Origin of the sequence: Pseudomonas sp. B8(2017) (genome assembly GCF_002113575.1) — a bacterium.
GTDB classification, from domain to species: domain Bacteria; phylum Pseudomonadota; class Gammaproteobacteria; order Pseudomonadales; family Pseudomonadaceae; genus Aquipseudomonas; species Aquipseudomonas putida_Z.
In genome coordinates this window covers 343,502-452,429 of sequence record NZ_NEIO01000003.1, presented here as the reverse complement: position 1 = coordinate 452,429, position 108,928 = coordinate 343,502, and the positions used below count along the sequence as shown (strand labels likewise).

The following is a 108,928-nucleotide window of genomic DNA, read 5'->3' as shown; positions in this document are numbered from 1 at the left end:
AGCGGGAAGCCCGGCAGGTCGAGCAGTGGAACGACAGCCCGATCGCGGCCAAGGCGTATCTGCCGCCGGTGGACATCGACGCGCAGACCGAACGCAACACCGCGCGCAAGCAGCAGGACGCCCGCGAGCGGCTGGAAGAGCGTTACGACGAACGCGCCCGCGCCGCGTTCCAGGCCGATTACGACCGCGAACTGAAAAACTGGCAGTCGATGATCGACCAGGTTGGCGATCTGTATGCGCGGCACTTTGCCAAGCGGGCGTTTCAGCAGATCGGCTACTACGACTATGACGCGACCTCCCCTGTTTCGGTGGAATACTTCATCCAGATGATGGCCGCCTGCCTGGCCGGCGGGCCTACCGAAACCCTGCCGCAGGAGGGTCAGCCACTCGGGATCACCCAGCATATCTGGCAGCAGCTGCTGGAAGACGACCGCAGCCTGCTTTACCAGGCACTGCTGGCCAAGAACCAGAAGCTGATGCAGCAGGTGGCCAGCGCGCTGTCCGGGGACGACTTCGGCAAGGTGTACGACATCATCAAGGGCATCGCCGGTACCGCAGACGGCCAGCTGTTGATGATCAAGCCGATACAGGATGCCGTTGGCCAGTTGCTGGCCGCGACCAACAGCGCAGGGAATGCGCTCAGCCAGCACCTGAGTGAACGGACCAAGACCCTGATCGGCCATGTGCATCGCTCGGCGTTTGCCCTGTTTGCCGGGCAGCAGGTAACGCCGCTGCGGGTGTCGCTGACAGTGGGCGAATACATGAGCCTGCTCAATGAAGCCCTGGAGGCGCGGACCGATGCGTTTCTGCAGCAGGTAGACAAGCAGTTCCGTGACCCACTGGGCCGCAAGGTGCGGGCCATGGTGCTGAGTGGCGCGATCAATATTGCGGCAACGGGTAACCGTAGCCAGATGATCGAAGTGATGCTCTGGACGTTGGAAAGTGCTGAAAGTTTACAGGCGCGGCTGGTGCAGTTGCGCGAAGGTGCAGCCGGTGGCGTCGGGGCGCTGGTACGCAATATTGCGATTGGTGCGGGTACGCTGCGTGCGCAGGTTACGGGTGGTTTGAAGATCAGTTCTACGGCCGCGCAAAGCGTGGCAAGCGATGCGATGCGCAGCCTGCGGGATGCTGCAGCGAGTAACGAAAGCGTGAAGCTGCTGTTTGCCTTGGGGGGCATATGGTTCCAGCAGGACAGCCTGGGCAAGAACTATCGGGCGTTGCAGGAGATGCATCAGAACAATCCGGAGGCGCTTGCGGCGATCTGGTCTTCATCGCTTGGGTTGTTGGGAGTGAGTGTCGAAGCGGCAGGGCTTGCTGTCACACTTGTACGACCGAAGATACCGTGGCCCGGAACGGTAACCACAGCCTTACTAGGAAAGAACCTAGCCAAGTATGGCGGCGCCATCGCTGCACTCGCCAATGCCATGGATGCAGTGCAATACGTGAATGCGCTCGCCAGAACTAATAACCAAGGGGACAGCACCTCTGCAAACCAGTACGCTCGCGCGGCCGTGCTTGCTACAGTTTCCACTGTCTCTGGTATTTACTCGGCATTATTCGCAAGTTCGCTACTCGGTCCCTTAGGCTTTACGATCATCCTTGGTCTGGCAGCCTATACGCTGGCGATGGATGCCAAAAATCAAGAATCTTCACTATTAGAGCTTTGGTCCCGACACAGTAGATGGGGAACACCAGAGGAACATCGTCGCTGGATGAATCCACAAGATCTGGATACCGCAATTGGCTCACTGAACGCGGCAGCCTTGGGAGTTCAAGCGCAGGCTTCAATTGAGACAAGATTTCAACCAACTCACAGTACGTACACGCTAGACCAAACAAAAGCCTTCATCAGCGATGACGCTGCTGTCGCGGCAGGTTTTTATCTCGATTTGTACATAAGCTTGCCAAATTTCAGCACTGAAGACGCACAGTACAAATGGCAACTGACTGTGTACCCAGCAGGGCAAAATCGACTGCCTTTTTATCTCTCCGGTAATAGTTCACATCCAAAAGTAGTCGAATACGTGCCCGAAGAAACCCAAAAAACCTTTGCTAGCCCTGAAAGCGTCAGCGAACGAATAATTTTTAAAACCACCGATAAGACGCTGCACATCAGCACTTCAATTCCACTACTGGAAAACCATTGCACAAAAGCTATTGAGCTAACGCTCACTTATTGGCCCAACAAGCATGACATGTCAGGTTATGCAAAAGTGACAATGAGAGAAAACAATCTGTCCTCGCTAAGGAGTCTATTCTAATGGCCCGCCCGCACCTTAACCCGCCATGTACAGGATGGATAGAGGACCTACCCCATCCTGACATTCCCATTGCGACCGAAGCCAGCCTGGGCAATCAATCCCCTAACCATCAGGATCTTATCTACCTTGAAGTACCCAGACCCCTCGGTTGGGCAAGAGAAGTAATGGCTTTACTTTCGCTTCCAACTATCGCCATCACCACCCCTCTGCTCAGTTTCATAAACTCCAACTTGGAGCAGAGAGACTTCGAATCCGTGCTAGTTGACATATTAATACTTGCATGCGGAGTATGGGCATCCGTATTTTGCCTTCGAGCAAGCATATCCCCACCCCGAGATGAACCCCTTCGCTTCAACCGAGTACGTAAAAAATTGTATGCGTACAATTTCAAGTACTGCTGGTGGAACCCCTTCACGAACTGGAAAGTAGAAACAGTTTGCTACGACTGGTCCCAAGTCCGCGCCGAGCGCTGGTCCCAGACCGGCGCACTGCCAAACGGTGGGTTAATTTTCAAATTGGGTGTCACACTCTCCATCGTTGCACCTGGCACAAACAATGTCATCGACCGTTTTCCTCTGGTTACGATGGGTGCCGACCAGCATGCCTGGGCCTACATCTGCACCTACATGCAGGAAGGCCCCTCAGCCCTGCCACCACCCGCCCCCCCCAAGGATCACAACGATGTGCTCTGGTGTGAGTTCGCCCTGCGCCTGGCACCCCGAGTAGTGTGGCCAGCGGAAATGGATCTGGAGTCGAGAACCGCCCCCTGAGATTACTGTCTTGCGCTGCTTGCTCTGGCCCCATCGCCGGCATGCCAGCTCTCATAGAACTGCACATGACTCATTGAATTAGCAGGGACTCTGTGGGAGCGGCTTCAGCCGCGAACACCGGCGCAGCCGGTGCCATGCACCGCGTTGGATTCTTCGCGGCTAAAGCCGCTCCCACAGGGTACGCGGGCCGCTTGCGAATTCAGTTTTCTACGCGACAACGCAGCCCAAAGGGCTGGGCAATCTCTCTTGGACTGCACATGACTCATTGAATTAGCAGGGACCCTGTGGGAGCGGGCATGCCCGCGAACACCGGCGCAGCCGGTGCCATGCATCGCGCTGGATTCTTCGCGGGCACGCCCGCTCCCACAGGGGTTACATGGTCGGCGCCACCAACCTGTACCCCACCCCTGGCTCGGTGATGATGAACCGCGGTGCCGTGGGGTCATCGCCCAGCTTCTGCCGCAGATGCCCGACCACGATCCGCAGGTAATGGGTGTCGTCCACATGGGTAGGCCCCCAGATATCCTTGAGCAGTTGCTGCTGGGTAATCACCCGCCCCGGGTGCCCGGCCAGCTGCGCCAGCAGCGCATACTCCTTGCGGGTCAGCGCCACTTCCACGCCATCCAGGGTCACCCGGCGAAAGGCAAAGTCCACCATCAGCGGCCCAAAACTGGCCGCCACTTCCGAGCCACCGGCCTGCGGCACCTGGCGCAGCAAGGCGCGCACCCGCGCCAGAAACTCCTGGATGCCGAACGGCTTGGTCACATAGTCGTTGGCGCCACCATCCAGCGCATCGACCTTCTGCACTTCGCTGGCGCGCACCGACAACACCAGCACCGGCACCGCGCTCCACTCGCGCAGGTCACGCAGTACCTGCTGGCCGTCCATGTCCGGAAGGCCCAGGTCAAGCACCACCAGGTCCGGCTTGCCCAACGCCGCCTGGGCCAGCCCTTCCGCGCCGGTGGCGGCCTCGAGCACCTTGTAGCCTTGCGAGGCCAGGCTGATACGCAGGAACTTGCGGATCTGCGGTTCATCGTCGATGACCAGAAGGGTGGCGGACTGACTCATGGGGTTTCGCTTTCGGTTTCAGGTTGAGGAGGCAGCGGCAAGCATAAAGTGATGCTGGTGCCCTGGCCATCGATGCCTTCGCCCACCAGGATCTGCCCGCCATGGGCGCCGATCATGCCCTGGCAGATCGCCAGGCCCAGGCCGGTGCCCTGCCCGCCGCGGTCGCCGCGAGCGGCGGTGTAGAACATGTCGAAGATCTTCTCGCGATCATCCACGGGAATGCCGGGGCCCTGGTCGCTGACAGCAAAGCACAACAGGGCATCCTGCACCGACACCTGCAGCTCCAGCCGGCCATTGGCTGGAGAGAAGCGCGCGGCATTTTCCAGCACGTTGACAAGCGCCTGCTCGATCAACGCCGCATGCACGAACAGCAACGGCAGCTCGGCCGGCACGTCGGTGTGTACCCGCAGCGGCGCCAGCACCGCGCGCAGGCGGTTGAGCGCGCTGCCGACGATGTCGGCCGGGGCCACCCAGTCGCGGGCCAGCTTGAGGCCGCCGTGGCCCAGGCGGGTCATGTCGAGCAGGTTCTGGATGTAGCGGTCGAGGCGTTCGGCCTCGTTGCGGGTACCCTCCAGCAGTTCGCGGCGGTCGGCGGTGGGGATCGCCTCGCCCAGCGCCAGCAGGCTGTCGATGCTGCCGCGCATGGCGGTCAGCGGGGTGCGCAAGTCATGGGAAACGGACGCGAGCAAGGCGCTGCGCAGCTGCTCGGTTTCACCATGCAGGCGCGCGGCCTCCAGCTGTTCGGCCAGGCGCGCGCGGGCCAGGGCCTGGGCCAGTGGCTGACCAAGGGCAGTGAGCAGGCGCCGGCGCGGGTCGCTGAGCGGCTGGCCGGAACGTGGGCGCACCCCGAGCAATGCCAGGGGCTGTTCATCCACCGCCAGCGGCCACCACCACCAGCGGCCATTGGGCAGGGTGTCGCTGCCATGACCGGCGGCCTGGCCGTGCTGCCAGGCCCATTCTGCGGCGGCGCGTTCGTTATCGCTGAAGGCATGGGCTTCGCCGCTGGCCACCTGCAACTGGCCTTCGACATTGCGCTCCAGCAGGCACACCTGCATGTCCTGCCAACCGTCCAGGTGCTGGCCGGCGGCGTTGAACACCGCCTGGCGGTCGGTGGCCACGGTCAGCCGGCGCGACAGGTCGAGCAGCTGGCTGGTCTGCGCCTGGGTCTCGCGCAGCGCCTGCAACTGGCGGCGCTGGCGGGCGGCCAGGTTGCCGGTGAGTGCAGCCATCAACAGGAAGAACACCAGGGTCAGCACGTCTTCTTCGCGCTGGATCCTGAACGACAGGTTGGGCGGGATGAACAGGAAGTCGTAGGTCAGGAACGACAGCACCGCGCAGGCCAGCGCAGGCCCCAGGCTGCTGCGCACCGCCACCAGCAACACCGCGGCCAGGAACACCAGCGAGATGTTGGGCAGGGCCAGCACACTCGACACCGCCCAGGCCAGGCCTGCGGCCATGAGCGTGGCCAGCAGCGCCAGCAGGTAATGGCGCCAGACCCACACCCGCCGCACCGCCGACCGCGGCGCTTGCGGCTGCGCGTCGCGGTCCAGCACGTTGATTTCCAGGCCGTGGCTTTCGCGCAGCAGCCGCGCGGCCACACCGGCACCGAACAGGCGCCGGCGCAGGCGGTCGCGGGACTGCCCGACCAGCACCAGGCTGGCCCGCCGTTCGGCGGCATGCTGGATCAGCGTGCGCACCACTTCGCCGGCACGCAGCAGTACCACCTCCCCGCCCAGGCGTTCGGCCAGTTGCTGGGCAGCTTGCAGGCGCTGGCGCGCGGTTTCGTCGCGCAGGCGGCCGTTGTCCACGTGCACCAGGCTCCAGGGCAGGTGGCGGCGTTGCGCCACGCGGCTGGCATGGCGCACCAAACGTTCCGCCTGGTCGTCGCCATCCACGCCCACCAGCAAGCGCCCACGCAGGGCCGGGGCTTCCTGGCCGCGTTGGCGATAACCGTGGGCCAGGTCGGCATCCACCTGGGCAGCGGCGGTCTGCATGGCCAGTTCGCGCAGGGCGGTAAGGTTGGTTTGCGAGAAGAACGCATCGATGGCGGCCCGCGCCTGCTCGGGCACGTACACCTTGCCTTCGCGCAGGCGTTCGAGCAGCTCCCGGGGTGGCAGGTCGATCAGCACCAGCTCGAAGGCTTCCTGCAGTACCCAGTCCGGCAGGGTTTCGCGCACTTGCACGCCGGTAATGTCGCGGACCTTGTCGTTGAGGCTTTCCAGGTGCTGGACGTTGACCGTGGTGTACACATCGATGCCGGCGGCCAGCAGTTCCTGTACGTCCTGCCAGCGTTTGGCGTGGCGGCTGCCGGGCGCATTGGTGTGGGCCAGTTCGTCGACCAGCACCAGGGCCGGCGCGGCCTTGAGCAGGCCGTCCAGGTCCATTTCCTCGAGGGTGACGCCGCGGTACTGGCTGCGCAGCAGGGGTTGCTGCTGAAGGCCTGCGAGCAATACCTCGGTTTCGGCACGGCCATGGGTTTCGACCACACCGGCCAGCACCTGCACGCCCTGGCGTTGCTGGGCGTGGGCGGCCTGGAGCATGGCGAAGGTCTTGCCGACGCCGGGGGCGGCGCCAAGGAACACCTTCAACCGCCCCCGGCCGCTTCGCGGGAGGGTAGCCAACAGCGCGTCTGCGCGGGCGGAGTCACTCATCTTTCATCCTTTGCTATTTCCAGCAAGCAGCAAATCCAGGGACAAACACCGTACCTGTGGGAGCGGGTTCACCCGCGAATGCAGTAGTAGCGCCACCGACGCATTCGCGGGTAAACCCGCTCCCACAGGGTCCCTGCTAGCCCCTCAAGTCATCTATCAATGGCTGAGGTTTTCCAAGGCCTGATTCAAGGCCAGCACATTGACCACCGGCGGGCCGATCAATGGGTGGAGGGTGGCCTCTTCCAGCAAGCCTTGCAAGCGCTCCACCGGCAACTGCCGTGCCGCCGCCACCCGCGGGATCTGGTAGGCCACGGCCTCCGGCGGCAGGTGCGGGTCGAGGCCGCTGCCCGAGGTGGTGAGCAACGCCTGGGGCACCGGCCCCTGCTGCGCCTGGTACAACGCAGCCGCATCGCCCTTGACCCGCTCGGCCAGCGCCGGGTTGCTCGGCGACAGGTTGCTGGCGCTGCTGGCCACAGTGGCATAGGCGCCTGCCGATGGCCGCGCGTGGAACCAGCCATCACCCTGGAAATCCTGGGCGATCAGCGCCGAACCGCGCACCTGGCCCCGGTCATCGCGCACCAGGCTGCCATTGGCCTGGCTGGGGAAAACCACCTGGGCAATACCGGTCACCGCCAACGGATACAGCGCGCCGGTCACCAGGGTCATCAACAGGGCCAGGCTCAATGCCGGGCGTACATAAGCATTCATGGTGGCCTCCTCAGACCAGGTGCAGGGCATTGAGCAGCAGGTCGATCAGCTTGATCCCGGCAAACGGCACGACAATGCCACCCAGCCCATAGATCAGCAGGTTGCGCCGCAGCAGGTGCGCCGCACTGGCCGCCTGCACACGCACGCCGCGCAGCGCCAGCGGGATCAGCACGATGATGATCAGCGCGTTGAACACGATGGCCGACAGAATCGCACTCTGCGGGCTGGCCAAATGCATCAGGTTGAGCACGCCCAGCTGCGGGTAGATGGCGGCGAACAGCGCCGGCAGGATGGCGAAGTACTTGGCCACATCGTTGGCGATGGAGAAGGTGGTCAACGCGCCGCGGGTCACCAGCAGCTCCTTGCCGACCTGCACCACATCCAGCAACTTGGTCGGGTCGCTGTCCAGGTCGACCATGTTGGCCGCCTCGCGCGCGGCCTGGGTGCCGTCGTTCATGGCCATGCCCACGTCTGCCTGGGCCAGGGCCGGGGCGTCGTTGGCGCCGTCGCCGCACATGGCCACCAGGCGGCCGTCGTTCTGCTCCTGGCGGATGCGCGCCAGCTTCTTCTCTGGCGTGGCCTCGGCCAGCACATCATCCACGCCGGCCTCGGCAGCGATGGCGGCAGCGGTCAGCGGGTTGTCGCCGGTCACCATCACCGTGCGGATGCCCAGCTTGCGCAGCTCGGCAAAGCGCTCGCGGATGCCGGGCTTGACCACATCCTTGAGGTGGATCACGCCGAGCAGGCGCTTGTCGATGCACACCAGCAGCGGTGTACCGCCGCTCTGGGCAATGCGCTCCACTTCACGGGCCAGCGCCAGGGGCATTTCCAGGCGTTGCATGCCAACGAACGCCAGCACGGCGTCGACGGCGCCCTTGCGGTAGCGGTGCTGCTGCAGGTCGATGCCTGACAGGCGCGTCTCGGCGCTGAACGCCACCGCCTCGAATTGCCCGGCGGCCGGTTCGACGAAGTCATGCAACTGCCGCAGGTACTCGACGATCGACTTGCCCTCGGCGGTGTCGTCCGCCAGCGAGGCCAGCAAGGCGCCCTCCCCCAGCTCGCGGGCGGTGATGCCCGGGGCGGCGTGCAGCGCACTGCAGCGGCGGTTGCCGAAGGTGATGGTGCCGGTCTTGTCGAGCATCAGCGTATGCACGTCACCGGCCGCCTCCACCGCGCGGCCCGAGCGGGCGATGACGTTCAGCCGCACCAGCCGGTCCATGCCGGCGATGCCGATGGCCGACAGCAGGCCGCCGATGGTGGTGGGGATCAGCGTCACCAGCAATGCGGCGAGAAAGATCAGCGGCAGGCTGCCACCGACGAAGTGGGCGAACGGCTGCAGGGTCACCACCACGATCAGGAAGATCAGGGTCAGGCCGATCAGCAGGATGTCGAGGGCGATCTCGTTCGGGGTCTTCTGCCGCTTGGCGCCTTCGACCAGGGCAATCATGCGGTCGAGAGTCGATTCGCCCGGGTTGCTGGTGATGCGGATCAACAACCAGTCGGAGACCAGCCGGGTATTGCCGGTCACCGCCGAGCGGTCGCCGCCGGACTCGCGGATCACCGGCGCGGACTCGCCGGTAATGGCGGCCTCGTTGACCGCAGCGATACCTTCGAGCACCTCGCCGTCACCGGGGATCATTTCGCCGGCCACCACGCGCACCACATCGTCCTTGCGCAGCGCGCTGGCCGCGACGGTCTCGTAGCTGCCATCGCGCTTGCGACGCTGGGCGGTCAGGCCCTGGCTGCCGGCCTTGAGGCTGTCGGCGCGGGCCTTGCCACGGCCTTCGGCAAGGGCCTCGGCGAAGTTGGCGAACAGCACGGTGAACCACAGCCACAGGGCGATCTGCACGGCAACGCCGGTGCTCACGCCGCTGCCGGGGGCGAAGCACAGGACGGTGGTCAGCACCGCAGTCAGGGCGACTACCAGCATCACCGGCGAGCGTTTGAGCTGGCGCGGGTCGAGCTTGACGAATGCCTGCACCAGCGCCGGGCGCCACAACGCGGCGAAGCGGGTCTGGTCCTTGGCACTATGCCGAGCTTGTACTTCAGGAATGGGCATGTTCATGGTCGGTCCTCAAAAACCCAGGCTCAAGTGTTCGGCGATCGGCCCAAGGGCCAGGGTCGGCAGGAAGGTCAGGCCACCGACCAGCAGGATGGTGACCAGCAGCAGGCCGGTGAACAGCGGGCCATGGGTGGGGAAGCTGTTCAGCCCCTGGGGCGCGCTTTTCTTCGCCGCCAGGCAGCCGGCCAGCGCCAGCACCGGCAGGATGTAGCCGAAGCGGCCGACAAGCATGGCCAGGCCGATCATCAGGTTGTGGAACACCGTGTTGGCACCGAAGCCGGCAAAGGCCGAGCCGTTGTTGGCCGTGCCCGAGGTGTAGGCGTACAGCAGCTGGCTGAAGCCATGCGCGCCCGGGTTGCTGACCGCACCCGCCGGGCCTGGCAGGCTGGCGGCGATGGCGCCGAGCACCAGCACGCCGACCGGCATCACCAGCAGGGTCGCCACCAGCAACTGCACCTCGCGGGCCTGCAGTTTCTTGCCCAGGTATTCCGGGGTGCGGCCGATCATCAGCCCGGCCAGGAACACCGCGATCAGCACGAACAGCAGCATGCCGTACAGCCCTGCACCGACGCCGCCAAAGATCACCTCTCCGACCATCATGTTGACCATCGCCACCATGCCGGTCAGCGGGTTGAGGCTGTCGTGCATGGCATTGACCGAACCGTTGGAGGCAGAGGTGGTAGTCACTGTCCACAGCACCGAACCGGTGGTGCCGAAGCGGCTTTCCTTGCCCTCCATGGGGGCGCTTTGCTGTACCTGCGCGCTCTCGAGGGCCGGGTTGGGCTGATACTCGGACCACAACGCCGTGCTGCCGCCGATCAGGAACAGGGCAAGCATGCAGGCGAGGATGGCGCGGCTCTGGCGCAGGTCCTTCACGTAGTGACCAAAGGTGAACACCAGCGCCACCGGAATGAGGATGATCGAAGCCACCTCGAACAGGTTGCTCCAGGCCGTGGGGTTTTCGAACGGGTGCGCCGAGTTCACTCCGAAGAAGCCACCGCCGTTGGTACCTAGCTGCTTGATGGCGATCTGGCTGGCGGCCGGGCCCAGCGGGATGGTCTGCTCGGTGCCTTGCAGGGTGACCGCGTGGGCGTAGTCGGCCAAGGTTTGCGGTACGCCCTGCCATACCAGCAACAACGCCAGCAGCAGGCACAGCGGCAGCAGGCCGTAGAGGGTGGCGCGGGTCATGTCGACCCAGAAGTTGCCCAGCGTCGTGGCGCTGCGCCGGGCGATGCCGCGGCACAGGGCGACCAGCACGGCCAGGCCGGTGGCAGCGCTGACGAAGTTCTGCACGGTCAGGCCGAGCATCTGGCTCAGGTAGCTGACCGACGCCTCACCACTGTAGGCCTGCCAGTTGGTGTTGGTGACGAAGCTGACTGCGGTGTTGAACGCCAGCGACCATTCCTGGCCTGGCAGATGCTGCGGGTTGAATGGCAGGTAGCCCTGCAACAGCAGCACGGCGAACAACAGCAGGAACCCGGCCAGGTTGAAGGCCAGCAGGGCCAGGGTGTACTGCTGCCAGTTCTGTTCCTGGCTGGCGCGCACGCCTGCCAGCCGGTAGCAGGCTTGCTCGACCGGGCCCAGCAGGGGCGACAGCCAGGTGCGCTGGCCTTCCATGACCTTGAAGTAGAACCGCCCGAGCCAGGGTGCCGGTAGCAGCACGATGGCGAAAAAAGCCAACAGCAAGGCGAAGTCGTAACTGTGCATGGCCGCTCCCTAGCTGCGATCGGCGCGCAGCAGCGCCACCAGCAGATAAAACGCCAATGCCACTGCCAGCAGCAGTGACAGCCCGTCGAGCATGTTCATGTGTGGTTCTCCCCGTGGTGCGGCTTGGGCCGCTTTGGGGAAATTGTCCGAGCGAGGGGCGTAAAGGGGCGAGATTGGGGGGTGGGGATGGGAATAAAGAAGGTGTAAAGATCGGGGGTTGAGGTTGCCTGAACCGGCCTCTTCGCGGGTAAACCCGCTCCCACAGGGACCGCACCACTCTCCCGGGCTGCGGAGATCCTTGTGGGAGCGGGTTCACCCGCGAAGAGGCCAGTACAGGTTTACTGCTGAGGCGGCTGCGGGACGGCGTTGCGGCTCCAGTCCAGCAGCAGGCTGTAGCCGACCGCCAGCAAGGTCGGCCCGATGAACAGGCCAATGAAGCCAAAGGCGATCAAACCGCCGAACACCCCCAGCAGCACGATCACCAGCGGCAGGTTGCCGCCACGGCTGATCAGGTACGGTTTGAGCACGTTGTCCACGCCACTGATGATGAAGGTGCCCCAAACCCCCAGAAACACCGCCATGCCGTATTCGCCCTTCCATACCAGCCAGCCCGTGGCCGGGATCCAGGCCAGTGGCGGGCCCATGGGGATCAGGCTGAGCATGAAGGTCACCAGCCCCAGCACGATGGCCCCGGGCACACCGGCAATCAGGAAGCCGATCAACGCCAGCACGCCCTGCGCGGCGGCCGTACCGATCACCCCGTTGACCACCCGCTGCACCGTACCGGCCACCAGCTCCAGGTAGTACTCGGCACGGTCGCCCATCAGGCGGTGCAGCAAGCGCAGGACGAACGCCGACAAGCGCGGGCCGTCGCGGTAGAAGAAGAACACGAATACCAGGCTCAGGGTCAGCTCCAGCACGCCGCTGCCGATCTGCGCGCTGCGCGCCAGCAACCAGTTGCCCATCTGCCCCAGGTGCGGCTTTACCGAGGCCAGCAAGGCCGCGCCCTGCTGGTCCAGCGATTGCCACCAGCTGACCAGGCGCTCGCCAACCAACGGGATGCCACCCAGCCAGGCCGGGGCATCGGGCAGGCCGTCCACCTGCACGTCACGCACGAACGCCGTCGCATCGCGAATGTGATCGGCCAGGTTGAACCCCAGCCACACCAGCGGCAGCGCCACGATCAGGATCCAGGCAGTGGTCAGCAGGCTGGCCGCCAGGGTTTCGCGCCCGCCCAGCGCACGCGTCAGCAAGCGCATCAACGGCCAGCTGGCAAAGGCCAGGATGGCCCCCCACAACAGCGCTGAAATGAAAGGTGCCATCACCCACAGGCCGGCACCCAGCAGCGCCAGCAGCAGAATCTGGACCAGCAAGCGGTCATTGTTAGCCATGGTGGTGCCCGTTCAACGGATCAGTTCAAGATGCAGGCCGTCGGTAGGCGCGCTACCGACTTCGAGGCGGCCATTGCGCACCCCCGCCTTGACCAAGGCCTCGCGCCAGGCTTCAGCCTGGGCGCCACTGAGGCTGGCACGCAGGGTGCTGTCGAGGTTCAGGCTGCGGGCCAGCAGGTTCGCCCAGGCGTCTTGCGGTGCGGCCAGGTCAGGGTAGTCGAGCTTGCCGGTGTCGCGCATTTCGCGCAGCACCGTGGCGGCGGTCGGCAGCAGTTCGCCCAGCGGGCTGCCGGCGACGAACTCTTCCACGTGCAGGTAGGCGCGGCGGTTGCCGCGGGTGACGCTGTACAGCGCGACCAGGGTATCGGCCTGCTCCGCCGAGCGGCGCAGCAGGATGAACGCCTGCTGCTCGTCGCCGCCGTTGAGGCGGGCATTGGCGAACACATCATTGGCCCACAGGCTGGCCTCGCCGCAATCGCGGCCCTGGCACCAGAACAGCGGGTAGCCACCGTCGCGCTGCAGTGCTTCGCGAGCGCTGGTGAAGGCTTCGCGGGCGGTACGCTCGACCGGCAGCTCGTAGGTTACCGAGCTGACCTGGCCACGGCTTTCGACCTTGTCCTCGACCCGCAGGCGGCCGCTGATCTTGCGCAGCGGGCCCATGGGGTAGACACGCTCCTGCTCCACGGCCGGGCGCTGGTCGACCACCTTGGCGTCCACCGGTACCGGCAGGCTGCCGGCCCACAAAACGGGGCTGGCGAACACCAGGCAGGCAGCGAAGGCATTACGGATGGCAACAGGCGCGCTCATTGGCGAACCAGGCGGCGCTCAGCGCCGAGGTGAAGCTCCAGGATGTCTGGCAGTTGCATGGTTGTCTCCCTGTTCAACCCGCCAAGCCTCGACACTTGTCCGGTGCAAGTCAAGCAAAGCCAAAGAAGCGATTGAAACAGTCTGCGACAAGGGCCGCGCCCTGCTCATCGTTCAGGTGCAGGTGATGGCCACCGGGCAGCGTCACCTGCTCGAAGGGTAGCTGCTCCAGCAACCCTGTGTGGCGCGCCAGCATGCCGTCGGCGGCCACCACCAGGCGCGCCGGGCAACTTACCCGGCGCACGTAGGCCATGGCCTGGGCCTCGCTCAGGCGCACTGGCGAAGGCAGGGTCAGGCGGCTGTCGCTGCGCCAGCTGTAACCACCGGGCACCGGCATCAGGCCACGCTGGGCCAGCAGCTCGGCTGCCTCGCGGCTGACCGCGACCATGCCTTTCATGCGTGCCTGCACGCCCTGCTCCAGTGTGGTGTACACCGACTTGCGCTTGCCATCCAGGCGCAACTGGGCCTGCAGCGCCATGCCCAGACGCTCGCCGGCATCCTGCTCGGCACCGGTCGGCGGGATGACCCCGTCGATCAGGGCCAGATGGCTGACCCGCTCCGGCAGCGCGCCAGCCAGTTGCACGGAAATGATTGCCCCCAGCGAATGGCCCAGCAGGGCAAAACGTTGCCAACCCAGCTGCTCGGCCACCCGCAGCACGTCATGGGCGTAGTCGGCCAGGGCATAGCCAGCGCCGAGCGGCCGGTGCTCGGAGTAACCATGCCCGGCCAGGTCCAGGGCGACGATGCGCAGGCCTTTCAGTTGCGGCGCCAGGCGGGCGAAGCTGTTGGCGTTGTCCAGCCAGCCATGCAGGGCGATTACCGGCAGCCCGTCCTCGGGGCCGAACAGGTGCGCCGCCAGTTCGATATGGCCCAGGCTCAGGCGGATTTCCTCGACCTGCGCGCTCATGCCTGGCTCCAGCGGTCGAACAGGCCCTTGATCAGGCTGGCGGTGTCGGTTGGTCGCTCCAGCGGGAACATGTGCCCACCCGGCACGCTGTGGAACTCGCCCCTGGGCATGCCGCGCACAGCCAGTGTGTGGTGGCGGCGAATGACGTTGCTGCGCTCGCCACGGACCATGGCCAGCGGCACCTGCAATTGCCGCGCGGGCGCAGGGCTGGTATGCGGGATGCTGCGGTAGATGCTGATTTCCGTGGCCGGGTCGAAGCGCAACTGCAGCCCCTGCTCCATCGCCTGCAGGCCGTGCTCTATGTAGGCATCGAGGCATTCGGGATCGAAATGGCGAAACAGTGACTTGCCGGCGAAATAGTCTCGGGCACTGTCGCGGTCATTGAAGGTTTCGCGGCGCCCCAGGGTGCGGCCAGCCGGGGTGATACGGTCAATGAAGCCGAAGCGCTTGGCGGTGCGCAGCAGCCACTGGTCGGCGCGGGTGAGCACCGGCGAGTCGAGCATCACCACGCCGCGGTAGTACTCGGGGCAGCGCAAGGCTGCGTGCAGGTGCAACACCCCGCCCAGCGAATGGCCGACGCCCCATACCGGCTGGTCCTGCCGGGCCAGGTGGTGCAGCAGTTCATCGACCAGGCTCTGCCAGTTGTCGTCCACCGGAAAGCGCGGATCGTGGCCGTGCTGGGCCAGGTGCTGCACCTGGTAGTCCGGTGCCAGGGCGGCGAACAGCTTGCCGTAGGTGGCCGAGGGGAAACCGTTGGCATGGGCGAAGAAGATCTGCTGCGACATGGCGCCGGGTCCGGATGGGGGATGATGGCCCATTGTCGGTATCGCGGGGCAGTTCGGCAACGTCCGGATAGGTCATCGGCGAGGGCTATCAGGTCAGGCTTGTGGGCGCGGCGCGGCGGAGGATGGCACGGGCTTCGCCAAGCCCTAATGCGAGTCAGTTAAGGTTTGTCGGTTTGACTGGGGCTGCCTTGCAGCCCTTCGCGGGCTTGCCCGCTCCCACAGGGATCGCGTAAACCATGAGCTCAGCGACACACCTGTGGGAGCGGGCAAGCCCGCGAAGGGCCGCGCAGCGGCCCCGGGGTTTCAGGCCGGCGAGTTGATCGCCCGAAGGGTCATCAGCCCAGCCAGCGGCCAGTCCCCTTCCAGCTCCGCCAGGCTTGCAGTGCTCATGCCTGCCGGTTGCTGCTGGTGGCCATGCTGCAACGCCCCTACCAGGGTACCCACCAGCGGCTGGTGGCTGACCAGCAGCACATGCTCCAGGCCCAGGCGCTCGATTTCGCCGATAACCTGCTGCACATCACTGTCAGGTGTCAGCCAGGGCACGGTGCGCACCGGCTCGGCGAAGCCCAGGGTGTCATGCACCAGGGCGGCCGTTTGCTGGGCGCGTACGTAAGGGCTGGCGATGATCGCCTGCAGTGGCTGGCCCAGCAGGCGGGCGGCGCTGTGCAGCACCTGCTCGCGACCATGGGCGGTCAGCCGGCGCTCGGCATCGCTGTTGGCCCGCGGCTCCGCTTCACCGTGGCGCAGCACCCACAGCTTCACAGCTTGGGCTCCTCGTCACGCACCGGGTGCGGGGCCGGGGCCACCGCGTGCGGCGCCTCGCCTTCCGGGGCACGCGGTGCCGGCCAGTCGGCGAATGGCCAGGGCTTCTGGTCGCTGTGGAAGCTGCCGAAGCGGCCGATCTGCGCCAGGTACTGGCTCAGGCTGTCGCCGAAGTTCATCAGGCTGGCGCTGGGGGCGCCGTACACCAGGCGGTAGATCAGTTGTACCAGCACCAGGCCACCGAGCAGCAGCTCGGCCAGCTGCCAGACCACCAGGAACACCACCATCCACAGGACCCGCAGGATGATCGACTCGCGCTGGGCGCGTTCGGGCGTATCGTTCATGTGTTGCTCCTTGCTGTTGTCAGAGCCGCTGACGGCTCAGTTGAAACCGCTGATGGAAATGAAATCGACATCGGTCTTCGGCTCGGCACGCATCAGGTGCTCGATCACCTGGTTCAGCGTGCGGCCTTCGAACAGGATGGCATGCAGGCCAGCCACCAGCGGCATGTACACCTGCACTTCCTGCGCCTTGGCCTTGAGCACCTTGAGGGTGTTGACGCCTTCGGCCACTTCGCCCAGGCGGTTGACCGCCTGCTCCAGGCTCAGGCCCTGGCCCAGCGCGTGGCCGACCTGGTAGTTGCGGCTCTTGGGCGAGGAGCAGGTGACGATCAGGTCACCGACACCGGCCAGGCCGAGGAAGGTCATGGGGTTGGCGCCCTGGCTGACGGCGAAGCGGGTCATCTCGGCCAGGGCGCGGGTAATCAGCATGCTCTTGGTGTTCTCGCCCATGCCCAGGGCCACCGCCATGCCGGCGATGATGGCGTAGACGTTCTTCAGCGCCCCGCCCAGCTCGACGCCAAAGCGGTCGGCACTGGCGTAGACGCGGAAGGTACGCCCATGCAGCACGGCCTGTACCTGCTGGCACAGTTTTTCGTCCTCGCTGGCAACCACCGTGGCGGTCAGCGCATGTTCGGCGATTTCACGGGCCAGGTTGGGGCCGGACAGCACGCCGATGCGCGCCTCGGGGGCGATTTCCTCGAGGATCTGGCTCATCAGCTTGAAGCTTTGCGCTTCGATGCCCTTGGTCAGGCTGACCAGGCCCTTGCCGCGCAGCAGCTCGGCATGCGGGGCCAGCACGCTGCGCAAGGCGCTCGATGGCAGGGCGACGAAAATCAGCTCGCTGGCCTGCAGGGTGGCCAGCAGGTCGCTGACCGGCTCGACGCCGTCGTGCAGGCGGATGCCCTTGAGGTAGCGCGGATTCTCGCGATTGACGCGCATGGCCTCGGCCTGTTCCGGGTCGCGCATCCATTGGCGCACCGGCACACCGTTTTCTGCCAGCAGGTTCGCCACGGCGGTGCCGAAGCTGCCGCCTCCCAGAACTGCAACAGGTTGCTGTTCAGTCATATCCAATCCGTTAAAGCCAAAAGTTAAGTGGCGACCCGGCCATTATACGGCTCGCCTGCTACAGAACCAGTGTCAGTACTGGCCTCTTCGCGGGTAAACCCGCTCCCACAGGTACAACGAAGCCTTCAGTAGCGGTGCGGTCCTTGTGGGAGCGGGTTTACCCGCGAAAGGGCCATCACGGGTAATGCAGATCACTGGCAAATACGCCACGGTCAGTTACCATGCCTGTTTCAATCCTGATACAAGGCCGCTTTGTGTTCCCTGGCACGCCCCCGTACCCGCGCCTGCTCATACTGACTGCCCTGCTCGGTGGCCCGGCCGTGGCCGATGACCTGTTCATCGACAACACGGACCTGCCGCAGGTTCTGACCGCCACGCGCCTGAAACAATCCCCCGCCGCAGTCCCGGGCAGCATGACCGTGCTCGACAGCGAGCTGATCCGCGCCAGCGGTGCCCGCGACATCCCCGAACTGCTGCGCCTGGTGCCGGGCATGATGGTGGGCTACAACGCCGGCAACCAACCCACGGTCAACTACCACGGCAGCAACGTCAACGATGCCCGGCGCATGCAGGTGCTGATCGATGGCCGTTCGGTGTACCGCGCCGGCCTGGCCACGGTGGACTGGAGCGACATCCCCCTGGCCATGGAGGATATCGAGCGCATCGAGGTGTTCCGCGGCCCCAACACGGTCAGCTACGGCGCCAATGCGCTGATGGCGGTGGTCAACATCCTTACCCGCAACCCTGCCGACAGCCATGGCACGCGGCTGAAGATGACCCGCGGCCAGGACGGCATCAACGATTTCTACGCCAGCCACGGCTTCGGCTGGGATGGCGGCGACATGCGCCTGTCGCTGTCCGGCCAGCAGGACGATGGCTTCGACGAGAACCAGTTCGGCCAGGATTACCGCGACAGCCGCCGGCTAACCCGCTTCAATATCAACGCCAGCCACAGCCTGGCGCACGACCAGACCCTGGAATGGCAACTGGCGGCGAAGGAAGGCAGCAACCAGCGGCCTTATACCTATCAGCCGGTGTTCGCCAAATACGAAGCCGGTAACAACGCTGACGTCAATGCCAAGGACTACGCCGGCTCATTGCGCTGGACCAAGGACTTCAGCTCCGAGCACAGCCTGTATATCCAGGGCTCTGCCCAGCATTTCGACCGCCAGCAGGTGTGGCGTGCCTGCGACGCCTTGCAGTCGTTCAGCCCGGAATTGACCCAGCTCTGGCAAATGAACCCTGACTTCGCCGAAAAAGTGGCGCGCGGCATTGCTACCGGCGCACCACTTTCGACCGATGATCCCGTGATGAAAGCGCTTCTGGAGAAGGTCCAGCAGCAATGGGCGAACGGTGGCAAGCAGCAGGTTTGCGGCGACGTCGACCAGAGCACCCGCGAAACCCGCTACGACCTGGAAATCCAGGATACCCTGAGCCTGACCGACAGCCTGCGCCTGCTCAGCGGCATGAACTACCGCTATGATCGTGCCGACTCGCAGACCTACTTCAATGGCAGCATCGACGACCAGACCTGGCGCCTGTTCGGCCAGCTGGAGTGGCGCGCCGACGAGCACTGGATCCTGCAGGGCGGTGCCATGTTCGAGGACTCGCGCCTGTCCGGCAGCTCGCTGACCCCGCGCGTGGCGGTCAACTACCTGATCACCCCGCGCCATGGCCTGCGTGCGGTGTATTCCGAGGCAGTGCGCTCGCCAGACATGTTCGAGAACAACATCAACTGGAGCTACACGGTCAAGAACCTGACCCCCAACGCTTTCGGCCTGCAAAACGGCGAATACTTCGTCAAGACCCGCGGCCCGGGCGACCTCGACCAGGAACGCATGCGCTCGCGCGAGCTGGGCTACAACGGCTACTTCAGCGACATCGACCTGAACATGGATGTGAAGCTGTTCTACGACGAGATCACCGGAATGATCAGCGAGCCCCTGAAGAACAACCAGTACATCGCCAGCAACGCCAACAAGGCCCGTTTCAGCGGCAGCGAGGCGCAACTGGACTGGCGCCCGACCCTGCGCGACCGCCTGCGCCTTACCTACGCCTACGTGGATGCCTGGGCAAGCAACCCTGCCGACCGCCGCCTCAGCGCGCGCAACAGCGGCTCGGCCGGGTGGATGCGCGAGTGGGGCGACGGCTGGTCCAGTGCGCTGTTCTATTATGGCGACGATGCGCTCAACCAGTACCGCTACGAGCGCCTGGACCTGCGCCTGGCCAAGCGCTTCCGGGTGCATGGCAGCAACCTGGAGCTGGCGGCGCTGTGGCAACAGCGCCTGGACGATGAGCCGACCACGGCAATCCAGAACCGCTACGACAGCCGCCACCGCCTGAGCGTCAGCGCGGAGCTGGAGTTCTGATGGCCCTGCTGCTGCGCCTGTTGCTGTTGTGCCTGTGGCCGATGGGGCCGCTGTCCGCCAGCGAAATCGTGTTGGTAGGCGCGGAAGACCAGCCCGGCATTCGCAGTTTCGTCGCTGCGCTGGAAAGCCGCCGGCCGCACGATCACGTGCATTTCCAGACCACCGCCGACCTGCCACGCCCGGGCAAGCTCAAGGCTGACCAGCGCCTGATCTTGCTGGACAACGCCGCACTGGAATGGCGCCTTGGGGAAACCGCCGGCCCGCCGGCCCTGGCCATGAGGGTCAGCCGGGTACAGGCTGAACAGCGCCTGGGAAAGTCGCGGCCCGCGTTCCTCACGCTGCTGTGGAGCGACCCGCCGCTGGGCCGACAGCTGCGCCTGGCGCGCTACCTGCTGCCGCAGGCCCAGCGCATTGGTGTGCTGTACGGTGAGCACAGCAGCTTTCTGCTCGAAGAGCTGCGCCATGCCGCCCGCGCGCTGGGCCTGGAGATCATTGCCCAGGACTGGCCCGACCCGCGCGACAGCCGCCCTCTGCAACATTTGTTGGCCAACAGTGACGTGCTGCTGGGCCTGGACGATGCCGACCTGTTCAACTCCAAGACTGCGAAGAACCTGCTGTTGAGCAGCTATGGCCGGCAGATGGCGCTGATCGGCCCGAACGCCGGGTTCGTCCGCGCCGGCGCCCTGGCCAGCACCTTCAGTGACCAGGACGATTGGCTGGCGGTGCTCGACCAGTTGCTCGACCAGCCACCGGCGCGCTGGCCGCGCAGCCTGTACCCGGTGCGCTTCGGCGTCAGCGGCAATCAGCAGGTGGCGCGCGCCCTGGGCCTTGAACCGATCGATCCGAACGCCGCCGCCAAGGCCCTGGCCGAAGGAGAACCCACCCCATGAGCAAGCGCCTGAGCTGGGACATCCACACCCGCACCCAGATCATCAGCCTCGGCCCTGCCCTGCTGCTGACCTTGCTGCTGATCAGCTTCTTCACCTTCGTGCGTATCCAGGACCTGCGCCAGGAACTGAACCACACCGGGCAGCTGATCGCCAACCAGCTGGCGCCAGCCTCGGAATACGGGGTGATCTCGGGCAACAACGAAGTGCTCGAGGGCCTGATGCGCGCCACGCTCAGCATCCCCCACGTGCGCTTCCTCGAGGTGCAGGACAGCCGCAACCACATCCTGGTGTATGTGGAGCAGTCCGACGAAAGCGCCAACCGCGCGCAGCGCGTCGAAGTGTTCCAGGCACCCATCCGCCTGCAGCAGATCCGCCTGGACAGCGACTTCCTGCAACAGGGCAAGGCCACCACCCCGGCCATCGGCGACGATTACCTGGGCCGGGTCATCGTCGGCATGTCCGATGACGCCTTCAGCCAGCGCCAGCAGGAAATCGTGATCAAGGCCGGTATCCTCGCGCTGTTCGCCCTGCTGTTCACCTTCCTGCTGGCGCGCCGCCTGGCCCTGAGCCTGGCCAAGCCGATCAGCGACATGGGGCATGCGGTCAAGGCCATCCAGCAGGGCGAGTACCACACCCTGTTGCCGGTGGTCGATGACAGCGAACTGGGCCACCTGGCACGCCACATCAACAACCTGGCCCACGCCCTGGAGCAGGCCAGCAATGAACAGAAGCAGGCCATTGCCGAACTGATCCAGGCCCGCGAGGAGGCCGAACAGGCCAACCGCGCCAAATCGGACTTCCTGGCGATGATGAGCCACGAGCTGCGCACGCCGATGAATGGCGTGCTGGGCATGCTGCAGTTGCTGGAAACCACCCAGCTGAACAGCGAACAGGCCGAGTACACCGCGGTGGCAAGCGAATCCACCGGGCACCTGCTCAAGGTCATCAACGACATCCTCGACTTCTCGCGCATCGAACGCGCCGCGCTGCAACTGGAACACATCGACTTCAACCTGGGCGAGCTGATCACCAGCAGCGTCCAGTCGTTCCAGCACAGCGCCCAGCAGCGCGGCCTTGCCCTGCACCTGCAACTGCCGGCGGGTATCGAGCAGCTGCAGGTGAACGGCGACCCCACGCGCATCCGCCAGATCCTGCTGAACCTGGTCGGCAATGCGCTGAAATTCACCGAACGCGGCCAGGTACAGGTCGAGGCGCGCTGGCAGGTGCTCGACCGCCAGCTGATCTGGCTGACCTGCAGTGTGCGCGACACTGGTATCGGCATCGACAACGAGCGCCTGGAAATGATGTTCGTCGCCTTCCAGCAGGCCGACAGCTCGATTTCCCGCCGCTATGGCGGCACCGGGCTGGGGCTGTCGATTGCCCGCACCCTGGCCGAACGCATGGGCGGCAAGCTGCGCGGCGAAAGCCGTGAAGGCCTGGGCTCGACCTTTACCCTGGAGATGCCGCTGGCCCTGGCCAGCCCTGCCCCGGTATCACTGACGCTGCCAAGCGCTGCGCCGCCGGCGGTGGCCGACAATGATCAGGTGCTGCTGGTAGAGGACAATCCGGTCAACCAAAGTGTCATCGAGGCCATGCTGCGTAGCCTGGGGCTGGCGGTATGCACTGCCGAGGACGGCCTGGAGGCGGTCGAACGGGTCAGCCGGCAGCGTTTTGCCGCCGTGCTGATGGACTGCCGCCTGCCGCACCTGGACGGCTATGAAGCCACCCGGCGTATCCGCCAGCTGCCCAACGGCGCCAGGCTACCGATCATCGCCCTGACCGCCAACGCCTTGCAGGGCGACCGCGAGCGTTGCATGGCGGCCGGCATGGACGACTACCTGAGCAAACCCTTGCGCCGCACCGAACTGCAGCGCGTGCTGCAGCGCTGGCTACCCGGTCAGACAACCGCGACTGGCGATAAATGCTAAAGTGCGGCAGTCTTAAACACTGGACAGGACCTTCATCGGACCTGAAAATAGACGTTTCAGTGCACACCTGTACTTCTTTCACCGGGTGCACTGTGACTTTCACCACAACGCAATAGTCTACCTGTAGGCTGCCGTCTCGGACGCGATGCGTATCGGGCCGGCCGGGAAGATTCATCCCCTGCCGCAGGGGGTTATTGAGGAGCTCGCATGACCAAACAACACGCCTTTACTCGGGAAGACCTGCTGCGCTGCAGTCGCGGTGAGCTGTTCGGCCCAGGTAATGCGCAACTGCCCGCGCCGAACATGCTGATGGTCGATCGCATCACCCATATCAGCGAAGAAGGCGGCAAGTACGGCAAAGGTGAATTGGTCGCCGAGCTGGATATCAATCCGGACCTGTGGTTCTTCGCCTGCCACTTCGAAGGCGACCCGGTAATGCCGGGCTGCCTGGGCCTCGACGCCATGTGGCAGCTGGTAGGTTTCTTCCTCGGCTGGCAGGGCCTGCCGGGCCGCGGTCGCGCCCTGGGTTCGGGCGAGGTGAAGTTCTTTGGCCAGGTACTGCCGGAAGCCAAGAAAGTCACTTACAACATTCACATCAAGCGCGTCCTGAAGGGCAAGCTGAACATGGCCATCGCCGATGGCTCGGTCAGCGTCGACGGCCGCGAGATCTACACTGCCGAAGGCCTGCGGGTCGGCGTGTTCACCTCCACTGACAATTTCTAAGGGTTATTCGCATGCGCCGCGTCGTTATCACTGGTCTGGGCATCGTATCGTGCCTGGGCAATGACAAAGCTACCGTCACCGAAAACCTGCGCAACAGCCGTCCGGGTATCCGTTACAACCCGGAATACAAGGAAATGGGGCTGCGTAGCCAGGTTTCCGGGTCCATCGACCTCAACCTCGAAGAACTGATCGACCGCAAGGTCTACCGCTTCGTCGGCCACGCTGCTGCCTACGCCTACCTGGCGATGCAGGACGCGATCAAGGACGCCGGCCTGACCGAAGAGCAGGTTTCCAACCCGCGTACCGGCCTGGTGGCTGGCTCCGGCGGCGCCTCGACCCTGAACCAGATGGAAGCGCTGGACACCCTGCGCGAGAAAGGCGTCAAGCGCGTCGGCCCGTACCGCGTTACCCGCACCATGGGCAGCACCGTTTCGGCGTGCCTGGCCACACCGTTCAAGATCAAGGGCATCAACTACTCGATCTCGTCGGCCTGCGCCACTTCGGCACACTGCATCGGCACCGCCCTGGAGCAGATCCAGTGGGGCAAGCAGGACATCGTCTTCGCCGGTGGCGGTGAAGAAGAGCACTGGAGCCAGTCGTTCCTGTTCGATGCCATGGGCGCCCTGTCGACCAAGCGCAACGAAACCCCGGACCAGGCCTCGCGCGCCTACGACGCCGACCGTGATGGCTTCGTCATCGCTGGCGGTGGCGGCATGGTGGTGGTCGAGGAGCTGGAGCACGCCCTGGCCCGTGGCGCCAAGATCTACGCGGAAATCGTCGGTTACGGCGCCACTTCCGACGGCTACGACATGGTTGCCCCGAGCGGCGAAGGTGCCATCCGCTGCATGCAGCAGGCGCTGTCGACCGTCGACACCCCGATCGACTACCTGAACACCCACGGCACCTCGACGCCGGTCGGTGACGTTGCCGAGATCAAGGGCGTTCGCGCCGTGTTCGGCGACAAGGCACCGAAGATCAGCTCGACCAAGAGCCTGTCGGGCCACTCGCTGGGCGCTGCCGGCGTACACGAGGCGATCTACTGCCTGCTGATGATGGAAAACAACTTCATCGCCGGCTCCGCCAACATTGACGAGCTGGACCCGGAGGTCGCCGACCTGCCGATCCTGCGCAAGACCGAAGAAAACGCCAAGATCGATACGGTCATGAGCAACAGCTTCGGCTTCGGCGGCACCAACGCCACCCTGGTGCTCAAGCGCTGGGAAGGCAAGTAAGACGCTGCTGCGGTAAACGAAAACGCCCCGACTGGTTCGGGGCGTTTTCATTTGTGTTGCCTGTACCGGCCCTATCGCCGGCAAGCCAGCTCCCACAGGTACTGCATAGGCTTCGGAACCTGCGCAGTACCTGTGGGAGCTGGCTTGCCGGCGATAGGGCCAGCACAGGAAAACCCTTATTTCTGCCTGGGCAGTACAGCCAGAAAATTCTCCCTGGCCACCTTGTTGGCAACTTGTTCCGGCAATGCATCCAGAAACGGCCTGAACCCATGCATCTGCTCCCCAAGGCTACCAAACCGCCCCACCACATCCGAACCCAGCATGAACCGCTCCGGGAACCTTTCGACCAGTGCCAGCCACGCCTTGCGCGGCACACCCCGGTCATCCAGCAGATAAGGCTCCAGCACGCTCCACGACAAATCGACATACAGGTTCGGGTAATCCTCCAGTAACCGCGTCAGCACCGGCAGCAGAAAGTCCATCTGTGTCTGGTGCCGGTGAATCTCCATGCTGCTGCCGGCGTGCGCCCAGATAAACCGCGTGTGCGGGTGATTGCGCAGTGGCTCTTCGATCTCCGCCAGGTACAAGGGGTTGCGCTCGCGTTTGGAGGTGATGTTGGAATGCAGCAGCACCGGCAAGTCGCGCTCGGCTGCCAGGTGATAGATACGCGTCATCGCTTCGTTGTTGGCGCGCGGCGTGTCACCGCTGGTCAGTGCCGTCAGGTCATCGTGGCGGGTGAACACTTCGCCAATGCCCTGCCACAGCCCCGGATACAGATCGAGCATGCGCTCGATATGGCTGGCGGCGTTCTTGTCCACCGGATTGAAGCCGGCCAGGAACGGATGAAAGCGCTTGCGCTGCTCGTCGGGCAGTTGCTGCAACGCCGCAGCCACGTAGGTGTCGGTGGCGCTGTACCAGTAGGCTTCGGCGTCATCCCCAGCGTAATAGCGCGGGCGCTTGGGCTCGTCTTCGTGCCACTTCTTGGCCACCGGGATGCCGGAAATCATCGACTGCTCGATACCGGCGGCGTCCATGGCCTTGATCAGCGCGGGCATGCCTTCGCTTTCCTGGAAGAAGTCGACGTAGTGCAGGTGGGCGTCACTGTAGCGGTAGTCGCGCGCCTGCGCCGCTTGGCACAGCCAGGTGGATAACAGCACGCAGGCCAGCGCTCTGACGATCATGATGAAGCTTCCTTTTCCGGATACCACACCACTAGACCGGCCAGCCAACGAGACGGTTCAGCCGCGGCGGGCAAACCGCTATGCTTGGGGGCATTTCCACCTTGCCTGGAGCCTTCCCATGAGCAGCCCCCTGGTCATCCGCCCACGTGCCGAATCGGTCGAGGGCCAGCCAATCCTGCGCCCGCTGCCGTCGGCCCAGTGCCGCAGCGTCGGCCCGTTCGTGTTTTTCGACCACATGCTCGAAACCGACTATGCCCCTGGGCATGGCATGGACATCCGCCAGCACCCGCATATCGGCCTGTCGACCCTTACCTACCTGTTCGAAGGGGCAATCCTGCACAAGGACAGCCTCGGCTCGGCGCAGCGGGTGCTGCCGGGCGACGTCAGCTGGATGACCGCAGGCAGCGGCGTGGCCCATGTCGAGCGCACGCCTGAAGATGCTCTGGCCCATGGTTCACGCCTGCACGGGTTGCAGGTATGGCTGGCGTCACCACGCGAGCATGAACAAGGCCCGGCAAGTTACAGCCACCACCCGGCGGCAAGCCTGCCGGTCAGCGAGAGCCTGGGGGTGCGCATCTGCATGATTGCCGGCAGCGGGTTCTGCCTGGAGTCGCCGGTGCCGGTGCTCTCCCCTACCCTTTACGCGCATGTGCGGATGCAGCCGGCGACTACCTTGCAGGTGCCGAATGAGCATGCGCAACGGGCGCTGTACGTACTGGATGGCGAATTGCTGATGAACGATGAGGAGGTGGAGCCGTATAGCCTGGTGGTGCTGCCGGAGGGCGAAGAGGTGACACTGTATGCGGAAGGTGAGTGCCAACTGGTGCTGATTGGTGGCGCGCCGCTGGATGGGCCGCGGCGGATGAACTGGAACTTTGTCGCCAGTGATGTGGAACTGATCGAACAGGCCCGGGCCAAGTGGGCTGCGGGGGATTGGCCGGTGGTGCCGGGGGAAACTTCGAGGATCGAGCTGCCCAGGTAATTTTGGGGCTGCTTTGCAGCCCATCGCCGGCAAGCCAGCTCCCACAGGTACGGCGCTGTCTTCACTGTGGGAGCTGGCTTGCCGGCGATGGGCCGCACAGCGGCCCCCTGCAATCTCAGCGCTGGAACACTTCGGTCAGCAGGTTATGCATCGAGCGGAACGCCCGCTCCGAGGTACGCCGGTCATACTGCATCTTGCCCGGCACATTGGCACTCGGGTCGGTAAACGAGTGCACCGCGCCGCCATAGCTGAGCAATTGCCAGTCAACCTTGGCCGCGTTCATCTCCTCCTCGAACGCCGGCAGCTGCTCCTTCGGCACCAGTGGGTCGGAAGCGCCGTGCAGCACCAGCACCGAGCCCTTGATGCGCTTGGCATCTTCCGGGTTCGGCGTGTCCAGCGTGCCATGGAACGACACCGCCGCACGCAAATCGGCGCCGGTACGGGCCAGTTCCAGTGCACAGCAGCCACCAAAGCAGAAACCGAACGTGCCGACCTTGCCCGGCTCCAGCAGCGCCTTCGACTGCCCCAACAGTTGCGCCAGGGCTTCCTGCATGCGCTTGCGCAGCTCGCCACGGTCGTTCTTCAACGGCATCATCGCCGCGCCGGCCTCGTCAGCGTTGGACGGACGCACCGATTGCCCGTACAGGTCGGCAATCAGCACCACATAGCCCTTCTCGGCCACTTCCTTGGCGATGCGCTCGGCACCTTCGCCGATACCCATCCAGTTCGGCGCCATCACCAGGCCTGGCCGCCCCAGCGCGCCCGGCTCGTAGACCAGGCGGCTTTCATACGCCTTGCCGGACAGGTGATAGACCAGCGATTCGACGATTACTTTGCTCATCAAGCACTCCTTTGGCACTCGTCATCAATATGCTCGCCATGAAAAAAGCCCGCCGAAGCGGGCTTTCCTATGCATCAACTCAAGCAGACAGCTCGACCAGCAGCTTGTTCAGGCGACGAACGTAAGCCGCCGGGTCCTTCAAGCTGTCACCGGCCGCCAGGGCCGCCTGATCGAACAGGATGTGCGACAGCTCGGCAAAGCGGTCTTCGCTCTGCTCGTTGTCCAGCTTCTCGATCAGCGGGTGGGTCGGGTTAAACTCGAAGATCGGCTTGGACTCCGGCACCTTCTGCCCGCTGGCTTCGAGGATCTGGCGCATCTGCAGGCCCAGGTCCTGCTCACCGATGGCCAAAATCGCCGGCGAGTCGGTCAGGCGGTGCGACACGCGCACTTCGGCCACGCTGTCACCCAGCGCGCCCTTCAGGCGCTCGACCAGGCCTTCCTTGTCCTTGGCGACTTCTTCCTGGGCCTTCTTGTCTTCTTCCGAATCCAGCTTGCCCAGGTCCAGGTCGCCACGGGCGACGTCGACGAAGGCCTTGCCGTCGAACTCGTTGAGGTAGCTCATCAGCCACTCGTCGATACGGTCGGTCAGCAGTAGCACTTCGATGCCTTTCTTGCGGAAGACTTCCAGGTGCGGGCTGTTCTTGACCTGCGCGTACGACTCGCCGGTGAGGTAGTAGATCTTGTCCTGGCCTTCCTTGGCGCGTGCCAGGTAGTCGGCCAGGGCAACGCTCTGCTCGCCGCTGTCGTCCTGGGTGGAAGCGAAGCGCAGCAGGCCGGCGATCTTTTCCTTGTTGGCGAAGTCTTCGGCCGGGCCTTCCTTCAGCACCTGGCCGAAGTTCTTCCAGAAGCCCTTGTACTGCTCGGGCTCGTTCTTCGCCAGCTTCTCCAGCATGTCCAGCACGCGCTTGGTCAGCGCGGTCTTCATCGAGTCGATGATCGGGTCTTTCTGCAGGATTTCACGCGACACGTTCAGCGACAGGTCGTTGGAATCGACCACACCCTTGATGAAGCGCAGGTACAGCGGCAGGAACGACTCGGCCTGGTCCATGATGAACACGCGCTGCACGTACAGCTTCAGGCCGCGTGGCGCTTCGCGCTGGTACAGGTCGAACGGCGCGCGGGCCGGCACGTACAGCAGCGAGTTGTATTCGAGCTTGCCTTCGACCTTGTTGTGGCTCCAGGCCAGCGGGTTTTCGAAGTCATGGCCGATGTGCTTGTAGAACTCCTGGTACTCCTCGTCCTTGATCTCGGTACGCGGACGGGTCCACAGGGCGCTGGCACGGTTGACGGTTTCCCACTCTTCGGCCGGCTGTTCTTCGCCTTCGGCGGCAGCTTGCTCCTTCGGCAGCTGGATCGGCATGGCGATGTGGTCGGAGTACTTCTTGACCACGTTGCGCAGGCGCCAGCCATCAGCGAACTCCTGCTCGTCCTTCTTCAGGTGCAGGACGATGCGGGTGCCGCGCTGTGGCTTGTCGATGGTGGCGACTTCGAACTCGCCCTCGCCTTTCGACGACCAGTGCACGCCTTCGGCGGCCGGCTGGCCGGCACGACGGCTGTACACGTCGACCTTGTCGGCAACGATGAACGCAGAGTAGAAGCCCACACCGAACTGACCGATCAGGTGCGAGTCCTTCTTCTGGTCACCGGTGAGGTTCTTCATGAAGTCGGCGGTGCCGGACTTGGCGATGGTACCCAGGTGGGCGATGACGTCTTCGCGGCTCATGCCGATGCCGTTGTCCTCGAGGGTAACGGTACCGGCGTCCTTGTCGAAGCTCAGGCGAATCTTCAGGTCGGCGTCGCCTTCGAACAGCTCTGGCTTGGCCAGGGCCTCGAAACGCAGCTTGTCGGCGGCGTCGGAGGCGTTGGAGATCAATTCACGCAGGAAGATCTCCTTGTTCGAATACAAGGAATGGATCATGAGGTGCAGCAGCTGCTTTACCTCGGTCTGGAAGCCCAGCGTTTCTTTTTGAGTCTCCACACTCATGGTCTTCAAAACTCCGATCTGATGGCAGTTGACGCCTGGCGGCCAGGTTGGCCTGCGTTAGCGGCGGATGTCATGCAGATGGGGGCTGCCCGGATGATTTCAAGGGCTTTTCCGGTTCGATCTTGAAATGCGCGCGAGCCGTGGCGATCGGCGACTGCCTGTCACCCTGCCAGGCGGTGATGGCCACATTGGTCACCCGCCGGCCCTGGCGCCACAGTTGGCACTGAGCGTAGGTATCGCGAAAGTGCCCGGCGCGCAGATAATCGATGGAAAAGTCGATGATCTTCGGAATGCTCGCGCTCTCGCTGAAGATCAGCAGGTACAGCGCTGCCGACAGCTCCATGAAGCCCGCGATCACCCCGCCGTGGATGGCCGGCAGCAGCGGGTTGCCGATGTTGTCCTGGCTGGCAGGCAGGCGGAACAGCAGGTCATCGCCCTCGCGCTCGCATTCGATGCCGATCAGGCCGGCATAGGGGATCAGTGCCAGCAAAGGCCGATAGTCTCCCACTGCGTGAGCGGCGTTGAGCTGTTGACGAACCTCGTGCGGAATCATGCCCCGCCCTCCTTCAGGCTGTTGCCGAAACGGATGCCACCCTTGATCTCCTGGCCCAGGCGCATGAACGTGCCCACCACCTGGCAGATCGGCTGGGCGGGGTCGTCCTGATAGGCCGTGCCACGGGTGAAGATCACATCACGGGTGACCCGATAGCATTGGGCATGGCCGTAGATGTCCTTGCCGGCCTCTGCCGGGTGCATGTAGTCGATGCGCAGGTCCAGTGTCGGGCACACCTCGAAGCGCGGCAGCACGCACAGCGTGGCCATGCCGCAGGTGGTGTCCATCAGCGTGGTCAGCGCGCCGCCATGCACGGCGCCGGTCTGCGGGTTGCCGACGATGGCCGGTGACCAGGGCAGCACCAGGGTCATGCCATCGGCATTGGCTTGCGCCACGCGCATTTGCAGCAACTGACAATGTTTCAGGGCCGAGAGAAAACGCTCGGCCATGGCCATCAAGGTTGAATCGCTCATTGGCTGTTTCCCTGCGTATTGCCGCAGCGGCATAAAATCGTTAAAAAGTCCATATAGAACGGGGCGTTATATATGTGTAATCTTCGCGGAACTTATTCCGCGTAGTTGCACTCGAAGGAACAAGTCACTTATTCCACCAAGGAGAAACACCCCCATGCGTAAACCTTTTGCTTTTGCTCTGATGCTGGCCGCTGCCATGGGCCTGGCCGCTTGCGATAAAGCGAGCGAAGACAAAGCCCAGGACGCACAGCAACACGCCGAGCAAGCCCAGGAAAAAGCGGGCGAAGCTCAGGATAAAATGAACGAGGCTGCCAAGGAAAACGCCGAAGCCGCCAAAGATCAGGCCGAAGCCGAGCAGAAGGCCGCCGAAGAAGCCGCTCCGGCTACTCCGGCTCCGGAAGCCGCTCCAGCTGCCCCAGCTGCTCCAGCCGAACCTGCCAAGCAGTAATCGGCTAAAACAAGAAAACCCGACATTGTCGGGTTTTTTTGTGCCTGAAACTTATGGATTAAACGTTTCAGGTACTAGGAGCGGTGTTTTCCTTGGCGGGTTCGATCGAAACACTTTCGGTAGGTGTGAACACCATCACATCCAACACATCCGAATGGAACTCGCGGCGGTACAGAATCAGCACTACCCCGACACTCATGACCATGAACAACCATGGGCTGATGAACCAGCTCAACATGGCCATGCCGAAGTAATAGGAACGCAGGCCCAGGTTGAACTGGTTGGCGGCAAGCGACAGCACCCGCGCCGCCCGCGAGGCGAATGCCTTGCGTTCAAGTTCATTGACCAGCCGTTCACCGATCATCGGCGCCGAACCCACCAGCACTGCCGCGAAGTTGTATTGGCGCATGCACCAGCTGAAGGTGAAAAAGGCGTAGACGAAGACCATGGCCAGGCACAGCAGCTTGATCTCCGACATGCCCTGGGACGTCTGCTGCACCAGCGGCAGGTCGGCCAGCAGCGACAGCGCCCGGTCGGAGGCCCCAAGCACGGTGAGGATGCCGGCAAGGATGATCAGGGTGCTGGAGGCGAAGAACGAGGCGTTGCGCTCGAGGTTGCCGATCACGCTGGCATCGGCAATGCGGTTGTCGCGCAGCAGCATGCGGCGCATCCAGTCTTCGCGGTACAGGTGCAGCACGCTGGCCAGGCACGCGGTGTCGCGGCCCTTCCAGATGGCATAACGGGTGTAACCGCCCCAGCACAGGGCGAACCAGGCGATGGCCAACAGGTTGTTGAAGTTGCTTTGGATGAAGTTCATGCAGGGTTCCCGGGAGGGCCAGATACCTGAAGGATAGGGACCGGATTTCGACGCTGGCAAGCGGCAAAAGGCACACATCCATCCTGATATTTGCACTGCTCATTCCGGCCTCTTCGCGGGCACGCCCGCTCCCACAGGTACAGCGCCAATTCTGAGGTTTGCGCTTGACCTGTGGGAGCGGGCGCGCCCGCGAAGAGGCCGGTACAGGCAAAGAAAAAGCCCCGCATCCTTCCGGATGCGGGGCTCTTGAGTTTCCACCCTTGGCGAGCACCCTTCGGCTTGTGGCCGGTGCCGCCCTCAGGCTTCGACTATCAGGCCAGCGCTTCGCGCGGCTTGCCGAGCATGCGGTCGCAGGCCACGGCGCCAACCAGGGTCACCACCGAAGGCACCAGCCAGGCCAGGCCCTGGTCGCTCAACGGCAGGTGTGCCATGAAGTCCGGCAGCACGTGGGCAATGCCGCTGCCCTTGATCGCATCGACCATGCCGAACAGCAGCGATACCAGCATCACTGGCGCCAGGATGCGGGTTGGCGAGTTCCACAGGTCCTTCACGAAGCTGAGCCCGACCACCACGATGCACGGCGGGTAGATCGCGGTGAGCACCGGGATCGAGAACATGATCAGCTTGGTCAGGCCGAGGTTGGAGATCAGCAGCGAGAAGCCCGCCAGGATCACCACCAGTGCGCGGTACGACAGCGGCAGCATCTGGCTGAAGTACTCGGCGCAGGCGCAGGTCAGGCCAACCGCGGTCACCAGGCAGGCCAGCGCGATCAGCACGGCGAGGAAGCCGCTGCCCAGCGAACCGAAGGTGTGCTGCACGTAGGCATGCAGTACCGCCGCGCCGTTGGTGGCGTCAGCCGCGATATCGTGGCTGGTTGCACCCAGGCGGAACAGGCTGATGTACACCAGGGCCAGGCCGACACCGGCGATCAGGCCGGCGATGATGGCATAGCGGGTGATCAGCTTCGGCGACTCGACACCGCGCGAGCGGATGGCGTTGACGATGACGATACCGAACACCAGGGCACCCAGGGTGTCCATGGTCAGGTAACCATCGGAGAAGCCCTTGGAGAACGCTGCGGCGGCATAGGCCGGCTGCGCGTCACCAATGGTGCCGGCAGGCAGCGCGAAGGCGGCGATGCCCAGCACCGCCAGGGCGATGATCTTCAACGGCGCCAGGAAGCGGCCCACGGTATCGAGCAGCTTGCCTGGGTACATGGACACGGCCAGTACCACGAGGAAGTACACCAGGCTGTAGATGAACAGCGCCAGCGGACTTTCGCCGGTCAGCGGCGCAACGCCCACTTCGAACGATACGGTCGCGGTGCGCGGGGTGGCGAACAGCGGGCCGACCGACAAGTAGCACACGGCCGCCAGCAGGCCACCGAAGAACTTGCCGATCGGGCTGCTCAGGGCATCCATGCCGCCGCCGACCTTGGCCAGGGCGACCACGGTGATGACCGGCAGGCCCACGGCGGTAACCAGGAAGCCCAGGGCCGCCATCCATACGTGCGGGCCAGACTGCAGACCGACGATAGGCGGGAAGATGATGTTGCCAGCGCCCACGAAAAGCGCAAACGTCATAAAGCCAAGCGCCAGGATATCCTGGCCTTTGAGAACTTTCATTTAAGGTAGTACCACACTGCTGAAATCGGGATTCGAGAGGGGATTTCCCTTTGGATGAGGGGAAATGCTGCCCGGCTTGATAGGCCAGACCCGTTTAGCGTGTCGTTCCCTTTTGGGGTACGGGCACAGAGTGAACGCGTAATGTAACTGTTTTGTCAGTCAAACGCACTGGCACAGTGCTGCTTGTCCGATGTGCGTACATGTTTGTCGTCTGTGCGACCGAGGACAGCGAGAATTATCCTCGGATTGAAACATTCGTCTGCGTGAAAATTCCTATCAAACCCATAGAAAGTTCTTCGCAGTTTGCACTGGCCCTATCGCCGGCAAGCCAGCTCCCACAGGAGACCTTCACAATCAGGGCCTGTGGTGATCTCCTGTGGGAGCTGGCTTGCCGGCGATAGGGCCAGTGCAGGAATACCCAATACCCAGAAACGACAAAGGCCACCCGAAGGTGGCCTCTGTGCGCGTGGGGGGTGTAGCAGTATTACTTCTTGACTTCCCAGCCAGTCAGCTCGGCCAGGGCCTTGCCGATGTCAGCCAGGGAACGCACGGTCTTCACACCAGCGTCCTGCAGGGCGGCGAACTTCTCGTCCGCAGTGCCCTTGCCGCCGGAGATGATGGCGCCAGCGTGGCCCATGCGCTTGCCCGCAGGTGCGGTAACACCAGCGATGTAGGAAACGACAGGCTTGGTGACGTTGGCCTTGATGTAGGCCGCAGCTTCTTCTTCAGCCGAACCGCCGATCTCGCCGATCATGACGATCGCTTCGGTCTTCGGGTCTTCCTGGAACAGCTTCAGGATGTCGATGAAGTTGGAGCCCGGGATCGGGTCACCGCCGATGCCGACGCAGGTCGACTGGCCGAAGCCGGCGTCGGTGGTCTGCTTCACAGCTTCGTAGGTCAGGGTGCCGGAACGCGAAACGATACCGACCTTGCCTGGCAGGTGGATGTGGCCTGGCATGATGCCGATCTTGCACTCGCCCGGGGTGATGACACCTGGGCAGTTAGGGCCGATCAGGGTCACGCCCAGCTCGTCGCACTTGACCTTGGCATCCAGCATGTCCAGGGTAGGAATGCCTTCGGTGATGCACACGATCAGCTTGATGCCGCCGAAGGCAGCTTCCAGGATCGAGTCCTTGCAGAAAGGAGCCGGAACGTAGATGACCGAAGCGTCAGCGCCGGTAGCTTCCACAGCTTCTTTCACAGTGTTGAACACTGGCAGGCCCAGGTGGGTGGTGCCACCCTTGCCTGGGGTTACGCCGCCGACCATCTTGGTGCCGTAGGCGATGGCCTGTTCGGAGTGGAAAGTACCCTGCGAGCCGGTGAAGCCCTGGCAGATGACTTTGGTGTCTTTATTGATCAGGACGCTCATTACTTGCCCTCCGCAGCTTTGACAACTTGTTGAGCAGCGTCGGTCAGGCTGGTTGCCGCAATGATGTTCAAACCGCTTTCTGCCAGTACTTTAGCGCCCAGTTCGGCGTTGTTGCCTTCAAGGCGAACGACGACCGGAACTTTCACGCCGACTTCTTTCACTGCACCGATGATGCCTTCGGCAATCATGTCGCAGCGAACGATGCCGCCGAAGATGTTGACCAGAACGGCCGCGACATTACTGTCGGACAGAATGATCTTGAACGCTTCGGTAACGCGCTCTTTGGTAGCGCCACCGCCAACGTCGAGGAAGTTGGCCGGCTTGCCGCCGTGCAGGTTGACGATGTCCATGGTACCCATGGCCAGGCCGGCACCGTTGACCATGCAGCCGATGTTGCCTTCGAGGGCAACGTAGTTCAGTTCGAACTTGGCAGCGTGGGCTTCACGGGCGTCGTCCTGCGACGGGTCGTGGAAGGTTTTCAGCTTAGGCTGACGGTACATGGCGTTGGCGTCGATGTTGATCTTGGCATCGAGGCAGTGCAGGTCGCCGTCGGCCTTGATCACCAGCGGGTTCACTTCCAGCAGGGCCAGGTCGTGATCCTTGAACAGCTTGGCCAGACCAACGAAGATCTTGGCGAACTGTTGAACTTGCTTGCCTTCCAGGCCCAGCTGGAATGCCAGCTCGCGACCCTGGAACGGCTGAGCGCCGACCAGCGGGTCGATGGTGGCCTTGAGGATCTTCTCAGGCGTTTCGTGAGCAACTTTCTCGATGTCCACGCCACCTTCGGTGGAAGCCATGAACACGATACGGCGGCTCGAACGATCGACTACAGCGCCCAGGTACAGCTCTTTGGCGATGTCAGTGCAGGATTCGACCAGAATCTTGGAGACGGGTTGACCGTTGGCATCGGTCTGGTAGGTAACCAGATTCTTGCCCAACCACTGTGCAGCGAACGCCTTGGCGTCTTCTTTGCTGCGAACCAGCTTGACGCCGCCCGCTTTACCGCGACCACCCGCGTGAACCTGGGCTTTTACCACCCACTCGTTCCCGCCGATCTTGTCGCAGGCTTCTGCAGCTTGCTCAGGGGTATCGACAGCGAAACCCTTGGAAACTGGCAGGCCGTATTCAGCGAACAGCTGCTTACCCTGATACTCGTGAAGATTCATGCTTTTTACCGTCTTCGTTAGGTACTGCGCTTCGGCGCTGCGCCATCACTGGCGCCGCACCACCTGTGACCGTTGACCCCGGGTTTTCCCGTGTGATCCGGTCCGGCGGACTTTCCGCGGTGAGTCATGCACGCAAGACTCACGACGGGCAGCCCGCCGTGGTTTCTTATAATTAACGCTTCTTACGGTTGGCCACGTGAATGGCGCCGCCATTCACTGCCAGCGCTGCTTCATGCAACGCTTCGGACAGGGTCGGATGGCTGAAGACCATCATGCCCAGATCCTCGGCACTGGTGCCGAATTCCATGGCGATTGCGCCCTGCTGCACCAGTTCGGCAGCCGATGGGCCAATCACGTGTACACCCAGGACGCGGTCGGTCTTGGCATCGGCGATGACCTTGACGAAACCACCGGTGTCGTTGGCAGCCATCGCACGGCCGCTGGCCGCGAACGGGAAGGTGCCCACGTTAACCTCAACGCCCTCGGCCTTCAAGGCCTGTTCGGTCTTGCCGACCCACGCGATTTCCGGGTGGGTGTAGATGACCGACGGGATCAGGTCGTAGTTCATCTGGGCCTTGTGGCCCTTGATGCGCTCGACCACCATGATGCCCTCTTCCGAGGCCTTGTGGGCCAGCATCATGCCGCGCACCACGTCACCGATGGCGTACACGCCCGGCACGCTGGTAGCGCAGTAGTCGTCGACGAAGATGTAGCCACGCTCGTCGATGGTCACGCCGCTGTCGGCAGCCAGCAGGTCGGTGGTCACCGGGCGACGGCCGACCGCGACGATCAGCTTGTCGAAGGTGATCTTCTGCTCGCCGTTGGCGTCGGTGTAGGTCACTTCGACTTCGTTGCCGTTGACTTTCGAGCCGGTGACGCGCGCGCCCAGCTTGATGTCCAGGCCTTGCTTGGTCAGGGTCTTCTGGGCTTCTTTCGACACGGCGGTGTCGGCAGCCATCAGGAAGGTGTCCAGGGCTTCCAGGACGGTGACTTCAGCACCCAGGCGAGCCCATACCGAGCCCAGCTCCAGGCCGATCACGCCAGCACCGATAACGCCCAGGCGCTTCGGCACGGCCTGGAATTCCAGGGCGCCGGTGGAGTCGACGATGACGTTCTGGTCGACCGGAGCCGGCGGAATGTCGATCGGGCGCGAGCCGGAAGCCAGGATCACGTTCTCGGCTTCGATGACTTCGGTGGTGCCGTCAGCCTTGGTGACTTCGACTTTCTTGCCGGCCAGCAGCTTGCCGTGGCCCTGGATCGAAGTAACGCCGTTGGCCTTGAACAGGGTGGCAACGCCACCGGTCAGGTTCTTGACGATGCCAGCCTTGCGGCCAACCATCGCGGCGACGTCCATCTTCACTTCACCAGTGGAGATACCGTGGACGTTGAAGCTCTCTTTGGCTTCCTTGTACTTCCAGGAGCTGTCCAGCAGCGCCTTGGAAGGAATGCAACCTACGTTCAGGCAGGTGCCGCCCAGGGCCAGCTTGCCCTCGGCGTCGGTGTACTTCTCGATACAGGCAGTCTTCAGACCAAGTTGTGCGGCCTTGATGGCAGCCACATAGCCGCCAGGACCTGCACCAATCACCACTACGTCGAATTTCTGGGTCATAAAAGATTCCTTATCAGCTACAAGCTACAAGCCGCGGACCGCGCGGCATGGCTTCCTGCGAAGCCAGGGCCGGCACGGTACGCAGCCAGAGGGTTAGATGTCCAGCAGCAGGCGAGACGGATCTTCCAGCAGGTTCTTGATGGTGACCAGGAAGGTTACCGCTTCCTTGCCGTCGATCAGGCGGTGATCGTACGACAGCGCCAGGTACATCATCGGGCGAATCACCACCTGGCCATTGATGGCCATCGGGCGCTGGATGATGTTGTGCATGCCGAGAATGGCGGCCTGCGGCGGGTTGACGATCGGGGTCGACATCATCGAACCGAAGGTACCACCGTTGGTGATGGTGAAGGTGCCGCCAGTCATCTCTTCGATGGCCAGCTTGCCGTCACGGGCCTTCTTGCCGAAGGTGGCGATGCCGTTCTCGATTTCCGCCAGGCTCATCGACTCGGCGTTACGCAGTACCGGTACCACCAGGCCACGGTCGCTGGACACGGCAACGCCGACGTCGGCGTAGCCGTGGTAGACGATGTCGTTGCCGTCGATCGAGGCGTTGACAGCCGGGAAGCGCTTCAGGGCTTCGGTGGCGGCCTTGACGAAGAACGACATGAAGCCCAGGCGTACGCCGTTGTGGGTCTTCTCGAACAGGTCCTTGTACTTCGAACGCAGGGCCATGACTTCGGTCATGTCGACTTCGTTGAAGGTGGTCAGCATGGCCATGCTCGACTGGGCTTCGACCAGACGCTCGGCGATCTTGGCGCGCAGGCGGGTCATCGGCACACGCTTCTCGGTGCGGTCGCCAGCGGCAACGACAACCGGGGCAGCAGCGGCAGCGGCGGCAGGCTTGGCAGCTGCAGCAGGCGCCGACTTCTTGTTGGCGACGGCAGCGACGACGTCTTCCTTGGTGATGCGACCACCTTTGCCGGTGCCGGCAACGGTAGCCAGGTCGATGCCGTTCTCTTCAGCCAGCTTGCGCGCGGCCGGGGCGGCAACCGGGTCTTCTTCGCCAGCGTCGGCAGCCGGGGCAGCAGTGGCCGGGGCGGCAGCTGGTGCAGCGGCAGCAGCACCGCCTTCAACGATCGAACCCAGTACTTCGTCGGACAGGACGGTGTCGCCCTCGCCCTTGACGATGGCGCCCAGCACGCCGTCGGCGGTGGCCAGTACTTCCAGGACGACCTTGTCGGTCTCGATGTCGACGATCAGCTCGTCACGCTTGACGGCATCGCCCGGCTGCTTGTGCCAGGTGGCAACGGTGCCATCGGCAACCGATTCCGGGAAGGTTGGGGCTTTGATCTCGATAGCCATTATCTGTGTTTCCTTAAATTCGGTTTCAGGTGCGCGAAGGCGTTAAACAGTGAAGGCGTCTTGCAGCAGTTTTTCCTGCTGTTCGGCGTGCTTCGATGCGTAACCACAGGCTGGCGCGGCGGAAGCGTCGCGGCCGGCGTATTCCAGGACCAGTGCCTTGTTGTGGCGGCCCAGGATACGGCGCATGTGGTGCTGGCTGCTGTACCAGGCGCCCTGGTTCATCGGCTCTTCCTGACACCAGACCGCATGCTTGAGGTTGGTGTAAGGCGCCAGGATTTCGACCAGGTCGTCCTCAGGGAACGGATACAGCTGCTCGATACGCACGATGGCGATGTCTTCGCGGCCTTCGGCACGGCGCTTTTCCAGCAGGTCGTAGTAAACCTTGCCGCCGCACAGGACCAGGCGTTCGACCTTGGCCGGATCGAGGCTGTCGATTTCCGGGATCACGGTCTGGAACGAGCCTTCTGCCAGGTCTTCCAGGGTAGAGATGGCCAGCTTGTGGCGCAGCAGCGACTTCGGCGTCAGCACGATCAGCGGCTTGCGCAGCGGACGGATGACCTGGCGACGCAGCAGGTGGTAGATCTGGGCCGGGGTGGTCGGTACGCAGACCTGGATGTTGTGCTCGGCGCACAGCTGCAGGTAACGCTCCAGGCGCGCGGAGGAGTGCTCCGGGCCCTGCCCTTCATAACCGTGTGGCAGCAGCATGGTCAGACCGCACAGACGGCCCCACTTGTGCTCGCCGCTGGTGATGAACTGGTCGATCACCACTTGCGCACCGTTGGCGAAGTCACCGAACTGGGCTTCCCAGATCACCAGCGCGTTCGGCGTGGTGGTCGAGTAGCCGTATTCGAAGGCCAGTACCGCTTCTTCCGACAGGAAGGAGTCGTACAGTTCGAACTGAGGCTGGCCCGGGAACAGGTTCTTCAGCGGTACGTAGGTGCTGGCGTCCTTCTGGTTGTGCAGCACCGCGTGACGGTGCGAGAAGGTGCCACGGCCGATGTCCTGACCGGTCATGCGGATCGGGTGACCTTCGAACTGCAGGGTGGCGTAGGCCATGGTCTCTGCATAACCCCAGTTGATCGGCAAGCCACCGGCCTGCATCTTCTGACGGTCTTCGTAGATCTTGGCGACCTGGCGCTGGACGACGAAACCTTCCGGGATCTCCAGCAGCTTGGCCGACAGTTCCTGCAGGGTCTTGAGGTCGAAGCGGGTGTCGTGACGCGCGGTCCAGGCATGGCCCAGGTACGGACGCCAGTCGACGAACAGCTCGCGGTTCGGCTCCTTGACCAGGCTCTTCACCACGTGCAGGCCGTTGTCCAGCGCGTTGCGGTACTCGTCGATCTTGGCCTGGGCGCGCTCGGAATCGATGCGGCCGGCCTGGATCAGCGCCTCAGCGTACAGTTCACGCGTGGTGCGCTGCTTGCTGATCTGCTGGTACATCAAAGGCTGGGTGCCGTTCGGCTCGTCGGCCTCGTTGTGGCCGCGGCGGCGGTAGCAGACCAGGTCGATGACCACGTCACGCTTGAACTGCATGCGGTAGTCGATGGCCAGCTGGGTCACGAACAGCACGGCTTCCGGGTCGTCGCCGTTCACGTGCAGGATCGGCGCCTGGATCATCTTGGCAACGTCGGTGGCGTACTCGGTGGAGCGCGCGTCCAGCGGGTTGCTGATGGTGAAACCAACCTGGTTGTTGATCACGATGTGCACGGTACCGCCGGTCTTGAAACCGCGGGTCTGCGACATCTGGAAGGTTTCCATGACCACGCCCTGGCCGGCGAATGCTGCGTCGCCGTGGATCGAGATCGGCAGTACCTTGTCGCCAACGGTGTCGTTGCGGCGGTCCTGACGGGCGCGCACCGAACCCTCGACCACTGGCGAGACGATTTCCAGGTGGGACGGGTTGAACGCCATGGCCAGGTGCACTTCGCCACCCGGGGTCATCACGTTCGAGGAGAAGCCCTGGTGATACTTCACGTCACCGGAGCCCAGCTCGTTCATCTTCTTGCCTTCGAACTCGTCGAACAGCTCGCGCGGGTTCTTGCCGAAGGTGTTGACCAGAACGTTCAGGCGGCCACGGTGGGCCATGCCGATCACGACTTCCTTGGTGCCGTAGGAACCGGAACGCTGGATCATCTCGTCCAGCATCGGGATCAGGCTTTCGCCGCCCTCGAGGCCGAAACGCTTGGTGCCCGGGTACTTGGTGCCCAGGTATTTCTCAAGGCCTTCACCGGCGGTCACGCGCTCGAGCAGGTGGGCCTGCACGTCAGCGGAAAACTCCGGACGGCCGCGCACGCTTTCCAGGCGCTGCTGGAACCAGCTGCGCTGCTCGGAATCGACGATGTGGGTGAACTCGGCGCCAATGGTGCGACAATATGTCTTCTGGAGCGCCTCGAAGATCTCGCGTAGGCTCGCCTCCTCTTTGCCGATGAACAGGTCGCCGGCACGGAAGGTCGTATCAAGATCGGCATTGGTCAAGCCGTAGTGATTGATCGACAGGTCTACGGGCGCAGGACGCTGCCACAACCCCAACGGGTCGAGCTTGGCAGCCTGATGGCCGCGCATACGATAGGCCTGGATCAGTCGCAGAACTTCAACCTGCTTCTTCTCGTGTTCACTGCTCACGCTCCCGGCGGATACCGGTTGGGCGCGGCGCTGGTTCTTTGCCAGCAGTACGAAATGGTCGCGGATTGTCGAGTGCGATACATCGGTAGCGGTGCTGCCGTCGGCGGGCAACTTCTGGAAGTAGGTGCGCCACTCTTCTGGCACAGCGTTAGGGTCGTGCAGGTAGAGCTCATAAAGCTCTTCCACATATGCAGCGTTACCACCTGAAAGGTGGGCGCTTTCCCACATGCGCTGCATCACGCTTTCTTGCATGCTTGGTCACCCTCGGTTAGGGGACTGATCGGCGAGAGCCACAGCAAACCTGGAAAAGTCCGAATACAGCGACTGAACCACGCCACTTGGATCCTGCTGATTTTCCGGGTACCAGCCCGGAAAGCCCCTGCTGGTCTCATATCTTCATAGGTAATGAACGCGGGCTTTGTGAGCCCTTGTTCGGGTTTTACCTCAGTGCGGGCTCACCACCCGCACCTCGGCTTACTGCAGGTACAACACTTTGTATCAGGTGCCGCTTTGCAGCAGCATGTTACGTACGTGGCCGATTGCCTTGGTCGGGTTCAGACCTTTCGGGCAAACGTTGACGCAGTTCATGATCCCGCGGCAGCGGAATACGCTGAACGGGTCATCCAGGGACGCCAGGCGCTCCTGGGTCTTGGTGTCACGGCTGTCGGCCAGGAAGCGATAGGCTTGCAGCAGTGCGGCCGGGCCCAGGAACTTGTCCGGGTTCCACCAGAACGATGGGCAGGAAGTCGAGCAGCAAGCGCACAGGATGCACTCGTACAGGCCGTCCAGCTTGTCGCGGTCTTCCGGCGACTGCAGGCGCTCGATGGCCGGCGCAGGAGTGTCGTTCTGCAGGAACGGCTTCACCTTCTCGTACTGCTTGTAGAAGATGCTCATGTCGACGACCAGGTCACGAATGACCGGCAGACCCGGCAGCGGGCGCAGAACCAGCTTGTTGCCCTTCACCACCGCCGACAGCGGGGTGATGCAGGCCAGGCCGTTCTTGCCGTTCATGTTCATGCCGTCGGAACCGCAAACGCCTTCACGGCAGGAGCGACGGTACGAGAAACCTTCGTCCTTTTCCTTGATCAGCGCCAATACATCGAGAACCATCAGGTCCTTGCCGCCGGTATCGACGTCGAACGACTCCATTTTGGGCGCCGAGTCGGTGTCCGGGTTGTAACGATAAACTTCGACTTTCAACATAGCAGCCACCCTTAGTAAGTCCGGACTTTTGGTTCGAAGGCTGGAACAGTCTTCGGCGCAAAGTTGACGCCGCGCTTGGCAACGCGCTTCTCACCCGGGTAGTACAGGGTGTGGCACAGCCAGTTTTCGTCGTCACGGTCTTCGAAGTCTTCACGGGCGTGGGCGCCGCGGGACTCTTTACGGGCTTCGGCCGCGATGGCGGTAGCTTCGGCGACTTCCAGCAGGTTCTGCAGCTCCAGCGCTTCGATACGCGCGGTGTTGAAGGCCTGGGACTTGTCGTTGATCTTGACGTTGGCAATACGGTCACGCAGGCCGGCCAGCTGCTCGATACCCTTCTGCATGTATTCACCGGTACGGAATACACCGAAGTAGTTCTGCATGCAGCTCTGCAGCTCGCGCTTGAGGCTGGCAACGTCTTCGCCAGCGGTACGCTCGTTGAGCTTGTTCAGGCGGTTAAGGGCAACATCGATATCGGTGTCGCTGGCGTCGCGGTATTCCACGCCGTCGGACAGCGATTTTTCCAGGTGCAGGCCAGCGGCACGGCCGAATACCACCAGGTCGAGCAGCGAGTTGCCGCCCAGGCGGTTGGCACCGTGGACCGATACGCACGCCACTTCACCCACTGCGAACAGACCCGGGATGATTTGGTCCTTGCCTTCGGCGTCCATGGTGATGGCCTGGCCATGAATATTGGTGGCAACGCCGCCCATCATGTAGTGGCAGGTCGGTACGACCGGGACAGGCGCGACGACTGGGTCGACGTGGGCGAAGGTCTTGGACAGCTCGCAGATACCTGGCAGGCGGCTGTGCAGCACTTCCTCGCCCAGGTGGTCCAGCTTCAGCAGCACGTGGTCCTTGTTCGGGCCCACGCCGTTGCCGGCGATGATTTCCTTGACCATGGAACGGGCAACCACGTCGCGGCCGGCCAGGTCTTTCGCGTTCGGCGCGTAACGCTCCATGAAGCGCTCGCCGTGGGCGTTGATCAGGTAGCCACCTTCACCGCGGCAACCTTCGGTAACCAGTACACCGGCGCCGGCGATGCCGGTCGGGTGGAACTGCCACATCTCGATGTCCTGCACCGGCACGCCTGCACGCAGCGCCATGCCGATACCGTCACCGGTGTTGATCAGGGCGTTGGTGGTGGAGGCGTAGATACGACCGGCACCGCCAGTGGCCAGAACGGTGGCCTTGGACTTGATGTACATGGTTTCGCCGGTTTCGATGCAGATTGCGATCACACCGACGAACGCGCCGTCCTGGTTCTTCACCAGGTCAACAGCGTAGTACTCGTTGAGGAAGGTAGTGCCTGCCTTCAGGTTGCCCTGGTACAGGGTGTGCAGCAGCGCGTGACCGGTACGGTCGGAAGCAGCACAGGTACGGGCGGCCTGGCCACCTTTACCGAAGTCCTTCGACTGGCCACCGAACGGACGCTGGTAGATGCGGCCGGTTTCGGTACGCGAGAACGGCAGGCCCATGTGGTCCAGCTCGAAGACCGCAGCCGGGCCTTCCTGACACATGTATTCGATAGCGTCCTGGTCACCGATGTAGTCGGAGCCTTTGACGGTATCGTACATGTGCCAGCGCCAGTCGTCGTTCGGGTCGGCCGAAGCGATGGCGCAGGTGATGCCGCCCTGGGCGGATACAGTGTGCGAACGGGTCGGGAAGACCTTGGTGACCACGGCAGTCTTGTGGCCGCCTTGAGCCAGCTGCAGCGCTGCGCGCATGCCGGCGCCGCCGCCACCGATGATGATGGCGTCGAAGGAAATGGTTGGAATGCTAGCCATGGATCAGATACCCCAGAGAATCTGCACACCCCAGACGAAGTAAGCGAACATCGCAACGCCGCATACCGCCTGGAACAGGAAACGAATCGCAGTTGCCGACTTGCCGAACGACATTGGCGTCAGGTAGTCGGTCGCAATGGTCCACATGCCGACCCAGGCGTGAGCGCCCAGGGCAACGAGGGCCAGCAGACTGAAGATCCGCATCGCGTTGTTGGAGAACAGACCATGCCACTGGGTGTAGTCGATGCCTGGGTGGGCGACCACGTAGCCGATCAGGAAGAGGAAGTAAGCCGCGAGAACGACCGCAGAAACGCGCTGCGCCATCCAGTCATAGAGGCCCGAACGCGACAGGTTCGTGACATTGGTTACCATACCCAAACTCCCACCAGAACGATCAGCACCACGGAGATGACGATCACGATTTTCGAGCCCAGCTTGCCGCCTTCCAGCGTCTCACCGATGCCCATGTCCATGATCAGGTGACGTACACCTGCCACGAGGTGATAAAGCAGGGCGGATAGCAGGCCCCAGGTCACGAATTTGGCCAGCGGGCTGGTCAGACACGCCTTCACCTCACCAAAGCCTTCCTCGGAACCCAGCGACTTGCCCAGTGCATAAAGCATGATGGCAAGGCCAAGGAACAGGATGACGCCGGAGATACGATGCAGGATGGACGTGTACGCAGTGACGGGGAGCTTGATGGTCCTTAGGTCTAGGTTTACAGGTCGTTGGCTTTTCACGGCTTTTTTCACACTGAAGAGCCCCTAGCGAATCAGGGCAAAGTTGTTGGTAAGTGTACTGGTCAGGTACCCACCACCCAGGGAACGGCGACCCCCAGCAGTTCGGGCTTGCAAGCCCCTGGCGGTCGGGTTGCGAGTATAGACAGTTAGGCTGCTTATGACAACGTGACGGGGTAGCCCAAATAGCGCATTGCCTTTAACGCACAAAAGGCGTAAATGGGCGAGAATTTCGCGAAAAATCAGGCCTCAATGCCTGTTTCAACAAGCCTTTAGGCAAATTGACATCTGAATTTATCCCTCTATAGTGGTGCGGGCCCTGCGTGGGGGGTCTGTCTGATGATTTCAAGCATTAATAGGAGGCCACATGGCTGACAAAAAAGCGCAGTTGGTCATCGAGGGCGCTGCCCCCGTCGAGCTGCCCATTTTAACCGGCACCGTTGGTCCTGATGTAATCGACGTCCGCGGGTTGGGGGCCACTGGTCACTTCACCTTCGACCCTGGTTTCATGGCGACTGCCTCGTGCGAGTCGAAGATCACCTACATTGACGGCGACAAAGGTATCCTGCTGCACCGCGGCTACCCGATCGAGCAGCTCGCCGAAAAGTCCGACTACCTCGAAACCTGCTACCTGCTGCTCAACGGCGAACTGCCGAATGCCGAGCAGAAGGCCCAGTTCGTCAGCACCGTGAAGAACCACACCATGGTTCACGAGCAGCTGAAGTCCTTCTTCAACGGCTTCCGCCGCGACGCCCACCCGATGGCGGTGATGTGCGGCGTGGTCGGCGCCCTGTCGGCGTTCTATCACGACTCCCTGGACATCAATAACCCGCAACACCGCGAAATTTCCGCGGTGCGCCTGGTCGCCAAGATGCCGACCCTGGCCGCGATGGTTTACAAGTACTCCATGGGCCAGCCGATGATGTATCCGCGCAACGACCTGTCGTACGCGGAAAACTTCCTGCACATGATGTTCAACACCCCGTGCGAGATCAAACCGATCAGCCCGGTGCTGGCCAAGGCGATGGACCGGATCTTCATCCTCCACGCCGACCACGAGCAGAACGCCTCCACTTCTACCGTTCGTCTGGCCGGTTCGTCGGGTGCCAACCCGTTCGCCTGTATCGCCGCCGGTATCGCCGCACTCTGGGGCCCGGCCCACGGCGGTGCGAACGAAGCGGTACTGACCATGCTCGATGAAATCGGCGATGTCTCGAACATCGACAAGTTCATCGCCAAGGCCAAGGACAAGAACGACCCGTTCAAGCTCATGGGCTTCGGTCACCGCGTGTACAAGAACCGCGACCCGCGCGCCACCGTGATGAAGCAGACCTGCGACGAAGTCCTGCGCGAGCTGGGCATCAAGAACGACCCGCAGCTGGAACTGGCCATGCGCCTGGAAGAGATCGCCCTGACCGATCCGTACTTCATCGAGCGCTCGCTGTACCCGAACGTCGACTTCTACTCGGGGATCATCCTCAAGGCGATCGGCATTCCGACCAGCATGTTCACCGTGATCTTCGCCCTGGCCCGTACCGTGGGCTGGATCTCGCACTGGAAAGAAATGCTCTCCAGCCCGTACAAGATCGGCCGCCCGCGCCAGCTGTACACCGGCGAGCAGAAGCGCGACATCGTTGCGCTGCAGGACCGCAAGTAAGCTTTCATAGCCGAACGCAAAAAGGCTGCCCTCGGGCAGCCTTTTTTATTTCTGCTCGACGCGTTGCGGTTTTGTGGGAGCGGCCTTGTGTCGCGAAAGGGGCGCGGAGCGGCCCCGGGATCTTAGGCTTACCGCTATATTGCCGGGGCTGCTCCGCAGCCCTTTCGCGACGCAAGGCCGCTCCCACAAGAAGCAGCCCCCAACAGGGCCGCCACCTCACAGAGCCGACACAATGCCTCAGTTTTTCTCAGCCCGCTCCCTCAACCCTTTCAGGGTATTGAACGGTGCATCCACCACGAACTTGTTGGCCACCATCGCCGGCACGCTACCACCCGGCTCGGTGTGCACCTGATAGGTCACTTCCGTGCTGTCACCCTTGGGCACCAGCTTCCAGAAGCCTTCGACCTTCGCCACCCGCACAAAGCCCTTCTCTTCCGGGATGTAGGTCGGCTCTTCCTTCAGGTTGCGCACCAGGCTGCCATCAGCCCCCTTGACCGTGGTCACATGCAATACCGAGTCACGCGGCGTCACCGGCCACGGCGTATTGAACTGGGTGTAGGTCCAGCTCTGGTCACCTTCGTGCTTGAGCAGCTTCTGCGACTTGCATTCGTGAATCCACGCACAAGCCCCGACCACGTCCTCCTGCAACGCCTGCACCTTGGCCAGCGGCGCCTTGATCACGGTGACGCCTTGATAGGCCTTGTACTTGGAACCAGCCACTTCACTGAGGGAGACCTTGATCCCCTCCTCGTCCTTGGCCACCTGCCAGTTCTCGGCCCAGGCCGCGGGCGACAGCAGAACACCCATGCCACACAGCAGAGCAATACGCTTGAACGATCTCATCATGTTTATCCTTGTTGTCGAAGATCCAGCCTGTCACGCCGCCGTCATCTGCTCCCACCAGCCAAGAATCCTGATGGCCTCGTCACGGTCACTGCCGCACACCTCCACATCCGCCTTGAAACCGCCACACACTGCCGGCCGCTCGGGCTTGCCGAACAGGTCGCAGAGGTTGTCGACGGTCAGGTGCAGGCAGCGCTCGCCAGCCGGCTTGCCATTGGGCATGCGCGGCATCGCAGAGGTGATGGACGGGGCGATACAGCAGGCACCACAGCCCTCACGGCAATTCATGGCTATTCACCAAAATCAGGACTCCCTGGAACAAAACGGGACGAACGTCCCTGGATAGTAACCGCTCAAACAGGCGTTTGAAATTGCTGGCATGATGAAATCTGCCGTGACCCGGCAGTCAGTTCACCTGCTACTGGCGGTACTCGAAATCGATGGCCGCCCCTTCCACGTCGCGACGGCTGTCATTGCGCAGCTGCAGCTGCATTTCGTTGCTGATCAACCGGCCATTGAGCTGGAACGGGCTATCGCTGGTCTCCGGCTTTTCAGTGAACATGGGTGGCAGCAAAGGTTTGCGTCGCTGTATCGGCGAAGGGCTGCCCACATTCGGCTCAAGGCCATCGACCATATCGGCCGGCAGGCTGAGGTCCAGCTTCGCCTTGGGTAGCGGCTTGGCAACCTCCTTGCTCACCTGCTTGCGCGCCGGCCTGGCCTTGCTGTTACCGGCTTTTTTTGCAGGCTGCTTGTGCGCTGGCCTGGCTGCGGCCTTCTGCACCGGCTTGGCTTTCTGCAGCGGCGCCGCCTGCGCCTGGCCTGCCGGCTGCGCAGCCTGGGCAACACCAGCCAGGCTGCCGAGCGGTACAAGGCACAAGATCAGGGCAAAACGGCGCAAAGCATTCATGGCAAATAGACAGACTGGCAGGAAAAGTGCGTATGCTCCCTGTTCCACGGGCGCGTGGCAAGCCTACAAAAGTGCCGCTGCTGGCTCCCGGCACAATTGCTGAGCCAGCAAACCGAGCGTGATCACCGCGCGCTCGGCTTCCTTGTTCCAGGGTATACCGCAATTAAGCCGGATACAGTGGTTGAACTGCTCGGTGTTACTGAAGATCAACCCCGGCGCAATACTGATGCCCTGCTCCAGCGCGCGCACATGCAGCTCCTGGGTATTGACCCGCCCCGGCAGGCTCACCCACAGGATGAAACCGCCCGTCGGCCGGGTCATCTGGGTACCCTCGGGGAAGTGCTGCTGCACCGCCAGCTGGTAGGCACTGAGGTTCTTGCGGTACTCCTGGCGGATGTAACGCAGGTGCCGGTCGTAGCCGCCATTTTCCAGGTAGGCCGCCACACCCATCTGCGTCACGCTGCAGGCCGAGTGGGTGGTGAAGGTTTGCAGGCGCTGGATTTCGTCCTGATAGCGCCCGGCGATCATCCAGCCAACGCGCACGCCGGGGGACAGGGTCTTGGAAAAACTCGAGCAATAGATCACACGGTCCAGCCGGTCGAATGCCTTGAGCGCCTTGGTCTTGCCCTGCTCGAACATCAGCTCGCCATAGATGTCATCCTCGACGATCTGGATATCGAAGTCCGACGCCAGGCGCAGCAACTGCTTCTGCCGCTCTTCCGGGACAGTGCCACCCAGCGGGTTGCTGAGGCGCGCAGTCAGAACCAGGGCCTTGATCGACCACTGGTTTGCCGCCAGTTGCAGCGCTTCGAGGCTGATACCAGTGGACGGGTCGCTGGGGATCTCGATCACCTTCAGGCCCAGCAGGTCGGCCAGTTGCAGCAGCCCGTAATAGGTGGGCGATTCGGCGGCGATCAGGTCGCCGGGACGGGTCAGCACGCGCAGAGACATCTGCAGCGCATCGACACAGCCATGGGTCACGATCACTTCACGCGGGTCGACCAGCACACCGGCATCACGCATGCGAATGGCGATCTGCCGGCGCAGCGGCTCGAAACCGGGGCTGAACATGTAGCTGAAGGCACGCGGGCTGTGGAAGCGCGTGACCTTGGCAATCTGCTGGTGCAAGGCACGGACCGGCAGGTAGTCGACGTGCGGCACAGCGGCGCCGAACGGGAACACGCCATCACGGCGAGCCTCGGTCAGCACCTGCTGGATGATACTGGCGCGGGTGACCAGGCCGGGGCGCTCGACCCGGGCGATGTCCGGGGTCTGCGCGGTCAGGGCCGGGGTCTGGTGCACGTAGTAGCCGGACTGCGGCCGCGCACGGATCAGCCCCTGGTCCTCGAGATTGGCATAGGCCTGCAGCACCGTGGCATGGCTGACATTGAGCTGGGCGCTCATCTTGCGCACGGAGGGTACCCGCTCGCCTGGCTGGTAGACACCACGACGGATGTCATCGGCCAGTTGCTGGGCGATACGCTGGTACAACAGCAGGTTGGTCATGGCTGGCTCTCGACGCGCGGACGGGCTCGTTGTTCTTGTGTCTGACGGTAGAGGATACCGTAACAGTTGCAAAGTGTACTGGGACAGATCGCAGGATAGTCAACAATACAGTTGCGTGACAGCCATGGAAACGATCAAGCCCGGGTAGCCCGACGAAAAGCGGGGCTGCTTCGCACCCCATCGCCGGCAAGCCAGCTCCCACCTTGACGCATTGACCTCAAACCCTGTGCATCACCTGTGGGAGCTGGCTTGCCTGCGATGGGCCGCAAAGCGGCCCCTTTCACATGATTCAGCGTGCTGGCGCCAGCTTGCCTTTGTCATCGGAGAACACGATCTCCACCCGACGGTTCTGCGCCCTGCCCCGCTCCGAGGCATTGGCCTCGATCGGGTACTGGTCGCCATAGCCCTCGACCTGCAGGCGCTTCTCGTCGATACCCAGGTCTACCAGCATGTCGGCCACGGCCTGCGCCCGATCACGCGACAGCTTCAGGTTGTCCTCGGCCGGGCCGGTGCTGTCGGTATAGCCCTCGATCCGAACCACCCGGCGCGGGTTGAGTTGAAGGAACTGCACCAGCTTGAGCACGGTACGGCTGGCCGAGTTCTTCAGATCGGCCCGGCCGGTGTCGAACAGCACGTCCCCCAGGGTCATCACCAGACCACGGTCGGCCTGCTCCGAGGCCAGCGCGGCGATCTGCGACTCGACCCACTTGCCCTGCTGCTGAACACTGGCCAGTTTGGCCTCGCGCAGGGCCAGCTGCAGGCGCTGGCGCTCCAGGTCGAGCTTGGCCTGGCGTTCCTGGTTCAGCGCCAGCTTGGCATGCTCGCTGGCAATTTCGCTGTAGCGCTGGCTCAGGTAGGCGTAATGGCGCACGTCGGCACCGGTGCCGATGTAGCTGGACAGGCGCTCGGCACGGGCCAGCGACTCGCCTGCGCGAATCACGTCACGCGGCGCACTGCGCAACACATTGGAATCATCCTTGACCTTCTGGAAAGCTGCAGCGGCATCATCCAGCGCTGCGCTGCTGCGCTGGCTGGCGCAACCTTGCAAACCTGCCGCCAGCGCCAGCACTGCCAGCGCGGCCAATGGCACACGACGGATCATGGCTGCACCTCCAACTGCTTGCGCAGGCGCTGGACCCGCGACTGCAGCAGTTGCAGCTGCTCTTCGCTCTTCTGGTTCAGTACCTGGGCCTCGGCCAGGCGCGCATCCAGTTCGGCCTGTTCGGCACGCATGCGCGCATCGCGGTAGTCTTCGGTGAGCATGTTGGTCTTGGCCCGGGCCAGCTTGTCTTCAGCCAGCTTGAGCGCATCGACCTGCTCGGTGGCACCGACGGCCCTGGCCTGCTCCAGTGCCTGTTCGGAAATGCGCATCTGCTCGTTAGGGGCCGGATCGTTGGCGCAGCCAGCCAGGCCGAGCACGGCCAGGGCAAGGATTAGTGGTTGGGTTCTCACGCAATCTTCCTAGTGTTTGGGGGCGTCCGACGGCACCTGCAGCTGCGCTTTCCAGCGCTCGACATTACGTTGCAGCACGGCCTCGGATGCTCCGGAGATCGGCAATTCTGTCAGTTTTTTCGCCAATTGCCCACGCAACCAGCTGTCATTGCAGGCCGAATTGTGCGACAGGGCCAGGTACAGGCCAGGCCGATCCACCGGCAGGCCGCGGGCGATCAGGTCATTGCTCATGCCCAGGCTCTGGGCCATGGCCATGCCCGAATAGCGGCCAGCGAGCACATAATCCACCTGGCCGAGCACCAGCTTCTGGAACGCCTGGGTCAGGTTCTGTGCCGGCACCAGTTTCAGCTGGGCCTTGGCGAAAGCGGTAAAGGCCGGGGTCAGCCGCGCACGCTCGGACAAACTGCCCTGGTACTGGGCCAGGTCCGCCGGGCCCTCGAAGGCCAGTGTGGCGTCGTGGCGCGTCCACACCAGGTATTCGTTGAGCTGCAGGGGTGGATGGATGTAGTCCAGCGCGGTCAGTTGCTCCACCTGCATGGGAGTGTCGAGCAGCAGGTCCATGCGCCCGCTACGTACTTCTTCCAGCGCCTGGTCACGACGGCCGGCGCTCAGCACCTCCACCTTCACGCCCAGCTCGCCAGCCACCTGGCGCAGCAGGTCGACGTTGGCGCCGATCAGGTGTTTCGGGTCGTTCGGGTCCTGCCATGAATAGGGCGGCGCATCAGGGCTGCCGGTTGCCACCAGGCGTTCGCACTTGCCTGCCGCCATGGCCAGCGGCGAAACCAGCACCGCCATGCATGCCAGCACCCTGCCTGCTTTACGCAGCACCATTGCTCACTCCTTGTATTGCTTTGCCCGGCCCAATCGCCGGCAAGCCAGCTCCCACAGGTACAGCAACGCCCTTGAAAACTGCGCTGTACCTGTGGGAACTGGCTTGCCGGCGATTGGGCCGGAACTGACCACAAAAAAAACCCGGCCCCCTGTACGAGGGCCGGGTTCTTTATAAGTGAAGCAGGCGGATCAGACCAGCTTTTCCAGCTCCGGAACCGCTTCGAACAGGTCAGCGACCAAGCCGTAGTCGGCTACCTGGAAGATCGGCGCTTCTTCGTCCTTGTTGATCGCCACGATCACTTTGGAGTCCTTCATGCCGGCCAGGTGCTGGATCGCACCGGAGATACCGACGGCGATGTACAGCTGTGGCGCAACGATCTTGCCGGTCTGGCCGACCTGCATGTCGTTCGGCACGAAGCCGGCGTCGACCGCGGCGCGCGAAGCACCGACGGCAGCGCCGAGCTTGTCGGCCAGGCTGTACAGGTGCTTGAAGTTGTCACCGTTGCCCATGCCACGGCCGCCAGAAACGACGATCTTGGCAGCGGTCAGCTCTGGGCGGTCGGACTTGGCCAGCTCTTCACCAACGAAGGCCGAGATGCCGGCGTTGTGCGCAGCGCCAACGGCTTCGATGGCAGCCGAACCACCTTCGGCGGCCACGGCGTCGAAGCCGGTGGTACGCACGGTGATGACCTTGATGACAGCGCTCGATTGCACGGTGGCAATGGCGTTACCGGCATAGATCGGGCGCTTGAAGGTGTCGGCGGACTCGACCGAGATGATCTCGGAGATCTGGTCCACGTCCAGCAGCGCGGCAACGCGCGGCAGGATGTTCTTGCCGTTGGTGGTGGCCGGGGCCAGCACGTGGCTGTAACCCTTGGCCAGCTCGACGATCAGCGGCGCGACGTTTTCTGGCAGGGCGTGGGCGTAGGCGGCGTTATCGGCAACCAGCACCTTGGCCACGCCAGCGATCTTGGCTGCGGACTCGGCAACGCCGCCCACGTTCTGGCCAGCGACCAGCACGTGCACATCACCACCGATCTTGGCGGCAGCGGCAACAGTGTTCAGGGTGGCCGGGGCTACGGCACCGTTCTCGTATTCAGCGACAACCAGGATAGTCATTTAGATTACCTTCGCTTCGTTCTTCAGCTTCTCGACCAGTTCGGCCACCGATTTGACCTTGATGCCAGCGCTGCGGGCAGCCGGGGCTTCAACCTTCAGGGTCTTGTTGGTGGAGGCGAGGGAAACGCCCAGCGCATCTGGAGTAACGGTCTCCAGCGGCTTCTTCTTGGCCTTCATGATGTTCGGCAGCGACGCGTAGCGTGGCTCGTTCAGGCGCAGGTCGGTGGTGACGATGGCCGGCAGGTTCAGTGCAACGGTCTGCAGGCCGCCGTCGATTTCACGGGTGACGTTCAGCTTGTCGCCAGCCACTTCGACCTTGGAGGCGAAGGTGCCTTGGGCGAAGCCGGTCAGCGCAGCCAGCATCTGGCCGGTCTGGTTGTTGTCGCTGTCGATAGCCTGCTTGCCGAGGATGACCAGCTGAGGCTGCTCTTTGTCGACAACAGCTTTCAGCGCCTTGGCCACAGCCAGGGAATTCAGTTCGTCAGCGGCTTCGACCAGGATGGCACGGTCAGCACCCAGGGCCAGGGCGGTACGCAGTTGCTCCTGGGCAGTGGTCGGGCCGACGGAAACGACGACGATCTCGGACGCGACGCCCTTTTCCTTCAGGCGTACGGCTTCTTCCACGGCGATTTCGCAGAAGGGGTTCATGGACATCTTGACGTTAGCAAGGTCGACGCCGGAGTTGTCCGCCTTGACGCGAACCTTGACGTTGTAGTCGACCACTCGTTTGACAGCTACAAGAACCTTCATGGATTCCTCGTTACTCTCCGGTGAATAGATAGTCGCCAGGGGCAGAGCCCTGCGATGCGCGTGGGTACAAGGGCACCTCTAAAAACGTACCGGGAGGCGGTAACTTCACAGTGACCGAACAGTCTTGTCCGGACTCTTGCGACAAATACTCACGGGTCATTTTCTGTCGTGGCGTGTAAACTCCACTACAAACCGGCCCAAGGCCGCAAAACCCTGCTCCACACCTGGTCTTTAGAGGTGTACCTGCGCCCGGCTGCAAGCCTACGGCGAACGTAAAACCGCTCGTATCTTGACCGTAACACCCAATCCGGTCAATACGGCAAATCGGTCACCCTCCAGCCGCGTTCCTGTGATTTTACTGGCCTGCGGCAAATTCAAACAAACGTTTGTATTGGACCCGCCAAGTGGTGTAGATATAATGCGCGGCCAAGACAAAACGGTGTAGTCCGTCATTTGCCCAGCTACAGTTCCGCCGTTGCGTAGAACCGCTGCGAATGCCCCGCGCACCCATAAGACAAAGCAACAGCACGAGCCTTGATGAGTAGGAGAGAACCAGTGGAACGCGAATACATGGAATTCGACGTGGTCATCGTCGGCGCCGGCCCGGCGGGCCTGTCCGCCGCCTGCCGCCTGAAGCAGAAGGCCGCCGAAGCCGGTAGCGAAATCAGCGTCTGCGTGGTGGAAAAAGGCTCTGAAGTCGGCGCCCACATCCTCTCCGGCGCGGTGTTCGAACCCCGTGCCCTGAACGAGCTGTTCCCAGACTGGAAAGAGCTCGGCGCGCCGCTGAACACCGAAGTGAAGCGTGACGACATCTACGTGCTCAAGGATGCCGGCAGTTCGACCAAGGTGCCTGACCTGTTCGTGCCCAAGACCATGCACAACCAGGGCAACTACATCATCTCGCTGGGCAACCTGTGCCGCTGGCTGGCCCAGCAGGCCGAGAACCTGGGCGTGGAAGTCTACCCGGGCTTCGCCGCCCAGGAAGCGCTGTTCGATGAAAACGGCGTGGTACGCGGCATTGTCACCGGCGACATGGGTGTGGACCGTGAAGGCAACCCGAAAGATGGCATGTACACCCCTGGCATGGAGCTGCGTGGCAAGTACACCCTGTTCGCCGAAGGCTGCCGTGGCCACATCGGCAAGCAGCTGATCAAGCGCTTCAACCTGGATAGCGAATCCGATGTGCAGCACTACGGCATCGGCCTGAAGGAAATCTGGGAAATCGACCCGGCCAAGCACGAGCAGGGCCTGGTGGTGCACACCGCCGGCTGGCCGCTGGACGTGATGGCCAAGGACAACACCGGTGGTTCGTTCCTCTATCACCTGGAAAACAACCAGGTGGTGGTCGGCCTGATCGTCGACCTGTCCTACGCCAACCCGTACCTGTCGCCGTTCGACGAATTCCAGCGCCTCAAGCACCACCCGGTGATGGCGCAATACCTCGAAGGCGGCAAGCGCATCAGCTACGGTGCCCGTGCCATCTGCAAGGGCGGCTTCAACTCGCTGCCGAAGATGGTCTTCAACGGCGGCGCGCTGATCGGCTGCGACCTGGGCACCCTGAACTTCGCCAAGATCAAGGGCAGCCACACCGCGATGAAGTCCGGCATGCTGGCCGCCGAAGCGGTGGCTGACGCACTGCTCGCCGGCAGCGAAGGCGGTGACCAGCTCAACGGCTACGTCAGCGCCTTCAAGGCCAGCTGGCTGTACGAGGAGCTGTTCGCCAGCCGCAACTTCGGCCCGGCCATGCACAAGTTCGGCCCGCTGCTGGGCGCGGCGTTCAACTATGTGGACCAGAACTGGTTCGGCGGCAAGCTGCCGTTCACCCTGCACGACACCAAGCCGGACTACGCCTGCCTGAAGCTGGCGGCCGAGTCGCAGAAGATCGACTACCCGAAACCGGACGGCAAGCTCAGCTTCGACAAGCTCAGCTCGGTATTCCTCTCCAGCACCAACCACGAAGAGGAACAACCCTGCCACCTGAAGCTGACCGACCCGAACGTGCCGATCGCCAGCAACCTGCCGCTGTACGACGAGCCGGCCCAGCGCTACTGCCCGGCGGGCGTGTACGAAGTGGTCACTCAGGAGGATGGCAACAAGCGCTTCCAGATCAACGCGCAGAACTGCGTGCACTGCAAGACCTGCGACATCAAGGACCCGGCCCAGAACATCACCTGGGTCACCCCTGAAGGCGCTGGCGGGCCGAACTACCCGAACATGTAAGGCCCCTGCCCTGCGCTAACGAAAAGCCCCCGGTTCTCACGAGCCGGGGGCTTTTTGTTTTACCTGTTCTGGCCTCATCGCCGGCAAGCCAGCTCCCACCTCGACCGCATCGACCTCGAGCCATGCGCTATCCCTGTGGGAGCGACTGTTTTGCTCAAACTCTAAAAGTTGGCGCGATCCCCTGTGGGAGCTGGCTTGCCGGCGATGAGGCCAGAACAGACAACAGAAAACTATTTTTCACCACACATTACCGGCATCGGCTCCGCGGCAAACGCCAATGGCTCCCGACGCCCGAAATACAAGGCCGTCAGCAACCCCACCGTGCCCATGACCAGACAAAAGCCGACACACACCCACGGGCTCCACGGCATCAGCGCAATCAGCGCCAGCGGTGTGGTGCTGGCCCAAAGCGCGTAGGCCACGTTATAGGTAAAGGAGATGCCCGACACGCGGATCTCGGCCGGGAACAACCCGACCATCACTGACGGCACCACGCCCACCACGCCGCAGGACAGGCCCGCCAGCGCATAGGCCAGCCAAGTCATGCCCCACTGCCCCACCAGGCTGGCATACAACCCGCCGATGCCCACCGGCAGCAACAGGCTGTAGAGCATCAGTGCGCGCCAGGCACCTGCACGGTCGACCAGCAGCCCGGCCAGCACGCAGCCGATGTTGAGGAAGACGATGCCCACGCTGCTAAGGGCAAAGGTGTGCCCGGCACTCATGCCGAAGCGCTGCTGCATCACTGTCGGGGTAATCACCACCAGCACCACCACGGCGGAAGTCAGCACGCAGGTCAGCAGCGCCGCCGGGATCAACGCCCGGCGGTGTTCGCCCAGCACCCGCCGCAGCGGGAAGCTCACCGGCTGCTCCTGGCGCGCGCGCAGGGCAAGGAACACCGGTGTTTCGCTGAGCCAACGACGCAGCCATACGCCGATCACGCCGAATACCCCGCCGAGCAGGAACGGGTAGCGCCAGGCGTAGTCGAGGATTTCCTGCGGGGTGAACACTTGCGCCAGCAAGGTCGCGGTCAGTGCCCCCAGCAGATAGCCAAAGGTCAGGCCGGCCTGCAGGAAGCCCAGGGCATAACCGCGCCGCCCGGCTGGCGCGTGCTCGGCGACGAAAGTCCAGGCGCTCGGCACCTCGCCGCCCACCGCCGCGCCCTGCAGGATACGCAGTGCCAGCAGGATCAGCGGCGCGGCATAGCCGATGTCGGCGTAGGTCGGCATCACCCCGATCAACAGGCACGGCAGGGCCATCATCAGGATGCTCAGGCTGAAGACCCGCTTGCGTCCCAGGTGGTCGGCGAAGTGCGCCATCAGGATGCCGCCCAGCGGCCGCGCCAGGTAGCCGGTGACGAAGATTCCGAAGCTTTGCAGCAGGCGCAGCCATTCGGGCATCTCGGGCGGGAAGAACAGCTGGCTGAGGGTCAGCGCAAAGAATACGAAGATGATGAAGTCGTAGATTTCCAGCGCGCCGCCCAACGCCGCCAGGCCCAGGGTCCGGTGGTCGCCGCGGCTGAACCGGGGCGGGCGAGCGGTATCGATGGCAGTCATGGCAGGGTCCGCAAATCGGCAAAGGGCAAGAGGATAGCAAATAGCTGCCCCCTTGCCCTGCCCGCTGCGGCTTTAGCGGTTGAACATGGTGTTGACGAAATTGGCCTTCGGCCGTGGCCGCACCGTGGCAGCCGGCATGGCGCCCGGCAGCGGCAGCTTGCCGACCAGCAGCGGCGTATCGATGATCGCCATGAACGCCTCCAGTGCCTCGTTGTCCGGCACCTGGGGCAGGCTCAGGCTGACGGCCTGGCGCTCGGTCTGCGGCACCATGGGCACTTGCAACTGGGTAGAGTGATAAAGCAGGGCGTGCTGGATCTGCGTGCTGACGCGACAGAAGCGCGCCAGGTCGACCCCGACATGGCTGGCCAGCTCGATATTGCCCAACAGCAGGTGGAAAGGCTGCAAGGCACTCAACACCAGGCGCTGCAGCTCCTCGAAGCTGTCCACTGGCGCTATCCGGTAGTAGCCCAGGCCGTTGAGCAGCCGCTCCAGTTGCAGGCGCTGGCAGGGGTGTGCGTCGGCGATGAGGATGCGCAGGGTCTTGTTGGCCATGGCGGGACCTGGGCAGTTGGGTAATGGGTAGGCTCCATGACCATACTGCGCCAGTAACGGCTGCTGCCAAGGCTACGCCTGGCAGGGGTCTTATTTGATAGAAGTCGGGAAAACCGTGGAAATCAAGTGATCGACTGACGGAATTTTCATCTGCATTCAACCCGGCGATCAGGATTCCCACTCGCGCATGCGCACCCGGCAGTGCTTCATGGCATTGACGATGTGCTTCTCCACCAGGCTGCGGGAAATACCCAGGTGCTCGGCAATCTGCTGGTGTGACAGGCCTTCGAGCTTGCGCAGCAGGAAGCAGTCGCGGCAGACCTTGCTCAGCTCATCCAGCGCGCGCTGCATCAGCGCCAGGCGCTGGTCGAGCTGCATGTCGTGGGTCGGCGCCGGGGTATGCCAGCGCTCGTCGCTGTCCAGCACCTCCAGCGGCTCGGCCTGGCGTACCTGATGCCGCCGGTGGCGGTCGACCACCAGGTTGAGCGCGGTGCGGTAAAGGAAGGCACGCGGGTGCTCGATGCGCTCGGCGTCGGTGCGTTCCAGCACCCGCAGGTAGGCATCGTGCGCCACGTCTTCGGCGGCCTGACGATTGCCCAGGCGCGCGGAAAGGAAGCCCACCAGTTCGCGATAGTAATGTTCCACGACGTTACCTGAGATCGTCCTGCCAGCCTATGCCAGAAAGCCCTTTCAGGCAGCAACGCGGGACCGAGTGATGTCAGCGTGCGATCTTACAAATTATAATTATTCTCAGCAACAAGGGTATGTCTTGGGAGGTTTCGCGCCTGTGAAATCGAGCGCCGCCCGCGCGGCGCATCGCCGGCAAGCCAGCTCCCACATCTGTTTCGGGCCAGTATTGCCTGCACCAATGCGCGCGACCGCCTTGTTGGCTCGACACGATATCGAGGTGTACGCCAAGAGGGGCGCGCGCCGGGGGCTCAGGAGAGACTGGCCCGAAACAGATGTGGGAGCTGGCTTGCCGGCGATGCGCCGCGCGGGCGGCGCTCGATCTCACAGGCGCCACAACCCTGTCGCCATGCACCTGTCAGCCCCTGCCCAATATTCGCTAAATCCCCTTCTGCCGCTTTCGTCTATCTGGCACCCCCTCGGCTGGATGTCTGCATGAGACCTTTAACCAACACCCGTCGCCGGCTCCTGCTCAGCGGCCTGGGCCTGCTCGGCCTGGGCTGCCTGCTGGCCTGGAAGGCCCTGCCCTACGGCGCACAGCCGCTCAGCACGGTTGCCGTGACCCGCGCCGACATCGAAAGCAGCGTCACCGCACTGGGCACCCTGCAACCAAGGCGCTACGTGGACGTCGGTGCCCAGGCGTCGGGGCAGATCCACACCCTGCATGTGGAGGTTGGCGACACGGTGCGCAAAGGCCAGCTGCTGGTCGAGATCGACCCTTCGACCCAGCAGGCCCGGCTGGATGCCGGCCGCTACTCGATCGACAACCTCAAGGCCCAGCTGGCCGAACAACGCGCGCAGTTCCAACTGGCCCGGCAGCAGCTCAAACGCCAACGGGACCTGGCCGCCGCCGGTGCCACCCGCGACGAGGACGTGCAAACGGCCGCCGCACAGCTGAAGGTCACCCAGGCGCGCATCGACATGTTCCAGGCGCAGATCCGCCAGGCCCAGGCCAGCCTGCGCAGCGACGAGGCCGAGCTGGGCTACACGCGCATCTACGCGCCGATGGACGGCACGGTAGTGGCGGTGGATGCCCGTGAGGGGCAAACCCTCAATGCCCAACAGCAAACCCCGCTGATCCTGCGCATCGCCAAGCTCTCGCCGATGACCGTGTGGGCCCAGGTGTCGGAGGCCGACATCGGCAAGGTCACCCCGGGCATGACCGCCTACTTCACCACCCTGGCCGGCGGCAAGCGCCGCTGGACCAGCACCGTGCGGCAAGTGCTGCCGATCCCGCCCAAGCCCCTGGAGCAGGCCAGCCAGGGTGGCGGCAGCCCGGCCAGCGTCAGCAATGGCAGTGCCGGCAGCCAGGTGGTGCAGTACAGCGTGCTGCTGGATGTCGACAACCCGGACGGCGCGCTGATGGCCGAGATGACCACGCAGGTGTTCTTTGTCGCCGGCAAAGCCAGCCAGGTGCTGACCGTACCACTGGCCGCGCTGGACGATGGCGATGGCCTGCGCCTGGCGCATGTGCTGACCCGCGACGGCAAGGTGGAACAGCGCCAGGTACGCACCGGCCTCAGCGACCGCCTGCGCGTGCAGGTGCTGGACGGCCTCAACGAAGGCGAACGCCTGGTGATCGGCGCCCCTGGCGTCAGCGGAGGTTGAATGAGCACACCCCTGATCGAGCTGGTCGACATCCGTAAATCCTACGGCGGCGTCGAAACACCCAAGGTCGATATCCTCCATGGCATCAGCCTGCGCATCCATCCCGGCGAGTTCGTCGCCATCGTCGGCGCCTCCGGCTCCGGCAAGTCGACCTTGATGAATATCCTCGGCTGCCTCGACCGCCCCACTTCCGGCAGCTACCGCTTCGCCGGCAAGGATGTGGCCGAACTGGGCAGCGACGAACTGGCCTGGCTGCGCCGCGAGGCGTTCGGCTTCGTGTTCCAGGGCTACCACCTGATCCCCTCGGGCTCGGCCCAGGAAAACGTCGAAATGCCGGCCATCTATGCCGGCCTCGCCGCCAGCGAACGCCACGCCCGTGCCAGCGCCCTGCTCGGCCGCCTGGGCCTGGCCAGCCGCACCGGCAACCGCCCGCACCAGTTGTCTGGCGGCCAGCAACAACGGGTGTCGATTGCCCGGGCGTTGATGAATGGCGGCCATATCATCCTCGCCGACGAACCCACCGGCGCCCTCGACAGCCACAGCGGCACCGAAGTGATGGCGTTGCTCGACGAGCTGGCCAGCCAGGGCCACGTGATCATCCTGATCACCCATGACCGCAACGTGGCGGCGCGGGCGCAGCGCGTGATCGAAATTCGCGACGGCCTGATCATCAGCGATTCGGCCGCCGAAAAGCCCACGGTCGATAACGGCCGCGGGCTGCAGGCCGCCCAGCTGCGCCAGCGCCTGGACCGTGGCGCGACCTTGCACGGGGCGTGGAAAGGCGAATTGCTCGAAGCCCTGCGGGCGGCCTGGCGGGTGATGTGGGTCAACCGCTTCCGCACCGCCCTGACCCTGCTGGGCATCGTCATCGGCGTGGCCTCGGTGGTGGTGATGCTGGCAGTGGGCGAAGGCAGCAAGCGCCAGGTCATGGCGCAGATGGCAGCCTTCGGCTCGAACATCCTCTACCTCAACGGCAAGCCGGCGAGCCTGGGCGAGCAGGCCGGCACCATCACCCTCGACGATGTCGCTGCCATCGGCCAACTGCCGCAGGTCAAGCACGTGATGCCGGTGATCGGCGAAAAGATGATGGTGCGCCACGGCAACAACAGCCAGCGGTTCTATGTGGGTGGCAACAACACCGGGTTCCCCGAGATTTTCAACTGGCCGGCGGTGCAAGGCAGCTTCTACACCGATGCCGATGAAGCCAACGCTGCCGCGGTGGCGGTGATCGGCCAGAAAGTGCGGGAAAAGATGCTCGACCCTGGGCGCGACCCTCTGGGGCAGTACCTGTTGATCGGCAATGTGCCGTTCCAGGTGGTCGGCATCCTGGCCGGCAAGGGTGCCAGCTCTGGCGACCAGGACAGCGACGGGCGCATCGTGGTGCCCTACTCCGCCGCAGCCATCCGCCTGTTCGGCCAGCGCGACCCGGACTACATCGCCGTTGCCGCCCTGGACTCCACGCGGGTCAACGAGGCCGAAGCGGCCATCGACAAGCTGCTGCGCCAGCGCCACAACGGCCGCCAGGACTTCGAGCTGACCAATGACGCGGCGCTGATCCAGGCCGAGGCGCGCACGCAGAACAGCCTGTCGCTGATGCTGGGGGCGATCGCCGCGATCTCGCTGCTGGTGGGCGGCATCGGCGTGATGAACATCATGTTGATGACGGTGCGCGAGCGCACCCGTGAAATCGGCATCCGCATGGCCACTGGTGCGCGCCAGCGCGACATCCTGCGGCAATTCCTCAGCGAGGCGGTGATGCTGTCGATGGTCGGCGGCCTGGCCGGCATCGTCCTGGCCCTGGCCATCGGTGGCGGCCTGATGCTGGCCGAAGTGGCAGTGGCCTTTGCCCTGCCCGCCATGCTCGGCGCCTTCGCCTGCGCCGTCGTCACCGGCATCGTGTTCGGCTTCATGCCAGCGCGCAAGGCCGCCCGCCTCGACCCGGTCAAAGCCCTTACCAGCGAATAACCCATGACTCTGCCCAGCCGCATCAGCCTGTTGACCTTATGCGTATGCCTCGCCGCCTGCAGCACGCCGCCAACACCCGCCAGCGGTATCGCCGCGCCATCCGCCTGGCAAGGCGAGGCCGCATCACCCTCGGTACAACTGCCAACGACACAGTGGTGGCAAGCCTTCGCCAGCAGCGAGCTCGACCGCCTGGTACAGCACGCCCTGCACAATGCCCATGACCTGGCTGCAGCCACGGCGCGGGTACGCCAGGCCCAGGCCCGCGCGGTCATTGCCGGCGCGCCGCTGTTGCCGGAGCTGAAGCTGGGCCTGGACGGCAGCCGCCAGCGCCTGCTGCACGGTGACGGCTATGACCAACTGGATGTCAGCCGCAGCGAACCCACCAGCACCTCGTTCGACATGCAGCTCAGCGCCAGCTACGAAATCGACTTCTGGGGCGGCCTGCGAGCGACCCGTGACAGCGCCCTGCGCAGCCTGGATGCCAGCCGCTTCGACCGCCAGACCGTGGCGCTGACCCTGGTCAGCGCGGTGGCCGACAGTTACCTGCAGGGCCTGGCTTTGCAGGAACAGTTGCGCATTGCCCGCCTCAACCTGCGCAATGCCCAGGACGTGCTGGGCCTGGTCGAGGCACGCCAGCGCAGCGGGTCCGCCACGCGCCTTGAACTGGCCCAGCAGCGCAGCCTGGTGGCCGCGCAGCAACGCCAGCTGCCGTTACTGGAACAGAAGTGGCAAGACAGCCGGGTCACCCTGGCGACCCTGCTCGGCGACCCGGTGCAGTCGCTACCCACCAGCCAGGACGCGATCAACACCCTGCAATGGCCCGCCATTGGCAGCGGCGTGCCCAGCGAGCTGCTCACCCGCCGCCCGGACATTGCCGCGGCAGAAGCACGGCTGGCCGCCGCCAGCGCCAACGTACAGGTCGCCCGCGCCGCCATGCTGCCCAAGCTCACCCTCGGGGCCAACCTGGGGGCTGGCGCCAATACCTTTGCCCATTTGTTCGACAGCTCCTACTACACCCTCACCAGCGGCCTGGTCGCGCCGATCTTCAACAACGGCCGGCTGCGTGCCGCGCGTGAACTGGCCGAGGCTGAACAGATGGAGTTGCTGGAGACCTACCGCAGCAGCATCCTGGCCGCTTTTGCCGATGTCGAGAAAGCGCTCAATGCGATCCAGGGCGTGGACCGCCAGCGGCAGTGGCAGGATGAAGAGGTGGAGCAGGCGCGGCTGGCGTTCGACCTGGCGCAGCAGCGTTATGGCGCGGGAGCGGAGACGCTGTTGAGCGTGCTGGAGACCCAGGGCACCTTGTATGTGGCGCAGGACCAGCAGGCACAACTGCGCCTGGCCCGGTTGCAGGGTAGCGTGGCGTTGTACAAGGCATTGGGGGGTGGGTGGGTGGCCAGCCAGTAAGGTCGCCTGTACCGGCCCTATCGCCGGAAAGCCAGCTCCCACAGGGTCTGCGCCGGGCTCAAGACATGCGCCGTACCTGTGGGAGCCGGCTTGCCGGCGATAGGGCCGGTACAGGCAGCGACTAGTTCCGCACCTTCAGGTTGCGCGCATACCACGGCCGCTGCGGTACCTTGGGCCGCAGCTTGTCGAGCAGGTCGTCATCGCTGTAGATGATGCGCAACGCCAGCTTCATGGTCTCCGGGTCCATTTCTACACTGCGCCCGGGCCGCAAACCCGGCACCGTCGAGCAGCCATGGGTATCCGGCCCCAGCCACGGGTCGGCCACCTCCACCCAGCGCCCTGGCGCAAACCATGGCACGCCATTGACTTCCAGGCGCCGTACCTCGCCCGGGTGCAGCCGTTCATGAGCGTGGAACCAGTCTTCGATGCGGTCGTCGATCCAGCCATGAAAGTGCCAGAACACCGGGTTCACATGGGATGAAAACGGGTCACCGAGAAAATCGTTCTGTTCGGCAAACCAGCGTTCGGCAAAATCATCCGGCGTGCGCGCCGTCGGCACCGGCATGCCGTTGGAGGGGTCGCGCGGCACCGATGCCCAGCGCATGTGCAGCCAGTCGTGCAGGCCCAGCTCCACTTCCGAACCGAACTGGCCCAGGGTCAAGGTGCTCAGGTACTCCGGGTCGGTGTAGCGTGACTCCCAGACCAGGAAGTTGCCATGGAAGGTATCCGGCGTCTTGATGTCGCGCACCCACTGGGTGTATTCCGCATCACCGCTGGCCAGCCAGGTGGGCGGCAGGGCATTGCCGTCATGGTTGTCGAAGTAGCGGGCGAATCCGGCCCGGTCGCGCTCAAGTTCCGGCTGCGGCAGCGGGAAGCGCGTCCATGACGGCAAGTCCTGTAAGGCACGCGCCCTGCCAAGCATGTGCCGGTGCATGAAGAAAAAGTCTTCGCCCGAGCCGTTGCGGTCCTTGTGCCGGCCCCGCGCATCACGCTCGCGATCACGCGGCCCGGGCTGCCAGCCCAGGCCACGCAGGGCGCCCTGCTTGTCCTTGCCCAGTTTGTGCCATTTGTCCCGCGACGAGTGCCACAGCTGGTGGAACAGGCGATGCTCCGGGGCGGTCAGCCAGGCCAGCAGCTGCGGGTTCAGCGGGGTACGCTCGCGTGCCTCGGGGAAGGTGCGCTTCAAGGCCAGGAACTGGTTGTCCTCCACGGGCAATGTCAACGCGCGGTCCAGGCGTGCAATGCGCCCGTTGAGGGTGGCCGGCCCGGCGTTGCCGAACCGGCCCCAGACCTCGTCGAGCACGATATGGCATTCATAGCGGGCCTGGGCCGAAAACAGGCGCCAGCGCAGGGTGCCCGGCTTGTCCGCCAACAGGTCGCCTACCACGCGGTAGCGCGGCTCCTTCTGCCCACGCAGGCGCTCGGGGGTATCCAGGTAGCCGCGCAGGGCGCGCCCGCTGGTTGCCACATCCAGGAACAGCTCCAGTTCACCCGTGGGCAGGCCGTCCAGCCCCGCATCCTTGCCCTGCAGGGTCCAGCGCCAGATGCCGCGCAGGGTATCGCCCAACTGCTGCAGGCGGGTATCGGCCAACTCGACGACGGCCTCGCCAGGGGTTTCCGGGAATTCCTCGGCGGCACGCTGGCGCTGCACATACAGCGCCCCCAGCGCACCGGGCACCACCATACCCGTCAATGCCACACCGGCGATGAAACCGCGTCGGGAAATCGTCATTGCATACCTGTGCATTCATTGCGGCCATGGAGCACGGCCCGTCCAAGGCTAGAACGTTGCACGGCAGACGAAATTTAGCGGCGCTCCGGCTGCATCCGGGGCTGCTGCGCAGCCCAATCGCCGGCAAGCCAGCTCCCACAGGGATTGCACATGGCTTGAGGCCAATGCGCTCGAGGTGGGAGCTGGCTTGCCGGCGATTGGGCCGCATGGCGGCCCCCGACAGGCGCTAAATTTCTCGGCTGCGAGCTCGTTCACTGCAGGTAGCGGCGGCCTCTGTGCCCATCCCTCGACGGTGAACCTATTGAGACCAAGATGACGACTCCACGCTGGAAGAAAGCCCTGTTTATCAGCCTGGCCGCGGCGGTTGCCGCTGGCGCCGGGTTTGCCGCCTGGCACTACTTCGCCACACCCGCCGGCTATTCCAGGGAGGTGACCCGCCAGGCCAACGACCTGCAGGAACGCATCATCTCGTTCGACAGCCATGTCACCCTGCCGCTGACCTTCGGCACCGAAGGCAGCGAGGCCGACAAGGATGGCAATGGCCGCTTCGACCTGGCCAAGGCCGCACGCGGGCGTTTGTCTGGCGCGGCCCTGACCATCTTCGCCTGGCCGGAGTCCTGGACCGGTGACGGTGGCCCGCACCGCCCTACCCCAGGCTTTGTCGAAGCCGCCCGCCACACCCAGGAGGTGCGCTACAACGCCATCACCGCCATGGTCCGCGACTTCCCGCAGCAGGTGGGTATTGCCTATACCCCGCAAGACATGCGGCGCCTGCACGGCGAAGGCAAGTTCGCGGTGTTCCTCAGCATGCTCAACGCCTATGCGCTGGGCGATGACATCGACCAGCTCGACCGTTGGGCCGCGCGCGGCGTGCGCATGTTCGGCTTCAGCTACGTGGGCAACAACAGTTGGGCCGACTCTTCGCGCCCGCTGCCGTTCTTCAATGACACCGCCGATGCCCTGGACGGCCTGTCGCCGCTCGGCAAGCGCGCCGTGCAGCGGCTGAACGACCTGGGCGTGATCATCGATGTGTCGCAAATGTCCAGCAAGGCGCTGGCCCAGGCCGTTGCCCTCAGCCGCGCGCCGGTGGTGGCCTCGCACTCGGCGCCGCGGGCGATGGTCGACATCAAGCGCAACCTCTCCGACAAGGAGCTGCAGCTGATCAAGGACAGCGGCGGCGTGGTCCAGCTGGTGGCCTTCTCCACCTACCTCAAGCCCTTGAGCAGCAAGACCCAGGACAAACTCAACGCCCTGCGCGCCCGCTACGACCTGCCGCCACTGGCCAACCTCGACTACGCACTGATGCCCGGTGACCCGGTGATCGCCGGCTGGCCCGAGCAGAAGGTCGGCCAGTACGCCAACGCGCTGTACGGCATTCTCGAGGAGGAACCGCCGGCCACGCTCAAGGACTATGGCGACGCCATCGACTACACCGTGCGCAAGGTCGGCATCGACCATGTCGGCCTTAGTTCGGACTTCAATGAAGGCGGCGGCATCGACGGTTGGCAGAACGCCAGTGAAGCACGCAACGTCACCGCCGAACTGATCAGCCGCGGCTACTCCGAAGCGGATATCGCCAAGCTCTGGGGCGGCAACTTCCTGCGGGTGTGGGAGCAGGTGCAGCGCGCCGCGCAACCTGTCGCCACCTCATCCCCCTGACCCTTGCGAGCCAATTGATGAACGATCGTCGCACCTTTCTCAAGCAGGCCGGCCTGCTTGCGGCCGCCCTGCCCCTCACAAGCCCACTGCTGCCTACCGCCCAAGCGGCGGCTGCGCAGCCTGCCACCGCCAGCGACTGGGCCGGGTTTCGCAACCTGTTCGAGCTGGACCCGGCGTACGCGCACTTTGCCAACTTCCTGATCACCTCGCACCCACGGCCCGTGCGCGAAGCCATCGAGGCGCTGCGTGCCCGCTTCGACCGCCACCCGGCCCGCATGGTCGACTGGGACAGCCAGTCGGAATGGAAGCACGAAGCCGCCGTGCGTGAATGGGCGGCCCGCTACCTCGAAGTGACGCCCCGGCAAATCGCCCTGACCGGCAGCACCACCGAAGGCCTGGGGCTGATCTATGGCGGGCTGAAGATTGCCCCGGGGCAGGAAATTCTGACCACCGTGCACGAGCATTCGGCCGCCCGCCATACCATGGGCTTTCGCACCACGCGCGATGGCACACCGGTGCACCGGTTGCGCCTGTTCGACGACCCCGCCAAGGTCAACAGCGACCAGGTACTGGCCACCATCGCGGCGGCCATCGGGCCGAAAACACGGGTACTGGGCATGACCTGGGTGCACTCGGGCAGTGGAGTGAAACTGCCCGTGGGCGAGATCGGCGCGCTGGTGCGCGAGGTCAATCGCCAGCGTGACGAGCAGGACCAGATCATCTACGTGATCGACGGTGTGCATGGCTTCGGCGTCGAAGACATGCGCTTTGCCGATCTCAACTGCGACTACTTCATCGCCGGCACGCACAAGTGGATGTTCGGGCCGCGGGGTACCGGGATCATCTGCGCGGCGTCCACCGAACTGAAGCAGCTGAACCCGACCATTGCCACGTTTTCCGAGAACGAGGACTTTGCCACGGTGATGACGCCCGGGGGTTACCACGCGTTCGAGCACCGCTGGGCATTGGGCAAGGCGTTCGAGCTGCACCTGCAGTTGGGCAAGGCGGCGGTGCAGGCGCGGATTCATGGGCTTAATGGCTATCTCAGGCAGCGGCTTGAGGCGCTGCCGGGGGTCGAGCTGGTGACACCGCGCAGCACGCAGTATTCGGCGGGCTTCACCTTCTTCCGGGTCACGGGGCAGGATGCTGACGAGGTGGCCCGGTATCTCAACAGCCAGCGCATCGTGGTCGATGCGGTTTCGCGGGATGTCGGGCCGGTGGTGCGGACGGCGCCTGGGCTGTTGAATACCGAGGCGGAGATCGAGCGATTGGTCGATGTATTGAAGAAGCACCTTCGCGGGTGAGGCCCTGGGGCCGCTGTGCGGCCCATCGCGACACAAGGCCGCTCCCACATGGTTCGGTGGGCGCAGTGCTTTTGTGGGAGCGGCCTTGTGTCGCGAAAGGGGCGCAACGCGCCCCCGGCGAGCTCAAGTCAGGACTGGCCGCCGACCCGCTTCAACCACTCCCCGACATCCCGGTAAATCCCCTCCACCTGCCCCACGATCCCCGACATGCGCAAGAAGTCATGGGTCAACCCCTCCACCCGGGCAAAGGTCACCGCCGTCCCACCCGCCACCAGCCAGTCACGATAGGCCATGCCCTCATCATGCAACGGGTCATACTCGGCCACGAACAGGCAAGCCGGCGCCAATGGCTCGCACAGCGTCGACAGCAACGGCGACACCCGCCAGTCCAGGCGCTGCTCGCGCTGCGGCGCATAGTGCCGGTAGAACCACTCCAGGGTAGGCGTCTCCAGCAGGTAACCCTCGGCATGCTCGCGATGGGACTCACGCCAGCAGGAGATATCGGTCACCGGGTAGAACAGCAACTGTGCCAGCGGCTTGAACGCCAGCGCCTCGGGCTGCTCCACCGCCGTAATGGCCAGCACCGCCGCCAGGCTGGCGCCCACACTGTCCCCTGCCAGCACCACCCGGCGGTTGTCCAGGCCCAGCGAGGCCGCCTGCTCAGCCAGCCAGTTGGCGGCGTCCAGCACATCGTGCAGGGCTTTCGGGAACTGCTGCTCCGGCGCCAGCCGGTAGTCCGCCGCCAGTACCGCGAACTCGCCCAGGGCCGCCAGGCGACGGCACACCGAGTCATGCGAATCGAGGCTGCCGACCACATAGCCGCCGCCATGCAGGTACAGGATCACTGGCTGCAAGGCAGCACCAGCATCGCCCTGGCGGTACAGACGAGCAGCCAGGCGGGCACCGTCGCGCGCGGTAATCTGCAACTCGCTGGCCGTGACGTTGCCGGGCGGGCTCGGGTCGAGTACCTGCGAGCTGCCTTCGAACTCGGCACGGGCCTGGGCCACGTCCATCGCGTGCATGGGCAGGCTCCTGCCCGTCAGCCGGCCAAATTCGACCAGTTCCAGAAATGCCGCCAGATCAGGGTGCAGTGCCATGTGGGTTCCTTGGGTGAACAATGTGACTCGAGCCTCCCTACGGGACGTAGCAGCACACCGAAAAATTACCCGCCCACACGGCTAAATCGTTGGTGCAGGCACTCGTTATCCCAGCACAACGAAAGACCGCCAGAGGCATACCGTGGACCTTCAGAGCATCCTCAGCAAACTGTTCGCCAACGCCCATGCCGTCGGCATCGAAGGCGTTTTCCAGTTCGTCTTCGGCCAGGACCGGGCCTTCTGGTCGGAGGTGCGCGACAGCAGCCGCACCGGTGCCGGCCGGCACAGTGCCCCGGACGTCACCATCGAGGTGGCCGAGCGTGACTTCATGGGCATCATGGGCGGCACCGCCAACGTCGAAGAACTGTTCGCCAGCGCCCGCCTGAAGATCAGCGGCAACATGGGTTTGGCCACCCTGCTGCCGCAGATCATCAGCAACGCCCGGCGCGGCGCGCCGGCGACCAAGGTGTCGATGAACCAACGCTACCCGACACCGGCACGCCTCAGCGAACGGGTGTCGGCCGCGCAACCGGTGCAGCGCGAGGTGGCACGCATTGCCCGCGCCGACATGTCGCTGGCGCGCTTCCAGGGCGAATACCTGGCGCACGGGACGCCGGTGGTCATCAGCGATGCCCTGCAGGACTGGCCGCTGTTCACCATGGGCCGCGAAGCTTCGCTGGAGCATTTCGCCGAACTGCAGGGCATCACCCGGCACGGCGACTACGTGAAGAAGACCTTCTCCACCGACCGCGACTTCCGTTCCACTTCCATGGCCGACTTCATCGCCTCGCTGGACACCCCTGCCAAACCCGGCGAAACCCCGGCCTACATGGGCAACAACATCGTGCCGGAAAAGCTGCTGACGCTGATTCGCTACCCGCAGTACTTCGCCCGCGAGAAGTTCATTGCGCCGCGCATCTGGATCGGCCCCAAGGGCACACTGACGCCACTGCACCGCGACGACACCGACAACCTGTTCGCACAGGTATGGGGGCAGAAGTCGTTCATCCTTGCCGCGCCGCACCATCGCCCGGCCCTGGCTACCTGGTCGACCAGCCCCAAGGGCGGCCTGGACGGCTGCGACTTCAACCCCGACGCCCCGGACTACCAGCGCTTCCCGGCGGCGCGCGAGGTGCCGTTCCTGCGCGTGGTGCTGCAGGCCGGTGACCTGTTGTTCCTGCCTGAAGGGTGGTTCCACCAGGTGGAGTCTGTGACCACCTCGCTGTCGGTGAACTTCTGGGTGAATTCCGGGCGCGGTTGGTAGCCGGGATTAGCAGGGGGCGCTTTGCGCCCCTATCGCCGGCAAGCCGGCTCCCACAGGTACAGCGCAAGCCTTCCGGTCGGCGTAGTCCCTGTGGGAGCTGGCTTGCCGGCGATAGGGCCGCGCAGCGGCCCCGGCAATCGATCAGACCGCCGCGATCAGCGCCTCGGCAAAGCGCTGCGCGACCTCATCGATCTGCTCGCCACTGATGATCAACGGCGGCAGGAAGCGCACCACCGCCCCATGCCGCCCACCAAGTTCCAGGATCAGCCCGCGTTTGAGGCACTCGCGCTGCACCTTCGCCGCCAATTCACGGTTGGCCGCCGGATGCCCAAGCGCATCCCGCTGGCCTTGCGCATCCACCAGTTCCACCCCAAGCATCAGGCCACGCCCGCGAATATCACCCAACTGCGGATAATCCCGCTGCAACTGCTGCAGGTGCTGGCGCAGGCGCTGGCCCATGGCCTCGGCATGCTCTGCCAGGCGATGCTCGACCAGGTAATCGATCACCGCCGAACCCGCCGCCATGGCCATCTGGTTACCACGGAAAGTGCCGGCGTGGGCGCCCGGTTTCCAGGTGTCCAGCCAGTCGCGGTACACCACCACCGCCAGCGGCAGGCTGCCGCCAATGGCCTTGGACAAGGTGACCACGTCCGGGATGATGCCGGCATGCTCGAAGGCGAACATGCGCCCGGTACGGGCGAAACCGCTCTGGATCTCATCGACGATCAACGCCACGCCGGCCTGCTCGGTGATACGGCGTACCCCCTTGAGCCACTCGATATCGGCCGGAATCACCCCGCCCTCGCCCTGCACCACCTCTAGGATCACCGCCGCCGGCAGCGGCACGCCGCTCTCCGGGTCGAGCAGCAGGGTTTCCAGGTAATGCAGGTTGGCCCTGACCCCGGCTTCGCCGCCCAAACCGAACGGGCAACGGTAGTCGTAGGGGTACGGCATGAACTGCACACCGTTGCCGAGCAAGGCACCCAGCGGCTGCTTCGGCCCATGGCTGCCCATCAGGCTCAGCGCACCCTGGCTCATGCCATGGTAGGCGCCATGGAAGGCCAGCACGGTGCTGCGACCGGTGGCGCTGCGCACCAGTTTCAGCGCTGCTTCCACCGCATCGGTACCGGTCGGGCCGCAGAACTGGACCTTGGCCTCACGGCGCAACACCTCGGGCAGCACGCCGAACAGGTCCTGGACGAAGCGGTCCTTGACCGGCGTGGTCAGGTCCAGGGTGTGCAACGGCAGCTCATCGGCCAGTACCCGCTGGATCGCCTCGACCACCACCGGGTGGTTGTGGCCCAGCGCCAGGGTGCCGGCGCCGGCCAGGCAGTCGATGAACTGGCGGCCTTCGACATCCTCCACATGGATGCCACGGGCGCGCTTGAGCGCCAGCGGGATGCGCCGCGGGTAGCTGCGGGCGTTGGACTCCTGTTGCTGCTGGCGTTGCAGCAAGGGTGAATCGGTGAACTCGTACAAGGCACGCGGCGCGCTGGCCGGCGGGACCTGGGCAAGGCAGGAAGCGGTGGACATGGGTCAATCCTCGCAAGCAAGCGAAAGTGCGGGTGTTCGTCGCTTGGGAAACGCTTGAGTGCGGGGAGGATTTAGCGGTTGCTGTGGGATTTTTGAAAGCAGGCCCGGCCTCTTCGCGGGTAAACCCGCTCCCACAGGATTGGCACAGATCTCAGGGTTGATGCAGTACCTGTGGGAGCGGGTTTACCCGCGAAGAGGCCGGCACAGGCAATAAAAATCAATTCCCCGAGCGCGCCGGCACTTGCAACAACACCCGCAACCCATCACTGCGGCTGTCGAACTTCAGGCTACCGGCACAACGCTGCACGATCGCCTGCACGATCGCCAGCCCCAGCCCGCATCCACCACTCTGCCCGTTACGCCAGAAGCGCTCGGTCAGGTGTTCCAGGTCCGCCTCGGCAATCCCCGGCCCATGGTCCCGCACCATGAAGCCCACCTGGCCGTCAGCCATCTGCACCTCAAGCTCCACCGCCTCGTCGCCGCCATGGCGCAAGGCGTTGTCCAGCAGGTTGCGCAGCGCCGCCACCGCCAACGGCGCAGGCATGCCCAGGTAGATCTGCGTAGCGGCTTCAGGCAAGCGCAGCACGATGCGCCGGTTGTCACCGCCGCCGGCATCCTGCACCGCCTGCCGGGCCACCTGCTCGGCGCTGCACTGCACGCCATCCTCGAACGACAGGCTGCCCTCCACCCGCGCCAGCATCAACAACTGCTCCAGCGTACGGTGCATGCGGTCGGCGCCCTGCTCGGCATGTTCCAGCGCCTGCTCGCGCACGGCGCCATCGGTCATCCGCGCTACCTGCAGGTGGGTCTTGATCGCCGTCAGCGGGCTGCGCAGTTCATGCGCGGCATCGTCGGTCAGGCGCCGCTCACGCTCGATGGTCTGGGCAATACGCAGGAACAGCTGGTTCTGGGTTTCCAGCAACGGTTGCAGTTCGCTGGGCATGCCCGCCACCTGCAGCGGCTCGACGCTGTCCGCGCGCCGGCGGCGCAGGGCATCGCGCATGCGGTTGAGCGGCTCCAGGCCCTTGCCCAGGCCGATCCACAACAACCCCAGGCTGCCAAGCAGGGCCATCAGCACCGGCGCCGAGGCTGCCAGCAGGATCGACTGGTTCAGCGCCTCGCGCTCCATGTGCCGGTCGGCGGTGGTGATTCGCACATCGCCATGGTTGTAGGTGAAGGTGCGCCACAGCGCGTCGTCGATGGTCTGGTCACGGAAACCGCTACGTTCATCGTCCATGACGCCATCGTGCTTGTGGTTGCTGGCGAGAATCTCGCCACGCAGCGAGCTGACCTGGCAGGCCATGCCGTCCGGCACGCTGAACTGGTCGGCGGAAAAGTGCGCCTCCCCGCCCTTGGCGGTCAGCGGCTGCGGCAGCTGGTCGATCAGCCCGGCAACCATGCGCGCCGATGCCACCAGGCGCTGGTCGAGGGAGAACATCATCTGCTGGCGCAGGTCGCGCAGCATCCACGCGGCGGCCAGCGCCCAGATGATCACGAAGGCGCTGCCCAGGATCAGGCTCAGGCGTACCCGCAGGCTCATGATGCGGCCTCCTCCGGCGCCTGCGCCGGGCCAAGGCGGTAGCCCAGGCCGCGCACGGTCTCGACGATGCCGTTGCCCAGCTTGCGCCGCAGATGGTGGATATGCACGTTCAGGGCATTGCTCTCGACTTCGTCGCTGAAGCCGTACACGCAGTCTTTGAGCTGCTCGCCGGACAGCACCCGCCCGGGGTTCTGCAGCAGCGCCTGGAGCAATGCCTGTTCACGCCGGGACAGGTCGACCGGCTGGCCGGCCAGGGTTGCCTCGCAGCTGCTCGGGTCGTAGCGCAGCGGGCCGTGTTCGATCACATTCACCGCCCGCCCGGCCACCCGCCGCAGCAGGGTGTGCAGGCGAGCTGCCAGCTCGCGCAGGTCGAACGGCTTGAGCAGGTAATCGTCGGCACCGGCCTGCAGGCCATCGACCCGGTCGGTGACCGCATCACGGGCAGTGAGCACCAGCACTGGCAGCGTCTCGCCTTTCTCGCGCAGGCGGCGCAACAGCTTCAGGCCGTCTTCGTCGGGCAGGCCAAGGTCGAGAATCATCACGTCGAACTGCGCGGCCTGCAGCATCGCCCGTGCATCGGCGGCGTTGCCCACACGGTCCACGGTCAGGCCCTGGGCGGTAAGGCCGGCGCAGATGCCGGCGGCGATCAGGTCGTCGTCCTCACAGAGCAGAACGTGCATGGCGGGGCTCCCGGAATGGTGTGGCTGGCATTGCACCTTGGGCAGATTAAGGGGGGATTATGGACCTTTTGTGGGGTGGATTGTGGTGTTCGTCTTGGGTGCGATGGCGAACACCAGTGCCTAAATCAACCCCTGCGGCGTATCTACATCCAGCAACACCCCAGCATCCTCCACCTCAACCACCACGCAACGATCACGATGCGCTTGCACCACCGACCGGGCCCCTTCATCCCCGGCAAGCTGCCCCAGCGCCGGCCAGAAGTCGCGGCCGAAGACTACCGGGTGCCCCTGCTGCCCCGCATGGCGCGGCAACACGATGGTCGAGGCGGTGGCCGCCTCGGCCAACCGACGCAAGGTGGCCGATTCGATCCAAGGCATATCACCCAGCAAGATCGCCACCGCCTGCGCCTGGCTGTCACCCAACGACCTGGCGCCGGCAGCCAGGCTATGCCCCATTCCCGACGCCGCATCCGGGCTGGCGACAACCCGGCAATCGGCAGGCAAGGCAAAATCCTCGCTCCACTCGCCCGCGCGCAATACCACGCGCACATCATCGAACACCGCTTGGGCCCGTTCCACGCTATGCGCCAGCAGGCTGCGACCATCAGCCAAGGTCGCCCGGCGCTTGTCTGAACCGAAACGCGTGCCGCGGCCTGCCGCCAGCACCAGCGCAACCACGCTCACAGCGCGCCCCGCTCGATGCCGTTGCGCACCCGCAGAATGTCGGCCAGCACCGCCAAAGCGATCTCGGCCGGGGTCTTGCTGCCCAGGTTGAGGCCGATCGGGGCGTGGATGCGGCCCAGTTCGACCTCGCCCAGGCCACCGATCCGCCGCAGGCGTTCGCGGCGCTTGTCGGAGGTCACCCGGGAGCCCATCACACCGATATAGAACGCCTCGGTGCGCACCGCTTCGAGCATCGCCAGGTCATCGATCTTCGGGTCGTGGGTCAGCGCGACCACGGCTGTGTCGGCATGGCAACCGCCATGGGCGATGAACTCTGACGGCAGCTCGCGACGCACTTCGATGCCATCCAGCCGCACGCCGTCGAGCACTTCGTCACGCGGCTCGCAGAGGATGACTTCGAAGCCCATGCCCTTGCCGAACTCGGCGCAGAAATGCGCGACGCTGGAGTACCCGGCCAGCAGCAGACGCTGGGCGGCCCCCACACGCAAGCGTACACAGGCACTTTCACGCCGCACACGCGGCCCCTGGCTGTGGTCATCGGCAAGCAGGCGCCTGCCCTCGGGCAGGCTCACTTCACGCAGCACGCGGCACTGGCCCTGCAATGCGCTTTCCAGCTCACGCAGGTGCGCCTGCACGTCACATTCGGCCGGCAGGTTCTCCACCAGCACTTCCAGCACGCCGCCGCAGGGCAGGCGGATGCTCGAATGCGAGTCGCTGCCATCGCCATAACGCACGATGGCCACTGGCTCGGGAAACTCCCCCCGGCCCACGCGTTCGAGGAAGTCGTCTTCGACGCAGCCACCGGACAGCGAACCCAGCCACTGCCCGCTAGCGTTCACCGCCAGCAGCGAGCCCGGCGCACGGGGCGCCGAGCCATAGGTGGCGAGCACCGTGCACAACCACACCCGCTGGCCGCCGCACGACCACTGCAACGCCTGGCGGACCACCTGTAGATCGAGATGCTGCACCCTTTACTCCGCCTTCAGCTCGGCGAGCTGCTGTACGCTCAGGTCACCGGGCAATCCACCCCAGGCCTGGCGCAGGTAGTTGACCATATCCGCCACCTGCTGGTCATCGAGCTTGTCGGCAAAGCCCGGCATCGGCTGCATGCGCTCAAAGCCGGTGAACTGCTGCTCACGGATGCCTTCGAGGACCACCTTGACCAGGTTGCGCGAGTCGGCCTGGCGCAGCACCGTGTTGCCGCGCATGGCCACGGCGATGTGCGGCTTGCCCTCGCCGTCCACCCCATGGCAGCCGGCGCAGACATTCAGGTATTGCTGGCGGCCGCGCTTGGCGCTTTCGCTCATCTGCTCCAGCGCCACCGCCTGGATGGCCTTGGCCGGTGGCGGCTGGTCGCCCAGCAGGTAGGTGGCCATGGCCGCCAGGTCAGCATCCTCCAAGTGCTGGGTGCTGTGGTGCACCACTGGGAACATTTCGTTGAACATGCTGCCCTGGGCACTGATGCCGTGCTTGAGGAAGGTGGTCAGGTCCGGCTGGGTCCAGCCGCGCTCGGCCAGGTCCTGGGCCAGCAGGCTCGGGGCCAGGTAGCCACCCAGCAGGCCGCCGCTCAGGCGCTGGTCCTGCTGCAACGCACCGATCGGGTTGCGCGGGGTATGGCACTCGCCGCAATGGCCCATGACTTCGACCATGTACTGCCCACGCTGCCAGGCCGGGCTTTTGCCCTCGGTCGGCTGCAACTGCACACTTTTACCGTACAGCATGTTCCAGCCGCTCAGCCCCTGGCGCACGTTGAACGGAAAGCGCAACGCAGTCTGCGGTGCCGGGCGGTTGATTGGCGGCACGGTCATCAGGTAGGCGAGGATCGCGTCCGAATCTTCGCGCTTGATCAGGTGGTACGAGGTGTACGGCATCGCCGGGTAGAGGTTGGCGCCGTCCTTGCGCTTGCCCTCGGTTACCGCGGCGAAGAATTCGTCGGCGCTGTAGTTGCCGATGCCGTACTGCTTGTCCGGGGTGATGTTGCTGCCGTAAATGGTGCCGAACGGCGAATGGATCGGCAGGCCGCCGGCGTACGGCGCGCCGCCTTCGGCGGTGTGGCAGGCCATGCAGTCGGCCGCGCGGGCCAGGTATTCACCGCGCTTGACCTGCGCCTGGTCGGCTGCCTGGGCAAGCGAGGTAATGGCAAGGCCGAGAGCCAGCGCCAGTGCGCTACGAACAAGACCCATGCTCAACCCTCCTTGACCAGGCCAAGGTCGTTGAGCACCGTGCGGGTGGCGTCGTAGTAACGCACGTAGCCGGTGCAACGACAGATGTGGTGGCCCAGGCTCGCCTCGATGCGGTCTTCCACCTCGCTCTTCTTCAACGGCTGGCGCTGGGCGGTTTCCACCAGCACCGTGGCGGCATTGACGAAGCCCGGCGCGCAGTAGCTGCACTGGAAGGCGAACAGGTCGACGAACTTCTGCTGGATCGGGTTCAGCGTGAGGTTGCCGGCCTCGTCCTGTCTGGCATGGCCCTCGATGGTGCGGACCTTCTTGCCCTCGAAGTAATGCGCGCCGGTAATGCAGGTGCGCACCTCCTCGCTGGTGCCGTCGGGGTTGTCGACGATCACCACGCAGGCGTGGCAGATGCCCTGGCCGCAGCCCAGGCGCGAGCCGGTGAGGTTCTGGTGTTCGTGCAGGTAGTCGATCATCGCCAGGTCGTCGGGGACCTCGACCGGGCCGACCGGTTGACCGTTGAGGGTCAGTTGCAGTGGACGGTTAGCCATTGAGGGCCTCCTTGATACGGGCTGGGGTGATGGGGAGATCGCGAACGCGCTTGCCGATGGCATGCGCGACGGCATTGCCGATGGCACCGACGACCGGGATCATCACCACTTCGGCGATGCCCTTGGACGGGTCGGTCGGTGACAGCGGCGGGAGGATTTCGCTGGTCTGCTGCCACACCGCCACGTCGCGCGCATGCGGCAGGCGGTAGCGGTTGAAGTTCCAGTCGCCCTCCCCGGGCCCGCCCTCGTACAACGGCATTTCTTCGGTCAAGGCATGGCCGATGCCCATGGCGATACCGCCCTCGAGCTGGCCCTTGACCAGTTCCGGCACCAGCACCCGGCCGCACTCGACCCAGCTGTGGTGGTTGAGCACCTGCACTTCGTGAGTGCCCTTGTTCACCTTGACTTCGACAATGGTCGCCACCGGGCTGTAGTAGGTGACCATGGCGTTGTTTAGCTGGGTGTCGGGATAGGCGGCGTTCTGCCGGTCGAGCAGGTGGTAGCCGTGGCTGCTCATCTGCGCCTTCTTGGCGTTCACCGCGCCATCGCCGTACTTCACCGCCACCGCGTCGAGCGGGAAGCGTTCGCGCACGCCGTCGATGACGAAGTCGGCTTCGGCCCAGCTCCAGCGGTTGAAACCGTGCACGCTGACGCCGGTGACCAGGCCCATGTCATGGGCCTTTTGTGCCAGCTGGGCGAACGGGATCGGTGACAGGCCGTTGCCGGTCAGCTCGCCGTTGACCCATACCGCATTCTCGCGGCGCACCACCAGCGGGTTGGCCTGGCCGCCGTACGGGCCCTGGCGCCAGATGGCCATGGCCGCCGGCCACAGACCGTGGTTGAACAGCACGCGTGCCGCTTCGCGGGTGGCATGGCTGAAGTAGAAGGCCGAGTTGGTCGCCGACGACGGCGAAGCAAGCTTGCCGACCCAGCGCGGGTTGCGCAGCGCGGCGTCCTGCTCGGGCTGGCTGATCAGGTACGGGTTGCCGCTGGTGGTCAGCTGCAACTCCGGCCATTCGGTGACCGCGGTCTTTACCTCGTCGGCCGAGCGGCCAAGGAAATCGCTGACCACCAGGGCCTGAGAGGTGGACATGCCGGTACCCAGCTCGGTGCCGATGTGGCGCAGGCTGATGCGCCCATCGCGGCTGAATTCGATGCTGGCCATGGGTGCTTCGGAGCCGGTGCCGAAGTCTTTCTGGCAGATGGCAAAGCCCACGCCATACCAGTGGTCCGGGTCCTTGGCGTCCATCTGCTGCTTGCGCGTGTCGCGGTTACGCCACCAGTCGTGCACGGCGGCCTTGTCGAGAATCTCGTACAGGCGCAGGGCGCCGGCCGGGACCGCGCCCTGGGTGTTCTTCATGCCCGACTTCAGCGCGTTGGCGCGGCGCAGGTCGATGGCATCGACGCCCAGGCGCCCGGCGATCTCATCCACCATCATTTCGGTGGCGGCCATGGTCTGCAGGGTGCCGTAGCCGCGCATGGAGCCGGCCTCGACGCCACGGGAGTGATAGGCAGTGACCGACAGGTCGTTCTGCGGCATGTAGTAGATCGACTGCGCCGCCGTGGCCCCCACCGCTGCCACCGACGGGCTGTAGTTGATACGCCCGCCGCCGTCGCAGCTCATGTCGGCGCGGAAGATCTTGAAGCTGTTGTCCTTCTTGTCCACCGCCAACTGGTAGCGGATATCGAAGGCATGGCGCTTGATGCCGCTCTGGAACTGCTCGTAGCGGTCGTTGGCCAGGCGGATCGGCACACCGGCGCCATACAGCGCGGCCACGGCGGCGTAGAAGACGAAGATGTTGTTGTCTTTCGAGCCGTAGCCCACGGTATAGCCCGGGTGCATGTTCAGCGTGTTCAGGGCGAAGCGCGACGGCTTGATCATGTGCACGCATTCCTGCGCCACTTCGAACGGGCACTGGGTCGCGACCACGAAGTGCAGCGTGCCGCTGGCCGGGTCGTACCAGCCGTTGCCGTTGTCCGGCTCCAGGGCGGCCGGCTCGATGGACGGCGTCTTGTAGCGCTCGTCGAACACCAGCCAGTCCTCGGGTGGGTTGTCCAGCTGCTCGGCCATGCGCTTGGCGTAGAACAGGCCCTGCTCGGTCAGGTCGCCATGCTGGTTGGGCTGCTTCGACCACACCGGCTTGCGGTTGAGGATGGTGGGGAACAGCATGGAATTCTTCAGGCTGGAAAATTCATCGTCGTCGAACGGCGTGGCACCGCCCACGCGCACGAAGCGGAAGCTGCCGTAGGGGTCGCGCTGGTACAGCGGCGCCTGGGCGCCATAGCGGATCGCCTGGTCGTTGAACTGCAGCTTGCGCTTGGCCTGGCGGAAGCGCTCGAAGTCGTGCCAGATCAGGATCGCCACCGGGTGGCCGATGAACATCGGCACCTTGCCGGGCGTCAGCAGCGGGTCGGGCGAGTGCGCCTCGGGCCAGGCGATGCCGTCCTTTTCCAGGTCGGCAGCGGTGACGATGCGGTCCGGCTGCAGGTCGGCGCCAAGCAGGCTGAGGTCATGGCCGGCATAGATACGGTCGGCCTTGGTCGCCTTGAGCAGCAGCGCATGCCCCTGCTGCGCGGGCCAGCCGGGCATGTCCTTGGCACGGATGTCGCGAGCGAACACCTTGTCGCCGCACACCTTGGACAAGGCATCGTTTCGGAAACGCGCCTTGCCGTCATGGTTCATCCACTTCTGCGGCGAGGTGGTGACGCGTTCCTCCATCAGCGCGGCGAATGCCTGGCTGCCGAGCGGCGCCATGGTCACGCCGACACCAGCGATCAGGCCGCCTTGCAGGAAGGCGCGCCGGGAAATATCACGGTTGGACATGCTTGATCCTCTGGGCAGCAGGGGGACTGCCCTTTTTTTGATTCTGGTACTAGCCTGAAAAGCTGACCTGTACGTCAACTTTACAGCAATTGTGTTGGCGCAGGCAAAGTCAAGTCGACAATATGTCGCGACATGTCTGGAATCTGGGGCGGAATTTGCTATGGGGCTGGTAGGTGGTTGTCTTAGGATCTTCGGCGCCTGGGAGATCGAGCGCCGCCCGCGCGGCGCTCGATCCCCCAGGCGCAGACAATCCCACGGCAAACACCTGCAAGCCCTGATGCGCCCCCCTGACCAAAAACCAGAGTTAACCTTGGGTTAATCGACCCAAGCCAGCATGACCCCTTTCAACGTACTGCCAAGGCGAAGACATGCGCGTCCTCCTGCTCTTCATGACACTGCTGCTGGCCGGCCCGTTGCAGGCCAACCCGTTCGATTTCAAACCGGACTTCCTGCCGGTCAACCAGGCCTTCGTGCTTACCCACGACCGCCAGGCCGACGGCCAGATGCGCCTGTTCTTCCAGATCCAGCCTGGCTACTACCTGTATCAGAAACGCCTGAAGTTCGACGGCCTGCCTGCCGAACAGCACCCGCAACTGCCGGCCGCTCTCAACCACCACGACGAGTTCTTCGGCGACAGTGCGGTGTACCGCGACCAGCTCGAACTGCTGCTCCCGGCCGATGCCCGGGGCCAGCTGCGCCTGGGCTGGCAGGGCTGTGCCGACGCCGGCCTGTGCTACCCGCCGCAAACCACGTTGGTCGACTTGGGTGGCAGTGTGGTGCCGGCGGCCGAACAAGCCAGGGACCAGGCCCTGGCCAGCGACCTGCAACAAGGCCACCTGGCCTGGAGCCTGCTGGCGTTCTTCGGCCTGGGCCTGTTGCTGGCCTTTACCCCCTGCTCGCTGCCGATGCTGCCGATCCTCGCCGGGCTGGTAATGGGCAATGGCGCCAGTGCCCGGCGCGGCTGGATACTGGCCGGGGTCTATGTACTGAGCATGGCCCTGGTGTATGCCGCCCTGGGCGTGGTCGCCGCGCTGCTGGGTGCCAGCCTGCAGGCATGGCTGCAGCAACCCTGGCTGCTGGGCAGCCTGGCGGGGCTGTTCGTGCTGCTGGCCCTGCCGATGTTTGGCGCCTTCGAACTGCAACTGCCCGCCGCCGTGCGTGACCGCCTCGACCGCGCCGGGCAAGGTACCCGTGGCGGCAACCTGTATGGCGCGGCGCTGCTCGGCGCGCTGTCCGGCTTGCTGATGGGCCCGTGCATGACCGCGCCGTTGGCCGGCGCGCTGCTGTACATCGCCCAGAGCGGCGACGTGCTGCAGGGGGCGCTGGTGCTGTTCAGCCTCGGCCTGGGCATGGGTGTGCCGCTGCTGTTGCTGGTAACCCTCGGCAACCGCTTCCTGCCCCGCCCAGGTGCCTGGATGAACCGGGTCAAGGGCGTGTTCGGCTTCGTGTTCCTGGGCATGGCGCTATACACCTTGCGCAGCCTGCTGCCCGCAGCATTGCTGCTGGCCCTGAGCGGCGCCTTGCTGATCGCCCTGGCCTGGGCTGCCTGGCCGGCCCTGCAGCGGTTGCCGGCGTTGCGCGCGTTGCCGCTGCTGGGTGCCCTGTGGGGCGGCCTGCTGCTGGTGGGGGCGGCGGCCGGTGGCGACGACCTCTGGCAGCCGCTGCGCCCGTTCGCCGGTGGCGGCGCTGCGCCGGCAACCGGCCAGCACATCGAGGACGCCTTCGTCACCGTCAGCCGCCCCGAAGACCTGCAACGCGAACTGGATGCTGCCAAGGCCCGTGGCCAGTGGGTGATGCTCGACTACTATGCCGACTGGTGCGTGTCGTGCAAGGTCATGGAAAAACAGGTGTTCGCCCGCAGCGACGTGCAGGCCGGCCTGGCCGGTGTGCACCTGCTGCGCCTGGACGTGACCGCCGACACCCCGGCCAGCCAGGCCCTGCTGCAGCGCTACCAGGTACCTGGCCCGCCCAGCATCATCTGGGTCGGCCCGGAAGGCGACGAACGCCGCGCGCGGCGCATCACTGGTGAGGTGGATGCAGCCGCCTTCCTGCAACACTGGACCCAGACCAGGAGCCAAGGCTGATGCTGACCGTAACCCTCGGGCCACTGACCATGGCCCTCAACCACCTGCTGATGCTCACCGCCCTGGTGATCGCCAGCATGGTCGGCTGGTGGGTCGCCCGGCGTGGCGGCGAGAGCCCGGAATCGGCACTGTTCAACCTGTTCCTGATCGGCCTGCTGTGCGCACGCGCCGGCTTCGTGCTGGCCTACTGGCCGATGTACCAGGACGACCCGCTGCAGATCATCGATATCCGTGATGGCGGCTTCCTGTTCTGGTCGGGCCTTGCCGGCATCGTGCTTGGCGCCCTGTGGCAGGGCTGGCGCCATCCGGGCCTGCGCCACCCGCTGGGCTGGGCGCTGTTCAGCGGCGCGCTGTTCTGGGGCCTGGCCAGCCTCGGTGGCCACCTGTACAGCAAGGGCACCGAACTGCCCGAGCTGAGCCTGCGCAAGGCCAACGGCCAATCCGTAGCGTTGCACAGCTACCGCGGCAAACCGCTGGTCATCAACATCTGGGCCACCTGGTGCCCACCCTGCCGACGCGAAATGCCGGTGCTGCAACAGGCGCAAAGCGCTTACCCGCACGTGACCTTCCTGTTCGTCAACCAGGGCGAGACCCCGGAAAACGTCAGTACCTTCCTCGCCACCACCGGCCTGAGCCTGACCCACGTGCTGTTCGACGGCACCGGCCTGCTGGCCCAGCGCGTCGGCTCCATGGCCCTGCCCACCACCCTGTTCTACGACGCCGACGGGCGCCTGGTCGGCAGCCATCTGGGCGAGCTGTCCCGGGCCAGCCTGCGCCACGCCCTGGAGCCTTTCGACCGGGCCACCGCGCCCGCCCCTGCCGCACAAGGAAACTGACATGCGACTGACTGCACTGCTGCCCCTGTCCCTGGCCCTGGCCCTGCTGGCTGCCCCCACCCTGCAGGCCGAAGAGTTGCCCAAGGCGATTGCGCAACTGCAAGCCAAGGGCGCCGTGATCAAAGGCAGCTTCGACGCCCCCAACGGCCTGCGCGGGTATGCCGCCGAGTACCAGAACAACGGCCTGGCGCTGTACCTCACCCCTGACGGCAAGCATGTACTGGTTGGCAGCCTGTTCGACGAACAGGGCAACGACCTCAGTGCTGAGCCGCTGAAAAAGCTGGTGTATGCGCCGATGAGCAAGGAAATCTGGGCGAAGATGGAGAAAACCTCCTGGATCGCTGACGGCAAGGACGATGCACCGCGCAAGGTGTACCTGTTCAGCGACCCCAACTGCCCGTACTGCAACATGTTCTGGGAGCAGGCACGGCCGTGGGTGGAGTCGGGCAAGGTGCAGTTGCGCCATATCATGGTCGGCATCATCCGCGAGGACAGCCCGGGCAAGTCGGCGGCGCTGCTGGCGGCGAAAGACCCGGCCAAGGCTCTGCAGGAACATGAAAAGGCTGGCAAGGCCAGCACACTGAAACCATTGGCACAGGTGCCAGAGGCGGTGCAGCAGAAGCTGGCGGCGAACATGGCGCTGATGGAAGAGATGGGTTTGCAGGCGACCCCGGCGATCTTCTATCAGGATGACCAGGGCAACCTGCAGAGCCAGCAAGGCGCGCCGCGTCCGGAGTTGCTTGGGAAGATTCTCGGCAAGCGCTGATGTGAAATCGCCGGGGCTGCCTTGCAGCCCATTCGCAGCACAAGGCTGTGGCGGCCCTGTGGGAGCGGGCAAGCCCGCGAAGAACTCAACGCGGTTTATGGCACCGGCTGCGCCGGTGTTCGCGGGCATGCCCGCTCCCACAGGTGCAGCGCCAAACCTCGAGAACAACGCCGTATCTGTAGGAGCGGCCTTGTGTCGCGAAAGGGCCGCATAGCGGCCCCAGCAATTTCAACTTTTGTGCACCTGCTCAGGTCACAACCCCTCCAGTTCGGCCATCAGGTCACTGAGCCGGTCGACCTTGTCGTCATCCAGCACACTGCCCTGCAGCCCCTGCACATACACCGCCAGTTCCTCCACCGTGCTGCACTCGAACATCGCCCGCAGCGGCACGTTCAGTTGCAGCTGCTTCTGCACCCGCGAGGCGATCTGGGTGGCCAGCAGCGAATGCCCGCCCAGCTCGAAGAAGTTGTCATGCACCCCGACCCGCTCGGCCTTGAGCACATCCGCCCAGATACCGGCCAGTACCTCTTCCAGCTCATTGCGCGGCGCCTGGTAGGCCTGGCTGTGCTGGCCACCGACGTCGATGGCCGGCAGGGCCTTGCGGTCGAGCTTGCCGTTGGCGTTGTGCGGCAGGCTGTCGAACCAGCCCCAGTGCAGTGGCACCATGTACTCCGGCAACTCGGCACGCAGGCGCTGCTTGAGCTGTTCCAGCAACGCAGCGTCGGCTGCAACGCCCTGATGCGCCACCAGGTAACCCACCAGGTGCTTGCCATTGACGCCCTCCTGCACGCCAACGGCAGCGTCGCGGAGCTCCGGCTGTTCGTGCAGGCGGGCTTCGATTTCACCCAGTTCGATGCGGTAGCCGCGAATCTTCACCTGATGGTCGATGCGCCCGACATACTCCAGCACCCCGTCCGGGCGCTGCCGCGCCAAGTCGCCGGTGCGGTACAGGCGTTCGCCCGGTGCACCATGAGGATGGGGAATGAACGCCAGCGCCGTACGCACCGGGTCGCCGACATAGCCACGGCCCACGCCGGTGCCGGCCACGCACAGTTCACCTGTCGCACCCAGTGGCACCAGCGCCTGGTCCTCGCCGAACAGGTACAGGCGGTTGTTGTCGGTCGGCGTGCCGATCGGCAGGTAGCTGCCACGGGTCGAGGCGGCATCGACGCGGAAGAACGCCACGTCATCGGAGCACTCCGCCGGGCCGTAGGCGTTGACCAGGCCGATCTGCGGGTAGCGCTGCAGCCACTGCGCCGCCAGCTCCGGTGGCATGGCTTCGCCGGTCGGCAGCATCCAGCGCAGGCCATCGAGGGCCTGGTGGTCGTTGGCCAGCATGCCCTGGATCAGCGACGGCACGCTCTCCAGCACGCTGATGCCGGTGGCCTGCACATGCGCCAGCAGGCCCTGCGGGTCATGGGCGATGGCGTTCGGCACGATCTCCACCCGGGCGCCGAACAGCGGCGCGGCAAGGAACTGCCACACCGAAATGTCGAAGCTCTGCGAGGCCGTCTGGGCGATCACGTCCTGCTCGCCGAGCGCAAGGTACGGCACCTTGCTCAGCTGGTTGTTGAGCATGCCGCGCTGCTCGACCATCACCCCCTTCGGCAAACCGGTGGAGCCTGAGGTGTAGATCACATAGGCGAGGTTATCCGGCCCGCTGTGAATGCCGGGGTTGTGGCTGGCCACCGGGCTGGCCTGGATGTCTTCCCAGACCAGCAACTGCGGCCGTGCCGCCACTGCAAGCTGGTCCAGCAACTGCCGCCCTTGCCCGGCACAGGCCGCGCTGCACACCAGCACGGGTGTACGGCTGAGCTCGATGATGCTTTGCAGGCGCGCCGCCGGCAGGCCCGGGTCCAGTGGCAGGTAGCCGGCGCCGGCCTTGAAGCTGCCGACGATCATGCCCAGCAGCGGTAGCCCACGCTCGGCCAGCAGTGCCACCGGCTGGTCCACCTTCACACCCGCCGCGATCAAGGCATGGCCCAGGCGGTTGGCCGCCAGGTTCAAGCCGGCGTAGTCGTAGGACGCGTCCAGGCAGCGGGCCACGGTACGTTGCGGATGTGCGGCCACCTGCGCCTCGAACTGCGCGATGTAGCTGTCTTCCAGCGGATAGGCGCGCGCGGTACGGTTGCAGTCCTCCAGCAAGAAACGCTGCTCCTCGGCGCCCAGCAACGGCAGTGCGCTCATCTCCCCTTCAAAGCCTTGCACCAGCGCCAGCAGCAGGCGCTTGAACTCGGCCAGCAGGCGCTCGACGGTCGGGTAGTCGAAGTAGCGCTGGTCGAACGACAGGTGCAGGCCAAGGTCATCGCCCGGGTAGCACACCGCTGTGAGCGGGAAGTTGGTGTGGGTACGGCCCGAGTCGGAGCTGGCATTCAGGTGCTGGGCGTGGTCGAGGACGGCAGTTTCCACCGGCGCGTTCTCGAACACGAACAGGCTGTCGAACAGCGGCTGGCCCTTGGGCAGTTCGCTGCATTCCTGGATCGCCACCAGCGGCAGGTATTCATATTCGCGCAGCTCCATGTTGCGCTCCAGCAGGCCTTGCAACCACTGCCGCACACTGCAGCGCTCACCCGCCACCGGCAATTGCACGCGCAGGGCGACGCTGTTGATGAACAGGCCGACGGTACGCTGCATCTGCGGCATGCTCACCGGGCGCCCGGCCACGGTCACGCCAAAGGCCACGTCGCGGTCGCCACTGTAGCGCGCCAGCACCAGTGCCCAGGCCGCCTGGGCGAAAGTGTTGACGGTGAGCTGGTGGGCCTGGGCCAGCTCGCGCAGGCGCACGCCGTCGCTCACCGCCAGGCGCGTATAGCAGTCGCCGACGATCATGCCGCTACCGGCATGGTCGTGGCGCAGCGGGCGGTCGCTGGGGATGGGGGTGGCACGTTCGAAGCCGGCCAGGTTGGCCTGCCACCAGGCTCGCGCGTCGTCCAGGCCCTGGCGTTGCAGCCAGCCGATGTAGTCGCGGTAGCGCGGTGGCACCGGCAAGCGGGCCTGGCGCCCCTCGCCAAGGGCCTGGTAGATCTCGAAGAAATCGTTCATCAACAGCGAACGGCACCAGGCATCGATGAGGATGTGGTGGTTGCTCATCATGAACCAGTAGCGCTCGTCGGCCACACGCACCAGGCGCAGGTGGAACGGCGCCTCGCTGAGCAGGGCGAAACCAGCCTCGCGTTCCTGCTTGTGCAGGGCCTGCAGGCGCTGCTCCTGGGCGTCGTCGTCGAGGCCACGCCAGTCCTGGTAGTCCACCGGCGTGTTGCCCGGCTTGTGGATGATCTGCAGCATCGCCTCGCCGGTGTTCCAGCTGAACGATGCGCGTAGCGCCTCGTGGCGCGCCACCACCGCCTGCCACGCCTGGGCGAAGCGTTCGGGGTCGAGCGCGCTGTTGATGCGGTAGCGGTCCTGCATGTAGTAGAGACCGGTGCCCGGCTCCAGCAGGGTGTGCAGCAGCATGCCCTCCTGCATCGGCGTCAGCGGGTAGACGTCCTCGATCTGCGCGGCCGGTACCGGCAGCGCGTCGATCTGCGCCTGAGTCAGGTGCGCCAGCGGGAAGTCCGATGGCGTGAAACTGCCGTTGCCATCAGCCAGGCAATGCTCGACCAGCGCCAGCAGCTCCAGGCGATAGGCGTCGGCCAGGCTGGCGATGGTCCGCTCGTCGTAGCGTTCGGCACTGAAGGTCCAGCGCAGTTGCAGGGCGCCGCCGTACACCTGGCCATCGACACTCAGCCAGTTGGGCAGCGGTGCATCGAGGTCGTGGGCCAGGCCGGCCGGGGCGTCCAGCGGCTGGAACAGGGCTGTGCTGTCGAACTGCTGGTCGAACTGGCCCAGGTAGTTGAAGGTGATGCGTGCCTGCGGCAGGGCCGCCATCTGCTCGCGCCCTGCCGTATCGGCCAGGTAGCGCAGCACGCCGTAGCCCAGCCCTTTGTGCGGCACCTGGCGCAACTGCTCCTTGATGCGCTTGATCGAGCCTGCCCGCGCCGCATCGTCCTCGCCTGGCAGCGGGCGCAGGCTCAGCGGGTAGGCGTTGGTGAACCAGCCGACGCTGCGGGTCAGGTCCATGTCTTCGAACAGCCCGTCACGGCCATGGCCCTCAAGCTGTACCAGCACTTCTTCATCGCCGCTCCAGCGGCACAGGGCACGCGCCAGCGCGGTCAGCAGCAGGTCGTTGACCTGGGTGTGATAGGCCGCCGGGGCCTGCTGCAGCAACTGCCGGGTCTGCACCACATCCAGGCCGATGGCCAGGGTACGGGCGTGGCGGTGCAGGTTGCCGCCCTGCGGGTGATCACATGGCAGTTCACGGCGCACACCACCCAACTGGCCTTGCCACCAGCCCAGCTCGTCGCGCAGCGAATCGCTGCCGGCATAGCTGGCCAGGCGTGCGGCCCAGTCGCCGATGGCGTGGGTCTTGGCCGGCAGCGGCTGGCCACGGTACAGCGCTTGCAGGTCTTCCAGCAGCACGCGCCACGACACGCCATCGACCACCAGGTGATGGATCGCCAGCAACAGGCGCTGGCCGCCCTGGCCGTCATTAACCAGCAAGGCGCGCAACAGTGGGCCCTGTTCCAGGTCGAGGCTGCGTTGCAGGTCGGTGTACAGCGGTTGGCAATCGGCGAAGTCGGCGACCGTGGCTGTCCACAGCAATTGCCCGGTGGCAGGCGAAGCATATTCGGCCTGCCAGCGGCCCTGGGCCTGACTGAAGCGCAGGCGCAGGCTGTCGTGGTGCTGCACCAGGTCGGCCAAGGCTCGCTCCAGTACCCCCTCGTCCAGCGGCTTGCGCGCCTCCAGCAGAACAGCCTGGTTCCAGTGCTGCGGCTGTGGCACTTCACTGTCGAAGAACCAGTGCTGGATCGGCGTGAGGCCGGCCTGGCCCTGGCGCTGGCCCTGTTCGATGCTGCTGGCGGCTTCGCTGCGCTGAACGATGGCGGCCAGGGTCTGGATGGTCTGATGCTGGAACAGGTCGCGCGGGGTGAACTGCAAGCCGGCCTGACGAGCCCGGCTGACTACCTGGATCGACAGGATCGAGTCGCCGCCCAGTTCGAAGAAGTTGTCCTGCACGCCGATCCGGGCAACGTTGAGCACGTCGCGCCAGATCTGCGCCAGTTGCGCTTCCACCTCGTTGCCAGGCGCCTGGTACTGCTGGCGTGCCTGCTCCAGGCCCGGCAGCGGCAGCGCACGGCGGTCGAGCTTGCCGTTGCCCATCAGCGGCAGGCTGTCGAGCAGCACCAGGTGCGCCGGCACCATGTAGTCCGGCAGGTGCTGGCGGGCATCGGCTTTCACCGCGTCGCGCAGCAGGCCCTGGGCCTCGCTGTCGGCAGCGGCCTGCCCGCACACCAGGTAACCCACCAGTTGCTTGCCGCCCGGCAGGTCGAGGGCCAGCACCACAGCCTCGTCGACATCGGCATGCGCCTGCAGGCGGCTTTCGATTTCGCCCAGCTCGATACGGAAACCGCGAATCTTCACCTGCTGGTCGGCGCGGCCGACGTACTCGACCAGGCCATCGCTGCCCAGGCGCACCAGGTCACCGGTGCGATACAGGCGCCCGCCTTCGCTGCCGAACGGGTCGGCGACGAAGCGCTCGGCGCTAAGGCCCGGGCGGTCGTGGTAACCCTGGGCCAGGCCGGCACCGCCGACATACAGCTCGCCAATAGCGCCTTGCGGCAACAGGGCAAGGTCTTCGTCGAGGATGTACGCCGTGCGGCTACCGATGACGCGGCCGATCGGTACGCTGCCCAACTCCGCCGGTAGTGTCTGTGGTGCCAGGCAGGCCAGCGGCATGACCACGGTTTCGGTCGGCCCGTAGGCGTTGAAGAACTGCTGTGGCGCGAAGGCCTGGCGGATGCGCTGCAGGTGTTCGCCGGTCAGCGCTTCACCACCGGTAATGACCAGGCGCACTGGCAACTGTTCGCCCTGCCCGGCCAGGTACTGCGCCAACTGGCTACCGTAGCTGGGCGTGAAGCCGAGGATGCTCACCTGCTGCTCGCGCACCAGCTGGCAGATGTCTTCGGCGCCCCACTGCCCCTGGGCGCGCAGCACCACGCGGGCGCCACACAGCAGCGGCACCCACAGGCGTTCGCTGGCGGCGTCGAAATTGATCGAATAGAAGTGCAGCTCGCAGTCATCGCTGCGCATGCCGAACGCGTCGATCACCGCCTGGCAATGCATGGCGAACTCGCCGTGGCTGACTACCACGCCCTTGGGCTTGCCGGTGGAACCGGAGGTGTAGATCAGGTAGGCCTGGTGCTGCGGCAGGTTGAGGTTGTCCAGCGGCGCATCGCTGTAGGCCGACAGGCTGGCGCTGTCGTCCTCCAGGCTCCAGTGCGCCACGCCTTCGGGCAACTGCCCCAGGGTTTGCAGCAGCGTGCGCTGGCTGAGCAGCAGGCCGATGCGGCTGTCTTCGATCATGTAGCGCAGGCGGTCGAGCGGGTATTCGGGGTCGAGCGGCACGTAGGCGCCACCGGCCTTGAGGATGGCCAGCAGGCCGATGACCATTTCCAGCGAACGCTCCAGCGCCAGGCCCACACGCACCTGCGGGCCGACGCCACGCTCGCGCAGGGCGCGGGCCAGGCGGTTGGCCTGCTGGTCGAGTTCGGCATAGGTCATGTGCCGGCCGGCGAAGGTCAACGCGCCAGCGTGTGGCGTGCGCGCAGCCTGGGCGGCAAACAGGCCGTGCACGGTCTGGTCGAGAGCGAGATCCTGCTCGCCCTGCAACTGGCCCGCCAGCACCTGCTGCTCGGCGCTGCTCAGCATCGGCAGCTCGCACAGGCGCTGTTGCGGGTTGTCGAGCAGGCCGGCCAGCAATTGCTGCCAGTGCTCGGCCATGCGTGCGATGCGTGGCTCGTCGAACAGGTCACGGCTGTAGGTCAGGCAGCAACCCAGGCGGCCGTCGAGGTCGGTCACCTCCAGGTACAGGTCGAACTTGGTGGCGCTGGCGTCGTTGACCAGGTAATCCACCTGCATGCCAGCAAGCTGGCGGCTTTGCTGGAAGGCCCAGCGCTGCACGTTGCACATCACCTGGAACAGCGGGTTGTAGGCGCTGCTGCGCGGTGGCTGCAGGGCTTCCACCAGCTGGTCGAACGGCAGGTCCTGGTGCGACTGGCCTTCGATGGCAACCTGGCGTACCTGCTCCAGCAACTGTGCGGCGCTCATCTGGCCGTCCAGCTCGCAACGCAGCACCTGGGTGTTGAGGAACGCGCCGATCAGCCCTTCGCTTTCCGGGCGGATGCGGTTGGCCACCGGCGCGCCAATGCGCAGGTCACGCTGGCCGCTGTAGCGGTGCAGCAAGGCGGCCAGGGTGGCAGTCATGGTCATGAACAGGGTCAGGCCGCGCTGGCTGTTGAAGGCATGCACGCGGGCGACCAGCGCCGGGTCGAGCTCGAAGCGGTACAGCTCGCCACGGTGGCTCTGCACTGCCGGGCGCGGGCGGTCGGCAGGCAGCGCCAGTACCGGGTGTTCATCGCCCAGGCGGGCCTGCCAGTAGGCCAGCTGGCGGGCGCCCTCGCCGCTTTCCAGCCATTGCCGTTGCCACACGCTGTAGTCCAGGTACTGCACCGGCAGCGGCGCCAGCGGCGATTCGCGGTCATCGACGAAGGCCTCGTACAGCTCGCCCAGTTCGCGGGCGAAGATGTCCATGGCCCAGCCTTCGGTGACGATATGGTGCAGGGTCAGCACGAAGAAGTGCTCGCGCTCTTGGGCTTTGACCAGACAGGCACGCAGCAACGGACCGCGCTCCAGGTCGAACGGCTGGTGCGCCTGGTCGTCGGCCAGTTGTTGCAGGCGTTGTTGGCGGGCATCGGCGGGCAAGGCGCTGAAGTCCTGCCAGTCGAGGTGCAGGCTGCTGTCTTCGGCCACGCACTGATACGGCACGCCATCGATGCTGGGGAAGGTGGTGCGCAGGGTTTCGTGGCGCACCACCAGCGCCTGCAACGCACGCTCGAAGGCATCCACATGCAGGGTGCCGCGCAGGCGCGCCATGCCGCCGACGTTGTACGCCGGGCTGCCCGGCTCCATTTGCCAGAGGAACCACATGCGCTGCTGCGAGTACGACAGCGGCACCGCCTGGCGGCGGTCGACGCGGGTGATTGCGCCTTGCAGGTTGCGCTCACCGGCGGCACGGATACGCGTGATCTCGGCACAGAAGGCGCCCAGCTCACTGGCGTCGAACAGGGCCTTGAGCGGCAGCTCGACATCGCAGGCCTGGCGCGTGCGCGAGACAATTTGAGTGGCCAGCAGCGAATGGCCGCCGAGGGCGAAGAAGTCATCCTGCAGGCCAACGCGCGGCAGGTTCAGCACTTCACGCCAGATGGCAGCGACCTGCTGCTGCAGCTCGGTTTGCGGCTCGATGTGCTCCCGCTGCTGCCACACCGGGGCCGGCAACGCCTTGCGGTCGACCTTGCCGCTGGGGCCCAGCGGCATCTGCGCCAGCGGGATGAGTTGTGCCGGCACCATGTAGGCCGGTAGTTGTTCAGCCAGCACCGTCAGCAATGCATCAGGCTGGGCGCTGCCACTGTAGTAGCCGACCAGTTGCGCGCCTACGGCATCCTTGTGAATCAGCACCAGCGCCTGTTCGACCCCCGCTTGCGCCAGCAGGCAGGCCTGGACTTCCTCGGGTTCGACACGGAAGCCACGCACCTTGACCTGCTGATCGAGGCGGCCAAGGTATTCCAGCGCCTCGGTCTGCACCTGCCAGCGGGCGCGGTCGCCACTGCGGTACAGGCGCTCGCCATTGCCGTCGGCCCGGGGCACGAAGCGCTCGGCGGTGAGGCCCGGGCGGCCCAGGTAGCCACGGGCCAGGCCTGCACCGCCAAGGTACAGCTCGCCCGGCACACCGGGGGCGGTCAGTTCCAGTTCGTCGTCCAGCACACGGCACAGCACATTGCCCAGCGGGCGGCCGATCGGCGAGCGTTCGCCATCGGTGGCCTGGCAGTGCCAGTGGGTGACGTTGATGGCGGTTTCGGTCGGGCCATAGCGGTTGTGCAACTGCACCTGTGGCAGCACCTGCAGCACGCGGTCACGCAGTGCCGCGGACAGCGCTTCGCCACCGGAGAACAGCCGGCGCAGGCTGCTGCAGGCACCCGCCTGCGTCTCCTGGACGAACACCTGCAACAGCGGCGGCACGAAGTGCAGCATGGTCACGCCATGGGCCTGCACCAGCGCGGCGATGCGCTGCGGGTCACGGTGCTCGCCAGGGCCGGCGAGCACCAGCTTGCAACCGGTCACCAGTGGCCAGAAGCATTCCCACACCGAAACGTCGAAGCTGATCGGCGCCTTCTGCATCAGCACGTCGCTGTCGTCCAGCACATAGCTGGCCTGCATCCATTGCAGGCGCTCGGCCAGTGCCGCGTGGGTATTGCCCACGCCCTTGGGCTGGCCGGTGGAGCCGGAGGTGTAGATCACATAAGCCAGGTTGTCGCCATGCAGGTGCAACCCGGGGGCATGGCTTGGCCAGCTGTCCAGGTGCAACTGGTCGAGGGCGATGGCGCTGACGCCGTCCACCTGTGGCAGCTTGCCCAGCAGGTTGCTGTGGCTCAGCAACAGGCCAGCGTTGCAGTCGGCGAGCATGTAGGCCAGGCGCTCGGCCGGGTAATCGACGTCCAGCGGCACATAGGCACCACCGGCCTTGAGAATGGCCAGCAGGCCCACCAGCAGCTGCGGCGAACGCTCGACGGCGATGGCCACGCAGGTGTCGGGGCCGACGCCTTTGTCACGCAGGTAGTGGGCCAGACGGTTGGCTTGCTGGTGCAACTCGGCGTAATCCAGGCTGCCACCGTCCCACACCAGGGCGGTGCGCTGCGGGGTCAGGCGTGCCTGCTCATTGAGCTGCTCGACCAGCAGGCGCTGCGGCGCCGCAGCAGGTGCCTCGCCCCAGCTCAGCAGTTGCGCGCGGCCAGGCTCGTCGAGCAATTGCACCTCGCCCAGCGCCCGCTGCGGCCCGGCACACACCTGCTCGAGCACGGCCAGCAGGTGCTGGGCCAAGCGCTTGACGGTGCTGGCATCGAACAATTCGGCGGCATAGTCGAAGGCCAGGCTCAGGCGGCCCTGGTGGTCTTCTTCACTGTGCAGCTGCAAGTCGAACTTGGCTTCGCGACTGTGCCACGGCAGCTCTTCGGCCAGCAGACCCGGCAGGCGGCGCAGGGCAGACAGGTCACGTTGCTGGTGGTTGAACATGACCTGGAACAGGCCTTGCTCGCGAGCCTCGGGCACGGCTTCGAGCAGTTGCTCGAACGGCAGGTCCTGGTTGGCTTGGGCATCCAGGGTGGCTTGGCGCACCTGGGCCAGCAACTGGTCGAACGGCAGGCGGCCATCGAGTTGCGCACGCAGCACCTGGGTGTTGATGAAGAAGCCGACCATGCCTTGGGTTTCCAGGCGCGGGCGGTTGGCGTTGGGCACGCCGACACGGATATCGGCCTGGCCACTGTAGCGGTGCAGCAGCGCCTGCCAGCCGGCCAGCAGTACCATGAACAGGCTGGCCTGCTGTTCGCGGGCCAGGCCCTTGAGCGCTTCGGTGAGCCTGGCCGGTACCTTGAGGTTGAAGCGGGCGGCGCGGTGGTCGCGCTGGCTGGTGCGCGGGTGGTCGGTGCACAGGTCGAGCACCGGCAGTTCATCCCCCAGACGCGCCTGCCAGTACTGCAGCTGACGCTCGGCCTCGCCTGCGACCAGCCACTGTCGCTGCCAGGTGCCGTAGTCGGCATAACCCAGGGTCAGCGGTGCCAGGTTGGCCTCGAGGCCCTGGCAATGGGCGGCATACAGTTTGGCGAATTCGTCGAGCAGGATGTTCAGCGACCAGCCGTCGGCGACGATATGGTGCAGGGTCACCCACAGCTGATGGTGTTCATCGTCCAGGCGCACCAGGGTCACCCGCAGCAACGGCCCCCGGGTCAGGTCGAACGGCTGGCGAGCTTCGGTTTCGCGTTGGGCGGCGACCTGTTCGGCGGCCTGGCCTTCGAGGTCCAGGCGGCGAAGGTCGAACGGCTGCTGCGCCTGGATGCGCTGCAGGGCCTGGCCGTTCTCTTCGGCAAACAGGGTACGCAGCGATTCATGGCGCGCCACCAGCGCCTGGAAGGCCGCTTCCAGTGCGTTTTCGTCCAGCTCACCGCGCAACTGCAGGCCGGCCGGAATGTTGTAGGCCGCCGACTGCGGGTCCAACTGCCACAGCAGCCACAGGCGGTTTTGCGCCAGCGACTGGGGCAGCGCCTGGGTGCGTCCCAGGGTAGCGATGGCGCCGACCCGGCCACCGCCTTCGGCGATGATCGCGGCCACGGCCTTGACGTAGTCAGCCAGTATCGGCGCCTCGAACAGGGTTCGCAGGCCCAGCTCGATGCCCAGTTCATCGGCCAGGCGTGCGGTGGCGTGGGTGGCGGCGATGGAGTTGCCACCCAGCAGCAGGAAGTGGTCGTCTGCCGCCACCGCCTCGACCTTGAGGATGTCGCGCCACACACCGGCGATGCGCGCCTGCAGTTCATCGCCGGCGGCATCCGTGGCAATGGGCTCGCCCACCTCAGGGAAGCGGGCGTAGCAGTCCAGGCTGCCATCGTCCATGCGCAGGCGGCAGGCCGAACGCTGCAGCTTGCCGCTGGAGGTCTTGGGCAGTGCGCCGGGGTTCAGCAGCAGGACAACGGCCGGGGCCTGGCGGCAGGCGTCGGCGATCACCTGGCGCAGGGTCTTGATCAGCTCCTGGGGCTTGATTGCCTTCTGCACGTTGCGGCTGATTTCCACCGCCACGCCAATGCCCTCCTCGCCTTGCTGCTCGACGGCGAACACTGCCACCCGGCCTTTGCGCAGCACATCCACTTCGCGCTCGAGGGTCTTTTCCAGGTCCTGCGGGTACAGGTTCTGCCCGCGCACGATCAGCATGTCCTTCAGGCGCCCGGTGACGAACACTTCGCCTTCGCGCATGAAGCCAAGGTCGCCGGTACGCAGCCAGGTCTGGCCGTCCATGTCGACGAAGGTGCGGGCGCTGGCCTCGGGGTTGCGCCAGTAGCCCAGGGCGATGCTCGGGCCGCCGGCCCAGATCTCGCCCACCTGGTTGTCGCCCAGCACCTGCAGGCGTTGTGGTTCGACAATGCGCACGGCATGCCCGGGCTGCGGGTAGCCACAGCTCATCAGCACACTGCCCTTGCCAGGCTCCGCACGGTTGGCGGCGAAGGCTTCGGCGTCCAGCTCCAGCGCGGCGATGCCCTGGCCACGGCGGCTGCCGCTGACGAACAGGGTCGCCTCGGCCAGGCCGTAGCTGGCGAAGAAGCTCTGCGGGTCGAAGCCGCAGGCCTGGAACTTGTCGGCAAAGGCCGCCAGGCTGTCCTGGCGGATTGGCTCGGAGCCGGAATAGGCCACCCGCCAGCGGCTCAGGTCGAGCCCGGCCAGGGAGGCCTCGCTGACCCGCTCGCTGCACAGCCGGTAGGCAAAGTCGGGGCCGCCGCTGATGGTGCCGCCGTACTCGCTGATGGCCTGCAACCAGCGCAGCGGCCGGGCCAGGAAGTAGCCCGGCGACATCAGCACACAGGGCACGCCGCTGAAGATCGGCTGCAGCAGGCCGCCGATCAGGCCCATGTCGTGGTACAGCGGCAGCCAGCTGACGATCACGTCGTCGGGGTTGAGGTCGATGCCAAAGCCTTGGCGGATCAGTTGTTCGTTGGCCACCAGGTTGCCATGGCTGACCTGCACGCCCTTGGGCAGTGCGGTGGAGCCGGAGGTGTACTGCAGGAAGGCGATGTCATCACCCTTGAGTGCGGGCTCGCGCCAGTTCGCAGCCAGTGCCGGGGCCAGGCCATCCACCGCCAGCAGTTCGGGGGCGTTGGCCGCCGCCAGGGCCTCCAGGCCCTGCAGGCTGTCGTGCAGGGCCGCGACGGTCAGCAGCAGGCGCGGCTCGGCGTCGTCGATGATCGACAGCAAGCGCTGCTGGTGGTGCTGGCGCGCGGACTCCGGCGGGTAGGCCGGCACCGCAATCACGCCGGCATACAGGCAGCCGAAGAACGCCGCTACATAGTCTGGCCCGCTGGGGAACAACAGCACCGCGCGGTCGCCGAAGCTGGCCCGGGTTTGCAAGGCAGCGGCGATGGTGCGCGCACGCTGATCGAGGTCCCGGTAGCTGAGCACGGCCTGCTCGCCGGGAGCGTCGGCCAGAAAGCGCAAGGCGACTTTGTCCGGGGTCTGCGCGGCGCGTTGCGCCAGGGCCTGGACCAGCGAGAGCGGGAGTTCGAAGGCGTCCGTCATGGGGTGTTCCTGCCAGTGTCTGTTTGGGGCGGCCGGCTGCTGCGCGAACGTGGGCGCAGCGGCATGTGGCGGCCTGAGGTGTACACAGGGGAACGGATGGGCGGGGGGAGAAATTAGCGTGTCATGGCACCGGCAAGGGCACCACGCAGGCCCTTTCGCGGGCGAGCCCGGTGCCGCAGGCTTAGAACCGAAATGCACGGTTACCAATTACATTTCGCATTTGACAATCATTATCATTCTGAATAGCTTGTCGCCCGTCGTAGGAAGCTTCCCAAATTTGGGTGCGTCCTTTCCCCTCTGTGACAAGGTGATTTCCATGGCGGAACAACTATCCACAAGTAAGTGCGATTCACCATTACTGCAGGCCTTCGTAGACAACCGCAGCATCCTGGTCAAGATTGCTGCCCGCATCACCGGCTGCCGGTCGCGCGCCGAAGATGTGGTGCAGGACGCCTTTTTCCGGCTCAGCGCCGCCCCGCAGATCACATCGTCGTTCAAGGCGCAGCTGAGCTACCTGTTCCAGATCGTGCGCAACCTGGCCATCGACCACTATCGCAAGCAGGCGATGGAGTTGAAGTACTCCGGCAGCGAGGAGGAAGGCCTGAACGTAGTCGTGCAAAACGCCTCCCCCGAAGCCACCCACATCAACCTTGCCGCGCTGGATGACATTGCCGAGGCGCTGAACGAACTGCCCCAGCGCACCCGCTATGCCTTCGAGATGTACCGCCTGCATGGCGTGCCGCAGAAGGACATTGCCAAGGAGCTGGGAGTGTCGCCGACACTGGTCAACTTCATGATCCGCGATGCGCTGGTACATTGCCGCAAGACGGCCAGTCGGCAGGCCTGATCAGGCAGAGTCTGCTTCTTCGCGGGCACGCCCGCTCCCACAGGAAAAGCACAGACCTCAAAGACTGAGGGGGACCTGTGGGAGCGGGCGCGCCCGCGAAGAAGCCACCTCGATATCAAGCCAGTTTGCAGCGATCGAAAAACCGTTCCCGCCCCAGAATCATCAACGCCGCGCGCTTGTGCGGGAAGTCGAACTCCTTGTCGCAATGGAAGCACTGGTCGTGCATGTAGCCGATCATCTTGCCGTTGTCTGCACGCGGCTCGGCCACCACCCGCTGGGTGCGCGGGTCATCCAGGAACAGGTAGTGCACCAGCGCCGATAGCCAGCTGGCCACCTTGTGCGGCCCGCGATGGCTCTCCTCCCCTACCAGCATGTGGATGCCACGGTCGTAGTCATCGGCCGGGTAGAACGGCGCAATGCGGTCTTCCTTGGCCCAGTACGCCTCGAAGTAGGCAAACGGCTGGTCATCGAAGCAGCCGATCAACGTCAGGGCATGCGGGTCGGCCTCGAGCTTGCCCAGGTATTCACGGTGCTGCGCCAGGGTGCCAGCCTCCTGCCAGAACGCCTCCACCCGCGGGTTGTTCTGCCAGCGGTTGAAGCGCTCCAGGTCATGCTCGATCTCCAAGGTACGCAGCGACACCCAGCTGCCCAGGCGCGTATCGAAGCGCCGGTACACCTCGCCACGAGGCTTGGGCGCGCGGCGTGGGTGGCGCTTGCCGTTGCTGATCTGCATTTGCTGCGGGTATGCCACGCCGGCCGACTCGCCCAGCCACGGCTGTGGCAGCTGCCAGAACAGCGCTCGCTCGCACAGGTATTGGCCAGGCTGCTCGCCGGCAAGCAGCAGGCCACTGGTCAATGCCTGGGGCAACGCCTCGGGCAGGTACCAGGCCAGGCGCTGGCAGGCGGTGTCGCGGGCCAGCAGCCAATAACAGGCGGCCCACAAGGCCTGATAGGGGCGCTCGGGGCACAGCCGCTCCAGGTGAACATGCAGGGTAGCGCCCACCTCCAGGCGCAACTGGATCAGCGGGCGGCCTTCGAGGGACAGGCTCAGCCAGCTGTCACCCTCCTCGGCACTGAGGCTGCGCCAGCGTGGCGCTGACTGGGGCTGCGAAGCGGCATCGAACGGCATGGGCTTGACTCACGGCAATGAAGAAAAGGCTCACTGCTGAGAACGTTGCCGCACCACGGGAATTTAGTCGTGTGGGGCCGACACCGTGATGCGGTAGGGCTCGAAGATGCGCGCCAGCTCGCCACTGTCGCGCAGGGCCCGCAGCAGCGCCGCGAACGACTGCTCGCCGATCGGCGCCCCCGGGCGCAGCAAGGCGTAGTGGTGGTAGACCTGGTCAATGCGCTGCGAGGACACCAACTGGTCCCGGCTGGCCGGGTTGCGCTTCAGGAAATCGCTGAGATAGGAACGCGTGACCAGGGCGATGTCGGCGCGGTCGGCCTGCACCATCAGCAGGTTGCTGTCGTGGGAATAGGTCAGGGTCGCTTTGTAGGCGGTGCGCAGGTAGTCCGGGTCGGAGTTGAAGCCGGCGAACGCATAGTGGTAGCCGTTGATCAGCGCCAGGCGCTTGCCGTGCAGGTCGTCGAAGTAATGCGGGTCACGGCCATTGGCCTTGCGGGCGACGAACACCTCGGCGTCTTCCAGGCCCAGGTCCACGCTCTGGTGGGCAATCTGCTGCCAGCCCCACTCCGGGTTCTCGAAAATGGCCATGTCGGTGCGGCCTTGCTGGAGGTCACCAAAACGCCGCTGGATGGAGGTGGGCACCACGACGAAGTGGTAGCGCTGCTGCGTGCGGTTTAGCGCGTCGACCAGCTGCGGCAGCAGGCCGCTGTCGGCGCCCTGCTCGGGGCGTACCGTATACGGTGGGAAATGCGCCGCGCCAATCCTCACTTCGACGGCATCGGCAGCCCATACCGGCGCCGCCAGCCAGAACACGGCCAACAGCATCAGGGAAGACAGGGCCTTTAGGCCGGGCGCTGGAGTCAAGACGGATGCTCATCACGGTTCATGCCTGGGTCCACCTAAGCTAGGCGTTTTCCGGGCCGGACACAACTGCCGGATAGTGGCCCTTTGTGCCAAAGCCGCAGGCAAATTGCCAGGGGGTGCCGGATGCCCTGAGTTTGGCTACGCTCTAGCAGGATCTGCAAGGGAGCCTGGTATGGGCCATTGGTTGGTGATCGACCTGGAAGCCACCACCGACGATGGTGGGTGGCCGGTCACAGAGATGGAAGTCATTGAAATCGGCGCAAGCCTGGTTACCCGCGAAGGCCGCGAGGTCGACCACTTCCAGCGCTTCGTGAAGCCCCGGCGGCGACCGCAGCTGACCCCGTTCTGCCGTGAGCTGACCCACATCAGCCAGGCCAGCGTGGACAGTGCCGCACCGTTCCGCGAAGTATGGGCAAGCTTCGAGCGCTGGCTCGGGCACCACCGCGGGCAGCTTCAGGCCTGGGTCAGCTGGGGCGACTACGACCGCCAGCAGTTGCACCAGGAGTGGCAGCAGCATGGGCTGGACAGCCTGCTGCGGACCCTGCCGCACATCAACCTCAAGCAACGCTTCGCCAAGGCCCGCCACCTGCAGCGCCCCGCGGGGCTGAACGGTGCACTGCAGCTGGCCGGCATGCACTTTTGCGGGCAGCAGCACCGGGCCCTGGAAGATGCGCGCAATACCGCGCGGCTGCTGCCGTTGAGCCTGCCGGTGGACGCTACCTGAAAGCAGATGACGGGGCCCGTGGGCTTGGGCATACTGGCCAGCCCTTTTTCATCCCCCCTTTTCAGGAGTCGCCCATGTTCCAGGTCAACGAGTACTTCAACGGCACCGTCAAGTCGATCGCATTCGCTGGCGAAGAAGGCCCGGCCACTGTCGGCGTGATGGCCCCGGGCGAATACGAGTTCGGCACTGCCAAGCGCGAGATCATGCACGTGGTTTCCGGCGCCCTGACCGTGAAGCTGCCAGGTAGCGACAACTGGGAAACCTTCAACGCCGGTGACAAGTTCAATGTGGCCGCCGACAGCAAGTTCCAGCTGAAGGTGGCGGTGGATACTGCCTACCTGTGCGAGTACCGTGACTAAGCGGTAGCCTGTACCGGCCTCTTCGCGGGCTCGCCCGCTCCCACAGATACCACACAAGCTTCCAGGCCTGTGTAGTTCCTGTGGGAGCGGGCAAGCCCGCGAAGAATCCAGCACTAATCTTTTAGGAAAGCTGCAACCTTCTCAGCCGCCGCCTGCAAGTGCTGCTCATGGCTGAACCCCGAGGCCTTCAGCGGCTTCAGGTCATGGTCCCCCGCCACCAGCCAGCTCACCTCGATCGCCGGCGATAACGCATACCCTGCCACCGCCTCGCGGTTACCCAGCGCATCCCGCTCGCCCTGCACGATCAACGTCGGCGTCTTCAATTCGGCCAGGTGCTCGACCCGTGGCTTTTCCGGCTTGCCCACCGCATAGAACGGATAGCCCAGGCACACCAGTGCATCCGCTTCCAGTTCATCGGCCAGCAGGCTGGCCATGCGCCCGCCCATGGACTTGCCACCCACCGCCAGCTTGCCCGCGACCAAAGGTCGCACCTGCCGGTACACCTCGCGCCAGCATTCCAGCAACACCTTCTGCGGGTTCGGCGGCCGCTTGCCGCCGGCAACCCTGCGCTCGGCCATGTACGGGAACTCGAAGCGCACTACCGCTACCCCAAGCGCCGCAAGCCTTTGCGCCATTTCGTCCATGAACCCGCTGTCCATCGGCGCACCTGCGCCATGGGCCAGGATCAGGCAGCCCTTGTAGCCGTCCTTGCCCCGAACGTGCGGGGGATCGCAGCGCAAGCCTGGGACATTTCCGACCTTCGCCCATTGATCCCCGTCAATACCGGCACTTTGCCCATTAATCATGCTTGCCTCGCTGTAAAGCCTGCCAAATAACCGTGGATGGGAACCCATACATGAACACAACCAGCAGTACCGCCTATAACTACAAGGTGGTCCGCCAATTCGCCATCATGACGGTGGTGTGGGGAATCGTCGGGATGGGGCTCGGCGTCTTCATCGCCGCCCAGCTCGCCTGGCCTTCCCTCAACTTCGACCTCCCCTGGACCAGCTTCGGCCGCCTGCGCCCCCTGCATACCAATGCGGTGATCTTCGCCTTCGGCGGCTGTGCGCTGTTCGCCACCTCCTATTATTCGGTGCAACGCACCTGCCAGACCACCCTGTTCGCACCGGGCCTGGCCGCGTTCACCTTCTGGGGCTGGCAACTGGTGATCCTGCTGGCGGCCATCAGCCTGCCGCTGGGCTACACCAGCTCCAAGGAATACGCCGAACTGGAATGGCCGATCGACATCCTGATCACCATCGTCTGGGTGAGCTACGCCATCGTGTTCTTCGGCACGCTGATGAAGCGCAACACCAAGCACATCTACGTCGGTAACTGGTTCTTCGGCGGCTTCATCCTCACCGTGGCGATGCTGCACGTCGTCAACAACCTGGAACTGCCGGTCAGCCTGACCAAGTCCTACTCGGTCTATGCCGGCGCCACCGATGCCATGGTGCAGTGGTGGTACGGCCACAACGCCGTGGGCTTCTTCCTGACCGCGGGCTTCCTGGGGATGATGTACTACTACGTGCCCAAGCAGGCCGAACGCCCGGTGTATTCCTATCGCCTGTCGATCGTCCACTTCTGGGCGCTGATCACCCTGTACATCTGGGCCGGCCCGCACCACCTGCACTACACCGCCCTGCCCGACTGGGCACAGTCGCTGGGCATGGTGATGTCGCTGATCCTGCTGGCACCAAGCTGGGGCGGCATGATCAACGGCATGATGACCCTGTCCGGCGCCTGGCACAAACTGCGCAGCGACCCGATCCTGCGCTTCCTGGTGGTGTCGCTGGCGTTCTACGGCATGTCCACCTTCGAAGGCCCGATGATGGCCATCAAGACGGTCAACGCCCTGTCCCACTACACCGACTGGACCATCGGCCACGTCCACGCCGGCGCCCTCGGCTGGGTGGCGATGATTTCGATCGGCGCGCTGTACCACACCATCCCGAAAGTGTTCGGCAAGGAGCGCATGTACAGTATCGGCCTGATCAACGCGCACTTCTGGCTGGCCACCATCGGCACCGTGCTGTACATCGCCTCGATGTGGGTCAACGGCATCGCCCAGGGCCTGATGTGGCGCGCGGTCAACAGCGACGGCACGCTCACCTACTCGTTCGTGGAAACCCTGGTGGCCAGCCACCCAGGCTTCATCGTGCGCTTCGTCGGCGGTGCGATCTTCCTCAGCGGCATGTTCCTGATGGCCTGGAACACCTGGCGCACCGTGCGTTCGCCGGCGCTCGATGTCGCCCCTGCGAACGCCCAGCTGGCTTGAGGAGACCTGCCTGATGAAACATGAAGTCATCGAGAAAAACGTCGGCCTGCTGGCCCTGCTGATGGTGTTTGCCGTCAGCATCGGCGGCCTGACCCAGATCGTCCCGTTGTTCTTCCAGGACGTCACCAACAAGCCGGTGGAAGGCATGAAGCCCTACACCGCGCTGCAGCTGGAAGGCCGCGATATCTACATCCGCGAAGGCTGCGTAGGCTGCCACTCGCAGATGATCCGCCCGTTCCGCGCCGAAACCGAGCGCTATGGCCACTACTCGGTGGCTGGTGAAAGCGTGTGGGACCACCCGTTCCTGTGGGGCTCCAAGCGCACCGGGCCGGACCTGGCCCGGGTCGGTGGCCGCTACTCGGACGACTGGCACCGTGCGCACCTGTACAACCCGCGCAACGTGGTACCGGAGTCGAAGATGCCGTCGTACCCATGGCTGGTCGCCCAGCAGGTCGACAACAGCCATACCGACACCAAGATGCGCACCTTGCGCACCCTGGGCGTGCCGTACACCGACGATGACATCGCCGGGGCCCGCGACGCGGTCAAGGGCAAGACCGAGATGGACGCCCTGGTCGCCTACCTGCAGGTGCTCGGCACCGCGATCAAGAACAAGAGGTGAATGCGATGGGAATGGACATCGGCATGATCCGCGGCCTGGGCACACTGGTGGTGATGATCGCCTTCATCGGCCTCACCCTGTGGGTATTCAACCGCCGCCGCGACCGTGATTTCGCCGAAGCGCGCCTGCTGCCCTTCGTCGACGACCGCCTGCCCTCTGCCGGACAGGAACCTGCTGCAAAAAGGAGTAACGGGCAATGACCACCTTCTGGAGTACGTACATCTGCGTACTGACCATCGGTAGCCTGATTGGCCTGACCTGGCTGCTGCTCGCCACCCGCAAGGGCCAGAGCAACAACACCACCGACCAGACCATGGGCCACAGCTTCGACGGCATCGAGGAATACGACAACCCGCTGCCCAAGTGGTGGTTCTGGCTGTTCGTCGGCACCCTGGTGTTCTCGGTCGGCTACCTGATCCTCTACCCGGGCCTGGGCAACTGGAAGGGCATCCTGCCGGGCTATGAAAATGGCTGGACGGGCGCCAACGAATGGCAGAAGGAGATGGACAAGGCCGACGCAAAATTCGGCCCGATCTTCGCCAAGTATGCTGCCATGCCCGTGGAAGAAGTGGCCAAGGACCCGCAGGCGCTGAAAATGGGCAGCCGCCTGTTCGCCTCGAACTGCTCGGTGTGCCACGGCTCGGACGCCAAGGGTGCCTATGGCTTCCCCAACCTCACCGACAAGGACTGGCGCTGGGGCGGCGAGGCGGAAACCATCAAGGCGTCGATCATGAACGGTCGCCACGGCGTGATGCCGGCCTGGGCCGAAGTGATCGGCGAGCAGGGCGTGGCGGATGTGGCCGCGTTCGTGCTCACCAACCTCGATGGCCGCAGCCTGCCGGAAGGGGTCAAGGCCGACGCCGCCAAGGGCAAGGAAATCTTCGCCGGCAACTGCGTGGCCTGCCACGGGCCTGAAGGCAAGGGCACCCCGGCCATGGGCGCGCCAGACCTGACCCACCCGCAGGCGTTCATCTACGGTTCGAGCTTTGCCCAGCTGCAGCAGACCATTCGCTATGGTCGCCAGGGTCAGATGCCGGCGCAGGCGGAGATCCAGGGCAACGACAAGGTGCACCTGCTGGCGGCATACGTGTATAGCCTGTCGCAGGATCAAGCTTCGCCAGACCTGACTGCCAAGTAACACCCATTCGCGGGCTCGCCCGCTCCCACAGGTTAACCACAGATTTCAAGCATTGTGGTGAACCTGTGGGAGCGGGCAAGCCCGCGAAGGGCTGCAAAGCAGCCCCTCTCCCCGCTCTACCCCTCCTTGCACCCCCTCCGAACACAACTAAGCTTGTTGCCTCAGTGGGCCTCGCTCCGAAAGGAGCGGAGCAGACGCGGCGCGTAGCCTGTCGCCGTCCCGATAAAAAGCTTGACCGATCGATCAGAAAAAGGCGAAAAACGGTACACATTACAAATATTTATTTGTGTACAATCGTCCAGACCCGATCGCTGCGGGACATCAGTGAACGGGCTCGGGCACGGGTCGGCGTACCAAAGTTGCGTTGCGGTAACCCCGGTGGTTATCAATACTGGCGCCGATTTTTCGACCAACAAGAACATCAAAACCGTGGAACCTTAGCAATGAGCACAGCAATCAGTCCGACTGCTTATAACTATAAGGTCGTCCGCCAGTTCGCCATCATGACGGTGGTCTGGGGGATCCTTGGCATGGGCCTCGGCGTCTTCATCGCCTCGCAGCTGGTATGGCCGCAACTGAACCTGGACCTGCCCTGGACCAGCTTCGGCCGCCTGCGCCCGCTGCACACCAACCTGGTGATCTTCGCCTTCGGAGGCTGTGCGCTGTTCGGCACCAGCTACTACGTGGTGCAGCGCACCTGCCAGACCCGGCTGATCTCCGACAGCATGGCCGCCTTCACCTTCTGGGGTTGGCAGGCGGTGATCGTCGGGGCGCTGATCACCCTGCCGATGGGCTACACCACCACCAAGGAATACGCCGAGCTCGAGTGGCCGCTGGCGATCCTGCTGGCCATTGTGTGGGTCACCTACGGGCTGGTGTTCTTCGGCACCATCGTCAAGCGCAAGACCAAGCACATCTATGTCGGCAACTGGTTCTACGGCGCCTTCATCGTGGTTACCGCGATGCTGCACATCGTCAACCACATCTCGCTGCCGGTAAGCCTGTTCAAGTCGTATTCGGCCTACTCCGGCGCCACCGACGCGATGATCCAGTGGTGGTACGGCCACAACGCCGTGGGCTTCTTCCTCACCACCGGTTTCCTGGGGATGATGTACTACTTCGTACCCAAGCAGGCCGAACGCCCGATCTACTCGTATCGCCTGTCGATCGTGCACTTCTGGGCACTGATCACCCTGTACATCTGGGCCGGCCCGCACCACCTGCACTACACCGCCCTGCCTGACTGGGCGCAGTCGCTGGGCATGGTCATGTCGATCATCCTGCTGGCGCCAAGCTGGGGCGGCATGATCAACGGCATGATGACCCTGTCCGGTGCCTGGCACAAACTGCGCACCGACCCGATCCTGCGCTTCCTGGTGGTGTCGCTGGCGTTCTACGGCATGTCCACCTTCGAAGGCCCGATGATGGCCATCAAGACCGTGAACTCGCTGTCGCACTACACCGACTGGACCATCGGCCACGTCCACGCCGGCGCCCTCGGCTGGGTGGCGATGATCTCGATCGGCGCCGTGTACCACATGATCCCGCGCCTGTATGGCCGCGAGCAGATGCACAGCGTCGGCCTGATCAACGCGCACTTCTGGCTGGCTACCATCGGTACCGTGCTGTACATCGCCTCGATGTGGGTAAACGGCATCACCCAGGGCCTGATGTGGCGCGCCATCAACGATGACGGCACCCTCACCTACTCCTTCGTCGAAGCCCTGCAGGCCAGCCACCCTGGCTATATCGTCCGCGCCCTGGGCGGTGCGTTCTTCGCCACCGGCATGCTGCTGATGGCCTACAACGTGTTCCGTACCGTACGTGCCGCCAACCCGGCACAGGCTGAGGAAGCCGCCAAGATCGTCGTCGTGGGAGCGCACTGATGAAGCATGAAGCCGTCGAGAAGAACATAGGCCTGCTGGCCTTCTTCATGGTCATCGCCGTGAGCGTCGGTGGCCTGACCCAGATCGTCCCGCTGTTTTTCCAGGACGTCACCAACAAACCCGTGGAAGGCATGAAGCCGCGCACCGCGCTGGAACTTGAAGGCCGCGATATCTACATCCGCGAAGGCTGCGTGGGCTGCCACTCGCAGATGATCCGCCCGTTCCGTGCCGAAACCGAGCGCTACGGCCACTACTCGGTAGCCGGCGAGAGCGTGTGGGACCACCCGTTCCTGTGGGGCTCCAAGCGTACCGGGCCGGACCTGGCGCGGGTCGGTGGCCGTTACTCCGATGACTGGCACCGTGCGCACCTGTACAACCCGCGCAACGTGGTACCGGAATCGAAGATGCCGTCGTACCCGTGGCTGGTCGAGCACAAGCTCGACGGCAAGGACACCGCGAAGAAGATGGAGGTGCTGCGCACCCTCGGCGTGCCGTACACCGACGCCGATATCGCCGGGGCCCGCGACGCGGTCAAGGGCAAGACCGAAATGGACGCCATCGTCGCGTACCTGCAGGGTCTTGGCACCATCATCAAGAGCAAACGGTGACGCTGATGGATATCGGGATGATTCGCGGCCTGGGCACCGTCGTGGTGATGGTGGCCTTCGTGGGCCTGGCGCTGTGGGTGTTCAACCCACGGCGCAAGAAGGACTTCGACGAAGCGACCCAACTGCCCTTCGCGGATGACCCCGAAGCCAGCCGGCACGTCGAGCAAGCAAAAGCTTCTGGGAGCAAAAAACAATGACAACCTTCTGGAGTCTGTACGTTACCGTCCTGACCCTGGGCACCATCTTCTCGTTGACCTGGCTGCTGCTGTCGACCCGCAAGGGCCAGCGCGAAGAGG

86 protein-coding genes (1 of these 86 only partly in view) are annotated in these 108,928 nt (G+C 64.6%); 31 read left to right on the top strand and 55 right to left on the bottom strand.

Annotation, left to right across the window (positions count from 1 at the left end):
* Together CAG22_RS08050 and CAG22_RS28945 are read left to right on the top strand one after the other, a co-directional pair.
* Positions 1-2,261: T6SS effector BTH_I2691 family protein (locus tag CAG22_RS08050; protein WP_085705172.1), on the top strand; the 2,261-nt coding region annotated here is incomplete at its 5' end.
* Positions 2,261-3,031, top strand: a complete 771-nt coding sequence (locus CAG22_RS28945) for a DUF6708 domain-containing protein (protein WP_371916848.1) — start codon at positions 2,261-2,263, stop codon at positions 3,029-3,031. The genes CAG22_RS08050 and CAG22_RS28945, both read left to right, overlap by 1 nt.
* A 372-nt stretch (positions 3,032-3,403) precedes the next feature.
* Here the strand turns inward: CAG22_RS28945 and CAG22_RS08040 are convergent, their stop codons facing one another.
* From CAG22_RS08040 to CAG22_RS07980, 13 genes are all read right to left on the bottom strand, one after another.
* Positions 3,404-4,099, bottom strand: a complete 696-nt coding sequence (locus CAG22_RS08040; RefSeq protein ID WP_013973414.1) for a response regulator — start codon at positions 4,097-4,099, stop codon at positions 3,404-3,406.
* Positions 4,096-6,750 (bottom strand): sensor histidine kinase KdpD, encoded by a 2,655-nt coding sequence (locus CAG22_RS08035; protein ID WP_085705170.1) that lies wholly within the window; start codon positions 6,748-6,750, stop codon positions 4,096-4,098. Before CAG22_RS08035 ends, CAG22_RS08040 begins: the two co-directional genes overlap by 4 nt.
* 156 nt (positions 6,751-6,906) lie before the next feature.
* A complete protein-coding gene (gene kdpC / locus CAG22_RS08030; RefSeq protein WP_085593477.1) occupies positions 6,907-7,458 on the bottom strand; it encodes a potassium-transporting ATPase subunit KdpC in 552 nt (183 codons plus the stop codon).
* A gap of 10 nt (positions 7,459-7,468) precedes the next feature.
* Positions 7,469-9,523: a potassium-transporting ATPase subunit KdpB gene (gene kdpB / locus CAG22_RS08025; RefSeq protein ID WP_085705168.1), complete on the bottom strand. Its 2,055-nt coding sequence runs from the start codon at positions 9,521-9,523 to the stop codon at positions 7,469-7,471.
* Between the two features lie 9 nt (positions 9,524-9,532).
* The gene (gene kdpA / locus CAG22_RS08020; RefSeq protein WP_085593480.1) at positions 9,533-11,227 is read right to left on the bottom strand and encodes a potassium-transporting ATPase subunit KdpA; all 1,695 of its coding nucleotides are present in this window, start codon (positions 11,225-11,227) and stop codon (positions 9,533-9,535) included.
* 9 nt (positions 11,228-11,236) lie between these two features.
* Positions 11,237-11,326 (bottom strand): K(+)-transporting ATPase subunit F, encoded by a 90-nt coding sequence (kdpF, locus tag CAG22_RS08015; RefSeq protein ID WP_003251485.1) that lies wholly within the window; start codon positions 11,324-11,326, stop codon positions 11,237-11,239.
* Positions 11,327-11,565: 239 nt separating this feature from the next.
* Positions 11,566-12,618 carry an AI-2E family transporter gene (locus CAG22_RS08010; protein ID WP_085705166.1) on the bottom strand — a complete coding sequence of 351 codons (1,053 nt, stop codon included), beginning with the start codon at positions 12,616-12,618 and terminating at the stop codon, positions 11,566-11,568.
* A gap of 12 nt (positions 12,619-12,630) precedes the next feature.
* Entirely contained in the window at positions 12,631-13,425 is a 795-nt protein-coding gene (locus CAG22_RS08005) for a DUF4892 domain-containing protein (protein ID WP_025339954.1), read from the bottom strand.
* A gap of 109 nt (positions 13,426-13,534) precedes the next feature.
* A complete protein-coding gene (locus CAG22_RS08000) occupies positions 13,535-14,389 on the bottom strand; it encodes an alpha/beta hydrolase (RefSeq protein ID WP_025339955.1) in 855 nt (284 codons plus the stop codon).
* Entirely contained in the window at positions 14,386-15,174 is a 789-nt protein-coding gene (locus tag CAG22_RS07995; protein ID WP_085691582.1) for an alpha/beta fold hydrolase, read from the bottom strand. The genes CAG22_RS08000 and CAG22_RS07995 overlap by 4 nt, the downstream gene beginning before the upstream one ends.
* A 303-nt stretch (positions 15,175-15,477) precedes the next feature.
* Positions 15,478-15,936, bottom strand: coding sequence for a phosphohistidine phosphatase SixA (gene sixA, locus CAG22_RS07990; protein ID WP_015271084.1), 459 nt, complete (start codon positions 15,934-15,936; stop codon positions 15,478-15,480).
* Entirely contained in the window at positions 15,933-16,280 is a 348-nt protein-coding gene (locus CAG22_RS07985; protein WP_025339957.1) for a DUF4389 domain-containing protein, read from the bottom strand. The genes sixA and CAG22_RS07985 overlap by 4 nt, the downstream gene beginning before the upstream one ends.
* 36 nt (positions 16,281-16,316) lie before the next feature.
* Positions 16,317-17,342 carry an NAD(P)H-dependent glycerol-3-phosphate dehydrogenase gene (locus CAG22_RS07980; protein ID WP_025339958.1) on the bottom strand — a complete coding sequence of 342 codons (1,026 nt, stop codon included), beginning with the start codon at positions 17,340-17,342 and terminating at the stop codon, positions 16,317-16,319.
* Positions 17,343-17,563: 221 nt separating this feature from the next.
* Between CAG22_RS07980 and CAG22_RS07975 the strand changes: the two genes are divergently transcribed.
* From CAG22_RS07975 to fabB, 5 genes are all read left to right on the top strand, one after another.
* Positions 17,564-19,711, top strand: coding sequence for a TonB-dependent siderophore receptor (locus tag CAG22_RS07975; protein ID WP_170929279.1), 2,148 nt, complete (start codon positions 17,564-17,566; stop codon positions 19,709-19,711).
* The gene (locus CAG22_RS07970) at positions 19,711-20,601 is read left to right on the top strand and encodes an ABC transporter substrate-binding protein (RefSeq protein WP_085592764.1); all 891 of its coding nucleotides are present in this window, start codon (positions 19,711-19,713) and stop codon (positions 20,599-20,601) included. The genes CAG22_RS07975 and CAG22_RS07970 overlap by 1 nt, the downstream gene beginning before the upstream one ends.
* Positions 20,598-22,529 carry an ATP-binding protein gene (locus tag CAG22_RS07965; RefSeq protein ID WP_025339961.1) on the top strand — a complete coding sequence of 644 codons (1,932 nt, stop codon included), beginning with the start codon at positions 20,598-20,600 and terminating at the stop codon, positions 22,527-22,529. The genes CAG22_RS07970 and CAG22_RS07965 overlap by 4 nt, the downstream gene beginning before the upstream one ends.
* Positions 22,530-22,736: 207 nt before the next feature.
* The gene (gene fabA / locus CAG22_RS07960; protein WP_003251509.1) at positions 22,737-23,252 is read left to right on the top strand and encodes a 3-hydroxyacyl-[acyl-carrier-protein] dehydratase FabA; all 516 of its coding nucleotides are present in this window, start codon (positions 22,737-22,739) and stop codon (positions 23,250-23,252) included.
* An 11-nt stretch (positions 23,253-23,263) separates the two neighbouring features.
* On the top strand, positions 23,264-24,484 hold the full coding sequence (gene fabB, locus CAG22_RS07955) for a beta-ketoacyl-ACP synthase I (protein WP_075045838.1): 1,221 nt from the start codon (positions 23,264-23,266) through the stop codon (positions 24,482-24,484).
* A 176-nt stretch (positions 24,485-24,660) separates the two neighbouring features.
* On the opposite strand, the gene CAG22_RS07950 is transcribed toward fabB, so the two are convergent.
* Positions 24,661-25,665: an amidohydrolase family protein gene (locus CAG22_RS07950; protein WP_085592766.1), complete on the bottom strand. Its 1,005-nt coding sequence runs from the start codon at positions 25,663-25,665 to the stop codon at positions 24,661-24,663.
* A 118-nt stretch (positions 25,666-25,783) separates the two neighbouring features.
* Here CAG22_RS07950 and CAG22_RS07945 point away from each other — a divergent pair, with 118 nt between their 5' ends.
* A complete protein-coding gene (locus CAG22_RS07945; protein ID WP_085705162.1) occupies positions 25,784-26,647 on the top strand; it encodes a pirin family protein in 864 nt (287 codons plus the stop codon).
* A gap of 115 nt (positions 26,648-26,762) precedes the next feature.
* Here CAG22_RS07945 and CAG22_RS07940 read toward each other — a convergent pair whose 3' ends face one another.
* The 4 genes from CAG22_RS07940 to CAG22_RS07925 form a co-directional block, all read right to left on the bottom strand.
* Positions 26,763-27,488, bottom strand: coding sequence for a dienelactone hydrolase family protein (locus CAG22_RS07940; RefSeq protein WP_015271090.1), 726 nt, complete (start codon positions 27,486-27,488; stop codon positions 26,763-26,765).
* Between the two features lie 79 nt (positions 27,489-27,567).
* Entirely contained in the window at positions 27,568-29,472 is a 1,905-nt protein-coding gene (gene htpG / locus CAG22_RS07935) for a molecular chaperone HtpG (RefSeq protein WP_025339964.1), read from the bottom strand.
* 70 nt (positions 29,473-29,542) lie between these two features.
* Positions 29,543-30,025, bottom strand: a complete 483-nt coding sequence (locus tag CAG22_RS07930; protein WP_025339965.1) for a PaaI family thioesterase — start codon at positions 30,023-30,025, stop codon at positions 29,543-29,545.
* On the bottom strand, positions 30,022-30,498 hold the full coding sequence (locus CAG22_RS07925; RefSeq protein ID WP_085705160.1) for a PaaI family thioesterase: 477 nt from the start codon (positions 30,496-30,498) through the stop codon (positions 30,022-30,024). The genes CAG22_RS07930 and CAG22_RS07925 overlap by 4 nt, the downstream gene beginning before the upstream one ends.
* Positions 30,499-30,652: 154 nt before the next feature.
* On the opposite strand from CAG22_RS07925, the gene CAG22_RS07920 reads away from it, so the two are divergent.
* Entirely contained in the window at positions 30,653-30,946 is a 294-nt protein-coding gene (locus CAG22_RS07920; protein ID WP_075045843.1) for a hypothetical protein, read from the top strand.
* 67 nt (positions 30,947-31,013) lie between these two features.
* Here the strand turns inward: CAG22_RS07920 and CAG22_RS07915 are convergent, their stop codons facing one another.
* From CAG22_RS07915 to sdhC, 11 genes are all read right to left on the bottom strand, one after another.
* Positions 31,014-31,763 carry a DUF599 domain-containing protein gene (locus CAG22_RS07915; RefSeq protein ID WP_085705158.1) on the bottom strand — a complete coding sequence of 250 codons (750 nt, stop codon included), beginning with the start codon at positions 31,761-31,763 and terminating at the stop codon, positions 31,014-31,016.
* Positions 31,764-32,074: 311 nt separating this feature from the next.
* Positions 32,075-33,388: a branched-chain amino acid transport system II carrier protein gene (gene brnQ, locus CAG22_RS07910; RefSeq protein ID WP_075045845.1), complete on the bottom strand. Its 1,314-nt coding sequence runs from the start codon at positions 33,386-33,388 to the stop codon at positions 32,075-32,077.
* 484 nt (positions 33,389-33,872) lie between these two features.
* Positions 33,873-34,757 carry a succinate--CoA ligase subunit alpha gene (gene sucD / locus CAG22_RS07905; protein ID WP_004376004.1) on the bottom strand — a complete coding sequence of 295 codons (885 nt, stop codon included), beginning with the start codon at positions 34,755-34,757 and terminating at the stop codon, positions 33,873-33,875.
* On the bottom strand, positions 34,757-35,923 hold the full coding sequence (sucC, locus tag CAG22_RS07900; RefSeq protein ID WP_003254205.1) for an ADP-forming succinate--CoA ligase subunit beta: 1,167 nt from the start codon (positions 35,921-35,923) through the stop codon (positions 34,757-34,759). The genes sucD and sucC overlap by 1 nt, the downstream gene beginning before the upstream one ends.
* 172 nt (positions 35,924-36,095) lie before the next feature.
* A complete protein-coding gene (gene lpdA / locus CAG22_RS07895; protein WP_013973439.1) occupies positions 36,096-37,532 on the bottom strand; it encodes a dihydrolipoyl dehydrogenase in 1,437 nt (478 codons plus the stop codon).
* A 93-nt stretch (positions 37,533-37,625) separates the two neighbouring features.
* Entirely contained in the window at positions 37,626-38,837 is a 1,212-nt protein-coding gene (odhB, locus tag CAG22_RS07890) for a 2-oxoglutarate dehydrogenase complex dihydrolipoyllysine-residue succinyltransferase (RefSeq protein ID WP_085705156.1), read from the bottom strand.
* 42 nt (positions 38,838-38,879) lie between these two features.
* Complete coding sequence (locus tag CAG22_RS07885; RefSeq protein ID WP_025339970.1) at positions 38,880-41,711, bottom strand: 2-oxoglutarate dehydrogenase E1 component; 2,832 nt, start codon at positions 41,709-41,711, stop codon at positions 38,880-38,882.
* A gap of 246 nt (positions 41,712-41,957) precedes the next feature.
* A complete protein-coding gene (locus CAG22_RS07880) occupies positions 41,958-42,662 on the bottom strand; it encodes a succinate dehydrogenase iron-sulfur subunit (protein ID WP_016711649.1) in 705 nt (234 codons plus the stop codon).
* Between the two features lie 11 nt (positions 42,663-42,673).
* Complete coding sequence (gene sdhA / locus CAG22_RS07875) at positions 42,674-44,446, bottom strand: succinate dehydrogenase flavoprotein subunit (RefSeq protein WP_025339971.1); 1,773 nt, start codon at positions 44,444-44,446, stop codon at positions 42,674-42,676.
* Between the two features lie 3 nt (positions 44,447-44,449).
* Complete coding sequence (gene sdhD, locus CAG22_RS07870; protein WP_003254214.1) at positions 44,450-44,818, bottom strand: succinate dehydrogenase, hydrophobic membrane anchor protein; 369 nt, start codon at positions 44,816-44,818, stop codon at positions 44,450-44,452.
* Complete coding sequence (gene sdhC, locus CAG22_RS07865) at positions 44,812-45,198, bottom strand: succinate dehydrogenase, cytochrome b556 subunit (protein WP_012315350.1); 387 nt, start codon at positions 45,196-45,198, stop codon at positions 44,812-44,814. The genes sdhD and sdhC overlap by 7 nt, the downstream gene beginning before the upstream one ends.
* Before the next feature lie 352 nt (positions 45,199-45,550).
* Between sdhC and gltA the strand changes: the two genes are divergently transcribed.
* Positions 45,551-46,840, top strand: coding sequence for a citrate synthase (gene gltA / locus CAG22_RS07860; RefSeq protein WP_013973445.1), 1,290 nt, complete (start codon positions 45,551-45,553; stop codon positions 46,838-46,840).
* Between the two features lie 237 nt (positions 46,841-47,077).
* Here the strand turns inward: gltA and CAG22_RS07850 are convergent, their stop codons facing one another.
* From CAG22_RS07850 to CAG22_RS07810, 9 genes are all read right to left on the bottom strand, one after another.
* On the bottom strand, positions 47,078-47,683 hold the full coding sequence (locus tag CAG22_RS07850; protein WP_085691590.1) for an START domain-containing protein: 606 nt from the start codon (positions 47,681-47,683) through the stop codon (positions 47,078-47,080).
* Positions 47,684-47,716: 33 nt separating this feature from the next.
* On the bottom strand, positions 47,717-47,971 hold the full coding sequence (locus CAG22_RS07845) for a YkgJ family cysteine cluster protein (RefSeq protein ID WP_025339973.1): 255 nt from the start codon (positions 47,969-47,971) through the stop codon (positions 47,717-47,719).
* A gap of 130 nt (positions 47,972-48,101) precedes the next feature.
* Complete coding sequence (locus CAG22_RS07840; protein ID WP_085691591.1) at positions 48,102-48,590, bottom strand: hypothetical protein; 489 nt, start codon at positions 48,588-48,590, stop codon at positions 48,102-48,104.
* A 63-nt stretch (positions 48,591-48,653) separates the two neighbouring features.
* Complete coding sequence (locus CAG22_RS07835) at positions 48,654-50,096, bottom strand: PLP-dependent aminotransferase family protein (RefSeq protein ID WP_025339975.1); 1,443 nt, start codon at positions 50,094-50,096, stop codon at positions 48,654-48,656.
* A gap of 289 nt (positions 50,097-50,385) precedes the next feature.
* Complete coding sequence (locus CAG22_RS07830) at positions 50,386-51,198, bottom strand: OmpA family protein (protein WP_085705152.1); 813 nt, start codon at positions 51,196-51,198, stop codon at positions 50,386-50,388.
* A complete protein-coding gene (locus CAG22_RS07825; RefSeq protein ID WP_013973451.1) occupies positions 51,195-51,548 on the bottom strand; it encodes a DUF4398 domain-containing protein in 354 nt (117 codons plus the stop codon). The genes CAG22_RS07830 and CAG22_RS07825 overlap by 4 nt, the downstream gene beginning before the upstream one ends.
* 9 nt (positions 51,549-51,557) lie before the next feature.
* Entirely contained in the window at positions 51,558-52,379 is an 822-nt protein-coding gene (locus CAG22_RS07820) for an ABC transporter substrate-binding protein (RefSeq protein ID WP_075045848.1), read from the bottom strand.
* Positions 52,380-52,568: 189 nt separating this feature from the next.
* Positions 52,569-53,498, bottom strand: a complete 930-nt coding sequence (locus CAG22_RS07815) for an electron transfer flavoprotein subunit alpha/FixB family protein (RefSeq protein WP_085705150.1) — start codon at positions 53,496-53,498, stop codon at positions 52,569-52,571.
* Complete coding sequence (locus CAG22_RS07810) at positions 53,499-54,248, bottom strand: electron transfer flavoprotein subunit beta/FixA family protein (RefSeq protein WP_025339979.1); 750 nt, start codon at positions 54,246-54,248, stop codon at positions 53,499-53,501. It lies immediately after the preceding gene.
* Between the two features lie 537 nt (positions 54,249-54,785).
* Between CAG22_RS07810 and CAG22_RS07805 the strand changes: the two genes are divergently transcribed.
* Positions 54,786-56,468 carry an electron transfer flavoprotein-ubiquinone oxidoreductase gene (locus tag CAG22_RS07805; RefSeq protein WP_081742297.1) on the top strand — a complete coding sequence of 561 codons (1,683 nt, stop codon included), beginning with the start codon at positions 54,786-54,788 and terminating at the stop codon, positions 56,466-56,468.
* A 230-nt stretch (positions 56,469-56,698) separates the two neighbouring features.
* Here CAG22_RS07805 and CAG22_RS07800 read toward each other — a convergent pair whose 3' ends face one another.
* From CAG22_RS07800 to CAG22_RS07790, 3 genes are all read right to left on the bottom strand, one after another.
* On the bottom strand, positions 56,699-58,024 hold the full coding sequence (locus CAG22_RS07800) for an MFS transporter (RefSeq protein WP_085705148.1): 1,326 nt from the start codon (positions 58,022-58,024) through the stop codon (positions 56,699-56,701).
* A 72-nt stretch (positions 58,025-58,096) separates the two neighbouring features.
* Positions 58,097-58,576 carry a histidine kinase gene (locus tag CAG22_RS07795; protein WP_085664042.1) on the bottom strand — a complete coding sequence of 160 codons (480 nt, stop codon included), beginning with the start codon at positions 58,574-58,576 and terminating at the stop codon, positions 58,097-58,099.
* Between the two features lie 168 nt (positions 58,577-58,744).
* On the bottom strand, positions 58,745-59,221 hold the full coding sequence (locus tag CAG22_RS07790; RefSeq protein ID WP_025339983.1) for a sigma-70 family RNA polymerase sigma factor: 477 nt from the start codon (positions 59,219-59,221) through the stop codon (positions 58,745-58,747).
* A 477-nt stretch (positions 59,222-59,698) separates the two neighbouring features.
* Here CAG22_RS07790 and CAG22_RS07785 point away from each other — a divergent pair, with 477 nt between their 5' ends.
* The 3 genes from CAG22_RS07785 to CAG22_RS07775 are packed head-to-tail and all read left to right on the top strand — an operon-like array spanning position 59,699 to position 64,243.
* Complete coding sequence (locus CAG22_RS07785; RefSeq protein WP_085705146.1) at positions 59,699-60,871, top strand: efflux RND transporter periplasmic adaptor subunit; 1,173 nt, start codon at positions 59,699-59,701, stop codon at positions 60,869-60,871.
* A complete protein-coding gene (locus CAG22_RS07780; protein WP_085705144.1) occupies positions 60,872-62,836 on the top strand; it encodes a MacB family efflux pump subunit in 1,965 nt (654 codons plus the stop codon). It begins immediately after the preceding gene.
* Between the two features lie 3 nt (positions 62,837-62,839).
* Positions 62,840-64,243 (top strand): efflux transporter outer membrane subunit, encoded by a 1,404-nt coding sequence (locus CAG22_RS07775; RefSeq protein WP_085705142.1) that lies wholly within the window; start codon positions 62,840-62,842, stop codon positions 64,241-64,243.
* 121 nt (positions 64,244-64,364) lie between these two features.
* On the opposite strand, the gene CAG22_RS07770 is transcribed toward CAG22_RS07775, so the two are convergent.
* Positions 64,365-65,975: a PvdJ/PvdD/PvdP-like protein gene (locus CAG22_RS07770; protein ID WP_085705140.1), complete on the bottom strand. Its 1,611-nt coding sequence runs from the start codon at positions 65,973-65,975 to the stop codon at positions 64,365-64,367.
* A 312-nt stretch (positions 65,976-66,287) separates the two neighbouring features.
* Here CAG22_RS07770 and pvdM point away from each other — a divergent pair, with 312 nt between their 5' ends.
* Both pvdM and CAG22_RS07760 read left to right on the top strand, forming a co-directional pair.
* A complete protein-coding gene (gene pvdM / locus CAG22_RS07765) occupies positions 66,288-67,634 on the top strand; it encodes a pyoverdine-tailoring dipeptidase-like protein PvdM (protein ID WP_085705138.1) in 1,347 nt (448 codons plus the stop codon).
* A gap of 17 nt (positions 67,635-67,651) precedes the next feature.
* Entirely contained in the window at positions 67,652-68,938 is a 1,287-nt protein-coding gene (locus tag CAG22_RS07760) for an aminotransferase class V-fold PLP-dependent enzyme (protein ID WP_085705136.1), read from the top strand.
* A gap of 128 nt (positions 68,939-69,066) precedes the next feature.
* Here the strand turns inward: CAG22_RS07760 and CAG22_RS07755 are convergent, their stop codons facing one another.
* On the bottom strand, positions 69,067-70,035 hold the full coding sequence (locus tag CAG22_RS07755; RefSeq protein ID WP_085592793.1) for an alpha/beta hydrolase: 969 nt from the start codon (positions 70,033-70,035) through the stop codon (positions 69,067-69,069).
* Between the two features lie 142 nt (positions 70,036-70,177).
* Between CAG22_RS07755 and CAG22_RS07750 the strand changes: the two genes are divergently transcribed.
* A complete protein-coding gene (locus CAG22_RS07750; RefSeq protein ID WP_085705134.1) occupies positions 70,178-71,299 on the top strand; it encodes a cupin-like domain-containing protein in 1,122 nt (373 codons plus the stop codon).
* Positions 71,300-71,440: 141 nt separating this feature from the next.
* On the opposite strand, the gene CAG22_RS07745 is transcribed toward CAG22_RS07750, so the two are convergent.
* The 8 genes from CAG22_RS07745 to CAG22_RS07710 form a co-directional block, all read right to left on the bottom strand.
* Entirely contained in the window at positions 71,441-72,832 is a 1,392-nt protein-coding gene (locus CAG22_RS07745; protein WP_085705131.1) for an aspartate aminotransferase family protein, read from the bottom strand.
* Between the two features lie 217 nt (positions 72,833-73,049).
* Complete coding sequence (locus CAG22_RS07740; RefSeq protein ID WP_085705129.1) at positions 73,050-74,372, bottom strand: ATP-binding protein; 1,323 nt, start codon at positions 74,370-74,372, stop codon at positions 73,050-73,052.
* Positions 74,369-75,052 (bottom strand): response regulator transcription factor, encoded by a 684-nt coding sequence (locus CAG22_RS07735; RefSeq protein ID WP_025339994.1) that lies wholly within the window; start codon positions 75,050-75,052, stop codon positions 74,369-74,371. Before CAG22_RS07735 ends, CAG22_RS07740 begins: the two co-directional genes overlap by 4 nt.
* 120 nt (positions 75,053-75,172) lie before the next feature.
* A complete protein-coding gene (locus CAG22_RS07730; protein WP_085705127.1) occupies positions 75,173-75,736 on the bottom strand; it encodes an NTP transferase domain-containing protein in 564 nt (187 codons plus the stop codon).
* A complete protein-coding gene (locus CAG22_RS07725; protein ID WP_085705125.1) occupies positions 75,733-76,704 on the bottom strand; it encodes an XdhC family protein in 972 nt (323 codons plus the stop codon). The genes CAG22_RS07730 and CAG22_RS07725 overlap by 4 nt, the downstream gene beginning before the upstream one ends.
* A gap of 3 nt (positions 76,705-76,707) precedes the next feature.
* The gene (locus tag CAG22_RS07720; protein WP_085592806.1) at positions 76,708-77,919 is read right to left on the bottom strand and encodes a cytochrome c; all 1,212 of its coding nucleotides are present in this window, start codon (positions 77,917-77,919) and stop codon (positions 76,708-76,710) included.
* Positions 77,920-77,921: 2 nt separating this feature from the next.
* Positions 77,922-78,458, bottom strand: a complete 537-nt coding sequence (locus tag CAG22_RS07715; RefSeq protein ID WP_025339998.1) for a (2Fe-2S)-binding protein — start codon at positions 78,456-78,458, stop codon at positions 77,922-77,924.
* Positions 78,451-81,282, bottom strand: a complete 2,832-nt coding sequence (locus tag CAG22_RS07710) for a xanthine dehydrogenase family protein molybdopterin-binding subunit (protein ID WP_085705123.1) — start codon at positions 81,280-81,282, stop codon at positions 78,451-78,453. The genes CAG22_RS07715 and CAG22_RS07710 overlap by 8 nt, the downstream gene beginning before the upstream one ends.
* 368 nt (positions 81,283-81,650) lie before the next feature.
* Here CAG22_RS07710 and dsbD point away from each other — a divergent pair, with 368 nt between their 5' ends.
* From dsbD to dsbG, 3 genes are read left to right on the top strand one after another with little or no spacing between them, the layout of a single operon-like run.
* Positions 81,651-83,366 carry a protein-disulfide reductase DsbD gene (gene dsbD, locus CAG22_RS07705; RefSeq protein ID WP_085705121.1) on the top strand — a complete coding sequence of 572 codons (1,716 nt, stop codon included), beginning with the start codon at positions 81,651-81,653 and terminating at the stop codon, positions 83,364-83,366.
* Complete coding sequence (locus tag CAG22_RS07700) at positions 83,366-84,202, top strand: TlpA disulfide reductase family protein (protein WP_085705119.1); 837 nt, start codon at positions 83,366-83,368, stop codon at positions 84,200-84,202. Before dsbD ends, CAG22_RS07700 begins: the two co-directional genes overlap by 1 nt.
* 1 nt (position 84,203) lies before the next feature.
* Positions 84,204-84,968, top strand: coding sequence for a thiol:disulfide interchange protein DsbG (gene dsbG / locus CAG22_RS07695; protein ID WP_085705117.1), 765 nt, complete (start codon positions 84,204-84,206; stop codon positions 84,966-84,968).
* A 252-nt stretch (positions 84,969-85,220) separates the two neighbouring features.
* Here dsbG and CAG22_RS07685 read toward each other — a convergent pair whose 3' ends face one another.
* The gene (locus CAG22_RS07685) at positions 85,221-98,174 is read right to left on the bottom strand and encodes a non-ribosomal peptide synthetase (protein WP_085705115.1); all 12,954 of its coding nucleotides are present in this window, start codon (positions 98,172-98,174) and stop codon (positions 85,221-85,223) included.
* Between the two features lie 316 nt (positions 98,175-98,490).
* On the opposite strand from CAG22_RS07685, the gene CAG22_RS07680 reads away from it, so the two are divergent.
* Positions 98,491-99,021 (top strand): RNA polymerase factor sigma-70, encoded by a 531-nt coding sequence (locus CAG22_RS07680; RefSeq protein ID WP_015271130.1) that lies wholly within the window; start codon positions 98,491-98,493, stop codon positions 99,019-99,021.
* A gap of 115 nt (positions 99,022-99,136) precedes the next feature.
* Here CAG22_RS07680 and CAG22_RS07675 read toward each other — a convergent pair whose 3' ends face one another.
* Entirely contained in the window at positions 99,137-100,150 is a 1,014-nt protein-coding gene (locus CAG22_RS07675) for a GNAT family N-acetyltransferase (RefSeq protein ID WP_085705114.1), read from the bottom strand.
* Between the two features lie 63 nt (positions 100,151-100,213).
* Positions 100,214-101,014: an ABC transporter substrate-binding protein gene (locus CAG22_RS07670; RefSeq protein WP_085705112.1), complete on the bottom strand. Its 801-nt coding sequence runs from the start codon at positions 101,012-101,014 to the stop codon at positions 100,214-100,216.
* Between the two features lie 172 nt (positions 101,015-101,186).
* Between CAG22_RS07670 and CAG22_RS07665 the strand changes: the two genes are divergently transcribed.
* Complete coding sequence (locus tag CAG22_RS07665) at positions 101,187-101,738, top strand: exonuclease domain-containing protein (RefSeq protein ID WP_075045871.1); 552 nt, start codon at positions 101,187-101,189, stop codon at positions 101,736-101,738.
* Positions 101,739-101,812: 74 nt separating this feature from the next.
* The gene (locus CAG22_RS07660; protein WP_033699336.1) at positions 101,813-102,097 is read left to right on the top strand and encodes a pyrimidine/purine nucleoside phosphorylase; all 285 of its coding nucleotides are present in this window, start codon (positions 101,813-101,815) and stop codon (positions 102,095-102,097) included.
* A gap of 113 nt (positions 102,098-102,210) precedes the next feature.
* Here CAG22_RS07660 and CAG22_RS07655 read toward each other — a convergent pair whose 3' ends face one another.
* A complete protein-coding gene (locus CAG22_RS07655) occupies positions 102,211-102,903 on the bottom strand; it encodes an alpha/beta family hydrolase (RefSeq protein WP_025340007.1) in 693 nt (230 codons plus the stop codon).
* A 50-nt stretch (positions 102,904-102,953) separates the two neighbouring features.
* Between CAG22_RS07655 and ccoN (CAG22_RS07650) the strand changes: the two genes are divergently transcribed.
* The 8 genes from ccoN (CAG22_RS07650) to ccoP (CAG22_RS07610) all read left to right on the top strand — a co-directional run.
* Positions 102,954-104,378 carry a cytochrome-c oxidase, cbb3-type subunit I gene (gene ccoN, locus CAG22_RS07650; protein WP_013973491.1) on the top strand — a complete coding sequence of 475 codons (1,425 nt, stop codon included), beginning with the start codon at positions 102,954-102,956 and terminating at the stop codon, positions 104,376-104,378.
* Positions 104,379-104,391: 13 nt separating this feature from the next.
* Positions 104,392-105,000 carry a cytochrome-c oxidase, cbb3-type subunit II gene (gene ccoO / locus CAG22_RS07645; RefSeq protein ID WP_013973492.1) on the top strand — a complete coding sequence of 203 codons (609 nt, stop codon included), beginning with the start codon at positions 104,392-104,394 and terminating at the stop codon, positions 104,998-105,000.
* A gap of 5 nt (positions 105,001-105,005) precedes the next feature.
* On the top strand, positions 105,006-105,200 hold the full coding sequence (locus tag CAG22_RS07640) for a cbb3-type cytochrome c oxidase subunit 3 (protein ID WP_023661030.1): 195 nt from the start codon (positions 105,006-105,008) through the stop codon (positions 105,198-105,200).
* On the top strand, positions 105,197-106,138 hold the full coding sequence (ccoP, locus tag CAG22_RS07635) for a cytochrome-c oxidase, cbb3-type subunit III (RefSeq protein ID WP_075045873.1): 942 nt from the start codon (positions 105,197-105,199) through the stop codon (positions 106,136-106,138). The genes CAG22_RS07640 and ccoP (CAG22_RS07635) overlap by 4 nt, the downstream gene beginning before the upstream one ends.
* 443 nt (positions 106,139-106,581) lie before the next feature.
* Positions 106,582-108,024, top strand: coding sequence for a cytochrome-c oxidase, cbb3-type subunit I (ccoN, locus tag CAG22_RS07625; protein ID WP_015271137.1), 1,443 nt, complete (start codon positions 106,582-106,584; stop codon positions 108,022-108,024).
* Entirely contained in the window at positions 108,024-108,632 is a 609-nt protein-coding gene (gene ccoO, locus CAG22_RS07620; protein ID WP_013973496.1) for a cytochrome-c oxidase, cbb3-type subunit II, read from the top strand. Before ccoN (CAG22_RS07625) ends, ccoO (CAG22_RS07620) begins: the two co-directional genes overlap by 1 nt.
* A 5-nt stretch (positions 108,633-108,637) precedes the next feature.
* On the top strand, positions 108,638-108,829 hold the full coding sequence (locus CAG22_RS07615) for a CcoQ/FixQ family Cbb3-type cytochrome c oxidase assembly chaperone (protein WP_003259925.1): 192 nt from the start codon (positions 108,638-108,640) through the stop codon (positions 108,827-108,829).
* Positions 108,826-108,928, top strand: partial view of a cytochrome-c oxidase, cbb3-type subunit III gene (gene ccoP / locus CAG22_RS07610; protein WP_025340010.1) — the 5' portion only. 875 nt of this gene lie beyond the right edge of the window; 103 of the gene's 978 nt are visible here — the first part of the coding sequence; its start codon is at positions 108,826-108,828; the stop codon falls past the right edge of the window. Before CAG22_RS07615 ends, ccoP (CAG22_RS07610) begins: the two co-directional genes overlap by 4 nt.

Bases quoted from the DNA above. Each gene is read 5' to 3' on its own strand.
- ccoO (WP_013973496.1), top strand. From the start codon at position 108,024: ATGAAGCATGAAGCCGTCGAGAAGAACATAGGCCTGCTGGCCTTCTTC.
- htpG (WP_025339964.1), bottom strand. From the start codon at position 29,472: ATGAGTGTGGAGACTCAAAAAGAAACGCTGGGCTTCCAGACCGAGGTA.
- CAG22_RS07995 (WP_085691582.1), bottom strand. From the start codon at position 15,174: ATGTCGCAGCAGATCTTCTTCGCCCATGCCAACGGTTTCCCCTCGGCC.
- odhB (WP_085705156.1), bottom strand. From the start codon at position 38,837: ATGGCTATCGAGATCAAAGCCCCAACCTTCCCGGAATCGGTTGCCGAT.
- ccoP (WP_075045873.1), top strand. From the start codon at position 105,197: ATGACCACCTTCTGGAGTACGTACATCTGCGTACTGACCATCGGTAGC.
- CAG22_RS08040 (WP_013973414.1), bottom strand. From the start codon at position 4,099: ATGAGTCAGTCCGCCACCCTTCTGGTCATCGACGATGAACCGCAGATC.
- kdpB (WP_085705168.1), bottom strand. From the start codon at position 9,523: ATGAACATGCCCATTCCTGAAGTACAAGCTCGGCATAGTGCCAAGGAC.
- CAG22_RS07745 (WP_085705131.1), bottom strand. From the start codon at position 72,832: ATGTCCACCGCTTCCTGCCTTGCCCAGGTCCCGCCGGCCAGCGCGCCG.
- CAG22_RS07740 (WP_085705129.1), bottom strand. From the start codon at position 74,372: ATGAGCCTGCGGGTACGCCTGAGCCTGATCCTGGGCAGCGCCTTCGTG.
- CAG22_RS07720 (WP_085592806.1), bottom strand. From the start codon at position 77,919: ATGGGTCTTGTTCGTAGCGCACTGGCGCTGGCTCTCGGCCTTGCCATT.
- CAG22_RS07985 (WP_025339957.1), bottom strand. From the start codon at position 16,280: ATGAACGATACGCCCGAACGCGCCCAGCGCGAGTCGATCATCCTGCGG.
- CAG22_RS07920 (WP_075045843.1), top strand. From the start codon at position 30,653: ATGCGTAAACCTTTTGCTTTTGCTCTGATGCTGGCCGCTGCCATGGGC.
- CAG22_RS07615 (WP_003259925.1), top strand. From the start codon at position 108,638: ATGGATATCGGGATGATTCGCGGCCTGGGCACCGTCGTGGTGATGGTG.
- sdhD (WP_003254214.1), bottom strand. From the start codon at position 44,818: ATGGTAACCAATGTCACGAACCTGTCGCGTTCGGGCCTCTATGACTGG.
- CAG22_RS07915 (WP_085705158.1), bottom strand. From the start codon at position 31,763: ATGAACTTCATCCAAAGCAACTTCAACAACCTGTTGGCCATCGCCTGG.
- fabA (WP_003251509.1), top strand. From the start codon at position 22,737: ATGACCAAACAACACGCCTTTACTCGGGAAGACCTGCTGCGCTGCAGT.
- CAG22_RS07980 (WP_025339958.1), bottom strand. From the start codon at position 17,342: ATGACTGAACAGCAACCTGTTGCAGTTCTGGGAGGCGGCAGCTTCGGC.
- CAG22_RS07775 (WP_085705142.1), top strand. From the start codon at position 62,840: ATGACTCTGCCCAGCCGCATCAGCCTGTTGACCTTATGCGTATGCCTC.
- kdpA (WP_085593480.1), bottom strand. From the start codon at position 11,227: ATGCACAGTTACGACTTCGCCTTGCTGTTGGCTTTTTTCGCCATCGTG.
- gltA (WP_013973445.1), top strand. From the start codon at position 45,551: ATGGCTGACAAAAAAGCGCAGTTGGTCATCGAGGGCGCTGCCCCCGTC.
- fabB (WP_075045838.1), top strand. From the start codon at position 23,264: ATGCGCCGCGTCGTTATCACTGGTCTGGGCATCGTATCGTGCCTGGGC.
- CAG22_RS08000 (WP_025339955.1), bottom strand. From the start codon at position 14,389: ATGAGCGCGCAGGTCGAGGAAATCCGCCTGAGCCTGGGCCATATCGAA.
- dsbG (WP_085705117.1), top strand. From the start codon at position 84,204: ATGCGACTGACTGCACTGCTGCCCCTGTCCCTGGCCCTGGCCCTGCTG.
- CAG22_RS07800 (WP_085705148.1), bottom strand. From the start codon at position 58,024: ATGACTGCCATCGATACCGCTCGCCCGCCCCGGTTCAGCCGCGGCGAC.
- CAG22_RS07735 (WP_025339994.1), bottom strand. From the start codon at position 75,052: ATGCACGTTCTGCTCTGTGAGGACGACGACCTGATCGCCGCCGGCATC.
- CAG22_RS07760 (WP_085705136.1), top strand. From the start codon at position 67,652: ATGAACGATCGTCGCACCTTTCTCAAGCAGGCCGGCCTGCTTGCGGCC.
- CAG22_RS07885 (WP_025339970.1), bottom strand. From the start codon at position 41,711: ATGCAAGAAAGCGTGATGCAGCGCATGTGGGAAAGCGCCCACCTTTCA.
- CAG22_RS07965 (WP_025339961.1), top strand. From the start codon at position 20,598: ATGAGCAAGCGCCTGAGCTGGGACATCCACACCCGCACCCAGATCATC.
- kdpC (WP_085593477.1), bottom strand. From the start codon at position 7,458: ATGAATGCTTATGTACGCCCGGCATTGAGCCTGGCCCTGTTGATGACC.
- CAG22_RS08035 (WP_085705170.1), bottom strand. From the start codon at position 6,750: ATGAGTGACTCCGCCCGCGCAGACGCGCTGTTGGCTACCCTCCCGCGA.
- CAG22_RS07970 (WP_085592764.1), top strand. From the start codon at position 19,711: ATGGCCCTGCTGCTGCGCCTGTTGCTGTTGTGCCTGTGGCCGATGGGG.
- CAG22_RS08010 (WP_085705166.1), bottom strand. From the start codon at position 12,618: ATGGCTAACAATGACCGCTTGCTGGTCCAGATTCTGCTGCTGGCGCTG.
- CAG22_RS07715 (WP_025339998.1), bottom strand. From the start codon at position 78,458: ATGGCTAACCGTCCACTGCAACTGACCCTCAACGGTCAACCGGTCGGC.
- CAG22_RS07880 (WP_016711649.1), bottom strand. From the start codon at position 42,662: ATGTTGAAAGTCGAAGTTTATCGTTACAACCCGGACACCGACTCGGCG.
- CAG22_RS07680 (WP_015271130.1), top strand. From the start codon at position 98,491: ATGGCGGAACAACTATCCACAAGTAAGTGCGATTCACCATTACTGCAG.
- CAG22_RS07785 (WP_085705146.1), top strand. From the start codon at position 59,699: ATGAGACCTTTAACCAACACCCGTCGCCGGCTCCTGCTCAGCGGCCTG.
- lpdA (WP_013973439.1), bottom strand. From the start codon at position 37,532: ATGACCCAGAAATTCGACGTAGTGGTGATTGGTGCAGGTCCTGGCGGC.
- CAG22_RS07950 (WP_085592766.1), bottom strand. From the start codon at position 25,665: ATGATCGTCAGAGCGCTGGCCTGCGTGCTGTTATCCACCTGGCTGTGC.
- sdhA (WP_025339971.1), bottom strand. From the start codon at position 44,446: ATGGCTAGCATTCCAACCATTTCCTTCGACGCCATCATCATCGGTGGC.
- ccoN (WP_013973491.1), top strand. From the start codon at position 102,954: ATGAACACAACCAGCAGTACCGCCTATAACTACAAGGTGGTCCGCCAA.
- brnQ (WP_075045845.1), bottom strand. From the start codon at position 33,388: ATGAAAGTTCTCAAAGGCCAGGATATCCTGGCGCTTGGCTTTATGACG.
- CAG22_RS07830 (WP_085705152.1), bottom strand. From the start codon at position 51,198: ATGATCCGTCGTGTGCCATTGGCCGCGCTGGCAGTGCTGGCGCTGGCG.
- CAG22_RS07975 (WP_170929279.1), top strand. From the start codon at position 17,564: ATGCCTGTTTCAATCCTGATACAAGGCCGCTTTGTGTTCCCTGGCACG.
- ccoN (WP_015271137.1), top strand. From the start codon at position 106,582: ATGAGCACAGCAATCAGTCCGACTGCTTATAACTATAAGGTCGTCCGC.
- ccoO (WP_013973492.1), top strand. From the start codon at position 104,392: ATGAAACATGAAGTCATCGAGAAAAACGTCGGCCTGCTGGCCCTGCTG.
- CAG22_RS07770 (WP_085705140.1), bottom strand. From the start codon at position 65,975: ATGACGATTTCCCGACGCGGTTTCATCGCCGGTGTGGCATTGACGGGT.
- CAG22_RS07660 (WP_033699336.1), top strand. From the start codon at position 101,813: ATGTTCCAGGTCAACGAGTACTTCAACGGCACCGTCAAGTCGATCGCA.
- CAG22_RS07675 (WP_085705114.1), bottom strand. From the start codon at position 100,150: ATGCCGTTCGATGCCGCTTCGCAGCCCCAGTCAGCGCCACGCTGGCGC.
- CAG22_RS07685 (WP_085705115.1), bottom strand. From the start codon at position 98,174: ATGACGGACGCCTTCGAACTCCCGCTCTCGCTGGTCCAGGCCCTGGCG.
- CAG22_RS07930 (WP_025339965.1), bottom strand. From the start codon at position 30,025: ATGATTCCGCACGAGGTTCGTCAACAGCTCAACGCCGCTCACGCAGTG.
- sucD (WP_004376004.1), bottom strand. From the start codon at position 34,757: ATGAGCGTCCTGATCAATAAAGACACCAAAGTCATCTGCCAGGGCTTC.
- CAG22_RS07835 (WP_025339975.1), bottom strand. From the start codon at position 50,096: ATGACCAACCTGCTGTTGTACCAGCGTATCGCCCAGCAACTGGCCGAT.
- CAG22_RS07820 (WP_075045848.1), bottom strand. From the start codon at position 52,379: ATGGTGCTGCGTAAAGCAGGCAGGGTGCTGGCATGCATGGCGGTGCTG.
- CAG22_RS07815 (WP_085705150.1), bottom strand. From the start codon at position 53,498: ATGACTATCCTGGTTGTCGCTGAATACGAGAACGGTGCCGTAGCCCCG.
- CAG22_RS07710 (WP_085705123.1), bottom strand. From the start codon at position 81,282: ATGTCCAACCGTGATATTTCCCGGCGCGCCTTCCTGCAAGGCGGCCTG.
- CAG22_RS07700 (WP_085705119.1), top strand. From the start codon at position 83,366: ATGCTGACCGTAACCCTCGGGCCACTGACCATGGCCCTCAACCACCTG.
- CAG22_RS07655 (WP_025340007.1), bottom strand. From the start codon at position 102,903: ATGATTAATGGGCAAAGTGCCGGTATTGACGGGGATCAATGGGCGAAG.
- CAG22_RS07795 (WP_085664042.1), bottom strand. From the start codon at position 58,576: ATGGCCAACAAGACCCTGCGCATCCTCATCGCCGACGCACACCCCTGC.
- CAG22_RS07845 (WP_025339973.1), bottom strand. From the start codon at position 47,971: ATGAATTGCCGTGAGGGCTGTGGTGCCTGCTGTATCGCCCCGTCCATC.
- CAG22_RS07780 (WP_085705144.1), top strand. From the start codon at position 60,872: ATGAGCACACCCCTGATCGAGCTGGTCGACATCCGTAAATCCTACGGC.
- CAG22_RS07810 (WP_025339979.1), bottom strand. From the start codon at position 54,248: ATGAAGGTTCTTGTAGCTGTCAAACGAGTGGTCGACTACAACGTCAAG.
- CAG22_RS07805 (WP_081742297.1), top strand. From the start codon at position 54,786: ATGAGTAGGAGAGAACCAGTGGAACGCGAATACATGGAATTCGACGTG.
- CAG22_RS07945 (WP_085705162.1), top strand. From the start codon at position 25,784: ATGAGCAGCCCCCTGGTCATCCGCCCACGTGCCGAATCGGTCGAGGGC.
- CAG22_RS07665 (WP_075045871.1), top strand. From the start codon at position 101,187: ATGGGCCATTGGTTGGTGATCGACCTGGAAGCCACCACCGACGATGGT.
- pvdM (WP_085705138.1), top strand. From the start codon at position 66,288: ATGACGACTCCACGCTGGAAGAAAGCCCTGTTTATCAGCCTGGCCGCG.
- CAG22_RS28945 (WP_371916848.1), top strand. From the start codon at position 2,261: ATGGCCCGCCCGCACCTTAACCCGCCATGTACAGGATGGATAGAGGAC.
- CAG22_RS07925 (WP_085705160.1), bottom strand. From the start codon at position 30,498: ATGAGCGATTCAACCTTGATGGCCATGGCCGAGCGTTTTCTCTCGGCC.
- CAG22_RS07850 (WP_085691590.1), bottom strand. From the start codon at position 47,683: ATGAGATCGTTCAAGCGTATTGCTCTGCTGTGTGGCATGGGTGTTCTG.
- sucC (WP_003254205.1), bottom strand. From the start codon at position 35,923: ATGAATCTTCACGAGTATCAGGGTAAGCAGCTGTTCGCTGAATACGGC.
- CAG22_RS08005 (WP_025339954.1), bottom strand. From the start codon at position 13,425: ATGAGCGCGCCTGTTGCCATCCGTAATGCCTTCGCTGCCTGCCTGGTG.
- dsbD (WP_085705121.1), top strand. From the start codon at position 81,651: ATGCGCGTCCTCCTGCTCTTCATGACACTGCTGCTGGCCGGCCCGTTG.
- CAG22_RS07755 (WP_085592793.1), bottom strand. From the start codon at position 70,035: ATGGCACTGCACCCTGATCTGGCGGCATTTCTGGAACTGGTCGAATTT.
- CAG22_RS07640 (WP_023661030.1), top strand. From the start codon at position 105,006: ATGGGAATGGACATCGGCATGATCCGCGGCCTGGGCACACTGGTGGTG.
- kdpF (WP_003251485.1), bottom strand. From the start codon at position 11,326: ATGAACATGCTCGACGGGCTGTCACTGCTGCTGGCAGTGGCATTGGCG.
- CAG22_RS07940 (WP_015271090.1), bottom strand. From the start codon at position 27,488: ATGAGCAAAGTAATCGTCGAATCGCTGGTCTATCACCTGTCCGGCAAG.
- CAG22_RS07840 (WP_085691591.1), bottom strand. From the start codon at position 48,590: ATGAATGCTTTGCGCCGTTTTGCCCTGATCTTGTGCCTTGTACCGCTC.